At 56.7% G+C, this 115,343-nt stretch carries 107 protein-coding genes (1 of these 107 running past the window's edge); 47 read left to right on the top strand and 60 right to left on the bottom strand.

Going from position 1 to position 115,343, the window contains the following annotated elements; translation table 11 throughout:
• The 6 genes from L2W48_RS09910 to L2W48_RS09885 form a co-directional block, all read right to left on the bottom strand.
• Positions 1-363: the 5' portion of a GntR family transcriptional regulator gene (locus L2W48_RS09910; RefSeq protein WP_236099605.1), read on the bottom strand. 297 nt of this gene lie to the left of the window's left edge; the window shows 363 of its 660 coding nt (coding positions 1-363); its start codon is at positions 361-363; the stop codon falls past the left edge of the window.
• Positions 364-468: 105 nt separating this feature from the next.
• Positions 469-1,401, bottom strand: coding sequence for an ABC transporter permease (locus L2W48_RS09905; RefSeq protein WP_236099604.1), 933 nt, complete (start codon positions 1,399-1,401; stop codon positions 469-471).
• Entirely contained in the window at positions 1,385-2,497 is a 1,113-nt protein-coding gene (locus tag L2W48_RS09900; protein ID WP_236099603.1) for an ABC transporter permease, read from the bottom strand. Before L2W48_RS09900 ends, L2W48_RS09905 begins: the two co-directional genes overlap by 17 nt.
• Positions 2,490-4,028, bottom strand: coding sequence for an ABC transporter ATP-binding protein (locus tag L2W48_RS09895; protein ID WP_236099602.1), 1,539 nt, complete (start codon positions 4,026-4,028; stop codon positions 2,490-2,492). Before L2W48_RS09895 ends, L2W48_RS09900 begins: the two co-directional genes overlap by 8 nt.
• 17 nt (positions 4,029-4,045) lie before the next feature.
• Positions 4,046-5,026, bottom strand: a complete 981-nt coding sequence (locus tag L2W48_RS09890; RefSeq protein WP_236099601.1) for a BMP family protein — start codon at positions 5,024-5,026, stop codon at positions 4,046-4,048.
• A gap of 25 nt (positions 5,027-5,051) precedes the next feature.
• Positions 5,052-5,540, bottom strand: a complete 489-nt coding sequence (locus L2W48_RS09885) for a nucleoside deaminase (RefSeq protein WP_236099600.1) — start codon at positions 5,538-5,540, stop codon at positions 5,052-5,054.
• 152 nt (positions 5,541-5,692) lie between these two features.
• Between L2W48_RS09885 and L2W48_RS09880 the strand changes: the two genes are divergently transcribed.
• On the top strand, positions 5,693-5,893 hold the full coding sequence (locus tag L2W48_RS09880) for a hypothetical protein (protein WP_236099599.1): 201 nt from the start codon (positions 5,693-5,695) through the stop codon (positions 5,891-5,893).
• Here L2W48_RS09880 and L2W48_RS09875 read toward each other — a convergent pair.
• Positions 5,872-7,236 (bottom strand): aminotransferase-like domain-containing protein, encoded by a 1,365-nt coding sequence (locus tag L2W48_RS09875; protein WP_236099598.1) that lies wholly within the window; start codon positions 7,234-7,236, stop codon positions 5,872-5,874. The two genes, L2W48_RS09880 and L2W48_RS09875, sit on opposite strands and share 22 nt — an antisense overlap.
• Positions 7,237-7,397: 161 nt before the next feature.
• On the opposite strand from L2W48_RS09875, the gene L2W48_RS09870 reads away from it, so the two are divergent.
• Entirely contained in the window at positions 7,398-8,180 is a 783-nt protein-coding gene (locus L2W48_RS09870; RefSeq protein ID WP_236099597.1) for an HAD family hydrolase, read from the top strand.
• Between the two features lie 122 nt (positions 8,181-8,302).
• Here the strand turns inward: L2W48_RS09870 and L2W48_RS09865 are convergent, their stop codons facing one another.
• From L2W48_RS09865 to L2W48_RS09855, 3 genes are read right to left on the bottom strand one after another with little or no spacing between them, the layout of a single operon-like run.
• Positions 8,303-9,178 carry an AMP-binding protein gene (locus L2W48_RS09865; RefSeq protein WP_236116544.1) on the bottom strand — a complete coding sequence of 292 codons (876 nt, stop codon included), beginning with the start codon at positions 9,176-9,178 and terminating at the stop codon, positions 8,303-8,305.
• Positions 9,175-9,696 carry an AMP-binding protein gene (locus L2W48_RS09860; protein WP_236116543.1) on the bottom strand — a complete coding sequence of 174 codons (522 nt, stop codon included), beginning with the start codon at positions 9,694-9,696 and terminating at the stop codon, positions 9,175-9,177. The genes L2W48_RS09865 and L2W48_RS09860 overlap by 4 nt, the downstream gene beginning before the upstream one ends.
• Positions 9,672-11,066 carry a hypothetical protein gene (locus tag L2W48_RS09855; RefSeq protein WP_236099595.1) on the bottom strand — a complete coding sequence of 465 codons (1,395 nt, stop codon included), beginning with the start codon at positions 11,064-11,066 and terminating at the stop codon, positions 9,672-9,674. The genes L2W48_RS09860 and L2W48_RS09855 overlap by 25 nt, the downstream gene beginning before the upstream one ends.
• Positions 11,067-11,166: 100 nt before the next feature.
• Here L2W48_RS09855 and asnS point away from each other — a divergent pair, with 100 nt between their 5' ends.
• Complete coding sequence (gene asnS / locus L2W48_RS09850; protein WP_236099594.1) at positions 11,167-12,471, top strand: asparagine--tRNA ligase; 1,305 nt, start codon at positions 11,167-11,169, stop codon at positions 12,469-12,471.
• A gap of 50 nt (positions 12,472-12,521) precedes the next feature.
• On the opposite strand, the gene L2W48_RS09845 is transcribed toward asnS, so the two are convergent.
• From L2W48_RS09845 to L2W48_RS09820, 6 genes are all read right to left on the bottom strand, one after another.
• The gene (locus L2W48_RS09845; RefSeq protein WP_236099593.1) at positions 12,522-12,899 is read right to left on the bottom strand and encodes a Fur family transcriptional regulator; all 378 of its coding nucleotides are present in this window, start codon (positions 12,897-12,899) and stop codon (positions 12,522-12,524) included.
• A 14-nt stretch (positions 12,900-12,913) separates the two neighbouring features.
• Positions 12,914-13,087 carry a helix-turn-helix domain-containing protein gene (locus L2W48_RS09840; protein WP_236099592.1) on the bottom strand — a complete coding sequence of 58 codons (174 nt, stop codon included), beginning with the start codon at positions 13,085-13,087 and terminating at the stop codon, positions 12,914-12,916.
• 14 nt (positions 13,088-13,101) lie between these two features.
• Positions 13,102-13,662 carry a peroxiredoxin gene (locus L2W48_RS09835; RefSeq protein ID WP_236099591.1) on the bottom strand — a complete coding sequence of 187 codons (561 nt, stop codon included), beginning with the start codon at positions 13,660-13,662 and terminating at the stop codon, positions 13,102-13,104.
• A gap of 138 nt (positions 13,663-13,800) precedes the next feature.
• Positions 13,801-15,078, bottom strand: coding sequence for a Glu/Leu/Phe/Val family dehydrogenase (locus L2W48_RS09830; RefSeq protein WP_236099590.1), 1,278 nt, complete (start codon positions 15,076-15,078; stop codon positions 13,801-13,803).
• A gap of 162 nt (positions 15,079-15,240) precedes the next feature.
• Complete coding sequence (alr, locus tag L2W48_RS09825) at positions 15,241-16,356, bottom strand: alanine racemase (protein ID WP_236099589.1); 1,116 nt, start codon at positions 16,354-16,356, stop codon at positions 15,241-15,243.
• Positions 16,357-16,447: 91 nt separating this feature from the next.
• Entirely contained in the window at positions 16,448-17,833 is a 1,386-nt protein-coding gene (locus tag L2W48_RS09820) for an alanine/glycine:cation symporter family protein (RefSeq protein WP_236099588.1), read from the bottom strand.
• A gap of 291 nt (positions 17,834-18,124) precedes the next feature.
• Between L2W48_RS09820 and L2W48_RS09815 the strand changes: the two genes are divergently transcribed.
• Positions 18,125-19,348 carry a pyridoxal phosphate-dependent aminotransferase gene (locus L2W48_RS09815; RefSeq protein ID WP_236099587.1) on the top strand — a complete coding sequence of 408 codons (1,224 nt, stop codon included), beginning with the start codon at positions 18,125-18,127 and terminating at the stop codon, positions 19,346-19,348.
• A gap of 90 nt (positions 19,349-19,438) precedes the next feature.
• Here the strand turns inward: L2W48_RS09815 and L2W48_RS09810 are convergent, their stop codons facing one another.
• The 3 genes from L2W48_RS09810 to L2W48_RS09800 all read right to left on the bottom strand — a co-directional run bounded on the left by L2W48_RS09810 (position 19,439) and on the right by L2W48_RS09800 (position 21,812).
• Positions 19,439-19,648, bottom strand: coding sequence for a hypothetical protein (locus L2W48_RS09810; protein WP_236099586.1), 210 nt, complete (start codon positions 19,646-19,648; stop codon positions 19,439-19,441).
• Positions 19,649-19,838: 190 nt separating this feature from the next.
• Positions 19,839-20,756 (bottom strand): RluA family pseudouridine synthase, encoded by a 918-nt coding sequence (locus L2W48_RS09805; protein ID WP_236099585.1) that lies wholly within the window; start codon positions 20,754-20,756, stop codon positions 19,839-19,841.
• Between the two features lie 3 nt (positions 20,757-20,759).
• Entirely contained in the window at positions 20,760-21,812 is a 1,053-nt protein-coding gene (locus L2W48_RS09800) for a 3'-5' exoribonuclease YhaM family protein (protein WP_236099584.1), read from the bottom strand.
• Positions 21,813-21,943: 131 nt separating this feature from the next.
• Here L2W48_RS09800 and L2W48_RS09795 point away from each other — a divergent pair, with 131 nt between their 5' ends.
• Positions 21,944-24,067, top strand: a complete 2,124-nt coding sequence (locus L2W48_RS09795) for a CDC48 family AAA ATPase (protein WP_236099583.1) — start codon at positions 21,944-21,946, stop codon at positions 24,065-24,067.
• 109 nt (positions 24,068-24,176) lie between these two features.
• On the opposite strand, the gene L2W48_RS09790 is transcribed toward L2W48_RS09795, so the two are convergent.
• On the bottom strand, positions 24,177-25,358 hold the full coding sequence (locus L2W48_RS09790; RefSeq protein ID WP_236099582.1) for an aminotransferase-like domain-containing protein: 1,182 nt from the start codon (positions 25,356-25,358) through the stop codon (positions 24,177-24,179).
• Between the two features lie 441 nt (positions 25,359-25,799).
• Between L2W48_RS09790 and L2W48_RS09785 the strand changes: the two genes are divergently transcribed.
• Positions 25,800-27,287 carry an L-lactate permease gene (locus L2W48_RS09785; protein WP_236099581.1) on the top strand — a complete coding sequence of 496 codons (1,488 nt, stop codon included), beginning with the start codon at positions 25,800-25,802 and terminating at the stop codon, positions 27,285-27,287.
• Between the two features lie 16 nt (positions 27,288-27,303).
• A complete protein-coding gene (locus tag L2W48_RS09780; protein ID WP_236099580.1) occupies positions 27,304-28,590 on the top strand; it encodes a lactate racemase domain-containing protein in 1,287 nt (428 codons plus the stop codon).
• A 57-nt stretch (positions 28,591-28,647) separates the two neighbouring features.
• Here L2W48_RS09780 and argH read toward each other — a convergent pair whose 3' ends face one another.
• Together argH and L2W48_RS09770 are read right to left on the bottom strand one after the other, a co-directional pair.
• Positions 28,648-30,021, bottom strand: a complete 1,374-nt coding sequence (argH, locus tag L2W48_RS09775) for an argininosuccinate lyase (protein ID WP_236099579.1) — start codon at positions 30,019-30,021, stop codon at positions 28,648-28,650.
• 100 nt (positions 30,022-30,121) lie between these two features.
• Positions 30,122-31,357 carry an argininosuccinate synthase gene (locus L2W48_RS09770; RefSeq protein ID WP_329604254.1) on the bottom strand — a complete coding sequence of 412 codons (1,236 nt, stop codon included), beginning with the start codon at positions 31,355-31,357 and terminating at the stop codon, positions 30,122-30,124.
• 251 nt (positions 31,358-31,608) lie between these two features.
• Between L2W48_RS09770 and L2W48_RS09765 the strand changes: the two genes are divergently transcribed.
• The 4 genes from L2W48_RS09765 (at position 31,609) to L2W48_RS09750 (ending at position 36,190) form a co-directional block, all read left to right on the top strand.
• Positions 31,609-32,820, top strand: a complete 1,212-nt coding sequence (locus L2W48_RS09765) for an aminotransferase-like domain-containing protein (RefSeq protein WP_236099578.1) — start codon at positions 31,609-31,611, stop codon at positions 32,818-32,820.
• Positions 32,821-32,925: 105 nt separating this feature from the next.
• A complete protein-coding gene (locus L2W48_RS09760; protein WP_236099577.1) occupies positions 32,926-34,143 on the top strand; it encodes an aminotransferase-like domain-containing protein in 1,218 nt (405 codons plus the stop codon).
• A gap of 15 nt (positions 34,144-34,158) precedes the next feature.
• Positions 34,159-35,529 (top strand): tRNA uridine-5-carboxymethylaminomethyl(34) synthesis GTPase MnmE, encoded by a 1,371-nt coding sequence (mnmE, locus tag L2W48_RS09755; RefSeq protein ID WP_236099576.1) that lies wholly within the window; start codon positions 34,159-34,161, stop codon positions 35,527-35,529.
• 67 nt (positions 35,530-35,596) lie between these two features.
• Positions 35,597-36,190: a nitroreductase family protein gene (locus L2W48_RS09750; RefSeq protein ID WP_236099575.1), complete on the top strand. Its 594-nt coding sequence runs from the start codon at positions 35,597-35,599 to the stop codon at positions 36,188-36,190.
• A 74-nt stretch (positions 36,191-36,264) separates the two neighbouring features.
• On the opposite strand, the gene mce is transcribed toward L2W48_RS09750, so the two are convergent.
• On the bottom strand, positions 36,265-36,669 hold the full coding sequence (mce, locus tag L2W48_RS09745; protein WP_236099574.1) for a methylmalonyl-CoA epimerase: 405 nt from the start codon (positions 36,667-36,669) through the stop codon (positions 36,265-36,267).
• 110 nt (positions 36,670-36,779) lie between these two features.
• Positions 36,780-37,274, bottom strand: a complete 495-nt coding sequence (locus L2W48_RS09740; protein WP_236099573.1) for a universal stress protein — start codon at positions 37,272-37,274, stop codon at positions 36,780-36,782.
• Positions 37,275-37,405: 131 nt separating this feature from the next.
• On the opposite strand from L2W48_RS09740, the gene L2W48_RS09735 reads away from it, so the two are divergent.
• Positions 37,406-38,185, top strand: a complete 780-nt coding sequence (locus L2W48_RS09735; RefSeq protein ID WP_236099572.1) for a prepilin peptidase — start codon at positions 37,406-37,408, stop codon at positions 38,183-38,185.
• Here the strand turns inward: L2W48_RS09735 and L2W48_RS09730 are convergent.
• From L2W48_RS09730 to L2W48_RS09665, 14 genes are all read right to left on the bottom strand, one after another.
• Positions 38,149-38,973 carry an alpha/beta hydrolase gene (locus tag L2W48_RS09730; RefSeq protein WP_236099571.1) on the bottom strand — a complete coding sequence of 275 codons (825 nt, stop codon included), beginning with the start codon at positions 38,971-38,973 and terminating at the stop codon, positions 38,149-38,151. The two genes, L2W48_RS09735 and L2W48_RS09730, sit on opposite strands and share 37 nt — an antisense overlap.
• A gap of 80 nt (positions 38,974-39,053) precedes the next feature.
• On the bottom strand, positions 39,054-39,794 hold the full coding sequence (gene pssA, locus L2W48_RS09725) for a CDP-diacylglycerol--serine O-phosphatidyltransferase (protein WP_236099570.1): 741 nt from the start codon (positions 39,792-39,794) through the stop codon (positions 39,054-39,056).
• Positions 39,778-40,410, bottom strand: coding sequence for a phosphatidylserine decarboxylase (locus L2W48_RS09720; RefSeq protein WP_236099569.1), 633 nt, complete (start codon positions 40,408-40,410; stop codon positions 39,778-39,780). Before L2W48_RS09720 ends, pssA begins: the two co-directional genes overlap by 17 nt.
• The gene (gyrA, locus tag L2W48_RS09715; protein ID WP_236099568.1) at positions 40,407-42,851 is read right to left on the bottom strand and encodes a DNA gyrase subunit A; all 2,445 of its coding nucleotides are present in this window, start codon (positions 42,849-42,851) and stop codon (positions 40,407-40,409) included. The genes L2W48_RS09720 and gyrA overlap by 4 nt, the downstream gene beginning before the upstream one ends.
• Before the next feature lie 188 nt (positions 42,852-43,039).
• Positions 43,040-43,849 carry a formate/nitrite transporter family protein gene (locus L2W48_RS09710; protein ID WP_236099567.1) on the bottom strand — a complete coding sequence of 270 codons (810 nt, stop codon included), beginning with the start codon at positions 43,847-43,849 and terminating at the stop codon, positions 43,040-43,042.
• Between the two features lie 59 nt (positions 43,850-43,908).
• A complete protein-coding gene (locus L2W48_RS09705) occupies positions 43,909-44,469 on the bottom strand; it encodes an ATP-binding protein (RefSeq protein WP_236099566.1) in 561 nt (186 codons plus the stop codon).
• Between the two features lie 18 nt (positions 44,470-44,487).
• Entirely contained in the window at positions 44,488-45,234 is a 747-nt protein-coding gene (locus L2W48_RS09700; protein WP_236099565.1) for a PHP domain-containing protein, read from the bottom strand.
• Positions 45,231-45,566: a serine kinase gene (locus tag L2W48_RS09695; RefSeq protein WP_236099618.1), complete on the bottom strand. Its 336-nt coding sequence runs from the start codon at positions 45,564-45,566 to the stop codon at positions 45,231-45,233. The genes L2W48_RS09700 and L2W48_RS09695 overlap by 4 nt, the downstream gene beginning before the upstream one ends.
• Positions 45,567-45,578: 12 nt before the next feature.
• Entirely contained in the window at positions 45,579-46,886 is a 1,308-nt protein-coding gene (locus L2W48_RS09690) for a [Fe-Fe] hydrogenase large subunit C-terminal domain-containing protein (RefSeq protein WP_236099564.1), read from the bottom strand.
• Between the two features lie 4 nt (positions 46,887-46,890).
• The gene (locus tag L2W48_RS09685; RefSeq protein ID WP_236099563.1) at positions 46,891-47,322 is read right to left on the bottom strand and encodes an ATP-binding protein; all 432 of its coding nucleotides are present in this window, start codon (positions 47,320-47,322) and stop codon (positions 46,891-46,893) included.
• Positions 47,319-47,687 carry a DRTGG domain-containing protein gene (locus L2W48_RS09680; protein ID WP_236099562.1) on the bottom strand — a complete coding sequence of 123 codons (369 nt, stop codon included), beginning with the start codon at positions 47,685-47,687 and terminating at the stop codon, positions 47,319-47,321. The genes L2W48_RS09685 and L2W48_RS09680 overlap by 4 nt, the downstream gene beginning before the upstream one ends.
• Before the next feature lie 4 nt (positions 47,688-47,691).
• Positions 47,692-48,216 (bottom strand): nitroreductase family protein, encoded by a 525-nt coding sequence (locus tag L2W48_RS09675; RefSeq protein ID WP_236099561.1) that lies wholly within the window; start codon positions 48,214-48,216, stop codon positions 47,692-47,694.
• A gap of 15 nt (positions 48,217-48,231) precedes the next feature.
• Entirely contained in the window at positions 48,232-48,819 is a 588-nt protein-coding gene (locus L2W48_RS09670; protein ID WP_236099560.1) for a uracil-DNA glycosylase, read from the bottom strand.
• Complete coding sequence (locus tag L2W48_RS09665; RefSeq protein WP_236099559.1) at positions 48,812-49,183, bottom strand: DMT family transporter; 372 nt, start codon at positions 49,181-49,183, stop codon at positions 48,812-48,814. Before L2W48_RS09665 ends, L2W48_RS09670 begins: the two co-directional genes overlap by 8 nt.
• A 135-nt stretch (positions 49,184-49,318) precedes the next feature.
• Between L2W48_RS09665 and L2W48_RS09660 the strand changes: the two genes are divergently transcribed.
• From L2W48_RS09660 to L2W48_RS09630, 7 genes are read left to right on the top strand one after another with little or no spacing between them, the layout of a single operon-like run.
• On the top strand, positions 49,319-50,959 hold the full coding sequence (locus tag L2W48_RS09660; protein WP_236099558.1) for a glycosyltransferase family 39 protein: 1,641 nt from the start codon (positions 49,319-49,321) through the stop codon (positions 50,957-50,959).
• The gene (locus L2W48_RS09655) at positions 50,956-52,128 is read left to right on the top strand and encodes a DegT/DnrJ/EryC1/StrS family aminotransferase (RefSeq protein ID WP_236099557.1); all 1,173 of its coding nucleotides are present in this window, start codon (positions 50,956-50,958) and stop codon (positions 52,126-52,128) included. Before L2W48_RS09660 ends, L2W48_RS09655 begins: the two co-directional genes overlap by 4 nt.
• Positions 52,125-53,066, top strand: coding sequence for a glycosyltransferase (locus tag L2W48_RS09650; RefSeq protein WP_236099556.1), 942 nt, complete (start codon positions 52,125-52,127; stop codon positions 53,064-53,066). Before L2W48_RS09655 ends, L2W48_RS09650 begins: the two co-directional genes overlap by 4 nt.
• Positions 53,063-53,992 (top strand): formyltransferase, encoded by a 930-nt coding sequence (locus L2W48_RS09645; protein ID WP_236099555.1) that lies wholly within the window; start codon positions 53,063-53,065, stop codon positions 53,990-53,992. The genes L2W48_RS09650 and L2W48_RS09645 overlap by 4 nt, the downstream gene beginning before the upstream one ends.
• A gap of 15 nt (positions 53,993-54,007) precedes the next feature.
• A complete protein-coding gene (locus L2W48_RS09640) occupies positions 54,008-55,021 on the top strand; it encodes a bifunctional UDP-4-keto-pentose/UDP-xylose synthase (RefSeq protein ID WP_236099554.1) in 1,014 nt (337 codons plus the stop codon).
• Entirely contained in the window at positions 55,005-55,895 is an 891-nt protein-coding gene (locus L2W48_RS09635) for a 4-deoxy-4-formamido-L-arabinose-phosphoundecaprenol deformylase (protein ID WP_236099553.1), read from the top strand. The genes L2W48_RS09640 and L2W48_RS09635 overlap by 17 nt, the downstream gene beginning before the upstream one ends.
• Before the next feature lie 6 nt (positions 55,896-55,901).
• Complete coding sequence (locus tag L2W48_RS09630; protein WP_236099552.1) at positions 55,902-56,768, top strand: ROK family protein; 867 nt, start codon at positions 55,902-55,904, stop codon at positions 56,766-56,768.
• On the opposite strand, the gene L2W48_RS09625 is transcribed toward L2W48_RS09630, so the two are convergent.
• The 21 genes from L2W48_RS09625 to L2W48_RS09525 form a co-directional block, all read right to left on the bottom strand.
• Positions 56,734-57,789, bottom strand: a complete 1,056-nt coding sequence (locus L2W48_RS09625; RefSeq protein WP_236099551.1) for an asparaginase — start codon at positions 57,787-57,789, stop codon at positions 56,734-56,736. The two genes, L2W48_RS09630 and L2W48_RS09625, sit on opposite strands and share 35 nt — an antisense overlap.
• Positions 57,790-57,863: 74 nt before the next feature.
• Positions 57,864-58,361: a rubrerythrin family protein gene (locus L2W48_RS09620; protein WP_236099550.1), complete on the bottom strand. Its 498-nt coding sequence runs from the start codon at positions 58,359-58,361 to the stop codon at positions 57,864-57,866.
• Positions 58,362-58,419: 58 nt separating this feature from the next.
• Complete coding sequence (pgsW, locus tag L2W48_RS09615) at positions 58,420-59,286, bottom strand: poly-gamma-glutamate system protein (protein ID WP_236099549.1); 867 nt, start codon at positions 59,284-59,286, stop codon at positions 58,420-58,422.
• Between the two features lie 127 nt (positions 59,287-59,413).
• On the bottom strand, positions 59,414-60,985 hold the full coding sequence (locus L2W48_RS09610; protein ID WP_236099548.1) for a dipeptidase: 1,572 nt from the start codon (positions 60,983-60,985) through the stop codon (positions 59,414-59,416).
• A 111-nt stretch (positions 60,986-61,096) separates the two neighbouring features.
• A complete protein-coding gene (locus tag L2W48_RS09605; protein WP_236099547.1) occupies positions 61,097-62,299 on the bottom strand; it encodes a M14 family metallopeptidase in 1,203 nt (400 codons plus the stop codon).
• Positions 62,300-62,309: 10 nt separating this feature from the next.
• The gene (locus L2W48_RS09600; RefSeq protein WP_005659511.1) at positions 62,310-62,486 is read right to left on the bottom strand and encodes a hypothetical protein; all 177 of its coding nucleotides are present in this window, start codon (positions 62,484-62,486) and stop codon (positions 62,310-62,312) included.
• A 13-nt stretch (positions 62,487-62,499) separates the two neighbouring features.
• Positions 62,500-63,795 (bottom strand): transporter permease, encoded by a 1,296-nt coding sequence (locus tag L2W48_RS09595; RefSeq protein ID WP_236099617.1) that lies wholly within the window; start codon positions 63,793-63,795, stop codon positions 62,500-62,502.
• 24 nt (positions 63,796-63,819) lie between these two features.
• Complete coding sequence (locus L2W48_RS09590; RefSeq protein ID WP_236099546.1) at positions 63,820-64,413, bottom strand: DUF6305 family protein; 594 nt, start codon at positions 64,411-64,413, stop codon at positions 63,820-63,822.
• A gap of 224 nt (positions 64,414-64,637) precedes the next feature.
• The gene (gene pgsW / locus L2W48_RS09585; RefSeq protein WP_236099545.1) at positions 64,638-65,705 is read right to left on the bottom strand and encodes a poly-gamma-glutamate system protein; all 1,068 of its coding nucleotides are present in this window, start codon (positions 65,703-65,705) and stop codon (positions 64,638-64,640) included.
• Positions 65,702-66,139 carry a poly-gamma-glutamate biosynthesis protein PgsC/CapC gene (locus tag L2W48_RS09580; protein WP_236099544.1) on the bottom strand — a complete coding sequence of 146 codons (438 nt, stop codon included), beginning with the start codon at positions 66,137-66,139 and terminating at the stop codon, positions 65,702-65,704. The genes pgsW (L2W48_RS09585) and L2W48_RS09580 overlap by 4 nt, the downstream gene beginning before the upstream one ends.
• Complete coding sequence (locus tag L2W48_RS09575) at positions 66,139-67,119, bottom strand: Mur ligase family protein (RefSeq protein ID WP_236099543.1); 981 nt, start codon at positions 67,117-67,119, stop codon at positions 66,139-66,141. Before L2W48_RS09575 ends, L2W48_RS09580 begins: the two co-directional genes overlap by 1 nt.
• Positions 67,120-67,123: 4 nt before the next feature.
• Complete coding sequence (locus tag L2W48_RS09570) at positions 67,124-69,226, bottom strand: HD-GYP domain-containing protein (protein WP_236099542.1); 2,103 nt, start codon at positions 69,224-69,226, stop codon at positions 67,124-67,126.
• Positions 69,223-70,272 carry an ABC transporter substrate-binding protein gene (locus L2W48_RS09565; protein ID WP_236116541.1) on the bottom strand — a complete coding sequence of 350 codons (1,050 nt, stop codon included), beginning with the start codon at positions 70,270-70,272 and terminating at the stop codon, positions 69,223-69,225. The genes L2W48_RS09570 and L2W48_RS09565 overlap by 4 nt, the downstream gene beginning before the upstream one ends.
• A 29-nt stretch (positions 70,273-70,301) precedes the next feature.
• The gene (locus tag L2W48_RS09560; RefSeq protein WP_236099540.1) at positions 70,302-72,179 is read right to left on the bottom strand and encodes a histidine kinase dimerization/phosphoacceptor domain -containing protein; all 1,878 of its coding nucleotides are present in this window, start codon (positions 72,177-72,179) and stop codon (positions 70,302-70,304) included.
• Between the two features lie 116 nt (positions 72,180-72,295).
• The gene (gene ggt, locus L2W48_RS09555) at positions 72,296-73,993 is read right to left on the bottom strand and encodes a gamma-glutamyltransferase (protein WP_236099539.1); all 1,698 of its coding nucleotides are present in this window, start codon (positions 73,991-73,993) and stop codon (positions 72,296-72,298) included.
• Positions 73,994-74,017: 24 nt separating this feature from the next.
• Positions 74,018-75,169: a succinylglutamate desuccinylase/aspartoacylase family protein gene (locus tag L2W48_RS09550; protein WP_236099538.1), complete on the bottom strand. Its 1,152-nt coding sequence runs from the start codon at positions 75,167-75,169 to the stop codon at positions 74,018-74,020.
• Between the two features lie 12 nt (positions 75,170-75,181).
• Entirely contained in the window at positions 75,182-75,328 is a 147-nt protein-coding gene (locus tag L2W48_RS09545) for a hypothetical protein (RefSeq protein WP_005659535.1), read from the bottom strand.
• Positions 75,329-75,341: 13 nt separating this feature from the next.
• Positions 75,342-76,628 carry a TRAP transporter large permease subunit gene (locus tag L2W48_RS09540; protein WP_236099537.1) on the bottom strand — a complete coding sequence of 429 codons (1,287 nt, stop codon included), beginning with the start codon at positions 76,626-76,628 and terminating at the stop codon, positions 75,342-75,344.
• A 13-nt stretch (positions 76,629-76,641) separates the two neighbouring features.
• Complete coding sequence (locus tag L2W48_RS09535; RefSeq protein ID WP_236099536.1) at positions 76,642-77,193, bottom strand: DUF6305 family protein; 552 nt, start codon at positions 77,191-77,193, stop codon at positions 76,642-76,644.
• A 117-nt stretch (positions 77,194-77,310) separates the two neighbouring features.
• Positions 77,311-77,934 (bottom strand): response regulator, encoded by a 624-nt coding sequence (locus tag L2W48_RS09530; protein ID WP_236099535.1) that lies wholly within the window; start codon positions 77,932-77,934, stop codon positions 77,311-77,313.
• On the bottom strand, positions 77,909-79,282 hold the full coding sequence (locus L2W48_RS09525) for a sensor histidine kinase (RefSeq protein WP_236099534.1): 1,374 nt from the start codon (positions 79,280-79,282) through the stop codon (positions 77,909-77,911). Before L2W48_RS09525 ends, L2W48_RS09530 begins: the two co-directional genes overlap by 26 nt.
• A 160-nt stretch (positions 79,283-79,442) precedes the next feature.
• On the opposite strand from L2W48_RS09525, the gene L2W48_RS09520 reads away from it, so the two are divergent.
• The 14 genes from L2W48_RS09520 to L2W48_RS09450 all read left to right on the top strand — a co-directional run bounded on the left by L2W48_RS09520 (position 79,443) and on the right by L2W48_RS09450 (position 96,227).
• The gene (locus tag L2W48_RS09520) at positions 79,443-80,282 is read left to right on the top strand and encodes a MurR/RpiR family transcriptional regulator (RefSeq protein WP_236099533.1); all 840 of its coding nucleotides are present in this window, start codon (positions 79,443-79,445) and stop codon (positions 80,280-80,282) included.
• Between the two features lie 31 nt (positions 80,283-80,313).
• Entirely contained in the window at positions 80,314-81,654 is a 1,341-nt protein-coding gene (locus L2W48_RS09515) for an aspartate aminotransferase family protein (protein WP_236099532.1), read from the top strand.
• Between the two features lie 107 nt (positions 81,655-81,761).
• Positions 81,762-82,712, top strand: a complete 951-nt coding sequence (locus tag L2W48_RS09510) for a TAXI family TRAP transporter solute-binding subunit (RefSeq protein ID WP_236099531.1) — start codon at positions 81,762-81,764, stop codon at positions 82,710-82,712.
• Between the two features lie 81 nt (positions 82,713-82,793).
• Entirely contained in the window at positions 82,794-84,722 is a 1,929-nt protein-coding gene (locus L2W48_RS09505) for a TRAP transporter permease (protein WP_236099530.1), read from the top strand.
• Between the two features lie 43 nt (positions 84,723-84,765).
• On the top strand, positions 84,766-85,473 hold the full coding sequence (locus L2W48_RS09500) for a CoA transferase subunit A (protein ID WP_236099529.1): 708 nt from the start codon (positions 84,766-84,768) through the stop codon (positions 85,471-85,473).
• Entirely contained in the window at positions 85,457-86,155 is a 699-nt protein-coding gene (locus L2W48_RS09495; RefSeq protein ID WP_236099528.1) for a 3-oxoacid CoA-transferase subunit B, read from the top strand. Before L2W48_RS09500 ends, L2W48_RS09495 begins: the two co-directional genes overlap by 17 nt.
• The gene (locus L2W48_RS09490) at positions 86,155-87,336 is read left to right on the top strand and encodes a thiolase family protein (RefSeq protein WP_236099527.1); all 1,182 of its coding nucleotides are present in this window, start codon (positions 86,155-86,157) and stop codon (positions 87,334-87,336) included. The genes L2W48_RS09495 and L2W48_RS09490 overlap by 1 nt, the downstream gene beginning before the upstream one ends.
• 309 nt (positions 87,337-87,645) lie before the next feature.
• Positions 87,646-90,387, top strand: a complete 2,742-nt coding sequence (locus tag L2W48_RS09485) for a molybdopterin-dependent aldehyde oxidoreductase (RefSeq protein WP_236099526.1) — start codon at positions 87,646-87,648, stop codon at positions 90,385-90,387.
• Between the two features lie 18 nt (positions 90,388-90,405).
• Positions 90,406-92,619, top strand: a complete 2,214-nt coding sequence (locus tag L2W48_RS09480; protein WP_236114882.1) for a pyridine nucleotide-disulfide oxidoreductase/dicluster-binding protein — start codon at positions 90,406-90,408, stop codon at positions 92,617-92,619.
• Positions 92,616-92,837, top strand: a complete 222-nt coding sequence (locus tag L2W48_RS09475; protein WP_236099524.1) for a DVU_1557 family redox protein — start codon at positions 92,616-92,618, stop codon at positions 92,835-92,837. The genes L2W48_RS09480 and L2W48_RS09475 overlap by 4 nt, the downstream gene beginning before the upstream one ends.
• Positions 92,834-93,463, top strand: a complete 630-nt coding sequence (locus tag L2W48_RS09470; protein ID WP_236099523.1) for a class I SAM-dependent methyltransferase — start codon at positions 92,834-92,836, stop codon at positions 93,461-93,463. The genes L2W48_RS09475 and L2W48_RS09470 overlap by 4 nt, the downstream gene beginning before the upstream one ends.
• Positions 93,464-93,470: 7 nt before the next feature.
• On the top strand, positions 93,471-93,902 hold the full coding sequence (locus L2W48_RS09465) for a DVU_1555 family C-GCAxxG-C-C protein (protein WP_236099522.1): 432 nt from the start codon (positions 93,471-93,473) through the stop codon (positions 93,900-93,902).
• On the top strand, positions 93,892-95,217 hold the full coding sequence (trsS, locus tag L2W48_RS09460; RefSeq protein ID WP_327020583.1) for a radical SAM (seleno)protein TrsS: 1,326 nt from the start codon (positions 93,892-93,894) through the stop codon (positions 95,215-95,217). The genes L2W48_RS09465 and trsS overlap by 11 nt, the downstream gene beginning before the upstream one ends.
• A gap of 2 nt (positions 95,218-95,219) precedes the next feature.
• Complete coding sequence (locus tag L2W48_RS09450) at positions 95,220-96,227, top strand: phenylacetate--CoA ligase family protein (protein WP_236099519.1); 1,008 nt, start codon at positions 95,220-95,222, stop codon at positions 96,225-96,227.
• Here L2W48_RS09450 and L2W48_RS09445 read toward each other — a convergent pair.
• On the bottom strand, positions 96,191-96,907 hold the full coding sequence (locus L2W48_RS09445; RefSeq protein WP_236099518.1) for a hypothetical protein: 717 nt from the start codon (positions 96,905-96,907) through the stop codon (positions 96,191-96,193). The two genes, L2W48_RS09450 and L2W48_RS09445, sit on opposite strands and share 37 nt — an antisense overlap.
• A gap of 286 nt (positions 96,908-97,193) precedes the next feature.
• Between L2W48_RS09445 and L2W48_RS09440 the strand changes: the two genes are divergently transcribed.
• From L2W48_RS09440 to L2W48_RS09375, 14 genes are all read left to right on the top strand, one after another.
• On the top strand, positions 97,194-97,778 hold the full coding sequence (locus L2W48_RS09440; RefSeq protein WP_236099517.1) for a flavin reductase family protein: 585 nt from the start codon (positions 97,194-97,196) through the stop codon (positions 97,776-97,778).
• Positions 97,775-98,140: a VOC family protein gene (locus tag L2W48_RS09435; RefSeq protein WP_236099516.1), complete on the top strand. Its 366-nt coding sequence runs from the start codon at positions 97,775-97,777 to the stop codon at positions 98,138-98,140. The genes L2W48_RS09440 and L2W48_RS09435 overlap by 4 nt, the downstream gene beginning before the upstream one ends.
• A gap of 434 nt (positions 98,141-98,574) precedes the next feature.
• Entirely contained in the window at positions 98,575-99,342 is a 768-nt protein-coding gene (locus tag L2W48_RS09430; protein WP_236114884.1) for an IclR family transcriptional regulator, read from the top strand.
• Positions 99,343-99,357: 15 nt separating this feature from the next.
• A complete protein-coding gene (locus L2W48_RS09425) occupies positions 99,358-100,005 on the top strand; it encodes a bifunctional 2-keto-4-hydroxyglutarate aldolase/2-keto-3-deoxy-6-phosphogluconate aldolase (protein ID WP_236099514.1) in 648 nt (215 codons plus the stop codon).
• Between the two features lies 1 nt (position 100,006).
• A complete protein-coding gene (locus L2W48_RS09420) occupies positions 100,007-101,038 on the top strand; it encodes a sugar kinase (protein WP_236099513.1) in 1,032 nt (343 codons plus the stop codon).
• Positions 101,039-101,107: 69 nt separating this feature from the next.
• A complete protein-coding gene (locus tag L2W48_RS09415; RefSeq protein ID WP_236099512.1) occupies positions 101,108-102,058 on the top strand; it encodes a Bug family tripartite tricarboxylate transporter substrate binding protein in 951 nt (316 codons plus the stop codon).
• A 57-nt stretch (positions 102,059-102,115) separates the two neighbouring features.
• Complete coding sequence (locus L2W48_RS09410; protein WP_236099511.1) at positions 102,116-102,577, top strand: tripartite tricarboxylate transporter TctB family protein; 462 nt, start codon at positions 102,116-102,118, stop codon at positions 102,575-102,577.
• An 18-nt stretch (positions 102,578-102,595) separates the two neighbouring features.
• The gene (locus tag L2W48_RS09405; RefSeq protein WP_236099510.1) at positions 102,596-104,074 is read left to right on the top strand and encodes a tripartite tricarboxylate transporter permease; all 1,479 of its coding nucleotides are present in this window, start codon (positions 102,596-102,598) and stop codon (positions 104,072-104,074) included.
• A gap of 164 nt (positions 104,075-104,238) precedes the next feature.
• A complete protein-coding gene (locus L2W48_RS09400; RefSeq protein ID WP_236099509.1) occupies positions 104,239-107,358 on the top strand; it encodes an efflux RND transporter permease subunit in 3,120 nt (1,039 codons plus the stop codon).
• On the top strand, positions 107,355-108,662 hold the full coding sequence (locus tag L2W48_RS09395) for a TolC family protein (RefSeq protein ID WP_236099508.1): 1,308 nt from the start codon (positions 107,355-107,357) through the stop codon (positions 108,660-108,662). Before L2W48_RS09400 ends, L2W48_RS09395 begins: the two co-directional genes overlap by 4 nt.
• Complete coding sequence (locus L2W48_RS09390) at positions 108,659-109,735, top strand: efflux RND transporter periplasmic adaptor subunit (RefSeq protein ID WP_236099507.1); 1,077 nt, start codon at positions 108,659-108,661, stop codon at positions 109,733-109,735. Before L2W48_RS09395 ends, L2W48_RS09390 begins: the two co-directional genes overlap by 4 nt.
• Positions 109,736-109,855: 120 nt before the next feature.
• A complete protein-coding gene (locus tag L2W48_RS09385; RefSeq protein WP_236099506.1) occupies positions 109,856-110,698 on the top strand; it encodes a transporter substrate-binding domain-containing protein in 843 nt (280 codons plus the stop codon).
• Complete coding sequence (locus L2W48_RS09380; protein WP_236099505.1) at positions 110,695-114,081, top strand: response regulator; 3,387 nt, start codon at positions 110,695-110,697, stop codon at positions 114,079-114,081. Before L2W48_RS09385 ends, L2W48_RS09380 begins: the two co-directional genes overlap by 4 nt.
• Before the next feature lie 20 nt (positions 114,082-114,101).
• The gene (locus tag L2W48_RS09375) at positions 114,102-115,172 is read left to right on the top strand and encodes an HD domain-containing phosphohydrolase (RefSeq protein ID WP_236099504.1); all 1,071 of its coding nucleotides are present in this window, start codon (positions 114,102-114,104) and stop codon (positions 115,170-115,172) included.
• The last annotated feature ends 171 nt before the right edge of the window (positions 115,173-115,343 follow it).

The raw sequence follows: 115,343 nt of genomic DNA, 5'->3' as shown, positions 1-115,343 counted from the left end.
GACGGCTCTGACCTCGTCCAGAACGAGCTCCTCCAGTCGTCTCAGATGACGATCTCCTATCCTTTCAGCTGCCATGGCGATGGAAAGACACTCCAGTTTTTCCCTAACTATGAACGTATCCTCCATCTCCTTTATCGTAGGAGATGCCAGACGAGCCCCGCTGTTGGGAATTATGTTGACCAGACCTTCGCTGGAAAGACGCCTCAGCGCTTCTCGAACGGGAGTCCGACTCACTCCCATCTGAACCGCTATATTTACCTCAGGAAGCCTCTGTCCGGGCTTGAGCTGCTTGGTGACTATCTTGTGTCTCAACTCCTGATAAGCGTAATCGGCAGAGGTAGTGTAAAGCCGAGGTTCCCTCATTTATTATTCCCCCGTTCGGTATCACAGATTGTACAATCGTTATAATAGTACCATGATATCGGGATAATACACAATGGAACCGGTGAGATCGTGTACCAACCGATGTCACCCTCTGAATTCCCTGTCGTAAGGTTTTCCCAAAGCGGCAGGTCCACTGTCCTTGGACTTGAAGGAAAATGCCAGGCAACATATGACTAAAAGGTAGGGAAAAACCACCGCCAGTTCGTAAGGGAAGGAAAAACCGTAGACCTGTATAGAACGCTGAAGAGCGTGAGCCATGCTGAAGAGAAGGGCCCCTCCGGCCACCCCCCAGGGGGTCCATCGACCGAAATAGACCAAAGCAACCGCTATGAACCCCCTACCAGCGGTTATGTTGTCCGCAAATATCTGGGCAGAGCAGATGCTCAGATAGGCCCCGGCCAAGCCGGCCATCACGCCCCCAACGATCACACATTGGAATCTTATCCTGTTGACGTCGATACCGAGAGTATCCGCCGCTCTAGGAGATGTTCCCACAGCTCTGACCTTCAGCCCCCAGGAAGTGCGATACAGAACGTAACCGGAAACGCCTATAAGGGCAAAGGTTATATAGACCATCGGATCGTGACCGAAAAGCACCGATCCAACTATCGGAATCTCCCCAAGAGGACCGAAGTTTATCGGGGTGAGTCCCTCTATGGTGGTTATCCATCCTACGTATATCCTGAAAAGGGTACCGGAGAGCCCCCATCCCAACATATATAGACCGATACCGGAAATCCCCTGTTGAGCCTTGAAAACTATGCTGACCAATCCCATGACAGCTCCCATTACCGCTCCGACCACCATGGCGGCAAGAAAGCCGTACCACGGACTTCCTCCTTTGAGGACGGTAAAAAAGCCGACGAAGGCTCCCATCATCATGATTCCCTCGACTCCCAGGTTGAAGATACCGGCCCTTTGATCGAACATCTCCCCCAACCCCGCCAATATCAAGGGAACGGACAGGGGTATTCCCATGGAAACGACCCCTAAGACGATGTCAATCACCGTAATCACCGCACTTTCTCTCCGATCGATCCGGGCGGGAAACAAGTCGCTTAAGCCTGTTCCTCATTCTCGGATCGGCGATGAATACCTGGCTGGACACTATGGACATTATCACGAGCCCCTGTATAGCCAGGACTATGGCGGCCGGCACCGACACGGCCCTTTGCATCATGTCCGCTCCCACTATGAGTACCCCGAAAAAAAAGGCGGCAGGGATAGTTCCTAAGGGATGAAGCCCTCCGAACAACGCCACAACTATGCCGCTGAAACCGTACCCGGCGGAGAGAGACTCCAACGCCCTGTGATGGATACCCAAGACCTCGTTGGCTCCAGCCAAACCGGCGAAACCTCCTGAAAGCATCATCGCCAAAACCAGATAGAGGTTGACCCTTATACCTCCATAGCGAGCGGCTCTCTTGCCTGCCCCGGTAGCCCTCAACCTGTACCCCACAGGTGTCTTCCACAGAAACAAATACACCGATAGGGCCAGGACAATTGCCAACAGTATCCCGGAATGAAGCCTGGTAGGGCGCCACATACGCCAAAGCCACAGGGCACGGTCCACCAGGGCAGTCTGAGGGACTCCCGTACCATATGCGACCTCTTTAGGGTCTATCATTGGCCCTCTTATCAGGAACATGTAAAGCTGGAAGGCTACGTAGTTGAGCATTACGGTACTGAGAATCTCGTTCACCGACAGATAGGCTCTCATCCATCCAGCTATTCCGCCCCACAGGGCCCCTCCGGCAAAGGCGGCGCAGAAGGAGAGGGGGACTACGATGTACCAGGGAGCTTCGGGATAAAGCAACGCCACCGCGGCACCGCAGATCGCCCCTATCTGTATCTGTCCCTCACCGCCGATGTTGAGTATCCCGCTCCTGAAGGCTATCGTTATCCCAAGGGCAACCATAGTCAAAGGAGCCGCCCTTACCAATATCTCCGATAAACCGAAGCTGTCCTTCAGAGGCCCGAGGAGCATCACTTCGTAGGCTTTCAGGGGGTTGGCCCCAGCCAACAGAAAAAGCACCGCACCTATCCCCAGTGCGACGGAGAGGGCACAGAGGACCACGAAAAAACGATACAGAGCCGTCTTTCCTCTATCCATTAGAACGGGCCTCCTCTCTGGGAACTCCCGCCATCAGAAGCCCCAAAGCCTCTCTGGTGGCGTCCTTCCGATCCAGGACCTCTAGGATTTTGCCTTCGTAGATAACGGCGATCCTGTCGCTCAAATCCATTATCTCGTCCAGCTCCTCCGAGATCAGCATGACGGCGGCCCCTTCTTCCCGAGCCTGCAATAGCCTTCTGTGAACGAACTCCGCCGCCCCCAGATCGAGTCCCCTTATGGGATAAGCCGCCACCAGGACCGAGGGCCGTCTCGAAAGTTCCCTGGCCAATATAACCTTCTGTATGTTTCCACCGGATAAAAAACTGCAGGGCGTCTCCATATCCGGGGTCCTCACGTCGAACTCCTCTATAAGCTCTCGAGCTCTTCGTGCCGAGGCATTTTTATCCATAAAGCCACCTCGAGCCATAGGAGGACGAAAATAATCCTTGAGGATCAGGTTTTCCCTGACGGAAAAGGACTGAATGATCCCTTCGTTCAGACGATCCTCCGGTATGTACCCCATCCCCATATCGATGATCTTCTGTGGAGATAGACCCACTATGGTCTCGTCGCCTAAGGTTATATCCCCTTTTTCTATCGGTCTAAGCCCGTTCAACACCTCGGCCAGCTCCCTCTGTCCGTTTCCGGAAACCCCTGCGATACCGACGATCTCTCCGGCATGAAGATCGAGAGAAAGGCCTCTCAAGGCCGCCGTTCCTCGATCCCCCTTAGCCACGACATCGTCTATTCGCAAAGCTATCTTGCCACTTACGGGAACTGCCTCCGAGACGGGCATAGAGACTGTGCGACCGGCCATTTTCTCGGCAAGTTCGGCGGTCGAAAGAACGGATGAGCTCCCCTCCCATACCAACTTTCCGGATCGGAGCACCGCCACCCTGTCGCTGACCGCCTTCACCTCGTTCAACTTATGGCTTATAAAGACAACCGAACAGCCTCTGGACACCATGTTCCTGAGGAGAGCCATCAAATCCTCCGTTTCCTGAGGAGTTAGAGCTGCGGTCGGCTCATCAAGTATGAGCAACTTGGCCCCCAGGCAGAGTATCTTCACCAGCTCCACCCTCTGCTGTTCTCCTACGCTCAACTGCCACACCGGAGAATCGACCTGGACAGGAAGATCGTGACGGGACTCTACGTCCTCTATTCTGCTGCGAACCGATTCGAGGTCCAGACGAAGTCCCATTCCGTCACATAGCCCCAGAGCCACGTTCTCGAGGACGGTGAGATTGGGCACCAGCATGAAATGCTGGTGCACCATGCCTATGCCCAGAGCAAAGGCAGAACTGGGGTCGGATATGCTGACCTCTTCTCCATCGACGAAGACGGATCCTTCATCGGGACGATACAGGCCGTAAAGGACGTTCATCAAGGTAGTCTTTCCCGCTCCGTTTTCTCCTAGCAGAGCCAGAACCTCGCCGGATCGCACATCCAGGGTTACATCGTCACAGGCGAGAACCCCGGGGAAACGTTTCGTTATGTTGCGCATCTCCAGAACGTCGATGACCGGATCCATCTCTAGATCTCCCGTCTCTAATCCAGATTTACCTTCAAGGTGCCGGAGGCTATCTTCTCCTTCGCCTCCTCGATCCTGGTCACCACTTCCTCAGGGATCGAATCGGACAATTCAGGGTTCCACACGAGGTCCAAAGTACCGGTAGCGAGGCTTAAGGCTATATGCCTTCCACCTAGGATACCGGACTTTCGAAGTTCCAGCATCTGCTCCACTACCTCGGAAAAATCGTAGGCCTGAGCGGCCAAAACGGTATCGGGAGCCAAGGAAGATTGATCCATATCGGTAGAAAGCCAGAATACTCCCGGTTTTGTGGAGGCCACCTTTATGGCTCCCACCGTCTGCTGAGCCGAACCGGTCAGGATATCCGCTCCGGCTTTTATGTGGGTCTTAGCGATCTCCCCTGCTGCTACGAGATCTCCGAAACTACCGGTATAGGCTATTCGGACCTTGGCATCCGGATTGGAAGCCTTCACCCCTTTTACGAAGCCCTTGTTGTATTTTATGGCATCGCCAGCCTCCACAGGCCCTACCACACCGATGATACCGGTCTTGGTGGTCAACCCAGCCAACATCCCCAGGAGATAGGCTCCTTCCTGAGCGTGAGGATCGTAGGCGAATATGTTGGGAGCTCCGGCGTTGAACCCGGTACCGTAGGCGAAAGAGGTCTCGGGGAAATCCGGAGCGACCTCGTCCAACACACTCTGATACTGGGCTCCATGAGCGATAACCAACGAGTATCCCTGAGAGGCGTATTGTCTGATGGCTGATCCGGCGTCGACGGCATTCCACAGCCTTTCGCTGACAGCCAGCTCGAAATTATCGTCTCCCATCCCCTCTTGAACCGCCTTAAGCCCATCGTACATCGCCTGTCCCCAGGCCATATCGTCTATGGTGCTGGGTAATATCAAGGCCACCTTGACCTTATCCGCCCAGGCGGAACTACAGAAAATCCCCGATATAAACAGAAACGCAACGGTCAACTTGCAAAAAGCCCTCATCTCGCTACCTCCTTCTACTCATCACCTAAAGGCGTGACTCCCAAAATCCCCGATGGACCTCCTCCGCCTCGTCCTCCAACATGGGCCCTACCACCTCGATCCTCGACCTACCCTTGGCGAAAATATCCCGACAGGGAACATCCAATGTCAGGTTTCTCTCGTCCGATCCAGTCACCCTCCTAAGGCGATACTCGCTAAGACCATAGACCAGCCTTCCGATTCCAGCCCAGTAGATCGCTCCGCTACACATAGCACAGGGCTCCGCACTTGAATAAAGACAGCTCTCGGTCAAAACGGCCCTTTCGAGAGAACTCGAGGCAACCCTGACCAGGGTTATCTCGGCATGACCGGTAAGATCTCGTCCGGTCTCCACCACGTTGCCCTGCTCAAGCAACACTTCACCGTGATAAACTAAAATAGCTCCAAAGGGATGATCCCCTCTGGCCCGTGCTTTCTCCGCTATTTTGAAAGATCTCCGGAGAAAATCAAGGTCGACATCTGCGACGGAATTCATAAGGCTACCTCCTTTTAAGGAGTATGATATCATAGTGGCTCATTGCGACAAAAACACCTTACCCGCAAGGAACTTCTAAGAAGTCACGGACGATACGATTTCACGAAGGACTTGCATTCTTAGAGGTAACACCACAGTTAGGAGGAACTGCATTGCGTATAATCGTTCTCCTGCTATCCATCGCCACAATCGTGATGTACGGTTACGCTTTAGCCGGCATGGGAGGTTTTCTGATCGGAAAAGGACGGCTAGACTACATAATATGGGGGCTGACCGGAGGAACCGGCACGGCTGTAGCCGCTCTATGGATCTGGAAAAAATCCCTCCACCTTTACTTCAAGGACGAAAGTTGACCTCTCCAGGCATCGGCTAGAACCTTCACAGCCTCAGGGATATCGTTCAAGGAGATATCGCTCACGGAGAGACGGACGGCCTCCACCGCCTCTCCATTCAAGGAAAAACTATCTCCGGAGGCGACCTCGACCCCCCTGTTCGAGGCCAACCTAGCCAGATCCCTCCCGCTGAGACCAGGGGTTTCCAACCACAGATAGATACCTCCCTGAGGTCTTGAAAAACTGCCCAATCCAGAATCGACAAGAGACGTACATAGAGATCTCATCCTACAGGCCATCTCGAGCCTGGCCCTTTCCAGAGCCTCCTCCAGACCACCGGAAACGATGAACCTCTCCAAAACGTGCTGGACCAAAGACGAAGCCGGGCCGCCTCTTTCCGCGAGAGAACGGAGAAAACGGCCTCTTATCCCTCCTGGAACCAGGGAATAGCCCAGACGTATTCCGGGGAAAAGGGCCTGACTGAAGGACCCCAGATATACCAACCTTTTCCCGTCGTCCATCGCCCTGAGGGCGGGAACGCTTGAATCGCCGTAACGAAGCTCGCCGTAGGCGTCGTCCTCCACTATCCACATTCCCTTTGCATGGGACAGCGCCAAAACCTGCTCCCTGATGGATCCGCCCATGGTATGCCCGGTGGGATTGGAAAAACTGGGAACCAGATATAGAGCCGTATGGGAAGAACGGCTCTCCATGTCCTCCCGAGGATCCCCGGGGCGAGAAAAGGGAACGACGGAGAGCCCCTCAGCCATGGCGAGGATCCAGGCATCGGGATAGTTCAGCCCGTCCATAAGGATCTCCGATACACCAGCGGATTTCAGAGCCCCGAAGGAAACGGCCAAGCCCTGACGACCACCGGAGGTGACCGTCACATCCTGCCAATCCGCCGGGATCCCTCTGGAAGCGGCGTGAACTACCAAAGCTCTACGGAGCTCGTCTATACCTGCCGTAGGATTTTCCCTAAGGACGTCCCCTCCCCTTCTGTAGAGGACCGATTTGGCGATCCTGGCCAATTCCTCCGACGGGATGAGAGAACGAGACGGCAGCTCCCCGGCCAGGGACCACCTGTTAGACGAACGATCCCGGACCTTCTCCCTTTCACCGACGATACCGGCGATGTAAGCCCCGCTTCGTCCCCTTTGGACTATCAATCCCAGGTCCTCCAGACGACGAAATGCCTCCATCACCGTCATTCGACTGACGCCCAGGCTTTTGGCAAAACCTCTGCTTCCCGGCAGTCTCTCTCCCGGAGAAAAAGCACCGCTTTTTATCATCTTCTCGAGATGATCGGACATCTGGCGATACAGGGGAACGGTCGAGCTCTTTTTTAGCGGTATCTCTATCATGGCGAAGACCTCTCTTGATTCTAAAAGGTGTTTTGACCCTTGCCACCTCGGTTCGGTAGCCTTAAAATGGGTAGTCATTCTCTATATCTTGGAGGTTTTTCATGTCCATTCTATCACCGCTAAAGGCTGATTGCATTATATTTGATGTAGACGGAGTTTTAATGAACACGGACAAATCCTTTCCTAAGGTCATAAAGACCGCGATACCCAGAATATGGGAGGGACTTCTCGGAAGAAAGATCGACGTCAACCCATTCTCTCAACGTCATTTCGAGACGTCCAAACAGTTCTCGCTGCTGAACGACGACTACGATATCTGTTGGGGTCTCGTCTCTCTGGCGGCGTCCAAGGGGAAGGAGAGCCTGGAGGAGAGTTTCCCCTCTCCCTGGGAGTGGGAGGAAACGATGAAAAAGATAGAGTCCTCCGGTCTTACCCTGGTAGCGTGGATGGAGGAGAACCTGGATTCGACCGCTCCATACGACGAGACCAGGAGATGCTGCGAGGAGCTCTACTTTGGATCGGACAAGACCAGGGAGCTTCTAGGCAGAGAGCCGAAAAACCAGGATGACTACGGCTTCTGGCTAGAGGAGACTCCCATGATGAAACGTCACTGGAAGAAGATTCCTCTTCCTGTGGGCATATACACCGGAAGGTCCAGAAAGGAACTGAGCCTGGCTCTGGAGGCCATGGGCTGGAAGGACCTTCCGAGAGACATGGCTATCTGCTCCGACGACGGCATAAAAAAGCCCTCTCCGGAGGGATTGGACCTGCTCTGCAGAAGACTGGACAAAAGCTGGCCCCTTTTCTTCGGCGATACCGCCAGCGACAGAGCTTCCCTAAGGGCCCTCGGAAGAGGTGACTTCATGGCGATAGGGAATATGTTGAAGGACGTTGAGTTCCGCTTCTCCAACGTGGAGGACGCCATAAGAGCTCTTGGTTTGTAAGGCAGAAAACGGGAGACCGAGGAGTAAAACCGGTCTCCCGTTGAGGGCATCTCTAAAAACTCACGTCCGAGAAGTAGCGTTTTTAGAGGTGCCCTTAAATTAGTTCCCTTTGCCCCTTATCTCTACCCTCGATTCAAGCTATCTCGTAGGACCCTTCTCAGCACCTTGCCCAGGCTATTCCTGGGAAAATCCTCAACCGTCTCTATTTTTCGAGGAACCTTGTAATGGGCCAGGTGTCCCTTGCAGTAAGAGATCAGCTCCGCAGAAGTCACAGAGACACCGGGATCCAATATCACATAGCCACAGGGAATTTGACCGCTGAAGGAATTCTCCTTGCCGACTACGACAGCCTCTTTTACCCCGGGATAAGAGGAAAGCACCGCCTCGACCTCCTGAGGGTGGACGTTGAACCCTCCCACGATTATCATATCCCCTGCTCTGTCCATGATACTGACGTATCCGTCGCCGTCTATGGACACCACGTCCCCCGTGTTGAACCAACCGTCCACGAACTTCTCCGCCGACACCTCGGGATTCCTGAAATAACGCGAGACAACGGAAGGGCCTTTGACCCACAGGACACCTTCTCCGCCCTCCTCCTTGACCTCTCCGTCCAGACCTCGGATCTGCCACTCCAGACCGTCCAGAATGGGACCGACCGTGCCTAGCTTACGGGTCCGGTAAGAGGGATTTACCGCCAATATAGGGGAACATTCGGTCAATCCATACCCCTCCAGGACCGGCACCCCGAAAACCTTCTCTATTCGGGAATCGAGATCCACGGAAAAACGGTCGCCTCCACTTATGACAAGACGAACCGAGGAAAATCTCATTCCCATCCTCAAGCCGGCGGCAACCATGAATCTCAACATGGTTGGTACCGCGACTATTGCGGTAACTCCGGAGGCCTCTATGGCCCTCAAGGTCCTGTCGACCGGCATGAACGAAGGGAGAATCACCTGACGAAAATGAAAAAGCATAGGCAGAATCCCACTCACGATGAACCCCAGTGTATGAAAGTTCGGAAGGACGTTGAGAAAAGCAAAGCGATATGGTCCTCCGAGATCGAGGTGTCGGCTCCTCGAAACACATCGATGGGAGCGTCCAAAGGCATGGGGATGACCGGGACGGGACTCTCCGACAGAGAGGAAAAAGCCCCCTCCAGAGGGGCTCCTACCACGACAGCACAGGGCTCTACCGCGTCGATGGAGGATAGGACAGCCTCCGGTCCTGCCTGGGGATTGACCGGAACCACCGTGCCGCCGAGACGCCAACATGCTATCGACAAAGCAAGCAGGGCGGGACAGTTGGGCATGAGGACCATGAGCCTGTCACCCCTTCGAAAGCCACCGCCGGACAGGACCATCTTGGAATCTTCGGCCATGTCGAACAGCTTCCTAGCGGTCATCCACTCACCGTTCCACCACAGGACAGGATCTCCGTCTCTCCAGACCGCGGACACCCTGTCTTCTATGCGAGATGGCCCCTCCATCATCGTCCCACCTGCCTTATCCATCGTTTGATCACCTCAGGGCAGCTCCAAAGCTCTACCCTGGCGTGACTGCCGACCACATCTCCGACCTTCCAGCCGGCCTCTCCCATAGAGTCTTTATTCCTGAGATCCCTGACGGACCAACCGCACATACCTCGCCCGGGAACGCCCAACGTCTTTTTCATGTAATCGGGAAGGAACCCTCTCAGCTTCTCCCCTTCGTCGAGAGGCAGGACCTTCGTGATTCCTCCCCCGAAAGGGACCATCTCGACAGGAACACCGGTCCCCTTGAAATAGGGCCCCAGGACGAAACCGTCGTTCTCCATTACGTTGAAACCGGGCATACGGTCTCTGGCCTCGGAGGATAAAGCATACCACTTGCCCCACAGCGCGGACAAACCACCGTTGATTAAGGCGGAAGCCCTCCTAACAGGCATGCTCTTTATCTGATTGTACAGTTTTTCGTTCAGCTGAAGTCTTTTCATCGCCACGTGGGGCAGACCGTGAGGTACGTAGACCACTGCGGCACCATGGGGAATGGTACCCTGAAGCAGGGGAACCTGTTCCACCCTACAGCCGATGGTCTTGAAAAAAAGCAGGTCGTTTTCCAGTCCGAGGGATGTGGAATGATCGGTGATCACTGAGACCAGGGGGTTTCCTGCGATAGGCTCGATCCGTCTGTCCGGCACGGACATATCCAGCGAACGTTTCCCAAAAGCCAAGACGGCCTCCCAATCGATCTGTCCGGTCATGCCCTTGAGCTGATGTCCCAGGGTCTTGATCGGCTGGGCCACTCTGGGATCGGAGCAAAGCTCCACCAGGGATAGAGACCTTCGTTCCATATAACGGGGTATGTAACCGAGGGACATCGACGGGACCATCCTCCCAAGCTCGACCTCCAACAGCTGAAACTCCCGAGGGTTCAAGACCGATGAAAAAAGAACCCCGTAAACCTCGACATCACTTTCCTTCAGATCCTCGTAGACACCCGTCATTATCCTCGAATTTAGAGAGGCCACCGGGTTGGCATGGGGGAGGGCCAACAGCCCTACGCCCAACATCCGGGCCAAATCGGCGGTACCTCTATCCACCGACATATGGTCCTCCGAAACCATCGATCCAAGAGGTGATAACACCAGGTTGAGGCTGTCGCTCCTGGCTACAGTGCCGAAGAAAAGACGAAGATCCGCCTCGCTCCGAAACTGGAAAGGGTCGATAGAGAACACCTCTTGCTCGCAACCGAGAGATAACATCCTGAGATAACTCTCGTCCATACAGCCACAAAAAAGCCTCAGAGGAATCCCTAGGGACTTCAACGTGGCAGCGATAACTATACCAGGAGGAATAGTCCCCCCTCTCCGTTCATCGGCTATAAGAAGTCTAGGTAGATCCAACGGAACCCCTCCCACCATTGCAAAATGAAATCTCAAACTTAGTGTATCATATACATGCCCTATTTCGGGAAGATCGAAATCCGACGAGGAGGTCTCGCTTATGGCAGCACCGTGGATCACTATCAAGGACATGCCGCAACACGTCGAAGAAGAGGTTAGTATCAGAGGATGGATGTACAACAAAAGAAGCTCCGGAAAAATACATTTCCTCCAGATAAGGGACGGATCGGGATTCGTACAGGCCGTCATGGTAAAAAAAGAGGTCTCTCCGGAAGAATTCGAAGCGGCCAAGAAACTCTGGATGGAGGCGTCGGTGGAGATAACCGGGACGGTCAGATCCGACGACAGGGCCCCATCGGGAGTGGAGCTCACAGTCTCCAACATAAAGGTGAATCACAACCCGACCGACGAATATCCCATAGGCAAGAAAGACCACGGGGTGGACTTCCTGTTGGACAACCGCCATCTCTGGCTGAGGAGCCAGAGACAGAGGGCCATCATGACCATAAGGGAGAGGATAGTCTGGTCCTGGAGACAGTTCCTCCACGACAGAGACTTCCTCCTGGTGGACAGCCCCATAATAACCGGAGCCATCGGGGAGGGAGCTTCCGGTCTCTTCGAACTGGACTACTTCGACCAGAAGGCCTATCTGGCTCAGACTGGACAACTGTACGCTGAGGCGGCGGCAGCTGCTTACGGCAAGGTCTATTGCTTCGGCCCCACCTTCAGGGCGGAAAAATCCAAGACAAGGAGGCACCTCACCGAGTTCTGGATGCTGGAGCCCGAGGTGGCCTACTACGACCATAAGGACAACATGGACCTTCAGGAAGCCCTGGTAAGCTATACGGTGGAACAGGTGTTGGAACACTGCAAAGAGGAGCTGGCCCTCCTGGAGAGGGAACTCTCCCCACTCAAGTCGGTCCTAGAAGGTCCGTTCTACCGCATATCCTACAGGGATGCGGTGAAGAAACTCAACGAATTGGGAAGCTCCATAAAATTCGGAGACGATTTGGGGGCCGAGGACGAGACGATACTGACCCAGCAGTACGACCGGCCCATCTTCGTAGAATGCTACCCCAAGGGGGCCAAGGCCTTTTACATGAAGGAAAACCCCGACGACAAAGAGACAGTGCTCTGTGCCGACCTGCTGGCTCCGGAGGGATACGGAGAGATCATCGGAGGATCCCAGAGGGAGGACGACCTGGATAAACTGACCGCCAGGATGGAATCGGACGGCCTGGACATGGATTCCTACGGCTGGTATCTCGACCTTCGCAGATACGGCACCTTCGTCCACAGCGGATTCGGGATCGGTCTGGAACGCACCATAGCCTGGATATGCGGTCTACATCACATCAGAGAGGTAATTCCCTGGCCCAGGACCATCTACAGGCTGAACCCTTAAAACTCGACGAAAAAGAGTAGGTCCGACCTTAAGGTCGGACCTACTCTTTTTCAAGCCTTGCAACGACATCTTTCACATGGAGATATAAGCAGAAGCCTGTATTCCGCCTCGGCGAACTCCTTCGGGAGCGAATCGCGGGCTATGGGATCCCCGGAGGGCCAGACATCCCTTATCTCTCCACATATGGGACAGACGGCATGAAGGTGTCCGTCCAGATTGCCCTCGTAGCGGCAGGGCCCCTCCTCCATCTGGATCTTCCAGATCAGTCCGGCCTCGCAGAGTTGATCTAGATTCCTGTAGATCGTTCCGAGACTGACGTTGGGGATCTCTTTGCGGACCTCCGCGAGAACGTCCTCAGCGGTAGGGTGAACTCCCTCAACCTCAAGGACCTTGAGTATGGCGTCCCTCTGTCTCGATCTTCTCTGCATGGCCATAGAATCACCTACTCCGGGAGTCCGTAATAACAGCGTTTAGGGGATACCACCCTGCCCTGAGCCTTCAGGGTCTTCAACGCCTTGGAGACATCGTCCTTCTCCAGACCGATAGATTCGGCTAGCTCTCCGGCTTTCATGGCCTTCTCGGAAAGAGCCTCCAGAATTTTTTCCTCGGAACCCATGATACCATCTCCTTCTATATTTTTCCTACAAGATCCTTCCCTGGAACCATTCCCTCGTCACCGGGTTCCCAGCTTGCGGGACAAACCTGACCGTGTGCGGCGGAGAATTTAGCGGCCTGGAGTTTTCTGAGAGCCTCCTTGGCACTTCTGCCGATATCGAGATCGTGTATCTCCACCGCCTTCAGCACTCCCTGAGGATCGATCACGAAGGTCCCTCTCAGGGCTACCCCATCCTCCTCCAAGTATACCCCGAAATCCCTGCTTATCTTGCCGCTGGGATCGGCCAACATGGGGAAACGAATCTTGGCTATCGTCGGAGAAGCCTCGTGCCAGGCCATATGGACGAACTCGGAGTCGGTGCTGACGCTGAAAATCTCGGCCCCTTCCTCCACGAATTTATCGTAGTAATCGGCCATTTCCCCCAGTTCGGTGGGACATACGAAGGTAAAATCGGCGGGATAGAAGAACAAAACCTTCCATTTCCCCTCGTAATCGGACATTTTTATCTCCTTCAGGTCTCCCTGATGAAAAGCGTTGGTCTTGATATCCTCGATCTTGTCTCCTATACGATACATTTAGCGACCTCCTATCAATATCAGTAACGATTACTGATATTTTAAACTCGACCTTCCCATTTGTCAAACCCGACAGACAAAAAAACGAGGCCGATCGAAAAATCGATCGGCCTCGTTCAGACAGCTTTATATTCGGTTCTACATAAAGACGCCTCTCATCTTTACGGCATCGGCGACACGCTGGATGGCTGCCATGAAGGCGGCTCTGCGCATCTTGACGTTCTTGCTCTGAGAGTAATCCCAGACCGTCTTGAAGTTGTCCTTCATGATCCTGAGAAGACGGTTGTTGTAGTCCTCCTGGGTCCAGAAGAATCCGCCCAGGTCCTGACACCACTCGAAGTAGGAGCCTATGACTCCGCCGGAGTTAGCCAGGAAATCAGGAACGACCAGGATCCCCTTACCGTCGAGAACGGCGTCCGCCTCGGGAGTGATGGGGCCGTTGGCTCCCTCTACGATGTACTTGGCCTTGACTTCGTCGGCGTTCTTACCGTTGATGGCTCCCTCAAGAGCACAGGGCAGAAGGATGTCGCACTCGGTCGTTACGAGGGCAGCGAGATCCCTCTTCTCAAGACCGGGCTGCTCGAATCCTTCAAGAAGCTTCTTGGGATGGTTGGAGACATGATCGAAGGCCTTCTTGATGTCCAGACCGTCCTTGCAATAGTAGGTTCCGGTGATGTCGCTGATGGCTACGACCTTGGCTCCTGCGTCTATCATCGTCAAGGCAGCGAAGGTTCCGACGTTTCCGAAGCCCTGAACGGCCACGGTCGCACCCTTGACTGGCTTGTCGAGCGCGTTCATCAGCTCGATGGCACAGGTAGCCACTCCGAGTCCGGTAGCGGCGTTACGGCCCTTGGAACCCCACAGAGGGATGGGCTTGCCTGTGAAGATCGCCGGCTCGAGGCGTCCGCGCATCTTGCTGATGGTATCCATAAACCATACCATCTCCTGTCCACCGGTGTTGACGTCGGGAGCGGGGATGTCGGTCCAGGCACCTACGACCGGCTCGATCCGAGCGGCAAAGGTCCTGCAGATGCGTTCTTTCTCCTTGGGAGAGATCTCAAGAGGGTTACAACAGACTCCACCCTTGCCTCCACCGTAGGGAATACCGGCCAAGGAACATTTCCAGGTCATCATGAAAGCCAGAGCCTCGCACTCGTCAAGACAGACCTCGGGGTGGAAGCGAACGCCACCCTTGGCCGGGCCGACCGCCGAGGAGTGAGCTACGCGGAATCCGTCGAATACCTTGACCGTTCCGTCGTCCATCTCGACCGGGATGGAGACGCAGGTCTTTCTCTCCGAACGGCTGAGTATCTCTACCAGTCCGTCCTCGAGTCCCATCTCCTCCGTCGCGGCGTAGAAGTTCTTGAGGGCCGTATCGAGCAGTACGTTATCGGAAGTACGTTTCACCACTGCCATGAAAATACACCTCCTGCAAAATATGCGACCTCTTTAGGTCGCAAGGTGACCACAATCCTTGATGATATTAACACCATTTGGGTGGCAATACCAACCGTATCCCGTAATTTGATCAAAAAATATCAAGAATATATATTTTCAATATTTAAAAAAGCCCTGCAGCTACACATACACCCTAGGAATCCGCTTGCTGAACATTATGGGAATTTCGTAGTTTATGGTGTTATGTCTCGCTCCGGCAAGCTCGTCCGGGGTTATGGTCTCGTCTCCCTGGGAACCAACTATAACCACCTCGTCTCCGACCGAGACATCCAGACCGGTCACGTCTATCATGGTCTGATCCATGCATATGTTGCCGACCTGGGGAACCCTGGTTCCCTTCACTAGCACCTGGATCTTCATAGAGAAGGCTCTGGAGAGACCGTCGGCGTAGCCTATAGGCAAAACGGCTATACGTTCGTCTCCCCTGGTCATATATCTGAGTCCGTATCCGACCCCGCTTCTCGGAGGCAGATTTCTTATCATGGCTATGCTAGTCTTGACCTCGAAGGTCGGTTTGAGCTCTATGGGCCTGATGCAATCCCCCGAAGGCCACATACCGTACAAAATCACCCCGGGGCGACAGGCGTCCAGATGCTTTTCCGGAGAATTCAACGTTCCGGCACTGTTGCAGACGTGCCTGACAGGTATCCTCACCCCCTTGTCCTCCAGCATGGCCAACACGTCTAGATATCGACGATACTGGGACTCGGTGTAGTCCAGTCGTCTCTCGTCTGCGGTAGCAAAATGGGTGAAAAGCCCCTCCACCACTACCCCCGGAAGGGATATCAGCTCGTCCAAGATAGCCGGGACCTCTTCAGGAAGAAATCCGATTCGTCCCATTCCAGAGTCGACCTTGAGATGCACGTAAGCCGGGGTACCCTCGCTCTCGGCGGCCTTGGAGAGGGATCTGGCCATATCCATGTCGGTGAGAGCTACCGAGACTTTCCGTCGTACCAATTCGCCCGCTGCGGCGTAGGACGTGGGCCCCATGATCAGAAGGGCCTCTCCCACCCCTCCGTCCCTCAAGGCAAAGGCCTCGTCGGACGTCGCGACGGCGAACCGCTGACACCCCTCCGAGGACAGACGCCTGGCGACCTCCATCACCCCGTGACCGTAGGCATCGGCCTTTATAACCGACATGAGCTGCACCTCGGGACCGACGTGGTTCTTGATCGACCTGTAGTTGAAAGCCAGATTATCGAGGCTTACCTCCATCCGGCTCGGCCTGTAGTTCACCGATAACCGCCTCCTCAAAAGACAAAATTTACGCAAAAGAGGGGCGCAGGTGCCCAGCGGACACCTCGCCCCGAGATTCGCTCTCTATATGTTACTCCAGAATTCCTTTGCGACGCTTGTCGTCGAAGTCCTTGACGAGCTTTTTCACCTCATTGGAGAGCCAGAGCAAGGCTATGAGGTTGGGTATGGCCATGAGGCCGTTCATAGTGTCAGACATATTCCAGATGTTGGCCAGGAAGTTGCCACCACCACCGGATGCACCGACCAGAAGAACCAGGATCCACATGACCTTAAAGCCCATTATAACCGGCTTGCTGTCTCCTAGGATATAGGTGACGCTGGTCTCGCCGTACCAGTACCAGCCCAGGATGGTGGAGAAGGAGAACAGGGCAAGTCCGGTGGACAGTATCATGACCCCCGTCTGTCCCAGAACCTCCTGGAAGGCGGTAAGGCTAAGCTGGGCCCCTGTGAGCTCAGGCTGCCCGACCAGGGAACTGGTAGTAAGGATGGCAAGAGCGGTGAGGGTACAGATGACTATGGTGTCGGTGAAGACCTCGAAGAGGCCGTAGACGCCCTGACGGACAGGGTGGTCTACCGTAGCGGCAGCGTGAACCATGGGAGCCGATCCGAGACCGGCCTCGTTGGAGAAGACCCCTCGGGCGAGTCCCTTGGTAAGGGCCATCTTTATGCTCCATCCGGCCAAGGCTCCAGGCATGGCCATGGGATCGGAGAAGGCGTACTTGATTGCTCTGCCGAAGGCGGCGGGCACATTGGCTCCGTTGACTCCGACGGTTATGAGAGCACCGATGATGTAGAAGATGGCCATGAAGGGAACCAGATAGGTGGTAACCCTGGCTATTCCGTTGATTCCGCCCATTATGACGGCGGCAGTCAGTATAGCCAGAACTATACCTGTGGCGAGATGGGGAACTCCGAAGCCCAGAGCGAGACCTTCGGCGGTGGAGTTGGCCTGGATGGCGTTACCGATGCCGAAGGACGCAAAGGACGCAAAAAAGGCGAAGAGCCAGGCAAGCCATTTCTGTCCTGTACCCTTCTCGAGAACGTACATGGTGCCGCCCCTCCACTGTCCGGTGCTGTCCTTCTCTCTAAAATGGACCGCCAACGTGACCTCGGCGAATTTGGTCGTCATGCCGAAGACCGCGGAGATGAGCATCCAAAACAGAGCTCCCGGACCTCCAAGGTGAAGAGCCGTAGCCACACCGGCTATGTTACCCGTCCCGACCGTGGAGGCCAGGGCGGTTGCCAGAGCCGAGAAAGAGGAGATGGAACCCTCCGTCTTTTCCTGTTTTTTACCGAGACGTCCTATAACCTCTTTGAACATAAAACCGAAATAACGAATCTGCGGCACGCCTAGGATGATCGTCAGGTATATGCCGGTACCTACCAAAAGGGTGAGAGTCCATGGACCCCACACAAAACCGTTGACTATTCCGTTAATCCTCATTACTGCTTCCATAAAGACTGATACCTCCTCGCACGCATTATCGATGAATCGCTCGACACTCTCCACACGACAAGGTTACTGGATTTCATATCGTCCCTGTTTCTACCACCTCCGTAAAGACCTCTCTGCCAGGCCAAAGTATACAGTATATTGCATAACTAGATCGACCAATACCGCTAAATAAGGTCCTGATAGACAATCTTCAAAGCTCTATCGCAAGACCAATTATTCGCAATATAAAATCGACCGGTTCCATGGTATCATGAACCTGGGTAATCTCAAAACTATCTTTTTCAGGAGGAGATGTTGTCCGTGAGGTTCTCTGATCGCATCAACGCAATGCAGGAATCACCGATAAGAAAGTTGGTACCTATAGCAAACGCGGCAAAGGCAAAGGGGAAGAAGGTGTATCACCTCAATATCGGACAGCCCGATATAATGACGCCCCCGTCGTTCCTCAAGAGCATCAGAGAGTTCGACCAGGAGGTAATAGCCTACGCCACCTCTCCGGGAGATCCCAAACTGATAGAGGCGATAGCGGCCTATTACGAGACCTACGATATGCACTTCGAGCCAGACGAGATCCTCGTCACCAACGGAGGCAGCGAGGCCCTTATGTTCGCCATGATGGCCCTCTGCGATCCCGGCGACGAGGTCATGGTTCCCGAACCCTTCTACGCCAACTACAACGCGTTCACCAGAGCCATCAACGTAAAGGTAGTACCCATAACCACCAAGGCGGAAGAGGGCTTCCACCTCCCCTCGGAAGCAGAGATCGAGAAGAACATAACCGAAAAGACCAGGGCCATCGTGCTCAGCAACCCCGGCAACCCCACAGGGGTCATCTACACCAGAGACGAGATGGACATGCTGTCCAGGATCGTCAGAAAACACGACATGACCATAATCGCCGACGAGGTCTACCGCGAGTTCGTCTACGACGGCCTGAAGTACACCAGCTTCGGCAACCTGCCGGAGATCGCCGATCGTGTGGTCATAGTCGACTCGGTTTCCAAAAGGTACAGCGCCTGCGGAGCCAGGATCGGATCCCTGGCCTGCAAAAACAAGGACTTCTCCAAACAGGTCATGAAGCTCTGTCAGGGCAGGCTATGCGTTCCCACCCTCGAACAGGTCGGAGCCACGGCGCTCTACGGAACTCCATCAAGCTACCTAAACGAGGTCAACACCGAGTATCAGGAGAGGAGAAACACCCTCTATAAGGCCCTCAAGGAGATGCCCGGCGTCATATGCGAAGAGCCCAAGGGAGCCTTCTACGTGGTCATAAAGATGCCGGTGGACGACGCGGAGAAATTTGCCATATGGATGCTCGAAAACTTCGACGTGGACGGAGAGACCACCATGGTAGCCCCGGCGGCCGGATTCTACGCCACTCCCGGCCTAGGTAAAAACGAGGCCCGTCTCGCCTACGTGCTTAAAAACGAGGACCTGGCCAAGGCCATGGACATCCTCAAGGCCGGATTGGAGGCCTACCCCGGAAGAATCGAGTCTCCGATTCCTTCGGCGTAAAACAATACCGCACAAAAAAAGATTGCGGCTTCCTTTTGGGAAGCCGCAATCTTTTTTGTTTTTATTTCCCTGTTCGCTCGAGAGATCCTTCTAGCCGCAGGAGGTACATCCGGCGCAACCTCCGGAGGAGGAGCCCGGAACGGCGGTGGTCACCACCAGGTTGACCATCCACAGGAAACCCTGAAGATCTACAGCGACTAAGTCGCCTTCGAAATCAATGGCGTCAGGGACCCAGACAGACATGTCCTCTTCCTTCAAGACCTGATAGTTATCTCTGACCTCGGGAGCTCCGCTCTTCACGAGAACGGCCTGTCTCGCTCCTCAGCCAGCACCTAAAACTCCCTCGAAAACCGTGACTTCCGGCCCTATCTCGAGGATTCTCTCCTTCGCTCTATCGGTTACTTCCAGTTTAAGTTCTCTCACAATCCACACCTCCATGGTATGTTTTACTGTCGCCATCATACCATGAAGGGGTATCCCTAGCAACCCCCTATCGAAGAAAAGCCCTATCGGGAACGATACCGTTTTTCGAACACATATCGGCCATATCCTCCGGAATGGGAGCCCTGAAGGTCTTGGAGGAGAGCGAGGACAGATCTCCGGACATCTCGGGAAAGGAAACAGAGAAGGCGTGTAGCATAGGCCTTTTCGCTCCCTTGACGCCGTTGATAGCTCTGTCGCCGTATTTAACGTCGCCCAATACGGGATGGCCTATATGGCTCATGTGAACCCTTATCTGATGGCTCCTGCCGGTGATCAAGGTCACCAGACACAGGGAAAGCCCTCCACCGGAGGCCAGACGACGATACAGGGTCATAGAGCTCTGACCCTTCGAATCCACGAAAACCTTGTTTGAGGATCCGTCCTTCGACAGAGGAGCGTCTATCCTTCCCTCCTCGGGCAGGTCTCCGACAACGAGGGCCAGGTAGACCTTCTCCATCTCCCGATCTCTCCAGCGAGAGGAGAGGTCTCTGAGAGACTCTCCTGTCAGGGCCAGCACCATGATACCCGATGTATTTCTGTCCAACCGATTGACAGCCTGAGGCTGAAACGACGACCCTGGCAGGAAGGCTCTGGTCACCACCGAGTCTCCGCCCTTTCTGTCCGGCTGACTGAGAAGTCCCGCCGGTTTCGACACGACCCAAAGGGATTCGTCCCTGTAGACCGTAACGAGATGACCTCCGGTCCTTTTAGCGCCAACGTCGGTTGGTGCGCTCTCCCACGGGACCAGGACCTCCTGTCCCTCGACGAGCCTCTGATCGAAGTAGGCCCTGGCTCCGTCGACCCGTACCTGTTTCTTCCTGAATGCCTTCATCATGGCTCCCAGAGGCAGGGATGGCCATTTCTTTCGGATGACCTTGTCCAACCTACGACCGTCGTCGTGTCGGGAGACGACGAAACGATCCATCGATCAGCTCCGCTCCCCGTCGGGACGCCATTTCCAGAAGCGACGCTGAGCCGAGTAGTTGAGGTCCGAGACGGAGTCCTCCGGCTCCACTCCGCCTTGAAGCTGGGAAACCGAGTCGCCCCAGCAGAACAGCTTGAAGTCGAGCTCGTCCGCCGCCGATACCACCAGGGCCTCCGGCGTGGCAGGCAGCACGGGAGATCCGTATTCCCTGAGGCCGTGGTGACTCAACAGGATGTGCCCCAGAGCGGTCCTGACGGTTCTGTCCAGCCCATACCGTTCGGCGAGAGCCTCGAAACGACTGTAGCCGAGGGCTATGTGGTCTATCACGGTACCCTCTACTGTCATGCCGGGACCTGGATTCAACACGTAGGCCTCCAGCTTTCCAAGATCGTGAAGCAATCCCCCAGCCACGACCAACGATCGGTCGGGACGGGCCTGCCCCTCTATGGCCTCCGCCATAGAAAGAGCCAGCTCCGTCACCGTCACCGAGTGCTCGAGAAGGCCGTGCACATAGGCGTGATGATGGGAGACCGCCGCCGGCATCACCCTGAATTTCTTCCAAAGATCGCCGTCCTTGGAGAACAGCTCCTCCATGAAGGAACGGACATCCCCTGAACACCGATCCACCAGCAGGTCGAAACGGCGCTCCAGCTCCTTCACGTCCACCGGGGAGGTCTGGACGAAGGACTCGGGCCTGTACTCTTCCTTTTCCTGATCGACCAGGAAGACCTGGTTAAAGTTGTACTGATTCTTGCCCCTGAACTCCGAGACCTGGCCCATAACGCCGATCGAGCTGCCCTTGAGGTTCCCCACCAAGGTAGAAGAAGCCGGATCCTTTATCTCCGACTTCACTCCCTCCCTGAAGTCCCACCACTGGGCGTTGCCCCATATCTTGGCGTCCATAGAACCAGTTTTGTCCATCAACGAAACGGTCCAGTAACTTTTGCCGTTTTTGTCCTTCTTCTCGTGGATATCCAGCACCACACCTACGGAGGAAAACTTCTCTCCCACCGGAAGGTTCTTTACATCCTCTACGCTCTTTCTGGTCTCTGCCATAAAGACACTCCTTATCTTTACGTATCGATTCTCGAGTATAGGACATGATCGGTCAAAAGGCTAACACCTCACCCATGTTTTTCTATGATACAATCGATGCACTTAAGTTTACAAGGGAAGGAAGGCATACCATGCTGAAGGTTAAGGACGGAAAGAAAAAAGATATCGGTCGCGGACTCGTCAGGATGGACCCGGTGGACATGGACAGGCTGGGCCTGTCGGACGGAGAGATCGTCGAGATCAAGGGCAGCCGAAGAACACCGGTGAGACTGCTGGCGGCCGACCACGACGACTGCGGACAGGGGGCTCTCTTCATGGACGGGTTAACAAGAGGCAACGCCGGAGTCGCACTGGATGACCGCATCTCCGTCCACAAGGTTGTGGTGGATTTCGCCTTTGAGGTCGCCATAAGACCCCTTACCACGATGCATCTCCTGGAGAAAGACCTCGACCCGTCGGGGCTGAAGGAAAAGCTGAGCGGACTCCCGGTTATCAAAGGGGACAGGATAAGGCTGGTCCTCGGAGGTGGAAGGGACTGCGACTTTCAGATAACCTCCACAAAGCCGGGAGGGTCGGTCATGATAAGTCCCGCCAGCGAGCTGATCGTCGAAAAACCCTCCGCCGGAGCCAAGAGCGACAAGGCTACATATAAAGATGTAGGGGGTCTCTCCAACCAGCTACAGAGAATAAGGGAGATGATCGAGCTTCCCCTGAGGTTTCCACAGGCATTTCTGAGGCTGGGGGTAGAGCCTCCCAAGGGAGTCCTGCTCTACGGCCCTCCCGGTACGGGCAAGACGGTGATAGCCAAGGCTGTGGCCAACGAGACCGACGCATGGTTCACCCATATATCCGGACCGGAGATCATAGGCAAATACTACGGCGAAAGCGAACAGAGGCTCCGAGAGGTCTTCGAGGAGGCCCAGGCCCACGCCCCGTCCATAATATTCATCGACGAGATAGACGCTATAGCCCCCAAAAGGGAGGAGATGGGCGGAGAGAAACAGGTGGAAAGGCGTGTCGTGGCCCAGCTTCTGGCCCTTATGGACGGCCTTCAGGAAAGAGGACAGATCGTGGTGATCGCTGCCACCAACCTCCCCAACACCCTGGATCCCGCCCTGAGGCGACCGGGACGATTCGACCGAGAGATAGCCGTGCCCATACCGGACAGAAAGGGCAGAGAGGAGATCCTCCAGATACATACCAGAGGGATGCCCCTGGCCAGGGACGTGGACCTCATCAGGATAGCGGAGGTCACTCACGGGTTCGTAGGAGCCGACCTGGAGGCCCTGGCCAAGGAGGCAGCCATGGCGGCCCTGAGGGGCATAATGCCCTCCATAGATTTCGAGGATTTTCAGGTACCCTACGATCATCTGAGGACCATGGAGATAGACATGAAAAACTTCACCGCAGCCCTCAGAGAGGTGGAGCCCTCGGCGATAAGAGAGGTCTTCGTGGAACGGCCTAACGTCACATGGCAGGACGTCGGAGGTCTGGACGAGGTAACCGAGGAGCTTCGAGAAGCGGTTCAGTGGCCCATGGAACACGGAGACGTTTTCCGTCGCTTCCGCATATCCCCCCCGCGGGGGATAATGCTCCACGGGAAATCCGGAACGGGGAAGACCCTGCTGGTGAAGGCTTTGGCCAGAGAGAGCGGAGCCAACTACATCTCCGTCAAGGGTCCATCCCTCATGTCCCGATTCGTCGGAGAAAGCGAGAGGGCGATCCGAGAGGTCTTCCGCAAGGCCAAACAGGCGGCTCCTTCGCTGCTCTGCTTCGACGAAATAGAGTCCCTGGTCCCTGTAAGGGGCAGAGATTCGGGGTCCGCCTCTCAGTTCACAGAGAGGGTCATAAGTCAGTTCCTCTCAGAGATGAGCGGACTGGACGAGATGGACGGGGTGGTGGTGCTCGGCACCACCGACAGAATAGACCTGATCGACCCCGCCCTTTTCAGCGCTGGGCGGTTCGACATGGTACTGGAGCTGCCGATGCCCGACCACGACGGCAGAAAAGAGATTTTCCAGATACACCTTCAGGAAAAGCCCATGGCGGAGGACGTCGACATCGATTCCCTCGCAAAGGCGACAGAGGGAGCCAGCGGAGGGGACATAGCCATGATATGCCGCACCGCCACCACCGCGGCGGTACGGGAGTACATCAGGGCGGGAGAGACGGGAGAGCCTCTGGTGGAGTCGAGACATTTCACTGCCGTCCTGGAAAAGAGGGGCCGGAAAACGTCGTCCGCGACGGATAAATGAGAGACACCTAAAAAATTACGTCCGAGTCTCCTCGGAGAGGTCCATAAAGCAGAGGGCCCGGAATTCGTCAGACGAACTCCGGGCCCTCTACTTTATAAGACTGACGGCATCACATGATCTGAGAGAGAACCGCTCCCAATCGTCGGATGCCCTCTTTAAGCCTGTCCTCCGGCACATTGGAGAAGTTGAGACGCATGTAGTTCTCGTGCCCCGGCTCGGCGAAAAAGGCTCCGCCCGGGACGAAAGCCACTTTATGCTCCTCCACCGCCACCTTGAAGACCTCCCTGGCGTTGACTCCCTCGGGGAGCTCCACCCAGGCGAAAAGGCCTCCGGCAGGGGGAACGACGACGGCTTCCTTCGGGAAGAACTCCCTAACCGAATCTATCAGAACCGACATTCTCTTTTTATAGACCTTGCAGATCCTCTCCACGTGAGCGTCGAGATCGAACATCTCGTTGTAGGCCACTATCTGGGCCTGGTGCAACGTAGAGGAACAGAGTATGGCGTTTTGTTTCATATCGCCGAACTTGGAGAGTATCTCAGGAGCCGCTATCATCCAGGCCACCCTCATGCCGGGAGAGAATATCTTGGAGAAAGATCCCAGGGAGATCACCACGCCGGCCCGGTCGAAGCTCTTTATCGAGGGCGGACAGGGACCCTCGAAACGAAGCTCACCGTAAGGGTTATCCTCTATGGCGGCTACTCCGTATCGACCGACCACCTCGGCGAAGGCTTTCCTTCGCTCCACCGACCAGTCTATCCCGGTGGGATTCTGAAAATCGGGATTCACGTAGACAAGTCGAACGTCGTCGATCTCCTTCAGCTTACGTTCAAGGTCCTCTATTATCATGCCGTCCGAGTCGGTCTCGACCCCTACGAACTCGGCTCCGTAGGTCTTGAAGGCTCCAAGAGCCCCGAGATAAGTGGGACTCTCGCACAGGACGACCGACCCCTCCTCCAGAAAGACCTTTCCCGCCATATCCAGAGCCTGCTGAGATCCGTTGGTTATGAGTACCTCCTCGGCCTTTGCCGAAGTGCCGTATTTATCGGTCATCCTCCTGGCGACCATCTCCCTCAACCTGGGGTCTCCCTGGGCCGACGAATACTGAAGCGCTTTATCACCCTCTCGATCCAACACGAGGGCCGTGGCGGTCTTTACCTCCTCTATGGGGAAAAGCTCCGGGGCGGGCAGCCCCCCGGCCAGGGACAGGATCTCCGGATCGGAGAGAGCCTTTAGGATATCCCCCACATCGGAGGAATCGCACCATTCCAGTCTTTTAGCAAATTTCATGTATAATCGTCCCCTTTCTCTTTAAGGCATATGTAAAAACTCACGTCCAAGTCTCCTCGGAGAGGAGCCTGTTCGAAATACCCTTTAAAAATATAAAAAGGCCGAAGCTCTCGGAGCTCCGGTCTCCCATGGACTTGACGACAAAATAGAGCCTTCAAAATTGCAAGGATTATACACGGCTATCTTCACGATGTCAAAGCCAAACAAAAGTTGACAAAACCCCCTGTGACTGCTAGACTCTGCAAATCCATTAGTAAAGGAGGACCAAACGATGAGAGCTTTTTCAGCCGAAACGTTCATTCTATGCATTTCGACGCCTGCTTTATCGTGGTCTTCCCCCATGACGACGTAGGAGTCGTCTTCACACGGCAAAAAGGGCGGAACCCCCACGGGTTCCGCCCTTTTTTTGTAGACCAATTTTAAAATAAAGGTGGTATCATCATGGAATTCGTCATAGCAGCGTTACCCATAGGAGCCATAGTTATAGGAATGGCCGGATTCGACATTCCCTCGAAACTAATGGCTCCCACGGCCTGGGCAGCAGCGTTCTTCTCTGGCCTAACTTTGTTCTCCACCCCCTTGAACGAACTGGTCCGTTCCAGCTGGCTGGGAGTAATGGACGGCGTCAGGATAGTCTGGCTCATTTTCGCGGCTTTTACCCTGCTGCAGATCATGGTCGAGTCCGGCGCCATGGATACGATAAAAACCAGTCTGGCGGGAGTCACCTCCGACAGGAGATCGATGGTTCTGCTTCTAGCCATACCCTTTGGGACCTTTCTCGAGGGTGCAGCCGGAGCGGGATCGCCGGCCGCCCTGGCCGCACCCTTTCTCGTAGGACTCGGAATGAACCCTGTAGTAGCGGCTTCGGCCTGCCTGATAGGCAATTCCGTACCGGTAAGCTGGGGAGGTGCGGGAGCCACTACCGTAGTAGGAGCAGGCAAATTCGTGGATTTCGTTCAGGCTTCTGCAATGACCGGAAGGATGGCCGCCCTGGAATATCTCGTTCTTCCCATTCTGATGATAGCTTTCGTATTCGGAGCCAAAGCCATTAAAGGTATATGGAAAGACGTAATTGCGATAGGGGTGATAATGGGATCGGCCAACTTCATGATAAGCAATGTCTTCATATCCGTCACGGAACTCACCAGCCTCATCGGAGGGATCTTCGGCACCGCAGCTTTCAGCTTATGGCTCATGGCGACCAAGAGAACGATCGACGAAATCCCGGAGAAATTTCGGTTGGAGAAAGACGATAACGTAGGCAAAATATCCCCGAGAAAGTTCGCTCTCTCCATAACCCCCTATCTGATCCTCTGCGCCATGCTCGTAACGGTTAGACTCTCCGTCCCACTCGGAACTCTGGCCTCCTTCGGAGGAGGATACACCGTATGGGTCGGAACGGTAATAATGATCAGTGCGGCGGCGGCATCAATAATACTCGGAGCCAACGGCAAACTCAGGGACTCAATCTCAGTAGCTTTCAGAAAAGTTCTTCCAGCCCTTTTGGCCATGAGTTTTCTGATGGCCATGGTCAACTGCATGAGGATTTCCGGCCAAATCTCGATTCTCGCCGTGACCCTTAGCGCAGCGGCCGGATGGCTATATCCCATGACAGCAGTACTTATAGGACAGATCGGAGGCTTCGTAACAGGAACCAACCTAGGATCCAACCTGATGTTCAACCCCCTTCACATAGAAGCGGCCAAGACCTTGGGAATGAACCCCATGACAGTAGTCGCCGCCCAAAACACAGGCGGAGCCATAGGAAACATGATATGCCCCAACAACATAGTAGCGGTCTGCGCCTGCGTAGGGATTCTGGGAAAAGAGGGTAAAGTTATGAGAAAAACCATGATTCCATCTCTGATCCTCATGTTTTTTCTCGGAATACTGGCATTATTATACACATACAAGATCTACCCTGTTTAGATCAAGGAGGCTCATCATGAAAGAATACACCCTTAAATTTGGCAAAGGATACGAAAAATTCGTCTTGGGAGAGGAAACTCTGTTAGGGGTCCTGAAAAGCAATCCCCGAGACGGAGCCCCTTCGGAGGAGGATGCCATAAGGTCCGCCCTGGAAAATCCCATAGCCAGCGAACGGTTGAAGGACAAGGTATCGCCGGGAGAGAAAGTATGCATAGTCATATGCGACATAACCAGGGCATGGCAGCATACCGCATCCTATCTTCCGCTACTTGTCGAAGAGATAAAAGCCGGAGGCGTAGAGGAAAGCGACATATTCTTCTTGAGTGCCACTGGAACCCACAGAAAACAGACCGAGGAGGAACATAGCGTACTTCTCGGAAAGCTGGCCGGACGTTTTAAGGTTATCGATCACATATCTCAAGACGAAGAATCACTCGAATATGTCGGTACCACTTCGTTCGGAACGCCTGTAAAATTGAACAAATCCGCTCTAGAAGCGGACCACATAGTGATAACCGGAGGCATCGTGTATCATTTTATGGCAGGATGGGGAGGAGGCAGAAAAGCCATTCTGCCGGGAATCGCCGGACATGAAACCATAATGAAAAACCACGCTCTGGCTCTCAAACCCCTTCCGGATTCGGGAAGAAACGAAAGCTGTCGAAGCGGTAACCTAGAGGGAAACGTCATACACATGGACATGGTAGAGGCCGCCTCGATGGTAAATCCCACATTCGCCCTCAACGTAATTCTCGACGGACAGGGAAACATCGCCTGGGCTGTGGCGGGGAACTGGAAAGAAGCCCATCTGGAGGGAACTAGAATCGTCGACGAGGTGGACCGAATCTCCATAACGGAAAAAGCCGATCTGGTGGTGGCTTCCGCGGGAGGTTTCCCCAAGGACATAAACCTATATCAGACCTCAAAAACCATAATAAACGGGCTGGAAGCGGTGAAACCAGGGGGAACGATGATAGTTCTCAGCGCCTGCTCCGAGGGATTCGGACATCCGGAAGTCCGATCTATGTTAATGGACTTTCCCGATCAAAACGCCAGAGAAGCCGAGCTGCGACGAGCCTTCTCCATCGCCAAATTCGTCGGGTACGTCATCGCAGAGGCGGCTTTGACATGTCGTTTCATCCTGGTAACCGAGATAAACCAGGAGGAACTTCAGGGGACCGGAATCATTGCCGTAAGATCTCTGGAAGAAGGGTTATCTAAAGCGAAACCAGGAGAGATAAGAAAACCGACCGCCTGGCTTATGCCGATGGGAGCAAATACCTTGCCCCAGTTAAGAATATAAAGACAAGCGGTGGCTCTCAAAAAGGAGCCACCGCTTGTCTTTCGGAAATAGCCTTTCTCAGTTCAATCTCGAGAGAAGTTTTTTCCCCTTTTCGATCTGTCTGGAAACCTGTCTAAAACCCGTTCCTCCCAGAGTATCTCGCCTGACGACTGCGGCCTCCAGGTCCACCAGGGAGAGCAGGTTTTCGTCGACGTCGCCAAGAAAATCCTCGAAATCCTCAAGGGTCAGATCGAACAGGCTCTTATCCTCCCTGACGCACCATCCCACCAGGCTTCCGACCCTGTGATGGGCCTCTCTGAAGGGAATCCCTCTGGTCACCAAATACTCCGCGACGTCGGTAGCCAGAGCCAATCCGTCGGCGAAGGACTCGGCCGCCTTGTCTGCGTCGACCTCTATGGCCCTCACCAGGGATGGAAGCACCCCCAAAACGTGGGAGAGGACGTCGAAGGAGGAAAAAAGTCCCCTCTTGTCCTCCTGTAGATCTCTGTCATAGGTCATTGGAAGCCCTTTTAGCGTCACCAGGATATCCACAAGATAGCCTATCATCTGACCGGTACGGCCCCTGACGAGCTCCAGCACATCGGGGTTCTTCTTTTGAGGCATCATGCTCGAGCCGGTGCAGAAGGCATCGGGAAGCTTAAGCCAGCCGAACTCGGCGCTGGAATATATTATAAGGTCCTCGGCCATGCGACTGCAATGTACTGCGAACATGGCGGAGAAGCTAAGGGCGTCGAATATATAGTCCCTCTGCCCCACCCCGTCCATGCTGTTCTCGCAGAGCCTGGAGAACCCCAGAGCCTCGGCCGTGTACTCCCGATCCAGGGGAAGGGTGGAACCGGCAAGGGCTCCGCACCCCAAAGGACATTCATCCGCTTCGTCCATGGCGAACTCCAGCCTCTTGAGATCCCTGGAAAAAGCCTGAAAGTAAGCCATCCAGAGATGTCCCATACTGACCGGCTGGGCCTGCTGTAGATGGGTATAGCCGGGCACGATGGTCTCTCTATGAGACTCGGCCCTGTCCAGGAGGGCATCCATGAGATCGACCATACCGGCCTTGACCTGGCACAGAACGTCCTTCACGTAGAGCCTCATGGTGGTGCCTACCTGATCGTTTCTGCTCCGTCCCGTATGGAGCCTGGCTCCGGCGTCGCCGATCTTCTCGGTAAGACGGTGTTCCAGATTCATGTGGACATCTTCTAGAGACTCGTCTGGGGTGAAGTCTCCCCTCTCAATCTCGTCAATAATCTCCTGAAACCCGGACCTTATGGCTTCCAGCTCCTCCTGGGATATCAGGTCCCGCTTAGCCAGCATCTCCGCATGGGCGAGACTACCTCTTATGTCCCATCGGGCCAACCTCCAGTCCAGATCAAGCGACTGGGAAAAGGCCTGGACCTTGCGATCCGTCTCCTGGGAAAAACGGCCCTTCCACATGAGAACACACTCCTCTCTTGTATAGACATAGCATGACGACGAAAGGGGGCTCCGGGCCGTCCGGAACCCCCTTGAAGAATACCACGCAAGTCTCGATTTATCAGCAGGAGACGGAAATAGACTCGTTTTTCTCCGGATCCTGTTTATGAGCCTGCTTCCAGGTCTTGAGAGGCAGTCCCCATACCTTTATGAACCCTACGGCGGCGGAGTGATCGAAGGAATCCTCCTCCGAGTAGGTCGCCAGATCGTGGCTATATACCGAGCTGAGGGATTTGAGCCCCGTAACGGTAGCCATACCCTTGAAGAGCTTCACCCTCACCGTGCCGTTGACGTTTTCCTGGGTCTTGTCCACAAAGGCATCTATGGCCTCCTTCAGAGGCGAGAACCAGTAACCGGTGTAGGCGAGTTCGGCGAAGGAAGCCTCAAGCCGCTTCTTCTCCGCCAGCACCTCCTTGGAGAGGGTCATCGTCTCCAGGGCCCTGTGAGCCGCAATAAGGGTGATCGCCGCCGGACACTCGTAGACCTCGCGGCTCTTGAAGCCGACCAAGCGATCCTCGAGCATATCGATCCGCCCCACGCCGTGGGCTCCGGCAATCTCCCGAAGCTTCAATATGAGGGAGACACCGTCCATGGGAACCCCGTCCAAAGCCACGGGAACGCCTTTCTCAAAGGTTATCTCCACGTTTTGGGGTTTGTCGGGAGCGACCTCCTGGGCCACCGAGATCTGAAAAGCGTCCTCGGGACACTCGTTCCACGGATCCTCCAGGGCACCGCACTCTATAGCCCGTCCCCATAGGTTCTCGTCTATGCTGTAGGGAGACTGGACCGAGGCTCCGACCTCTATGCCATGCTCCTTTGCGTACTCGATCTCCGCTTCGCGGCTGAAATGCCAGTCCCTGACGGGAGCTATGACCTCCAACTCCGGATTCAGAGCCCCTATGGCTACCTCGAAACGAACCTGATCCTGTCCCTTTCCGGTACACCCGTGGGCCACGGCAACAGCCCCCTCGTTTTTCGCCACCCAGGCAAGCTGCTGAGAGATAAGAGGCCTGGACAGTGCGGAGCTGAGGGGATAGGTTCCCTGATACATACCGTTGGCCTTGAGAGAGGGCCAAACGAATTCCTGCACGAACTGTTTTTTCAGGTCCATGACGTAGGCCGCCACAGCCCCGGTCTTGAGGGCCTTGGCCTTCTTCTCCTCCAGATTGACCGACTGCCCCACGTCGGCGGTCAAGGTGACCACGTCGTATCCCCGCTCCATCAGCCAACATACCGCCACGGAGGTATCCAACCCTCCGCTGTAGGCCAGAACCACCTTTCCCTTTTTCTCCATCATCTATCCCTCCATATGAACTAGCATTCTCTTTATAGCGATCCATAAACTTTAGTTGCCCATTATAAGGACTCCTATGAACATGTCAAGGCTAAAAAACCCGATCCCCCGACGGATAAGTCGAAATTTTAAGTCATTTCACTTATTCGTAGTCAACGCTATAATGGAAATAGGCAGATTTTCAAAAAAACCTCCGCGTAAGACGGAAGGACAATCTCAGGGATTTTTTCCCGCAGAAAAGGAAGGCGATCGACTTGAGTACCGTTTGGGAGGACAACTACAGCTACACGGCGAGAAACGTTCGTCCCTCGCCGGTCAGAGAGATGCTGGCGGTCATAAAACAACCGGGAATGATCTCCTTTGCCGGCGGCATGCCAGCACCGGAGGTTTTCCCGGTGGACAAATTCTACGAGGGAGCTCACGTCCTCAAGGACGACGGCAAAAACCTCCTTCAATACGGCACGACCGAGGGCTACGCCCCTCTGAAGGAGTTCCTGGCATCTTTCACCGCCGAGAGGATGGGAAGGACCGTGGAAACCGACGAGATGCTTCTCACCACCGGATCCCAGCAGGCCCTGGAGCTCTTCGCCTCCGCCCTCATAGACAGAGGAGACTTCGTGGTAACGGAGAATCCCTCCTACCTGGCGGCTCTGACCACCTTCTACAACCACGGAGCCCAGTTTCTGGGCATCCCTACGGACAACGAGGGCATGAAGGTCGACCTGTTACCAGGTGTGATAGAGAAGGCCCGGGCCGAGGGCAAGAAAGTGAAGTTCATATACACTATAGTGAACTTCCATAACCCCGGCGGATCGACCATGAGCCTCGAGAGACGAAAGAAGCTGGTCGAGATATCCCAGCGGTTCGACATCCCCATATTCGAGGACGACCCCTACGGCTACGTCCGCTACGAGGGGGATCACCTCCCCTCCATCTTCTCCTTCGACGACAAGGGAGGGACCCTCTACGCCGGATCCTTTTCCAAGATATTGGCACCCGGGTCCAGGATCGGCTGGGTCACAGGCAGCAAAGAGATCATCCGCAAGATGGTGGTCTTCAAACAGGCCGCCGACCTCTGTTCGAGCCCCATATGCCAGTCTCTGGTCTACGAGTACTGCCGCAAGGGCTACCTCTCGGAGCACCTTCCGGTGATAATAGACACCTACCGCCCCAAGAGAGACAAGATGGAGGAATGTCTTCAGAAGTACCTGGCCCCCTACGGTATATCCTGGGTTAAACCCGAGGGAGGGTTCTTCTTCTGGCTCGACATGCCCGGCATCGACTCGAGGGAGCTCTTCAAGAAAGCGGTGGACAAGAAGGTCGCATTCGTGGTGGGAACCCCCTTCTGCGTGGACGAGGCGGCGGGAATAGACAAGGCGAGGCTCAACTTCACCTTCGTACAGCCCGATGTGATAGAGGACGGGATCTCCCGATTGGCCGAGGCCATAGGGGAGATGAAGGCCTAGGGTCTGGCGTCGAAGGGACAAGAAGGCTACAATCTAGAAGGACACTTAAGAGGTCTGCCCTAAGGGCAGACCTCTTCGTCGAAGATATAATAAGGAGGAATAGAGATGTCCGATACGATCCAAGGCCTTTTGAGCCAGTCCGCCAAGGGAATAAAGCCGTCGCCCATAAGAGAAATGTTCCATCTGATAAGGAAACCGGGAATGATATCCTTCGCCGGAGGCATGCCCGACCCCGACATCTTCCCGGTGGAACAGTTCCACCAGGGAGCGGATATTCTACTGGAGGAAGGCCGAGACATCCTCCAGTATGGGGTCACGGAGGGCTACACCCCTCTCAAGGAATTCCTGTCCCGTTGGACCGCTCCAAAGATGGGCAGAGAGCCTTCGATGGACGAGATACTCATAACATCGGGCTCCAGCCAGGTAGCCGACCTCCTCACCAGGGCCACGGTGGACAGAGGAGACTACATCGTCTGCGAGGAGACTTCGTTCCTGGGCAACACCATAAACATGTACAACCAGGGGGCGAACTTCCTTACCATACCCTGCGACGAGAACGGAATGCTGGTAGGCAAAATATCCGACGCAGTGGACCAGGCCAGGGCGGAGGGCAAGAAGGTTAAGTTCATCTACACCATACCCAACTTCCACAACCCCCTGGGCTGCACCCTGTCGCTGGAGAGGAGGAAAGAGCTGGTCGCCGTCGCCAAGAAGAAGGGACTCTTAATCCTCGAGGACGACCCCTACGGCTGCGTCAGATTCGAGGGAGACGAACTGCCCACCCTCTACTCACTGGACGACGCCGGGTTGGTCCTCTACGCCGGGTCTTTCTCCAAGATACTGGCCCCTGGAACCAGGGTAGCCTGGGCGATAGGCCCCAAGGATCTCATAAGAACCATGACCGTATTCAAACAGGGCGTGGACACCTGCACCAGCGTGGTGGCCCAGGCGCTGGTCTACAAGTACTGCCAGTCGGGCAACCTCGACGCCTTTTTGCCCAAGATAGTGTCCCACTACAGGACGAAAAGAGACGCAATGGAAGCGGCTTTCGCAAAATATCTTCCCAAGGGAGAGGTCGAGTACATTACCCCCAAAGGAGGCTTCTTCTACTGGCTCACCACCCCCAACATAAGGGCGGAAGACCTCTTCCAGAGGTGTCTGGAGAAAAAGGTCGCCTTCGTATGCGGCGCACCGTTCTTCCCCAACGGAGGAGGCGAACACAGCTTCAGGATGTGCTTCACCTTCGCCTCGCCGGAGGAGACCGACCGAGGGATCAAGGCCATGGGAGAGGCCATGAGGGAGCTACTGAACGAGAAAGGGTAACACGAGGAGGTCGCCATGTTCGGAGACACCATAGCAGCAATCTCCACGGCATGGGGGGATGCGGGCATCTCGATAATTCGGATGTCCGGCCCCGATGCCTTCGACTTCGCCGGGTCCCTCGTAAGGACCTTCACCCCGCCGGAGAAGATAAAGTACAGGATCATGTACAACGGATCGCTCCTGGACGAGAGCGGAGATTCCATCGATCAGGTGTTGATCGTCCTCTTTCAGGCTCCTAAGAGCTACACCGGCGAGGACCTGGCGGAGATACACTGCCATGGAGGAAGCCTGGTGGCACAGAGATGTCTCGAGAGATGTCTCCAGAAAGGCTGCCGTCACGCCGACCCCGGAGAGTTTACCAGAAGAGCCTACGAAAACGGCCGACTGGACCTGTCCCAGGCAGAGGCGGTAAACGGCATAATCCACGCCCGCAGCAACGAGGCGTTGAGGGCGGCCAACAGGACACTCCAAGGGGAGCTATCCCGGTTCGTCAGAGAGATATACGACGAGTTGCTGGGGTTGTCCGCCGAACTGGAGGTAGGCATAGACTTTCCCGAGGAGGACGTTCCCTACATAGAGGATCAGGATGTCTCCGACAGGATGGAGACACTCATTCAGGATCTGGGAGACCTGCTGGATCGCTGTACAACCGGATACCTCCTGAGAGAGGGTATAAGGGTAGCCTTGGTCGGGTGTCCCAACGTCGGGAAATCCTCCCTTCTCAATGCCCTGCTCAGGGAGAGCAGGGCCATAGTGACCTCCATACCGGGAACGACCAGAGACGTGATAGAGGAGGTCTTCACCCACAAGGGCATTCCTCTGAGATTGATGGATACGGCAGGGCTCAGGGAAACCCCGTCCGACGAGGTCGAGGCCATGGGAATAGAGAGGACGGCCAAGGCGATAGACGAGTCGGACGTCGTCCTATGGATACTGGACGGCAGCGAGCCCCTGAAGATACCGGACAGGTCTCTGACAGAAAAACTGTCGGGAAAACCTCACATAGTAGCACTGAACAAATCCGATCTCCCCAAGGCCTTCGACGAGACGGATATAGCGGAACTCCTGCCGGAATCCTGGATAATACGGATATCGGCACAGGAAAAACGGGGCCTCGACGAGCTGAAGGAGGCCATAGTGGACCTGGTATCGGGGACGGGAACTCTCGACGCGGGGCTCAACGCAACTGCCAGACAGGTGGAGGAGATAAGAGGCGCCATCGAATCCCTTAAGGACGGGAAGGGAGCCCTGGACTCCTACTCCGATCAGACCCTGGCCGCATCGAGCATCAAGGAGGCCCGATCGGCCCTGGAGAGGCTCTTAGGACTCCAGGACGACGAGGCATTGCTCGACCTCGTCTTCTCTCGATTCTGCGTCGGAAAATGATGACGAATATGCAATTTGTAAAACCGGTTGTTTGAGTATATTATATAGTGGCGGAGGAGGGTGAGCCATGGAAAAAAAAGCGAGAACAAACTACCCTATAAACGACCTTTTGGTCAGACGATGGAGCCCCAGGGCCTTTTCTTCCAGGATTCCTGGGAAGGAGATAGTCCTGTCCTTTTTCGAGGCCGCCCGATGGGCGCCGTCTTGTTTCAACGAGCAGCCCTGGACTTTTATCTACGCCACTAAAGAGGACCCTGAGGAGTTTCAGACCATGTTGGACTGTCTGGTACCGGGCAACGTCAGATGGGCCTCGGAGGCACCGGTGTTGGTTATAGCCGTGGCGGCGGAAAAATTCGCCAGCGGCAGGGACAACCTGTGGGCCTGGCACGACGTCGGTATGGCGGTGGAAAACCTAATACTCGAGGCCACGTCCAAGGGCCTGTTCGCCCATCCGATGGCCGGTTTCGACGGAGACAAAATCAAGGAGACCTACGACATACCTGAGGACTACACCCCGGTCACTGCCATAGCCATCGGTTACCCCGGAGAGGTATCCTCGCTTCCGGAGGATCTACAGGAGGCCGAGGTGGCACAGAGGGAGAGGAAAGCGGTTTACGAGTTCACCTTCCGCAGAACCTGGGGCGACAACAGAGGGGTTTAAAAAGCATAAAAGAGCCGATCCCTTTAAAGGGTTCGGCTCTTTTGTCGACTCTAGGTCGTCTATAAGACGCAGTGTCAGCTTCTCTCGCAGAGCTCCAGCAAGACGCCACCACTGGCCTTGGGATGAACGAAGGCTATCTTTGCGCCGCCGGCTCCGATTCTGGGGGTCTCGTCTATCAGGCGAACACCCTTTTCCTTCAGCTCGGCCAAGGCTTTCTCGAGATCGTCCACCCTGATAGCCATATGGTGGATCCCCTCGCCCTTCTTCTCTATGAACTTGGAGACCGGGCTGTCCTCCGAGGTCCCTTCCAGGAGCTCTATCTCCGTATCCTCGATGGGAAGGAAGGCGGTCTTGACCTTTTGCTCTGCGACCTCCTCCACTCCATGACAGTGGATCCCGAGACTTTCCTCCCAGAACTTGAGGGATTCCTCTATGCTCTTAACCGCTATTCCGATGTGGTCCACGACCTTTACGTTCACCACGAATCTCCCCTTTCAAGAACATGGATCAATTGTATCAGATTTTTATAGTCCCGACATGGAGCAAAAGAGAGGACATTCGACCTGTTTGAATATCGTTGAACCTCGTCTCAATTCTCCTCCGATGGTTCCTCTTCTTCCTCGTCCTCCATAGGAGGACGATATATCAGCACGGAACAGTGGGAATATCTGGCCACCGAGGTAGCGGTGCTGCCGACAAGGAACCACTCTAACGCCGACTGCCCTCTGTGCCCCATTATTATCAGATCTATATCCTTGTCCTTGGCCAGGTCTATTATGGAGGTAGCGGGATTGCCCTCCTTAACTATTACGTGTATCCTTGCCGGGTCGTAGCCTATACAGGCATTGCAGTCACCGCTGCAGGCGGATTTTATGTACCGTCTCAGCTTTTTCTCCGCTATCTCCAGTATCTCCTGGCCAAACTGAGGCGGGAGCCAAGGCTCGTAGCCCTTCCATAATGTGGGATGGGGCACTATGTGGATAAAACCTATATCGGCATCCATCATAGCCGCCATCTCGTAACCGTAACGGACCAACCCCTCAGAGAGATCGCTGAGGTCCACTGCTACCAGTATCTTCTTCATATGGATCTCCTCCTTCCTGCCGCCGACGGATCGACGCTTTCCAAGCTCGGTCTCTAAGGTTATTATGGCAAGATAAAGGAGCAAACACAAGAAAGAAAGTTTAGAAATAGACCGGAAAGGATGAACCACACATGTCGCTTCCCAACTATACCCTGGCGGCCATAGGAGCGGTGATAGGTGCGGTGGCGGGATCTTTTTTCAACGTCGTCGCCGAAAGAACCGTCTCGGATAGACCCTGGTGGGGTTCGGAGAGATCCAGCTGCCCCAGCTGCGGTCGAACCTTGCAGGCCCTGGACCTGATACCTCTGATCTCCTGGATAGCATCCAGAGGAAAGTGTAGATACTGTAAAAACGCCATATCCGTGAGATATCCCATCGTGGAGCTGCTTTACTCCCTATGGTCGGCGGTAGCCCTCTATATCTGGGGACCGTCTCCGGCAGGAGTCGGGGCTATGACAGGAGGATGGCTGATGATACTCAACGCCATGACGGACCTCCAGTCGGGCTACATCTACGACCACCTGGTAGGGTCCATAGCTGTGGCGGGAGCGCTCCTTCGGATCTTCGGAGGAACGGAAGCCCTGCTGGACGGGGCTATCGGCGCCGCCGCCGCCGCGGGGATCATAGCGATCATAGTGATATTGAGCAGAGGCGGCATGGGCTGGGGAGACGCCACTTTGATGGGGGGAGCGGGAGCTCTTCTCGGATGGAAGATGGCCTTGATAGCCACCTATCTGGGGTTTATGATAGGCGGGCTTTTCGCTGTGCTTCTGGTACTGTTGAAAAAGGCGGCAAGAAAGGACTCGGTTCCCCTCGCTCCCTTTCTGACCGCCGGTTTCATGGCAGCTCTCGTATGGGGGCCCGATATACTGGGCTATCTGGGCCAGTCGCCAGGATGGCCCTGGAGATGAGACGAAACGGTCTCCACCATAAGATCCAGAGGTTTGGTAGAGGAAATTCCATCTAAACTCCTGAAGGGGTGATCGGCCCCGTCGATAACGGTAAAGTGCCTATTGGAGACCGGTATCAGATCGAAAAGCCTCCGGCAGGAGGGCTCGTCGAAGGTATCGTCCTCGCTTCCGTAAAAGAAATCCACAGAGGAAACTTCCACGTTTCGGCAGGCCTCCCTTAGGACCTCGGCCTCACAGATGGAGCTCAGTACAGGCAAGGATGTCTTTATGGAACTGTCGGACCTCAGGGTGTCGCCGCTGCCGGAGATGACCAAGGCCCCTATACGATCCAATGGGACGGGGGGCACGTCTAAGCCGAGATCGGAAACCGGCTCCACCACACCTCCTGCGATCATGAGAGAGTCTATTCCACCGAGAGAAAACCCCCAGAGGCAGATCCTTCCATCGGGAAATATCTCGGAAACCTTGCTTAGCCCCGACATATGGTCGAAAAGCTCCTGGCCGTATTTTTTTCCAGCAAAAGCGGCGACAGCCCAATCGGTCCGGTCGGGAAAATCTGATCTGTTTCTCACGTCCCTGCTGGTCTCGACCAGACAGGTCGTTATTCCCCGTTCCGACAACCTCCTGGCAAGCTCTCCGTATTTGTTGCCCTCCTCCAGAGACGCCACTCCGTAGACACCGTGGAAGAGACAGACCACCCAAAGGCTCCCCTCAGGGGACTCGAGAACATCGATCCGGACGGAACGATCGCCGTAACATCCAGACGCATCCACATGGGAACCGCTCATCGACTAGACACCTCCCTAAAACGAGAAAACGGGAGAGAAGGACTCCCTCCTCTCCCGACTAAAGACTACAGACTCTACGCTTAATCTCCGTCGTATTCCACAGAGTCCTCTTCCGCTATAGACAGCCAGGCCTGCCAGTCGAAGCGGATAAGCCCGCTTATTATATAGACCGATATCAGGGCCAAGAGGGCCTTTTCCTTGAGGAGGAACACAACCGTGGCCACCAGGACCTTCAGGAACAGCATCCTCCTTCGATCCACCCCGCCCCTTTTAAGACCCTTCAGGTTGCTGTAGGAAACGGTGGAGATCATCAGAGCTCCGGCCAAAGCCACCATAGCCGCCATTATGGCCGGAGGAAGAGATATTCCGGCGATGGCCCAGGAAGCCAGAAAGAGGCCTCCCGCCGGTATGGGAAGTCCCTGAAAGGGGCCGGGAACGTGAACGACGTTGAACCGGGCGAGACGGAGCGCTCCGCAGAGGGTGAAGAAGACCGCCACCAAAGCGCCTCCGACTCCGGGAACGGAGGATAGGGTCGTCGAGTAGACCAGAATGGCCGGAGCCACGCCGAAACTCACGACGTCGCCGAGGCTGTCGAACTCGACCCCGAACGCGCTGCTGACCCCCAACATCCTGGCGACCTTCCCGTCCATGAAGTCGAAGAAGACGGCAAAGGCGACCAGCCAGGCCGCGGGGAAATACTGTCCCTTCATGGTCAATATCAAAGACAACATGCCGCAGAGCAGGTTCCCGCTGGTTATCATGTTGGGGATATAGGCCCTCCAGTGAATATCGTGGCCCTTCAGCTTAATCGGTCCTCTCATGGCGACACACTCCTATACAGGTTTTGCCGGCGAAAACCTTTTGTCCGACAGATGTCTTTAACTGTACACCTTCGGGAAGATAGACGTCAACTTTAGAGCCCAACTTAATCATGCCAAAACGCTGACCTCTATCGTATCTACATCCTCTCCTGGTCCTGGAGACTATCCGTCTCGCCAGAAAACCGGCTATCTGGACCACCATGGATGGGCCGCAGTCGGTGTGGAACCCGAGGTAGAATCTTTCGTTGTCCTCCGAGGCCTTGTCGGCGAAGGCCATCCATTTTTTCCCCGGGACGTATTTCATGTACTCCACCGTACCGGCCCGGGGAATCCTGTTTACGTGTACGCTGAGAGGATTCATGAATATGCCGACCTTGGTGGCGGGACCGGTATAGGGATGGTTCACAGAAAGTATCTCCACGACCTCTCCGTCCGCAGGGGAGACCCATCCCTCCGGACCGCATTCGGGGACCCTCTCGGGATCCCTGAAAAACCACAACACCAGAGCGGCCACAGGCAACAACAGTATAAGAGACGGAACCCACAGAACCATACCAGCCGCTACCGCACCCCAGGCCAGAGCTATCGTGGCGTAACCGTCCTTGGCGAACCTCATTCCAGATCCTCTCCGTCCATATTAACCACGCTCAGGTCCACCACCGAGTCTCCTCCGTCCAGACGGACAACTATCGACCCCGCTGCGGTACGACCGAGCACCCTGATCTCTTTAGCGGCCACTCGAATCATGCGGCCCTTGGCGGTCATTACTATGATCTCGTCGTCCTCTGAGACGGACGTAGCGGCCGCGAGCAGTCCGGTCCTGGAGTTGATCGTCATGACCTTCATGCCTCCTCCACCCCTGTGGTGGACGGTGAAGTCCTCGAAGTTCGTCCTCTTCCCTATGCCGGTCTCGCTGACCAGAATGGGACGACGGTCCTCCGTGACGACCTCGCCGCTTATTATCCTGTCTCCGTCTTTGAGCCTCATCGCTTTGACTCCTCTGGCGGATCTGCCCATGGGACGGAACTCGTCCTCCGAGACCCTCAGAGCCTGCCCCATGGCGGAGACCAGAAGAAGGTCGTCCATTCCGGAGGTGGGAAGGATCTGGGCTATCTCGTCTCCCTCGTCGAGGGTTACCACCCTGCGGCCTGCCCTGGTAAGGTTATCCAGTTCAGAGGAGGGAAGCCTCTTAGCTATGCCCCTTCTCGTAAGGAAGAAGAGGAAACCGGCTTCCTGACCTCTGCGAGTCTTCATACTGACGACCCTCTCGTCGTTCTCCAGGGAGATATATTTGCCGATGAGCTTGCCCTTGCCGGTCCTGCTCTCCGATATGATGTATCCCTTTATGGCGAACACCCTGCCCTTGGTGGTGAATAGGAAGATGTCGTCGTGAGTGGTGCTCACTCCCATGAGCGACACCTCGTCCTCCTCCCTGAGCCTGGCACCTCTACGGCCCTTGCCTCCCTTAGCCTGAAGCGAGTAGTCCTCTAGGGGAACCCTGCGCAGATAGCCGTCTCTGGAGAGCATTACCACGATGTCCTCCCTGGGAATGAGATCCTCGTCGGAGCAGTCCTGACCTACCCTATCCACTATCTTGGTCCTGCGATCGTCGCCGTATTTGCCCTTCAAGGCGACCAATTCCTCCACTATGACGCCGTCCAGGACCTTCTCGCTGTCCAGGATCGAGCGATATCTCTGGATGTCGGCCAGAAGCCCGGCGAATTCGTCGTTGAGCTTATCCCTCTCGAGTCCGGTGAGCCTTTGAAGCTTCATGTCCAGGATGGCCTGAGCCTGGATCTCGGTGAAGTCCAGTTCAGCTACGAGACGTTCCTTGGCTAAAGCGGCGTTGTCCGAGCCCCTGATAAGGGCTATGACCCTGTCTATCACGTCCAGGGCCTTAACCAGCCCCTCCAGTATATGGGCTCTGGCCTCGGCCTTCTTCAGCCGGAACTCGGTTCTCCGTCTGACGACGGTCCTTCTGTGCCCCAGGAAGACGTTGAGCATATCGGTCAGAGAAAGCTCCACCGGCCGGCCGTCCACCAGGGCGAGGTTTATCACCCCGAAGGTGTTCTGGAGCTGGCTCCTCCTGTAGAGCTGTCTTATTACGAGCTCGGGATCGACGTCCCTGGAGACCTCTAGCACGACCCTGAGTCCCTTTCGGTCCGACTCGTCCCTGATGTCGGTAACTCCGTCTATGGTTTTGTTCTGAACGCAGGAGGCTATAGTCTCTATCATGGTGGTCTTGTTGACCATATAGGGGATCTCTGTTATGACGACGCTGCTCTTACCCCTCTTGCCTTCCTCCACGTGCACCAATCCCTGCACCACCAGGCGGCCTCGACCGGTGCGATAGGCGTCTATTATGCCGTCCTTTCCGAGGATGATCCCTCCTGTGGGAAAATCCGGACCGGGCATACGGGCCATCAGCTCGCCGAACTCGGCCTGATCTCCAGCCTCTATGAGATAGCATATGGCGTCGACGACCTCTCCAAGGTTGTGGGGAGGCATATTGGTGGCCATACCGACGGCGATGCCGGTGCTGCCGTTAACCAGAAGGTTGGGGACCTGGGAGGGCAGCACCATCGGTTCCTTCAGGGATTCGTCGAAGTTGGGACCCCACTCCACCGTATCCTCGTCGATATCCTGAAGCATAAGCTCTCCCAGCTCCTGGAGCCTGGCCTCGGTGTATCTCATGGCGGCGGCGCTGTCTCCGTCGATGGAGCCGAAGTTGCCCTGTCCGTCGACCAGGGTATAACGCATACTGAAATTCTGGGCCAGACGAACCATGGTATCGTATATGGCCGAGTCGCCGTGAGGATGGTATTTACCCATGGTCTCTCCGACCACCCTGGCGGACTTCTTATAAGATTGATTGTGTCTGAGGCCCAGTTCCTGCATGGCGAAGAGGATACGCCTCTGCACCGGCTTCAATCCGTCCCTGGCGTCGGGAAGAGCTCTCCCGACTATGACGCTCATGGCGTAATCCAGATAGCTCCTCTTGATCTCCTCCACCAGTGGATGACGGATTATCTTTCCGAAAAGAGTCTGTTCTTCCATTAAAAAACCTCCGTAGGGGTAAATTTGAGAACCCCGTCTTTACGCGACGAAAGATCTTTCGTCGCAGAACCGATTCATTTTATCACGAAGGACAACGGCGGTGACGGGAAAGTCCCGCCACCGCCGCCGCCCCGTGTCGCGAAGAGATTGGAGGTAAATGCCCCGAGATGAAGGTCCCCCTCGGACCCTCACCGCGAGACAAGATTGGATTTAAATACCGAGAAATAAAGGACCGCCACGAAGAGAGCTCCTCCTACGATGTTGCCGGCAGTGACCGGTATCAGGTTATTGAAATATCCCCAGAGACTGACAGCTCCGAGGTCACCGGCAGGAAGAGCCGCAGCTGCGACTACCGAGGGATCTCCCTTCAGGAGAAGCCCCATAGCCATGAAGTACATATTGGCGATCGAGTGCTCGAATCCGGAGGCCACGAAGACCATTATGGGAAAGTAGATGGCCCATATCTTTCCTATCACCGTCTCGGAGCTCATGGAGAGCCACACCGCCAAGACCACTATCCAGTTGCACAGAATGCCCCGAAAGAAAGCCTCCCACCAGGAAAGGCCCATCTTTCCCGCAGCGATGGCCAGAGCCTTGGCTCCTATATCACCTCGCCACAGTCCAGTATTATACACGAGAACCGCCACCAAGACAGCCCCCAGTAGGTTGGCCAGATACACCCAAAACCAGTTTCTCAACACATCCCTCATGGGAAGTCGGCCAGCCATGACTGCCAGAGGCATGACGCAATTTCCGGTGAAGAGCTCTGCGCCGGCCAACACCACCAGAATAAGACCTATGCTGAAGACCGATCCTCCGATCACCTTGGCGACCCCGACCGAGGCCAAGTCGAAGGTGGTCACGGTCATCGCCCAGCCCCCGAAGGCGACGTAGGCTCCGGCCAGTCCTCCCAGAACCATCATTTGGGGGACGGACCAGGCTGCCTTGGTCTTGGCTGAATCGCATACGGAACGGGCGATGTCCAGGGGATTTTTCATCGAGACACGTCCTTTCTATATCTTACGGTCATATCGGCCAAGTATATCAAAAATAACGGCTATTCGGGTAAAGTTTTCTCGATCGATCCGACGTTCTCAGCCATATAATCCTTCAGCCACAGCGCGATGTTGGGGTCCCTCAGAGCCTCTGGATCTCCCAGGATCTCCAGGATCTCAACGCTATCCAGCAAGAAGACCCTGCCGTCTATCTCGTGACGATATATCCAACGAACCGTCGGAGCCGACATCAACAAGGTCACGATCGAGGAGGGAACGTCTCCCATCGGAGGAAGGTCTATGGAGTCCAACCGAAAGGAGGCCTTCAGGGAGGTACCGACTCCTAGAGTAGAGGACAGTTCCAGAGACCCGCCGCACAGCTCCGCCGACTGACGTAGAAAGGGGATCCCCAGCCCTACCTTTCTGGTGGTCCTGGTGGTGTAGAAGGGATCCACCACCTTGGCACAGGTCTCCTCGTCCATCCCTCTGCCGTCGTCCTCCACCGAAAGGGTAAGCCAGCCGCCAGCTCGATCCTCTATGAGGTCTACCGTGACGTTACGGGCTCCGGCTCCTACGCTGTTCTCAGCTATGTCCAATATGTGAAGGGACAGATCGTCAAGCATGGAGATTTCCTCCTTCCGTCATATGAGAACAGACCGCCCGCCCTCTCCTCTAAGGGCCAGGGCGATCTCGTCGAAGGTTGGCTCCTCCAGAAACATCAGTGAACAGCGATCCTTCGATATCTCCTCCAGCCTATGGGAATCGGACGACCTGAGAAAAGTTCGGTCGGGATAGCTCTCCCTCCAAAGGCCGATCTCGTCCGCCGTTACCCTGGGGGAAAGCTCCAGCCCGTCCACCGGGAGACTATCTGGGACGAACCCCAATACGGCGGGATAGGAAAAGGCCGGTCTGTCCACGTGGGCCAGTATGGCCACCCCCCCCAACTCATGCACCCGATCTACAACACGATCCACCGAACGATCCGTTCCCTGTATCAAGAGCGTGGAGACCATATCGACCACCTCGTTATTCCGGTCTATTACGACCTGATACCCGAAAACGTCCTCTCTGTTGGGGACGTCGGGCAGGGTCTCCCAGACCCACTCCTGACAGAGCAGGGCCGAGCCATAATCGCCGAACAGGGCCACCACGTGCACGTCCTCGGCCGACTGGATCTCCATGCCCGGGATTATCCTTATGGGCTGCCCTTCCGCCGCCCCCGCCAGAGCCGGGTAGTTGAGACAGCTATTGTGGTCGGTCACCGCCAGTAAATCTATGCCCCTATCGACCGCTCTGCTAACTATCTCGGGAGCCCCCATCTCCAACTCTCCGCAGGGGGACAGGACGGTATGGAGATGCAGATCGACGACGAAGGGCTTCAAGGTCACTCCCCCTCGACGAGACCCATGCCGTATATCCTGCCGCACAGGCCATAGGCGGACATCTCCGTCTTAGCCAGGGTTATCCCCTCGGCATCGCATCGGGCCACCAGGTCTTCGTCGACGGGACGGCCCGCCGCCACTATCACCAGGGGCATATCCCTGAGCACCGCCACGGCCGCCACGTTCACGTGGGAATGTATGGTTATCCATCCCCAGCCGGGCTGTCCTTTCGCCATGACGAAACTCAAGAGATCGCCTACGACCATTCCGGAGACATCCGCCTGAACGTCTCCGGCGGTCAGGACGGTCAAGCCCAAACTCTCCACCAGTTCCTCCACCTTCAAAGTGGATCACCTCTTTCTGTTAAAGGCATGAGGCGAACGGGACGATAGCTCCGCCACCTCCCGAGCCAGTTCGTAGATCCTCTCCCTGAGCTTGAATATGCAGTCCGTGGCCTCTCCGTTCCCTCTGACCACGTCCTCGGCAAGGGCCTTGCAGGACGGACGCCCACAGGATCCGCAGTCTATATGAGGCAGCTCGGCATAGATCTGGTTCATCTCCCTCAGCCTCACCATGGCCTGTCCCAGATCCTGGTCCAGAGGAAGCCTCTGTCTCGCCTTGAGGGGGGCCGATAGCTTCCATATTCCGCTCTCGTACCATCGACTCACCGCCTCGGACTCCTGATCCGTCATGGACCATTCCACGTCTATGTGGTCCAGCCTGAGATGGGTCAGAAAACGGGATTCCAGGTTGCCGACTCCGCCGATACAGCCGAGATCGCAGGCACGACACTCTATGTAGTCGACCCCCTCCAGCCTTCCGAGCTCCAACTCCCTGAGGAGATCCATCGTGTTTCTGAGTCCTGCGACGGAGATGGTCCTTATAGGCCTATCGCAAAAGGCCGCGACGTGCTTAGCTTCCCCTCCTCTTAAGGACCACAGGAGATAGCGGAGATCGCCGCCACAGGGCTCCACCGGTTGATCTACCTCGACCCCACCGGCCAGGAGATCCCTGACGACGTTCTGTATGGAAACGGCGTATTTCATCGAGCTCTTCGAACGTCCCTCCGGGGACCTGACCAGGGCCACCTTAGCGGGACAGGGAGCTATGAGGGTGACGTCATCTCCTCGTCCCGTATCCTCCCGCCAGAGGGAGACCGCCGTCTCCAAAGGAGAGTCGACCGACACGAAGCGACCGACCAGTTCGGGATAGTTTATCTGTATCAGCCTTATGACCGACGGACAGTAGGTCGATATGAGAGGGAGCCCCTCCGGTCCCCTCTTCTCTATTTCCTTGGCGATGGCGTAGGCCGTGACGTCGAAGGCCAGGGACGTCCAGGGAGTTATGTCCTCCAGCCCCGCCTCTTTCAACCTGGAGCTGAACACCTCTGGACAATTGTAGCCTCTGGTCTGAACGTAGAAGGCCGGATCCGCCGCAATAAGGGTGCTGTCCTGGCTGGCCAGGAGCCTCCAGTTGTCCTCGTTGATCAAGATGGCCCTATCCTCGCACTTTCTGATGCATTCGCCGCAGTCGACGCATAGTTCCGGAATGATCATGACCTTTCCGTCCAGCACCCTCATAGCCTCGGTGGGGCAAACCTTGATACATCTGGCACATCCCCTGCAGGCGGAAAGCTGAACCTTGATGCCGGTAGTCACCACATCACCCTCTCTCGAAACGCAAGGTGGCCCTCAGGGTGGTTCCCTCTCCGAGAGCCGTCTCTATGTCGAGTTCATCCGAGTTTCTCTTTATGTTGGGCAAGCCCATCCCCGCCCCGAACCCGAGCTCTCTGATCCTGTCCGAGGCGGTGGAGTAGCCTTCCTGCATGGCCAGATCGACGTCGGCGATCCCTGGACCGTGATCCACCGCCTCTATCACCAGGCTATCCGAGGAGATGGAGGCCTTTATGACTCCTCCTCCGGCGTGGATCATCACGTTCATCTCCGCCTCGTAGACCACCACTGATGCCCGCCTCGTGACGTCCGACGGTATGCCCAGCATCTTCAGAGTACCCTTCAGCTTCGTAGAGGCCTCTCCGACCTCCAGAAAGCTGTCGCCCTTGACGACGTATTCCTCGACGTAGACCTCCGTCATCTGGGACATCGCCTCTCTATCTCGCAGGGCAACATCCCCTCCCTGAAGAGGATTCCACAGGTCTCGAACATGCTCTTGTAGGAGAGCAAAACGGGCATATTCAGAGAGGAAGCCAGCTCCACAGCCTCTTTCTGTGGATACTTTCCCCTGACGAAAACTACCGCTGGAATGTCCAGCATCTGGGCGGTCCTGACTATCTGTATGTTGGTCAGGCCGGTCAGCAGAAGCGATCCCGGGACGGCGAAGGCCAGGACATCGCTCATCAGGTCAGCGCCGTAGACCCTCTCGACCTCCAACCCCTCCAGCAGATCGTCTCCGTAGAGGACGTCCGCCTCTATATGCCTGACCACCTCGAGCAGGTTCATGGCCCTACCACCGTTCCAGGTGAAGCCTGTCTCCCGGATCGCCGCTATGGGGCCTCTTGTTCTCGGCGGGATAGCCCACGGAGGCCAGTCCCATTACCGGCACGTTGCCCGGGACCCCCAGCATCTCCTGGATCCGGGCACCTCCGTCGGAAAGATGACATACCCCCAGCCAAACCGCCCCCAGCCCCAGGGCCTGTGCGCCTATCAACAGGTTCTCCATGGCGGCGGCACAGTCCTGCTCCCAGTAGCGACGGGACAGGTCTGTCTTCTCCGTCTCGGCACAGATCGCAACGACCAGAGGTGCCTTGGCAAGCATGGCACCGTAGGGGTGAACTTTCGACAACTCCTCCAGTGTCCCTCTGTCCTTTATAACCACGAAATGGGTCGGCCTGCCGTTTCCTGCACTGGGAGCCGCGGCGGCACAGCGAACCAGGATATCTACCTTATCGTCCTCCACCGGTCTGTCCTCGTAGCTCCTGATGCTCCTCCTTGCAAAAATGGTCTCCACTACCTTGTTCTCCATCTCCATGGTGATACCTCCTGTTCAACTTGTTGTTTTCACGAAACCGACTAGAGTCCTCAGATCCTCAAGAGTGGAGCTGACCGGACTCCCTACCTCTCTGGAACGATTGCGCAACAGATAGGCGGGGTGGAATATGGGCCTGATTGTCAGATCCATACCGCCCAATCTGCCATGGTGAAAGCGACCTCTCAGGGTCGAAATCCCCTCTTTTGTGTCGATGATCGTCCGGGAGGGGACGTTCCCCACCGTCACCACCACCTGCGGCCGGAGAAGGGCTACGATATCCTCCAGCCAATGGAGACAGGCCCTGATCTCCCCTTTTTTAGGGTTTCTATTCCCCGGAGGACGACAGTGGACGACGTTGGATATAAACAGATCCTCCCGTCTAAGTCCCGCCTCGGCCATGAGATCGGTGAGGAAACGGCCGGAACGACCCACGAAAGGTCGCCCAGAAGAGTCCTCCTCCGCACCTGGGGCCTCTCCCACCAACAGGACAGGGCTGTCCTCCGGGCCCTCTCCGAACACCGCGTTGTTCCTCGTCTCCCAAAGGGGGCATTCGCGACATCTCCCGACGGCCGCCCTCAGCTTCGACCAGCTCAAATCAGCCACCTACCGAAAGGGCGGCCACACCGAAAAGGATGGCCCCTATACCCAAAAGCTTCGATACTCCCATCGACTCGCCAAACCAAAACACCGACACGGCCAAAACCAGAACGTAGACCATGGCGGACATCATAGGATATGCCACGGACAGGTCTACCCTGGAAAGGGCTGCGCTCATGAAGATAAAGGAAACCCCGAAAAGCAACACGCCCGCTATAGCCCAAGGGTTCGAGACTATCTGAATCAAAGCCCTCAAGGCCCCGTAGTCCATAAGATCCCCTCTTCGGCCGAAACCCGCCTTCATCATAGAGCTACCGGCGGCATTGGTTAAGGCCGAACCGAGTATCAATACAAAACCGAGTCTATCCATCGGACAACTCCTCTCCCCTCGGATCGTCGAAAATTGCAAAAAACCTCGAGACCGTATATTATCGCCGAGGCCGTCTTTTCCATTATACACGGGGATATAAAACAGCTGAAACGGTGGTTGGGGGAATGATATTCTATGTTCAAATCTGACGTGAAAAACGGGATACTCCTTTTCATACTTTCCGGGGTTATGTTCTTCTCTCTTCTGGGAGGACACGGCCTTCTGGAACCCGACGAGGGGCGCTACAGCGAGATCCCCAGGGAGATGATCGAGTCGGGAGACTACGTCACCCCCAGACTCAACGGGGTGCTATATTTCGAGAAGCCGGTGCTACATTACTGGCTGACGGCATCGGCCTTCTCCTTTTTCGGCCAAAACGAATTCGCCTCTCGGTTCTGGCCGGCCCTGCTCGGGGTTCTGGGGGTCCTATCGACCTACGTTATTGGATCGAAGCTCTACGGCAAAAAAAGCGGTTTACTGGCAGGGACGATTTTGTCCTCCTCGCTGCTCTACTACGCAACGGCTCAGATCAACCTGACCGACATGCCTCTGGGCGCCTTCGTTACCCTTGCCATGACCGGGTTCGTACTCGCCCTTCGAGGAAACAGACGGTGGTTGATACTGTTCTATCTGGCCATGGGGGCGGCGGTGCTGACTAAAGGGCTCGTAGGCATAGTCCTTCCCTGCGGTGCCATATTCATGTACATAATGTGGACCAGAAGATGGTCCATCGTGACCTATTCTCTGTACCTCCCGGGAATAGCCCTCTTTCTGGCGGTAACCGTTCCGTGGTTCAAAGCGGTCTGCGACGCAAATCCAGATTTCTTTCATTTTTTCTTTATCCAGGAGCATTTCCTGAGATACACGACCAGGCTTCACCACAGATACGAGCCCTTCTGGTACTTCATCCCCATACTGATACTGGCGACCGTACCATGGACGGGCTTCCTGGTGCCCTCGAGAAAAAAATCGATGGAAGAAAACGACCTGACAGCTCTGATGATCTGCTGGTTCGTCTTCGTGTTCCTATTTTTCTCCGCCTCGAGCTCCAAACTGGTGCCCTACATGGTGCCGGCCCTTCCGCCTCTGGCTATACTGATAAGCGTCAGAGCTATCTCGTGGAATAAAAAGGGGAATCTGAGATCCCTAAAGATCGCCCTGGCCTGGACCTCCACGATAACGGTCCCTCTGGGAACCGCCTTGATCGCCTATCCCTTTCTCCAGGACGACCTTCCCCGTGATATCATGGTTGGTCAACTGGTCCACAAAGGGATAATATTGCTTTTGGGAACCGCTGCCGCCTGGATCTTCGCCTCCAGGAAAAACATGGAAAAGACCGTTATATGCCTCGCCGTGACAGGGGTAATATGGACTGGGTCCTTCAAGACGGGATTCTCTCTGTACGATCGGATAAACTCGGCCAGAGACCTGGCGATGCTTATAAAGCCCCATATCGAGGAAGGAGACGTAATGGCTCAGTACGGTCAATACCTCCAGGGCATAACCTTCTACCTCGAGAGGAGAAACGTGTTGGTCGACTACGAGGGTGAACTGGCCTTCGGAGCATCCAGGGAAAGAGATCCCCGATGGTTCATCGACCTTCCCCAGTTGACCCGGCTCTGGAACGGCGACGACAGGGTTTTTCTGATCGCTAAAAAAGAGAGCTACGACGGCACCCTGAAGGACAGGCTAGAACCGATCTACGTCCTGGGAACCGACTGGGAGGACGACAACGTCGTGATTTCCAACAGAAAGACAGAGGAGGCACAAAGATGAGAGATTCCTTTCTTCCCTTCGCCCGTCCCGACGTGGACGAGGCATCTATAGAGGACGTATGCGACTCCATAAGATCCGGATGGCTGACCACCGGACCGAAAACGATGAAATTCGAGAAAGAGTTCGCCGAGAAGGTAGAGGCCACCCACGCCATGGCGGTGAGCTCCGCCACGTCGGGGCTGCATCTGGCTTTTCTGGCCTTGGGGATCGGACCGGGAGACGAGGTGATAACCACTCCAATGACCTTCGTGGCAACGGTCAACGCCGCCATATGGACCGGAGCTAAACCGGTACTGGCGGACATAGACTCGAAGACCCTGAACGTGAGGCCCGAACTCATGGAAAAGCTCGTCAACGAGAGGACCAAGGCCCTGGTCCCGGTCCACTTCGCCGGACGCCCCTGCGACATGGATCCCATAGAGGATCTGGCCTCCAGACACGGTCTGGCGGTGGTGGAGGACGCGGCCCACGGCCTGGGAGCTTTCTACAGAGGACGCCCGATAGGGTCGGACAGAGGGGCCAGACGATGCTCGGTGTTCAGCTTTCACCCTACGAAAAACATCACCACCGGAGAGGGCGGTATGGTATGCACCTCCGACGAGGACCTGGCTGAGAGGATATCGGTCCTGAGACAGCACGGAATGAGCAAGGGAGCCTGGAACCGCTACGCCGCAAAGGGTACCCCTCACTACGACGTCCTGTTCCCGGGATACAAGGCCAACATGATGGACATACAGGCGGCCATAGGGAGAGGACAGCTCCGTAGTCTCGACCAATTCAACCGCCGAAGACGTGAGATAGTCGCCAAATACATGACCGAGCTATCGGACCAACCCGGGTTGATATTGCCCCAGCCTCAATCGGACGACACCCTCCACAGCTGGCACATATTCACCCCCTTCGTGGACGTGGACGTCCTCGACATAGACAGGGACGGATTCATGGCGGCCATGAGGGAGCTCAACATAGGCACTGCTCTGCACTACCAGGCTTTGCATCTGTTCTCCCACTACAGGGACAGATATGGATGGAAGAGGGGCGACTTCCAAGAGGCGGAATACGTCTCGGACAGAATAGTATCCCTCCCCCTGTTTCCCGCCATGAGCGATGCCGACGTGGACGACGTCGTAAAAGGGGTCCGATCCGTTCTGAGGTCTCATCTAAAATGACCCCGGAGCTATCGGTCGTCGTTCCCGTCTACAACGAGGAGGAATCCCTGCCGGAGCTGTTCAGGCGAGTCCTCCCGGTGCTGGAGAGCTTGTCCAGATCCTACGAGCTGATACTGGTGGACGACGGCAGCAGGGACAGATCCCTTGCTCTCTCACTTAAGTTCAGGGAAAAACGAGAGGATCGGGTCAAGGTTGTAGAACTGAACGGCAACTTCGGCCAGCACATGGCCATAATCGCCGGGTTCTCCATCTCCCGGGGGAAAATGGTGATCACCATGGACGCCGACCTACAGAACCCCCCTGAGGAGATACCCCGAATAGTGGCTGCCATGGAAAGAGGACACGACGTGGTCGGCACGATCAGGAAATTCAGGCAGGACCCCTTGTTCCGCAAGGCCGCCTCGAAAATAGTGAACGCCGTGACCAACAGGATCACAGGCCTCAGGCTTCACGACTACGGATGTATGTTGAGAGGCTACGACAGGCGTATCGTGGACCTCATATTGCAGTGCCGAGAGACCACGACCTTCATACCGGCTCTGGGACAGAAGTTCGCCGTAAACCCGGTGGAGATAACGGTTAGACATTCGGAGAGGGCAAAAGGGGAATCCAAATACGGCCTGTTCAGGTTGATAAGGCTTAACTTCGACCTGATGACGGGCTTCTCCATCGCCCCCCTCCAGGCAGTGACGGTTACCGGCATGACCGTTGCGGTCATGAGCCTGCTCTTCACCGCCTTCCTGATCCTCAGGAGGATAGTCTTAGGTCCCGAGGCAGAGGGACTCTTCACCCTGATGGCGATAAACTTCTTCCTGATGGGGGTGACCATGATCTCCGTCGGCATAGGAGGAGAATACATAGGCCGAGTCTACCAGGAGGTAAGACAGCGACCTCGCTACGTCGTCAGACAGGTCTATCAGGAGGAGGAAGAGCTATGAGTAAACCGGCTATAGTGGTCTTCGCCTACAACGAGGTAGGATACCGCTGCCTGGAGACCCTGTTCGACATGGAAGCCAACGTGGTGGCGGTAGTTACCTACACCGACGACCCCGACGAGGAAATCTGGTTCCGATCGGTGGCGGAGCTGGCCAGGAGCAGAGGGATAGAGCCCTTGCTCGACCTGGATCTGAAGGACCAGCAGAACGTAAAGACGATAAAAAAACTCAAACCCAAGCTGATCTTTTCCTTTTATTACCGCGACATCATACCGGAGAAGATCCTCAAGGTCGCAAAACTGGGAGCCTACAACATGCACGGATCGCTGCTGCCCCGCTACAGAGGAAGGGCCTGTATCAACTGGGCCATACTGAACGGGGAGAAAGAGACAGGGGCGACCCTCCACCGCATGACCTCCAAGGTAGACAGAGGCGAGGTAATAGACCAGGAGGTCGTCAGGATCGAGGAAACCGATGGGGCCAAAGAAGTCTTCATGAAGATATGCGACGCGGCGGCGAAGATAGTGGCAAGGACCTTTCCTGAACTGGAATCGGGCAGGGTCGTCGGAGCCGCTCAGGACGAGACCATGGCCACCGAGTTCGGAGGCAGAAGACCCGAGGACGGAATCATACGCTGGTCCAACGACAGCCGAAGGATATACAACCTCATAAGGGCCGTGACCCATCCTTATCCTGGAGCCTACACCGACTACAGAGGCAGGAAGCTCTTCATCTGGTGGGGGAAACCCCAGGAAGGGGCATCACTGGGAAAACCCGGCGAGGTGCTGTCGCTGGATCCCCTAACCGTGGCGACAGGACGTGGAAACCTCAGGGTACTGAGGGCTCAGCTGGACGGAGAGAGCGAGATGGACGGGCCGGACTTCGCCAGAAAAAACCTGAACGTAGGGGCCCTTCTGGGACAAGACTAAAGACGGAGGAAAGACATGAACGTATTCGTGCTAGGAGCAAACGGCTTCATAGGATCCCACCTGATAGATAGGATTCTGGAGAAAACCGACTGGACCGTGACGGCCTTCGACCTGAGAGACGACAACCTTAGAGGCTCGGACAACCCCAGACTATCGATCAAACTGGGAGATCTCTACGAGGAGGATCGCTGGATCGAAAAACAGATAGCCGACAGCGACGTGGTCCTACCTCTGGCCGGTATAGCCAAACCGGCCTATTACATAACAAACCCCCTTATGACCTTCGAGCTGGACTTCGAACAGAACCTCAAAATAGTCCGGATGTGCTCTGAACACGGAGTTAGGATAATCTTCCCCTCCACGTCCGAGGTCTACGGCATGAGCACCGGAGACTGGCTCATGGAGGACGAGAGCCTGCTGATCCAGGGCCCCATAAAAAACAGCAGATGGATATACAGCTGCAGCAAACAGATGATGGACAGGGTCATATCCGCCTATGGACAGGAAAAGGAACTCCCCTACACCCTGTTCAGGCCCTTCAACTGGATAGGCCCCAGGCTGGACACCTTCAGGGACGCGGAGGAGAGAAAGGCTCGCTCCATAACCCAGATGATCTACGACGTATCGGTCGGACGACCGATAACCTTGGTCGACGGAGGAAGACAGAGACGAAGCTTTACCTACGTCACAGACGGAGTTGACGCCCTTATAGCCATAATAGCCGACGCAAAAAAGAGCGCCGACGGCGAGATCTTCAACATAGGCAATCCCGACAGCAACCACTCCATAAAGGGGCTGGCGGTGGCGGTGGTGGATGCGATGAAAGACTTCCCCAAATTCGCCGAGGCCGCTTCGAAGGCGACCTTCGTGGAAAAGGACTCGACCGAGTACTACGGCAGAGGCTACGAGGACGTGCAGGACAGAAAACCGTCCATCTCCAAGGCGGAGGAACTGCTGGACTGGCACCCCCAGGTCGACTTCCACGAAGCAGTCAGAAGGACCGTGGCCTTCTATGCGGATCGCCCTTAAAGTCGACGTCGACACCCTGAGGGGATACCTCGAGGGAGTTCCCCGTCTGCTGAAACTGATGGACCGAAGGGGAATAAGGGGATCGTTCTTCTTTTCCTTCGGGCCGGACAACTCGGGCAAGGCGATACGACGGATATTCCGAAAGGGATTCATATCCAAGATGGTCCGAACCAACGCGCCGGGAACCTACGGCCTAAAGACCATGATGTACGGCACTCTGCTTCCGGCACCCATGATAGTGCCCTCCGCCCCCTCGATACTTAAAGAGGTCGCAAAGAGCGGCCAGGATACGGGGATACACTCCTGGGATCACGTGAAGTGGCAGGACCGTCTGGACCACCTGTCGGAATCGGAGATAGAGTCTCTTCTTCGAAAAGCCGGGAATATGTACCGAAAGGTTCTAGGGACGTCCTCTACGTGCTGCGCCGCTCCGGCCTGGAAGACCAGCCTCGCCAGCCTTTCCGTGCAGGACCGGATGGGACTTCTCTATGCCAGCGACTCCAGAGGAAAAACTCCCTTTCTTCCGTCTCTGAGGGGAAGGGTTTTCAGAACCCCTCAGATACCCACGACCCTCCCCACCATGGACGAGATACTCGGGAGGGACGGCTGCACTGCCGACAACGTCAACGACATCTACATGTCGCTTCTGACGGAAGGACTCAACGTACACACGGTCCACGCGGAGATGGAGGGCATGTCGATGCTTTCCAAGCTGGACGAGCTCGTAAAAAGGGCAAAATCCGAAGGCGCCGAGTTCGTTACCCTCAAGGAGGAGGCGGCGAAACTGACTAAAGAGGAACTTCCGATCTGCGAGGTGATCCAAGGAGAGATCCCCGGCAGAGCCGGAGCGGTCTCCCTACAGGGAGGGAGGTAGAGGAATTTGAGGATAGGGGTCGATCTGGGAGGACATAAGATAGCCGCCGGAGTCGTTGAAAAGGGCAAGGTCGTAAACCAGGCCTGGGAACCCACCCCAAGGTCCAGGAAGCCGGAGGAGACCACCGAAGCAATTGAAAGGTTGGTTAAATCTCTGAAGGTAAAATCGACAAAATCCGTAGGGATAGGGCTACCGGGTATGCTGTCCCTCGATAGAAGGTCTGTGGTAAGACTGACCAACCTGCCCCGATGGGAGAACTTTCCCATGGCGGAGATCCTCGAGAAAAGGCTGTCCCTTCCGGTCGCACTGGACAACGACGGAAACTGCGCGGCCCTGGGAGAGATGGAATCGGGAGAGGCAGTCGGAATGAAGGACTTCGTGATGATGACCCTGGGCACGGGCATAGGAGGGGCTATCGTATCCGGAGGTCGTCTGATAAGGGGTCACAGAGGACTGGCCGGAGAGATAGGGCACGTGGCCCTGCTCCACAGGACGCCCTGTAACTGCGGCGGCATAGGACACGGGGAGACCCTTTTCTCGGCGGATACCTTCGACCTCAGGTGCTCGGAAAAAGGGGTTCCGTCGGTACCGGAGCTGTGGGACCGACGGAACGACGAAGAACACAGGAACTTCTGGAACCGGTCTCTGGAGGGGCTGGCCTGCGTGATGATATCGGCGATACACCTTCTTGATCCGGAGGCTATCGTTCTGGCAGGGGGGCTTTCGAATCTGCCGGAACTCGTCCAAGAGCTGAAACCGTTCCTGGATGAGCGACTGGCCACAGCGTTTCGACCGATGCCTCCTTTGAAAATATCCTCCCTCGGAAAGGACGGTCCGGTTATAGGAGCGGCGTCTCTGACGAGCACTCCCTGAGATAGTGGGACAGGACGAACCCCGGAGCGGAGGACGAGGCCAGAAGGGAATAACAGCCTAGAGCGTGGACGAACTCGACGGGATAGTCCATCTGGCTCCAGACGGTGAATCCCCTATCGGCCAAGGAGGCTATACCCACCCCGGCATAGCTGCCGGGGTTCTTCATGTCTCCCTCTGCCTGGCTACAGGCTATGACATGGGGTTTGGAAAGCCCGTCGAAAGCGCTCTCCACCGCCTGGAGAGCGCCGGAAGGGGCGTTGCCCGCTCCGTAGCCCAATATGGCCAGCACTCGTTCCTCACCGGAAAACCTGGGAGAAAAGCCGGGAGTACAGAACAGCCAGGCCATCCGACTACCGATGTTCCTCGCTTCATCCGAGCCGTGCCCCATGGCCTTCTCCGCTAGAGGAGACAGTGTATGGGGAAGAGGCTGTCTCACCGTTCCTTTTCTGCCTTTCCTGGCCCATTCAGGATTGAAATACATAGGCTGACCGTTGGTTGCCACGTAGGCATCGGGATGTAAGGCCTGTGCCTTGTGGGCCCTGTTCCCCGGAATCAGCTTCCAGTTACAGTAGATCCAGACCCCGGAAATGTCCGAACAGGCGACCTGAGCCGCTCCCCTGAGGTTTACCGTGACGTCCTCGGGCATGTAGTCCAATGTAAGCTGACTGCCTGTAAGCACTATTGGCACATCCACGTGGGGAAAACACAGGCTGAGCCAGGCGGAGGTATAGGCCATGGTGTCCGTTCCGTGAAGGATTAGAAAACCGGTAGCGCCGTTATCGAGCTCCCTAGCGATAGAGGACGCCAGCTCTACCCAATGGCCTGGGTCCAGATCGGAGCTGTCCAGCCCCGGGACTCCCCAGGGCTCTCGACATACCACGTCCACATCTCTGCCAGCGAAAAAACCGGTGAGATGTTCCCTTAAGGCACCTACCACCGTGCTGTCCGGTCCCTTGCTTCCTCCCTCTCCAAAAGCGCTGGCTATGGTGCCCCCGGTAAAAAGCACTACCAATCTCTGCAAATCCCGTCACGTCCTTTTCCGTAAAATAAGGGTCCGGACGTTTACGTCCGGACCCGGTTCAAACGATATAGCCCCTACTCCACCAGCTCATAGGCCTTGGACGAAGCTCCACAGACCGGGCATTTATCCGGAGCGGCTCCTTCCTCGATGTGGCCACACACGGTGCACAGATAGTAATCCACCGCCCTCTTATCGGAAAGATGGTCCAGAGCTCTTTTGTACAGCTCGGCGTGAACCTTCTCCACCTCGTTGGCCAGGGAAAAGCCCTTATGGGCCTTCTTCTCACCCTCCGCCTCGGCGTCGTCGATGAAGGGAGGGTACATCTCGGTGTACTCGTAGGTCTCGCCGGCTATGGCGTCCTTGAGGTTGGTCTCGGTGTCGCATATCTTGCCCATGTTGCGATAGTGCATCTTGGCGTGAAGCGTCTCCGCCGCAGCGGCGGCCCTGAAGAGCTTGGCCACGGAGGTGAAACCTTCCTTATCTGCCACCTCGGAGTAGAAGAGATACTTTCTGTTGGCCTGGGATTCGCCGGAAAAAGCCTCGGCGAGGTTGGCCATAGTCTTTTCGCCCATGATCAATTCCCCCTTGAAAAGATTTATATACCCTCATAGGGGTATTATATCACGTGGGCTATCTCCGGGAGAATCGGTGATTCCGCCAGTTCAGGGGGTTGTCGCCGTAGGGGATGGACCACCTATCGCACAGATCCCTCACGCAGAGAAGATGGATCACAGGAATCCCGCTACGAAGAAAACGGGAAAGCAGCCCTTCCGAGGGCATGGATTCGAAGGGCTTCGACGTCGTCCCGCCAGGGAAGGAAGCCGACTGGTCCGAGTCTCCGAAGGTCACCGAGGCCCCTCCGACCCCTACGAAACATCCTATTTCACCGCCGGATGCCTCGTCGTAAAGGGACATCCTGACCTCGACGCTCTTACCGAGGGAGTCCTCGTGGATAAACCTCTCCTCCGATGCAAGTCTCAGGGCCTCGTCCAAGGTCAGATCGCGCCACTCCGGAAACAGAGGGGCGTCGTATCTATCGTCGTCCCCTCCAAGGGAGAACCCCAAAAACTCGAAATCCAAAGAACCTCTGTCCTCCAGGAGCTTGACCATGTCCACAACGTTGAAGCCGACCCGGTTGGCCCCGTACATCGATGAGCCCAGAGAACAGATCAAAAGGGGACGGAGCTCCATGGCGTCGCAGGCGGACAGCACCGCCACCAGCAACCCCGGGAAAGAGCCGCTGGCCCCTATCGCCACTGAGTCGCCCCCTTTCAACCCCATACGGCGAAACTCGCCGACCAGAGCCGCGGCGAAAAGGGGGTTAGCAGAGGCTATCTTGTCCTCCAGATGGCCCAGTGTGGTGGTGAGAGGTGTAAACTCCTCTCCTATAACTCCGATTCCGTATGGATCCAGGTCGGGGGACGCCACGATCCCCAAGGCCTCTCTCTCGGACCTCAGGATCCTCAGGGAGTTCTCCATCGTTACCGAGGCGGCCATACCTTCGTCGCACCCCCATGAAATCGACCTCGGCAGGAGCGAGCCTCCTATAAGACAGCAGCATAACAGGACGCTACGAGAAAGGCCCCCCTTAAGGGGGGCCTTCAATAGATCGATCACGGCAGAGCTATCTCTCGAGAGGTCCGTAACCGATGAAATCGTTCCACCACTGGGGATAGCCGGTGGTTTTGAAGTTTCTGTAACCCAGGGCATAGTTGCCCAGAAGGTGGTCGCCCAGCTTCAGCCAGGTACGGTTCCAGTCCACTGCCCTATCGTAGGCGAAGCGGGTCAGCTGGTCGATGGCCTGGTTCTTCTTGCCCTGTCTCCAGAGCTTGGCCGCGTCCTTCTGTACCGCATAGGTCTCGGTGAACTGCTCCCTCATCTTGGGATCCCTGAGGGCGTAGATCTCCTCGATGGCCTCGCAGTAGCGAAGGGTGGCCATCTCCTGGACGTAGCTGTTGACCCACCAACCGGAGTCGCGGCGGAAGTCCTCGAAACGGGAACCGACCTCGTAGAACTCGGGAAGCTTCCTCATGATCGGCCAAAGAGGGGTAAGGTAGGTCGTGTCGGGAGCGCCGTATCCGAACCAGCTGATGCCCTTGATCGGGGCGGGAAGCTTGGGATCAACCTCTCCGATGTGGACGTAGCAGGTTCTGTGCATGTTGATGGATCTCTCCCAGGCACCCTCGCCCTTGTTGGCGATCCTGATGGGGTTGCCCCAGGGTCCGGCGGCAGGTCCCTCGGTGAGGTCGTAATCGGTACCCTCGTAGTAATCTCCCTTGATCTTGAAGATGTCCCAGGTAGAGAGCTTCTTGTCGGGCTTCACGAAGAGGGGATAGTTATGCTCCTTGGGACTCTGCTTGAGAGAGGGAGCTACCAGTTCCTGAGCCCTCCAGACCCTCCTGGTGGAGTAGAGCCTGTCGTGATGGGGAGCGTAAACCTGGGCGGGACTGAAACTCTTCCAGTTCACGTTTCCCTCGATCCAGCCCTTGTTGACGCCGTAGGAGACGATATTGGGAGAGTGCATGACGTTCTCCTTGTCGGTCAGGTCGATTTCCCTGAGCCTGGCCCTGTTGGCGGACACGAAAAACATATCGTCGGGCATGCGAACTGCGCACCACAGGTCGCGGCCGTAGAACTCGGCGATCCAGACCTCGTCTCCGTCGGTGACGTTGATGGTCTCTCCGCTGCCGGCCCAGCCGAATTCCTCGACCAGGTCGCCCATGATCTTGACGGCCTCACGGGCGGTAGCGGCCCGCTCCAGGGCTATGTCCTGAGCCAGCCAACAGTCGATGATACCGTCGCTGTCCTTCACCAGGTCCTTCTTGATCTCCTCGTTATCGGTTCCGAAGGTGGACTCGCCCATGGCGACGCCCATCTCGTTCATGAAGGAGTAGCGACTCTTGAAGTAACGATAGGTATGGCTTGCCTGGGGCATCTCCCCCATGACGTCGCCGGGCTCGTAACCATGATCGTTCATTATCAGCTTGCGAACCGATCCTTCCGGCCAATCCTTCTCCTCTATGATCCATAGCTTAAAGTTGGCACTGGTGGAATCGTCGTTATGGGTGATGATGGAAGTTCCGTTCACGGTGGCGTCCTTGCCGACGGCGACCACCGTACAGGCCGAGGCGACCAATCCCATAGCCATTACCAGGCATAGCGCGATAGCAAGGGATGCCAGTTTCTTGTTCCTCATCGCTCACACTCCTTTTTATAAATTCGGTTATCTCTGCAAAAACTCTCGCCCTCTAGCCGCTATTTCAGCTTACTCGACAAACCACCTCCGTTCATCCCGATCTTTCGAAACTCAGTTCCAGAAGACCCTGGTGCTATGGGCCTCGGTAGGATCGTGGAGATAATGGCCTATGCCGTTCTCCATGAGCCCGTCGAACTCGGGCCATTGAAGCTGTATCTCCTTTTCGGGGAAGAAATCGTTCATCTGACGAACCAGCTCGGATATCGACGTAAGATGCCGTCCGACCCTATATTTCATTGGACCGCCGAACTCTATGTCGTACTCGGGAACGCAGTACAGAAGGCCGTGCTCCGAGGCGGTCTGGAGGAACTCGTCCTTACCCTCCATCATTAGCTCCTCGGTTATCTTACCGGCCACCCGGTCTATGAATGGCTCCATAGTCTCCATCAGGACCGCCAGGACCCCCTCGTATCCCTGCTCGGGAACGGGGGAGAAGTCTCCGACCTCCCTGTGAGATAGCCCTCTCAGGCTCTTGGGGCTGGCCTCGCACTTCATCGGGAAGGTGGTGGCGCTGAGATCCATTGCCGCCATCATGGCCACGTCCAGGGCCCTGTCGTGGGCTACATAGGTGCTCACCACCGGGTACATCAGCGATGCCTCGTGGGTATCGCAATACAGATCGGCCTTTTCCTTCCTTATCAGCTCCATGATGGCGTAGGCCAGCTGTTCCGTAAGGTTACCGTCAGGACGACCGGGATAGGTCCTGTTAAGGTTCCTGGCGTCGGTATACGCCAGGTTCTGCTTGGACGGATAGTGGACGTAGGTAAAGGGATCGGGCCACTGGTCCAGAGGATCGGTGGATCGGTCTCCTATACGGTAGGCCCTGGGGCCGTGTTCGGTCTGCACGTGCAGAAACTTGGGATAGGCGTTGCCCAGCATGCCCACCTTGGAGGCGCTCAGGTTGGCGTGGGGAATTATGAACACCCTTCCCTTGGAGACGGAGATATTCTCCATAGCCACATAGGCCGCCAGCATGGTGGCAGGTTCGTAGGGATGGGTCCCGCCTAAAAAGACCAGGGTTCCTCCTGGCACGCCCGAGTCGAACAGGTAGACCGGCGTGTCCACTCCCGTTCCCTTTATGCCCTCGAAATAATCGCTGAGCATCACCTTCTCGGTGAAGGCCTCCGACACGACCACGGGTTCCTTGAAGTTCCGAAGCTCCATGAATTCCTTAGCACCCAAAAAAGCGATAACCGCAACTACAGCCAGCACCGCTAGCTTTCTCTTTACCCCTGGGATCTCTCTTCTCTTCATCAAAACCACCTTACTTTATGTGAAGGACCCTGAGGACGAAGGGTATAAGGGTATAGGCATATACCACATCGTATATCAGGCTGGTCCTGGTCTTCCTGAAGAAGAGATTCCTTAGAAGCAGGAGTCCGAAAAAGGCGACTATAACGTAGTAGATCTGATGGATAACCTGGTTCAGCACCGTCGTCATGATCTTCTCCTCCTCACCGGATCACTAAAAACTTGAACGCGTTGGCGTTGATCAACATGAACAACGCGACCAGCCCCATGAACAGGGCCGGAACGAAGATTCCCTTGAGGAAGGACATATAGCTGCCCTCGTAACCCGACACCTCTATAGCCACCCTGCCGGATATTCTAGAGGGAGGAAGACAGTCTCCCAGAGGGAACATCAGGCTCAGGGCCGTCGCCACTATGGTCACGTTGAAGCCGACGGAGTTGAAGAGGAATATCATGGGAGTTCCCAGTATTATGGCGCTCCCGTAGCTAAGCGACCCCTGAGCCATCGGCAGAACGAAAAGGGCCGTCAGATATATGAAGATGGTCGGAAGGGTAACGAAGGTTATGGCTATAAGCCCTCTGACCCCGGTGGCGGTCATTATGTTGACCAATACCCCTACGCTGATGACAGTGGCCAACAGAGGGAAGACCTGCTCCATCGTCTCCAGGACGGTATCTCCCCATTCTTTGACGGAACGCTTGATCGGAGAGCAAAGAACGGCCACTCCCGCGGAGATGAGAAAGTTCAGAGGCAACCCAACGGTGGGAACGCTGAAAGCCATGTACTTGGACAGAAGGACTATCACCAAAAAGGTGAGCATCGGAGCCAGTATACGGAACCAGTTCATGCCTTCCGGAGGGATCGGAAGTTCCTCCAGGATCTTCTCCTTGGGCTCGGGCTCCCCTCCCCTCAGCAGATAGACCACGGTAAAGACGGTGATCACCAGGATGGGGGCCAGAAGGGGAACGGAGAATCCTACGTAGGGCATGTTGGCCTGAGCGGCCATCAACATGGCCCAGAGGTTTATGGGAGGCGCCGCCGCCGCCAACATGGACGTCACGTATATAAAGGCGGTGGTCCTGACCGACGTGATTCCCATATAGCGAAGTACCGTGGCGATCATCCCTCCCACCACGAACATCGATACGCTTCCAGCTCCGGTGAGGGCGCCTGGGATCAGCATTATCACGGCCAATATGGAGAAAAGCATCCACTTGCGATGGTAGAAACGCTCCACCATCTTGCGGACCAGGGCATTCATGGCCCCGGTGGCGGAGTACATGTTGATGAAGACCGAGGCGGTGATGAAGATGAGCCCTACGTCGAAATAGGTGAAGGTCCCCTCCACTAAAAGCCTGACGGGAAACCACAGCCGCCCCGCCAGGGCACCGGCTATGGCTGTGATGACCATGGAGATCTCCGGCGATTTGAGCTTCCAGCTACAAAGGGCGAAGACAACCGCCATCACCGCCAGGACCATGGAAGTCTCGGCGTACATAGACAAAATCGACTTCCTCCTCGGCTACTTCGAGTACATATCCTTGACCACGTTCATAAAGTCGATGGTCTCGTCTATGATGGTCAGGGGAGCTCCGTTGGCCTCGGCCAGATCGGTGAAACGTCCGTCCGAGTTGCTGTCGTTCTTGACTATGAAGCCCTGAGCGTAGGGGGCGATGGCATCGATGGAACGCTCGTCGGCGCTGCCGGGCTTGCCTCTCCTGGCCTTACCCTCTATGTGAGCCGCTATGACCTGGATTCCCTCTTTCTTGCAGGCCTCCATTATGGCCCCGAGCCGGTCGATCTCGTCGTCGATGGTTATCCCAGAGGCACCGAGCCCCTTGGCGGATGAACCGATCACCACGAGCACGGTTTTATAGCCACCGGACAGGATGTCCTCCGGCGTGGGCTCGGCGTTGTAGGTCATGTCCTTCACTGCCTTGGACCGGCTGACCAGAAGCCGCCCCATCTTACCTCCCGGTCCCTGACCGGCGTTGGTTATCAGAAGGGGCTCATCGCCCTTCAAAGGCGCATCGCCGGTGACCGCCGCCATGGCGGAACCGACGAAAAGCGAAAACAACGAAACGAGAACAGCTAGCACCACGGTGTTTCTTCTCATAAAAAATCGACCTCCCCAAAAAGATAGAAGAAAAAAACTTCCCTCACTATATTTATTTAGAGTATCCCTTTTCACCCTGTGGGGTCAACGATACACATTTGTTTTTTCAGAACAAAAAGGCAGGCTTGCGCCTCTAACTGACAACAACAGACACATAAACAGAAATCAGAGGGATCCTCAATGAAAAAAGGAATCCCTCTGATTTCATGGCCTAGCCTATTAAGTTATATTTTGTTCCCAAGAGTTTCGCCTCCGTGGGAAAATCTGGAAAAAAACAGGGTCGCTCCGATATAGACCGCCAATCCCGACAAAGAGAGAAATATAGACCGCCTCCCGACGGTTCCCCTTACAGGCTCGGAATCGAAGGGAACCCCCTCTGCCAGGGCCAAGTCCCTAAGGTTGAGGAGATGGATGACGGTATACCCCTCCTTTAGAGACCTGCCTATAACCCCGTCACCTCCCTTGGCTCCGGGCTTGGAGATGCCCGGAGGGAGGGAAAGAACCGCCGGATTGTCTCCCATATTGGCGCTTGAACCCCCTATGGATACCACCACTTTGGGTTTCACCCGACCGATGAAGTCCATCTTCCAGCCTACGACCTCTTCCTTGGAGGACGAGGACAGCACGGGAACACCGGCTTTCATCGCGGCGGACGTCATTATGTCGATCCCCTCGGGGGAGATTCCCGATCCCACCTCGCCGCCCCCTCCCAGGGTATAGCAGTAGGCTCTGGTGCTCAGGAATCCCCTTCGTCTAAGTTCCTTCGCCATGGTGGGCCAAGGTGCCTTGGGATCGTTGCATCCCCAGGTGGAGGACCCCAGGGAAACCACCAGATGTACGTCCAGGTCGTAGAACTCCGACGCCATCAGCATGTTCAACAGCAATCCCGGAAAGGAGGAAGAGGACATTATCACCACCGGATCCCCTGCCGAAAGCCCTAGAGATCGAAACCACCGAAGAAAGACGACGGCCCAATCGGGATGGCAGGCGGTCCTCTTGGAAGGGAGGCTGCCGAGGGTCGTAGAAAGAGGACTCCACTCCAGGCCTATGAGCCCCAGGTTCCATGGATCGTCGGTGATGGAAGGGAATGACCCGATGGAGCGCCGCCAGTCGGCCACCGCCGTCTCCGCCTCTCTCACGCCAGACCAGAGCCGCTCCTCTTCCATCGAAAGCCCGTCGCCTCCGACAAGATATATCAAGGCCATGACTCCCGTAAGCATCAGCAGAGACAGTATGCGACGACGGGAGCGTCTTCTGAGTCTGTCCCTGTACTCTCCTAGATCGAAGGTCACGACAGATAACCTCCTATCGCAGACACCACCGAGAAGGCCATAGAGGTAGCGAAGGCGGTGGAGAAGGAGGATGTCAGGGTAGCAAGAGGTCCCTGCCTCTGAAAGTCGGCTGCCATCAACCCAGGGACCGCCCATCCCAGCCACAGGGCTCCCGGATCGGAAAAACCGCCAAGGATCATCTTGATCAGGAGAGCCACCGCCATGGAGAGGGCTATTCTCTGTCGACCGTAGACGACGAAGACCCTGGAGATACCCTCCATAACGGCCCAGACGACGAAGGCCGCCGCCAGAGCCCATAATATCCTCACCGGGCTCCCCAAAGACATGGCCAGCACTCCGGGAGTTATAACCCCACCGCAGGATAGTCCGGTCCTCTCGTAAAAGTACATGCCTAGCAGGATCCCGATCGACAGGAGCCAAAGAGAGCTTTCCATCAAGACATCCTCTCCAGAATAATTTTGGCGTCCAACGGCAGGCCGTGGACGACGTTGCCGCATCCGAAGACCAACCCAGCCCGTGACACCAGGGCTATAAGGTCCTCCGGCCTGTCGAGACCGACATAACGGGCTCCTCCGGTTCGAAAAAAAGGCCTGTCACCTATCACTATTCGGTCCTTCCAGCTCTCTTTCTCGATCCATGGAGCGAAGACCCTAAAACGGTTGCCCCTGTCCCTTCGATGGTTGAATAGTACCGTGACGTCCTCCCTCTTCCATCCCAGAGAGGAGAAAAGCGACTCGGTCGACACCACGTCGTTGGCGGAAAAGGCGAAGGCCAGCTTTCCCTCTCCGGCGTCGAGCACGACGAAGTCGGCCAGATCGGGAGAGAGCGATTTTATCCCCTCCGTCACCTCCGGGCCCACGACCCCCGAAATACGACAGGCCTCCAGAGCCAAGGCTTCGTTGGAGGCTCGATAAGAACGCGGCTCCGGAAACTCCGGAACCACGGTGATCATACAGCCTTTATTCTTCAACAAGGCCCGAACGAGAGGCCTATCCGCCTCCGCCCCGAGGAGGACCCTGCCGCCACCAGGGATCCCCTTACACAGGGCGACCGAGGCGGAATCCTCGTCGTTTCCCCAGGCGTCCTGGTGATCCGGTCTGACGTTTGTCAAGACGGTCAAGGTCGGTTCGAGCCATAGGGAGGCGAGGTGCTGAAGGTCGGGAGATACGGCGCTGTTCTCCATAACCACCGCCTCGGCGTCCGACGGCATAGCGTTTATCCACCATTTCATCTCTCCGACGTGAGCTCCGGAAGATCTATATATGGGCAGCTCCCCTTGAGGAGTGAGCGTCCTAGGTATCACTCCAGTTATCCTGCCGTAGGCCTCTATCCCACCGGACACCAAGGCCCTGTGGATAAGGCGAACAACCGAGCTTTTGCCCCGGCTTCCGGTAACCAATATCCTTATGTTCACTCTATCATTCCTTAATCCTGTCGTATATGTCGGCAAACACGCCGTGATGGACCCTGAATATCTCCAGTATGGCGGGATCGAAGTGCTCCGGCATGACCCGGCCATCGCCGTGCAATATGATATCCCAGGCTTTCTCGTGGGAGAAGGCGGGCTTGTAGCCCCTCTCATCCCTCAGAGCGTCGTATATATCGGCCAAGGCCACTATTCTGCCGCAGAGGGGGATATCCTCGCCCTTCAGACCTCTAGGATAACCCGACCCGTCCCATTTTTCGTGATGGGTCGTGGCTATCTGTCTGGCCATCTCCAGCCACTCCGAATCGCCGAGTATGTCGACGGCGTAGTCGGGATGGCGACGCATCTCGTCGAACTCCTCGTCGGTCAGAGATCCCGGCTTGGACAGTATTCCGTGGGGAACCTTGAGCTTTCCGATGTCGTGGAGCTGGCTGTATATCCTCAGATCCTCCACGTATTCCGAGGACATTTCGAGATGTTCCGCCACCAGGGCCGAATACTCGCCGACCCTTACAAGATGGCTCCCGGTCTCCTCGTGATAGCTCTCGGTAAGGGTCTGCATCCTGGTGGCCAGATAATGGAACGAGCTTCGGACCTCCCGAACCAGCTCGTGGGCCTGAAAGATTCCTCCCAGAGGCAGAACGAACCTCTCCAGAACCTCCACAATTGCCCGACCGTCGCCCTTTCCGCTTCGTGTCAAGACGACGAAGCCAGCCAAACTTCCCATAAAACGGACCGGAGCGCATATCCTTGTTCTGCCCGACTCGAAGGAGACCTCCGGTTCCTCCTGATCGACAAAGCGAGACATCAGATCCATCATAGAATCCTCCGACATATCGTCTGGGACGACTCCCGCCTGGCCCCAGAGGAAGGGACGCCCCCCTACTATGGCTACCAACCCGGCGAACTCGCAGGAAAAACACTTTTTCAGATTGGAGACCATAACTGTGGCGGTCGCGTCCAACGAGGCGGAGGACACAACCCCTCGGGACAGGTTCATCAGATCGGCGAGATTGCTGTTGAGATGGGTCAGCTCGTCGTTGTTTTCCCTAAGTTCCAGCTCCATGGCTGTGGCCTCTTCGTAAAGGGACCCCAGGTTCTCGCTCTGTTCGTTTATGACGTCCATCATCCTCTCGAAAGCCCCTAGAAGCCTTCGGTATTCCTCGAACGGGGCGTCGTCGGTTCTGAAGCTCTCCAGCGAGGAGACCATCACAGGCATGGCCTCCAACGGACTCTCGGCGGAGCCTATATCGTCGGCCATATCGGACAGGCTTCTCGTCGACCTGAGAAACACCTCCGTTATGGCATATAAAGTCTTCCCGAAAAAGAACAGAAGTGGGACCATGGCGCCAAAGAGCACAGCGGCCCAGACGAGGGAAGTTTTTGTGGCCTGGATCAACACTGCCGCCTTAGGATAGACAAGCACTAGGTGAAGTCCCATTCCCATATTGACCGACAGAGACCTCAGAGTGGTCCCTCCCCATAGCCCCTCTCCGTTCCTGGGAGCGACGAAAAAGACGGGCAGCATTCCCCCTACCGTGGAGATGTCCTTTCCCCAGGAGGCCAGGACCATGCCGTCGTCGTTCACCAGCAGAAGGGAGCCGTCGGTCTCCCTCTTTCCCATGAATCCGGAAAATAAAGCCCTGCTCTCGAAACCGGCAACCAACCATCGGCCGTTTTTCCTGACGGACAGCACCAGCCTGGGCGAGGCCGGGAGGGACAGATGGGAGCTGGGAGTCCATCCTCCGTTCAGGAGACGGGGCGGAAAGGTCTGTCCCTGCAGAGCCTGGCCTCGGAGCACTTTGAGGATGGTCCCGTCGTCGGAGCAGAGAACCAACTCACTGACCTTCATGGCATCCAGGGTGGAATCATCCACCTCCTCAACGTCCAGGGCCTTTAAAAAAGCCTCCGTCGAGAGGAAACGTTCGTCCAGGTTGCCAGCGGCATCTCCCAGGAAACGCTCTCCCTCTGCGTGATAGTCCGAGGACAGCCTGAGGAAGGAGAGGGTGAAGACCGAGACGGACACCGAGACTATAACAGCGAATCCCAGCAGGACGAAACGTCGCCTGATGGAGGCGAGGCTGACGGTTTTCAAGGCGTCACCTCCCTGTAGGATCCATCGTCGAACAGGAAAAACCGATTCTTCGACGACACGTCCCCGTAAACGTCGGTATCGAAGGACCATCCTAGAGACTCGACGGACCTGGGGATCGACAGAGCCTCCCTAAGGTCCGAACCGGAAGCCCTGGGGTCGTCGTCGAATACGGTGGAAAGGAGAGTCATGGCTCCGTAGGTGTACCTGACAGAGGCTCCTAGCTTCATCGAGGTCAGGCTTCTCCAGTAGGAGTGGAAACCGCCCTCTCCGAAATCGGTAGGATCGTAGACCTCGGAGAAATAAAATTTTATCCCATCCATATCCTCTATATGTCCGGAACTCTCGAAAAGACTCCAGCGGGACAGGAAAAGAGCCGCGTCGGGCCACCTTGCTCGAACGAAATCCATCACCCAATAGGAGACGGCAGGTTCCGCATAGACCAACACCCCGTCGGGAGAGGTGAATTCGACGAAATCCAGGCTATGACAACCATCGGGAAAACGAAAGACGCCGACTATGGACGCAGAGATCCTGGAGATTATCGCCTTGGACGACGCCTCCGCATAGGCAGGATTGTCGCCGGACCAGAAGACCGCCAGCCTCTTAATCCCCAACCTCTCGATAAGTCGGGCCATCTGCTCCGTCTCGTAGGAGAAGTCCTCCCTCGTACGGAAGAACCAGTCGTCCTTTCCGGACAGGATCGGGGTGGAGGCTATGGTCGACAACACCGGGACCTTCAAGCCTCCGTTTGCCACCTCCGCGGCGGCGATGGCCTCCTGAGAGAAGGGGAAACCCACTATGACCCGGGCGCCATGAGACTTCAGATATTCCATGGCCTCCTTCGGATCATCTCTGTACTCCCTGGAGATGATCTCGTAACGGAAACGCCCCTTCATCGAGTTATGCCAATCAGCGTAGGCCTTTACGGAGGCCAGCATCTTGGCCTCCGGTATCATGGCGTAAGGCGCCACGTTATAGGCCACACCTATCCGGACCACCGGATGGAGGTAGCAGTGGACGAGCCAGAAAAATATCGCCGACGTCAAAAAAAACACAACGGCCGAGGTCACCCTCCTCACCGTCGAGCACCCTCTTTCATCTCTCCCGCTCCCCTATTGAACGGAAAGGACACCTCGAACGACATCCCCCGATCGGACGAGACGACCAGCCCTCCCCCTATCTGCCTTACCAGACCTCTGACGACGGTAAGCCCCAGGCTGTCCTCTTTATCCAGATCGTCGCAGCCGACGCCGTCGTCGGAGACTATCAAAGACACATCTCCGCCCTCGGACCTGAAGTCGACCTTTACAGTGCCACTTTCTCTGCCGGAAAAAGCGTGCTTGTAGGCGTTGGTGACCAGTTCGTTAACTATCAGACCGCAGGGAATAGCAACGTCGACGTGAAGCCTGGTATCGTCCGCCTCGACCTCCAGGGAGATATCCCGGCCGTCTCCGTAGGTGGTGGAGATGGTCCCGGTCAGTTCATCCAGATAATCGGCGAATCTTATATCGGAAAACTGAGAGTTTCTGTAAAGAAGCTCGTGGACGTAAGCCATGGCGAGCACCCTGCTTCGGCTTTCCAGAAAGGCGTCGATCACAGTGGGGTCGTCCGTCCTGGAAGCCTGCAGATTCATCAGGCTCGAGACCACCTGAAGGTTGTTCTTGACCCTGTGATGGACCTCCTGCAACAGGATGTCCTTATCGTGCAGGGACGACATCAACTCTCTGTCCGCTATGACGAAATCGGTCCGATCCTCCACCATGGCCAATAAAATCGAAGGAGCCCCTTCGTCGTCGGTTATGGGCACCCTGGTCACTCGGAAGAAACGAACGGTCAAACCGTCGGGTCCCGCTACATCGTAGGAAAGATCGGTCACCACCGGTCTGCCGGTCTCGAAAGCCTTACGGTCGTCCCGAACCATTATGTCTGCCAGTTCCGATGGGAACAGATCCCCCTCTGTCATGCCCAAGGCCTCCTCGGCGGAGATCTCCAGTATCTGGGAAAGCTTCGAATTCCAGATGACGTAGGCCCCACCTACAGATAGATCCTTGGCCATGACCCCCACCGGCAGGTTATCGACGAGGGTGGACAGGAAGGCACCCTGAGAGAGAAGCTGTTCCTCCACCATCCTCTGAGAAGAGATATCCCTTATGATCCCCAGGATGGAGATGACCTTGCTGTCGTCCGGCCCCCTCTCGGGAAGGAGGCGGACCTCCACCGTCCCCCCCTCGAGCAGGGGGACCTCCATGACCTCTTGGTCTCCCTTTTGAAACACCCTCATCAGATTTTCCCTCGAAAGAGCGATACAGAGGTTCGACAACCCCGACTCCTCCGGGGTCCGTCCCAAGGCCTCTCCCGGGTCGGCCCCCAACAGGGATCGCACGGCACCGGAGATGGATCTGAAACGTCCGTCCGGGCCTATCCTGAAGACCATGTCGGGCAACCCCTCCGCCAGAGATCGGAACTCCCTCTCGCTGGCCTCTATCCTCATCGTGGCGGCTCGAATCTCCTCGGTTCTCCTACGTACCTGCTCCTCCAGATACTCGGCCTCCTGCATCAGAGACTCCTGGGCTATCTTCAGCTTGAGATGGGCCTTCACCCTGAGCAGAAGCTCCTGAGAGAAGAAAGGCCTTACCAAGTAGTCGACCGCCCCTAGGGAGAGCCCTTTTATCCTGCTTTCCATGTCGTTGATGGAGGACACGAACATAACGGGTATATGCCTCAGGGCTTGATCCGATTTTAGAACCCTGCAGACGTCGAAACCGGACATGCCGGGCATCTGAACGTCCATCAGGAACAGATCCGGGGCCTCCCTTTCCGCAAGAGCCAGACAGGACGGACCGTCCAGAGCGACCGAGACCCGACATATAGGCGACAGAAGTTCCACCATCAGGTCCAGAAACGCTCTGGAATCGTCTACTACCATGACAAGGCTCTGAGAGATTTCCTTCATCGGATCTCCTCCAAAAGGGAATTAGTCATTAGATTATAGAGGATACCGGAGGGGATAACAAAGAAGGGGATGGGACGGTTTTTCCGTCCCATCCCCTTTGGAGAGAGAAATACAGATCAGTAGCCCACCACGTCGCCGTCCCTGCGGGAGTCGGCTCCTCCTATGAGGGTCGATTTATCGGGGTCGAAACATATCCCCTGAGCGCCTCCGAAGTAGAGGTCGAACTCGTCCTTTACCTTTATCTGATGTCCTCTGAGCTTCAGTACGTCCAGGGTGCTCTGGGGAATTCGAGACTCCAGCTGAAGGACGTCCGGCTTGGTCCCGATGGCCCTGCAGGTAAACCTGGGGGCCTCTATGGCCTCGTCCATGGTCATGTCGAAATCGATGACGTTGGTCATTATCTGGGCCACCGAAGTTATGATCCTCCAGGCTCCGGGAGTTCCCAGTGCCATGAAGGGTCTACCCTGAGGATCTACCACTATGGTCGGGCTCATGGAGGAAAGGGGTCTCTTGCCCGGCTCGGGAGCGTTTACGCTCTCGGGATTGGAGGAGAAATCGTCCATCTCGTCGTTGTAGACGAATCCGAACTCCGGGTCGATCATGCTGGCTCCGAAGAAATAGTTGACCGTCTGGGTCATGGAGACTATGTTCCCCGATACGTCCGCCACGGAGACGTGGGTAGTGGACCAGTGCTCGTCGACGGAGGAATCGCTCTTGGGTACCTCCTGCATTGCCTTGTCCTCGTCTATCCTGTCCGCCAGGGTCTTGGCGTACTTCTTGGACTCAAGCATACCGTAGGGGATGTTGACGAAAGACGGGTCTCCGAGGAAGTTACCCCTGTCCGAAAAGGCCATCTTGAAGGCCTCCGTCATGGTGTGGATCGTCCTGGGAGAGTTGTGGCCCCAGTCGGAGAGGGGGAAGTTCTCCAGTATGTTAAGTATCTCGACCAGGGTTATGCCACCCGACGAGGGAGGACACATGGAATAGATCCTGTAGTCCCTGTAGGTACCCTCGGAGGGGAGTCTCAGCACCGGCTGATAGCGCTGAAGATCGTTCATGGTCATGATGCCACCCTGGTTGCGGATGTTGTCCACCATGGAACGGCCGATGGGGCCGTTGTAGAAGGCGTTCTTTCCGTCCTTCGCTATCAGGCGGAAGGCCTTGGCCAGCTTGGGCTGCTTCACTACCGATCCCGCCTCGAGGGGAAGGCCGTCCTTGAGGAAGGGGTTGTCCTTCTCCGGAGTGAACTTGGACAGATCGCCGAAGTGGCTTTCCACAGCTCCCGCCGTGGTCGGAGAAAGGGGGACTCCCTGTTCGGCGAGCCTTATGGCGGGCTCTATCACCTCGGCCAGGGTCATCGTACCGTAGAGGTCCAGAGCCATCTGATAGCCGGCCAGCGTTCCGGGAACTCCGACCGCCAGAGGACCGTAGGCGCTAATCTTGTCCGCCTTGGCCTTCTCCGAGGAATACATATCCTTCGTGGCCTCGGAAGGAGCCTCCTCGCGGTAGTCCAGAGCGACGACCTTTCCGGTGTCGGCCATCCGAATCACCATGAAACCGCCTCCGCCTATGCCGGAGGCGTTGGGCTCCACAACGTTGAGAGCCAAACCCGTCGCCACGGCGGCGTCCACAGCGTTTCCGCCCTTCTTCAGTATCTCGACTCCCGCCTCAGCGGCCAACCTGTTGGCGGCGGCCACCATTCCCTTGGAAGCGGTTACATCCTTCACCTCGTGAGATCCGGCTCCGAAAGCGACTCCCACCGAGATCGTCACGACCGCCACAGCGGTCGCCAAACCGATTATTCTTCTCCTCACTTCTTTCCCTCCTCGTTTTTCTCTCTACTTCCCGTCGAACCGATCGTCCGATAGGGGCGACAGGAAAGCTCCTATACCGCTCTCTATCATTTCCTCGTAGGATGGAATGTTCTCCACCTCTACGGCTCCGCCCTCTTTGACGTCCCCGAGCATCTCCACGAAAAGCCTTATGGCCTCCACGTGTCTGGCGGTCCTGAGATCCAGAGGCTGATCCCCCTCGTAGGGAATGAACAGCCTTCCCAGCTCCGCCGCCTTCAGGTAGGCCTTGTCCTCACCGGTCAGCACCAGGGCCTCGTCGGTTCGACCTCTGAGTCGTCCCTGACTTGGGTTGCCCGACTCCATGAGTATGGCCATCGTATCGGTGTTATCGCCCCACTCTCTGTGACTGAGGCCTCTGAAGTTGACCGGCGAAGGCTCGAGCCTCATGGGGACACCTTCCATCTCCAGTTCCATGGACACCATGGCAGCAAGCTCCATGGCCCTGTCGTGAGCAACTATCGCGTTGACCACCGGGTACTCCGGAGAGGCCTCGTGAAGATCGAAGGCCAGGTCCACCTTCTCCTCTCTTAGCAGCTGAATCACCGCATATGCAACCTGCTGGGTCAGGGCATCGTCCTTTACCCCCGGATAGGCCCTGTTGAGGTTGCTCTTTGAGCTTCCCGCCAGCTGTTGCCCCGACTGGGCGTGTATGTATATGTCCGGATCGGGCCACTGGTAGACCGGATTGCTCGCCCTGGAACCGTAGCGGAACCAGCGGGTTCCTCCCGGAACGTCCAGATGAAAATACTGAGGCGAAGCCTCCTGAGGCGAGTTGTGCCCCATGGCCGTCATGTTGGCGAAGGGAATCACTATGAGTTTCCCCTGGGCAACCCGAGCCCTCTCTAGATAGATGATCGCCGTCATGGTCCCGGCCGGTTCGTTTGGATGGGTTCCTCCCATGATCATCACAGTTCCTCCCGGAACCCCGCTGTCCTGAACGTAGACGGGGGTATCAGCCGGGGTCCCCTCGAGTGGCTCGAACCATTCGGAGAGCATCCGCTTTACGAATCCCTCGGAGAGCTTCACAGGATCGGGCTCTCTCATCGCCAGAAAGCTCCGGGCCGACAGGAAAGAGAGGACGGAGACCGCCACCAACAGGGCCACCGCCGTAGCGGCATTTCCCTTAAAACTCTTCACGGTCACACCTCCCTACTTGACCAAAAGAAAACGAAGCACCAAGGGAACGAGCACCATGGCGGCTGTCACCTGCTTCCAGAAGGAGCGCTCCCTGAACATGCAACGGACCACGAGAGCCATCACGAACAGGACTATAGCTCTGTATATCAAGGTCATCATCCGGCTCCACCTCCTAGAAAATCAACTTCGCCAGAGGCTTGGCCATCAGTATTACAGCTATGCCCCATCCGGCTGTGAGGACCGCGGGGAACATGCAGTGCCGCAGTACCTTGAAGTAATTGTCCTCCCCTACCACCTGGGCGGCGAATATACCGGCCAAGGCCGTGGGGGGCATCAGGTCGCCCAAAGACGCCACCAGGCTGAGGGCGGAGGCCACCACTATCTCGTTTTGCCCCAGCAAGGCCAGCAGGAAAGGCACTCCCAGTACCGAGGCGGATCCGAAGGACGAGACCGCACCGAAAAGGGGCATGGACGTCGCTATCCCCAGATAGAGGGTCCATGAAGGCAAAGCCAGAGCCGAGACGACGACGAAGCCTCTAACCCCGGTCAGGGTCATTATCTGTATGAACATACCGACCCCCATAAGTATTCCCATGACTGGAAGGGCCTCGTCGACCGCCTCCGTCACTGTTTCCAGGGGGTTCCATCTGGACCCGGAAAGCAGTCCCGCCGCGGAGGCCAGAAGGAAATCGAGGGGCATGCCCAAAGACGGCCATATATGGGGAAAAATCCTCTCTCCTCCCAACAGGACCACCAACACCACTACTGGAAGGAAAAGCCTCGGAGTCAGGGCCACCCCGCTCATCCTGGTCAGTTCGGCGTCAAGCGCAACCTCGTCCCGTTCTTTCCTGACGTAGGGATATATGAGCAGAAGGGAACAGATCACCGCCAGAGGAAGAGTGCATATCAGCAGGGGGAAACCGAACCCCACGTAGGGAATATCGACTCCGGCCCCTATTATCATGGCCGGTATGCTTATAGGAGGGGCGATCATCCCGAACAGAGCTCCCATGGATATGGCCGCGGCGGTCTTCACCACCGGAACCCCCAGTTTTATCAATACCGGAGCCACTAGGGCACCGGTCGTCAGAACCGCCGCGGTGGACGAGCCGGTTATCATGCCAGGGACCATTATGAGAAACATTATCCCCAGACTCAGAAAAACCGGATAATTCCTGAACCGCCTTATGACCCAGGCGGCCACCGAGTCGAGTAGACCTATACGCTGTATAACCTTCATGAAAATCATGGCGGTGGCTATTATCAATATGGTATCGATATAGCCAAACTCTCCCTCGACCAGATGCCTTATGGGAACACCGTTCCCGGACGCCAGCGCCCCGGAGATGGCCGCCAAAGCCATGGCGACGGCTATTGGGAGCTTCCAGGCGAAAGCGGCAAAGGCGAATACCCCTATCATAAGGAGGGTGTACATACCCTCCGGCCAAAACCACGACATAGCGGAGATCTACCTACAGTACTTCCCAAGAGGCGAGAATCTTCTCCAGAGAGGCCTTGGTCCCTCTGACGTTGGGAACGACCTCGGGCTCCACCGGTTTATCTCCGAGAAGACTCTCGAAAAGACCGTCCTGATCCGCCCCGTCCACCAGGATCAGGCCATCCGAATACGGCACGGCGGCGGATATGAACAGATCGGACAAGGTTCCTCTGCGACCCGGCCCTCCGACGTGCATGACCAACACCTTGACTCCGTCGGCCTTCGCCTTGTCCAGCAGGGCCTCGGCTCTGGACACCTCTTGATCCTTGTCGATACCGGCGGCACCCAGTCCTTTGGAGCTACCTCCAACCACCGCTATGAGAACCTTGTGTCCAGAAAGATCGTCGGCCTTCATGAGAGGATCGTAATCGGGCTTGACGCTCAAGGATTTGAGCACTACCTTGACCATCATGGCGTCCGGGCTCTGTCCCACAGAGGTCAGGGCGACGTCCGCCGCAGAAGCGAAGGACCCGGTAGTCACGATCACCATGAAAGCCGCCGCAAGACCTATAAGATATCTTTTCATCTCATTACCTCCTCGAAAATATGAAAAAACTGTAAGGCAGCGAGATCTGAAACCCCTCTCGCTACCCTATAGTTTAAGCTCGAATATCCAAGGAATCCATATTTTCTATCTTTTTTATCACGGCAACCCTCCGCAGTAGTAGCTTCTGGGACGGCCACTTCTTCCATCTTCCTGTCGACGCATCTTTTTGATCTGTCCCTTTCTAACCAGGTACTCCAGATACCTGTTGGCGGTGGGATAGGACACCCCTGTCAGATCGGCCACCTCCGAGGCGGACAGATAGACCCCCTCCGATAAAAGCGAATCGTAGACCTTACGGGCCGTGTCCTCCGAAATTCCCCTGTCCCCTCCCTCCCATCGGCCTGCCCTCCTGTAGCGTGAGAGCTCCCTGTGAAGGCCTATCCTGGCGGAGAAATCGGCCAGGCGAATAGGCTTAGAGACAAAATCGTCCGCCCCCGCCATGATCAGCTCCCGGGCGACATCTGGCCGCTCTTCAACGGTAAGAGCCATGAGCACCACCGACGAGGAGAGCTTTCTGGCCCTTCGTATAACCTCCAGTCCGCTCATTATCGGCATATGAAAATCCACCAACAGGACGTCGACTGTATCGTCGGAGACCCAGTTCAGAGCGATCTCGGGATCGTCGGAGGTCCTCATGGACCAACCCAAAGAGGACGCCATGACCTCCAGCGTGTAGAGGATCTCCCTGTCGTCGTCAACCGCGCCCAGATAAAGACTCATATTCTCCACCCCTGTTCTTGAAAGGCGGGGCACTCAGCTCGACCGAGGCCCCACCGTCCGGACCGCTTCCCAACTCGAACTTCCAACCGTGAGAATCGGTCACATCTTTCACGAAAGCCAGTCCGAGACCGGACGATCCCCATCGGGATCCTCTTTTATCGATACCTTCTCCGAAACCCGGACCGTTATCCCTGACGAAAAGGACTATGTTCCCTTCTTGGCTCTCATAAACTCCGAAAAAAATCCTGGGATCCGAACGCCCTTCCGTCGCTCTGTGGGAGTTGTCCAACAGGTTCACCAAAGCCCGGGAAAACCTTATCAGATTGACCCTTATCGAACGGTTTCCCAACTCCTCCGGCACCGCCAGATGCAAAGCCGACGACCATTCAAGCGGCCTTATCTGCGAAAGCGAGTAATCCAACAGCTCCGACACAGACACGATCTGTACCGCCGAGGGATCCCTTATCTCCGATATCATCTGGTTCATCCTGGAGGCCGCCCCCTGAATTCTGTCGGAGTGGCGAACCGCCGTGGGATCCGTCGAGGTCTGGGATATGACGTCCGACAATCCCATCACCGCGGTAAGAGGCCTCTTCAGATCGTGGACCAGATACTGCATCTCCCGATAGACCCTGCTCTCGGTCTGGTCCTGCCTGAGTTTTGACAGCTCTCTTTCTCTTTTTCTCAACAGCCTGAGCTGAGCCAGCCTCTTCTCGTAGCCGACGAAAAGCTCCGTTATTACCAAGGCCATGGCGAAACTGAAAACGAAGGACATCGTGCCGACCACGTCGAGCACCATGTCCCTGTCCATCAGTGTAGCTACCTCCTTGATCGCCAGACTGAGCTCGCCCCATCCGAAACCGTAGTCGGTCAGCTTGGGAATGACGTCGAGCCACTGCATCGACAGGACCAACGTCCCTAAAACTATTGTCCTGTTTCCCGGCCTCACTACGTCCCGGCTCAGATACTGGACCATGACCACGCTGATCAACGCCATCACCGCGGGACCTCCGAAATGAGGAACCGAAGGCATCCGAAAGGCCCATGCCGCCACATAGGAACCGGGGATTCCCAGCAGAGGTATCCATCGACCGAGACCGGGATTATCGACGTCCCTGAAACACTGCCCCAGCAGAAACCATCCGGTGTATAGCATAAAGGCCCTGACCGCGTTGGTCCCCACCAAGACAGTGGCTGAGACCAGAAGAAAACCGCTGTCCAGGAGCCTCACCGATCTGTCCAACGTGGACAGGACCGCCCTTATGGGCCAATCGACGAAATGAGACAAAACCCAGGCAAAGAGCAACCCGGAGGACCATAACGCCAAGGCCGGTCTTCTCTCCGACAATACCATCACCCCTTCGAATCAAGGGTACAGCACTACGACCCACGATGGAAGATCTCACTTATTTGACAGGGCAAAATTTTCAGGCTAAGATGACAAAAGACGGAAATCCTGCAAGAAATGACTTAGATGATTTTTTTCAACTACGAAGGGGGCGAAAGCCTTGCTCAAAGAGAAGATAATCGCCGGAATGAAGGGCTTCTCCGCCACCCAGGCCAAGGTCGCCCGTTTCATACTGGAGAACCCCAGAGAGGCCCCGTTCATGACGGCAAGCCAGATGGCGGAGTCGGTGGACACCAGCGAATCGTCGGTAATACGGTTCGCGTCCATACTCGGCTATTCCGGCTATCCCGAGCTGAAGGAGGCAATGAAGAGCCTTTTGCTGGACCAGATGACCACCATAGAGAGGATGGCAGTCTACGACGACGATCCCAGGGAGTCGCCCTGTCACAGGATAATGACTCTGGATATGCTGGACCTGGGAGAATCTCAGACCAACCTGAACCCCCAGGACATCCGTTCCTGGGCCTTGGAGGTGCTCGAGGCCCCCGCCCTCTACATGGCTGCCCAGAGGAGCTCCCTCGCCCTGGCGGGATACCTTTCCTTCTATCTCAGCTGGTTCCATCCCTCGGTGCACCAGCTGAACGATACCCTCATAAGGGAGCAACTGACCACGGCGCCGAAGGGCAGCATGATGGTAGGAATAAGCTTCCCCAGGTATTCCAGGTGGACGGTCGATGCCATGAAGCTGGGCCGCTCTCTGGGCCTGACCCTGACGGCTATAAGCGACAGTCCTCACAACCCGATGACGGAGGCCGAGCCGGAACACGTGCTGACCGCTCCGTGCAGGCACATCTCCTTCATCGACTCTCTTACCGCTCCTATGAGCCTGATGAACTGTCTGATAATGGCGGTTGCGGACGAGATGGGCGACGAAGCCAAGAAAAGGCTCCAGGAACTGGAGGAACTCTGGACAGAAAACCCGGTCTACACGGTCAAGTGAACCGTAAAACTATCAGGAGGTGTGAAGGGGAATGGATTTCGGCAAACTTATACCCAGGAGCTACAAAAACGAGCTCAGGAAGGCGGTACGAGGCGAGGGAATATACCTCTACGACGAAGACGGCAAGGAGTACATCGACGGATGTAGCGGAGCCCTCATCTCCAGCCTGGGACACGGCAACGAAGAGGTGGCGAAGGCCGTATACGATCAGCTCGTGAATCTCGAGTTCGCCCATCCCTCCAGGTGGAGAAACGATGCCACACTGGAGGCGGCGGAGGAAGTGGCGTCCATAGCTCCCGGAGACCTTAAGAACGTCTGGTTCGTCAGCGGAGGCAGCGAGGCCATAGAGTCGGCCCTCAAGATCGCCAGACAGTATTTCGTCGAGAGGGACGGAAAGGGATCAGGCAAGACCACCTTCATAGCCCGTTGGAACTCATATCACGGCTCCACCATAGGCACCATGGGACTGGCCGGAAGCATGCCCCGCCGGAGGGACTTCACACCTCTGTTCCAGGAGACGCCGAAGATCCAGCCCCACTACTGCTACAGATGTCCCTACGGACAGACCTATCCGTCCTGCAATTTGAGATGCGCAAGATCTCTGGAGAACGAGATACTCCGTCTGGGACCGGAAAGGGTGCTGGCCTTCGTGGCCGAGCCGGTGGTGGGGTCGACCGTGGGAGGTCTCCATCCTCCGGTGGAATACTGGCCCATCGTCAGGGAGATCTGCACCAAATACGACGTGCTTCTTATCGCCGACGAAGTCATGACCGGAATAGGCCGCACAGGCAAGGCCTTCTGCGTGAACCATTGGGACGTGATTCCCGACATCATATGCTCCGCCAAGGCCATGGCCAGCGGCTACTCTCCCGCCGGAGCCATATTGGTCAGCCAAAAGCTGGTGGACGTATTGAAAGGCGGCTCCGGGGCCTTCCAGCACGGACACACATACAACGCCAACCCCGCCACTGCCGCGGCGGTAACAGCCACACTCCGGATAATGAAACGGGACGGCTTATTCGAAAACGCCGCCGCCAGAGGCGAGGAACTCATGAAGGGCCTGAGGGAACTCATGGACATACCCATAGTGGGAGAGGTCCGAGGCATGGGGCTCATGAGAGGGGTGGAGATAGTGGCGGACAAGGCAACGAAGGCTCCGTTCCCGGCGAAAACCAAAGCCGCCGCCGTGGTCACCTCCTGCTGCATGGACCACGGCCTGGTCGTATACCCCGGAACGGGCATGATCAGCGGAGTGGCGGGAGATCAGTTCCTGGTGGCCCCTCCCCTGATAGTCACGTCGGAGCAGATAGGAGAGATACTTGCCAGACTCCGCAGCGGCTTGGAGGATGCAGTAAAAAAACTTAACGGTTAGATATCGCCAACCAACGCACGGGAGGTGATCGAAAAAACGGACCTGGAGAACCGACGGTAACGAGAGAGGAAATATTTCCCTAAATCCGAGAGGAGGAGATCAAAAAGATGAAGAGAAAGGCTATAGCACTTGCCCTGTTGTTCGCGGTGGCCCTGACCGGCACCGCCATGGCGAAGACGTTCATAACCATAGGATCCGGAGGGGTCGGAGGTACCTACTACCCCCTGGGAGGCTCTATGGCCGAGGTACTGACCAAGGCGGACATAGACGTCAAGGCTACATCCCGGTCCACCGCGGCATCGAAGGAAAACTGCCGCCTGGTCGCATCGGGCAGAGCCCAGATAGGCATGACCATGGGGTCCACCCTCTACCAGGCCTTCACCGGCACTGAGGCCTTCGAGAAGGACGGCAAGCTTCCCCTGGAGATCCTCTTCAACATGTATCCCGCCCCGGAACATCTCGTCACCACCAACAGGACCGGGATCACCACCTTTGAGGATCTCAAGGGTAAAAGGGTCTCCATAGGAGCCCCCGGAAGCGGCAACCAGGTACTGGCCAGGATGATACTGGCAGCCGCAGGAATAGATCCGGAGAAGGACTTCTCCATGCAGCAGCTGACCCAGCCGGAAGCCGCCATGGCCCTCAAGGACGGCAATCTGGACGCGGTGTTCTGGAACTTCGCCGCTCCTGGATCGGCGGTCCTCGAGGTCGCGGCGGTTCGCGACGTCGTCCTCATCCCCCTTCCGGAGGACCTTGTGAAAAAGGTCGTGGAGGAGAACTCCTTCCTCTTTCCCTACACCATAAAGAAAGAAGTCTACCCCGGCCAGCCGGAGGATGTCCTCACCGTGGCAGACGGCAACTACCTGGTCGTCAAGAAGGGGATGGACGAGAAGCTCGGCTACGACCTCACCAAGACCCTCATAGACAACAGGAAAGCCTTCATGCAGGTCACACAGCAGGCGGTCCATTTCGCCCCTGAAGAGGCCAGCGTGGGAATAATCCCCTTCACCCCGGGAGCGGTGAAATTCTTCAAGGAGAAGGGCATCGAGATCGACTAAGGGTGACAAGAAGATTCCATGCAATCGAGGGCTCCCGAAATTTCCGGGAGCCCTTATATCCCCCACTTCGGAGGTTTTCATATGAGCGAAGAAATCCTTAAAAACCCGCTTCCGGTGGAGGAACCGGACTCCAAAAAACGGACCCTCACGGGATGGCAATACACGCTGGTGGCGGGGCTGGCCTTGGCCGCTTCGTCCTTTCATCTCTACACCGCCGCCTTCGGGCTTTTCGCCGCCATGTACCAGCGCAGCGTTCACTGGCTTTTCATGGGCGTCATACTGTTTCTGATATACCCGGCATCCAAAAACCGACCTAAAGACCGCATAGACCCTATGGACTGGGTCCTGGCGATCCTGCTCTCGATAGGTTGTCTCAACATATTGCTGAACTGGCAGGAGATAGCCATCAGACAAGGGGCCCCCATAGCCTCCGACGTCTATCTTGGAGTGATAATGGTGGTCCTCGTCATAGAGGGGACCAGGAGAGCCATGGGATGGCCGCTTCCGATAATGGCGATCATATCGTTGCTCTATGCGTTCTTCGGTCCCTATTTCCCCGGGATACTGGCCCACGGAGGGATCCCCATAGGGGAGCTGGCTCCCTTCCAGTACCTCAGGACCGACGGGATATTCGGGGTGCCTCTGGGGGTCTCGGCCAGCTTCATCTTCCTCTTCGTGCTCTTCGGGGCCTTCCTGAGCACGTCCGGAGCAGGACAGTTCTTCATAGATCTGGCCGTCGCTCTGACCGGACGCAGTCAGGGAGGGCCGGGAAAGGCGGCGGTGGTCTCCAGCGCCCTCATGGGAACGGTATCCGGGAGCTCCTGCGCCAACACGGTCACAACGGGGGCATTCACCATCCCATTGATGAAGCAATCGGGCTACAGCAGCGAGTTCGCCGGTGCCATAGTGGCGGCGGCCTCGACGGGAGGACAGGTAATGCCCCCTGTAATGGGAGCGGCGGCATTCATAATGGCCCAATTCCTCGGCATATCCTACTGGGAGATCGTCGTGGCAGCGGCCATACCGGCCACACTGTACTTCGTCTCCATAATGGCAATGGTCCACTTCAGGGCCGGCAAGATCGGCATGAAACGTCTTAGCGGAGAGGACCTCCCCAAGGCCGGCAAAGTCCTCAAAGAGGGATGGCATCTGCTGATCCCCATAATCACCTTGATAGCGTTCCTCGCCACCGGTTACTCGCCGGTGAAGGCGGTCTTCTGGTCCATAGTCTTTTTGATCGGTTGCTCATGGCTCGGCAAAAAGGAACACCGCATGACCCCTGGAAGGATACTCCAGGCAATGATAGACGGCGCCATAGGAGCGGTTGACGTGGCAGCGGCATGCGCCTGTTCTGGGATAGTCATAGGGGTGATAGGGATCACCGGAGTAGGACTGGCCTTCTCATCCTTCGTCCTCAGCCTATCCCACGGCATACTGCCTTTTGCTCTGATGCTCACCATGGTCGGATCGATAATACTCGGAATGGGAGTTCCCACCACGGCTCAGTACATCATAACCTCGACCCTGGCGGCTCCCGCCCTGGCGGAGATGGGCGTTCCCATGATGGCGGCTCACCTCTTCTGCCTCTACTTCGGGGTTTTGGCGGACGTGACTCCTCCCGTGGCCCTGGCCACCTATGCGGCCTCCGGTATAGCGAAGTCGAACCCGATGAAGACCGGCTTCACCGCTCTGGTAGTCGCGGTGGCGGGATTCCTCGTTCCATATATGTTCGTGTATAACCACTATCTCCTGTTCCAGGGCAACATCTTCCAGATAGCCATAGGCTGCGGCTCGGCCTTCCTGTGCATCATCGGCCTGGCCTCCGGAGTTCAGGGCTACTTCCTGACCCACATAAACATCGTGGAGAGAGCCGCCCTGTTAGCGACGCCGTTTTTGATAATAGCTCCCTACATGACCGCCAATCTGGTAGCGGTTGGGCTCATGGTAGCGGTGTTCATGTTCCAGAAACTCAAGCTAACGAGAGCTGCCCAGCTGTCGTCCGACGGATAAGAGGGAGACGAAGTACGACGTTAGAAAGGAGTTGTGCAATCCCATGCCGATAAAAGTGGTAAAACCGGTCATGTCGCCTTCCGAGGCGGTCTCCTCCATAGAGGACGGAACCTCGATCATGGTAGGAGGATTCAACTACGGAGGGGTCCCTTACACCCTTGTAGAGGCCCTCTGCGAAGCCGGTACCAAGGACCTGCATCTGATAGCCAACGATACGGTCTACGCCGACGACAGACACCCCGACGGCGTAGGACACGGTTCCCTGGTGGTGAACGGACAGGTATCCAAGGTGACGGCCTCCCATATAGGTCTCAACAAGGTAACCCAAAAGCTGTACAACGAGGGGAAGATGGAGCTGGAGCTCGTCCCTCAGGGAACCTTCGTCGAGAGGATAAGGGCCGGTGGATTCGGCCTAGGCGGATTCCTCACCCCTACAGGGGTAGGCACGGTCGTGGAGGAAGGCAAGCAGGTGATGGAGGTCCAGGGCAAAAAGTACATCCTGGAGCTGCCCTTGAAAGCCGACGTGGCACTTATAAAGGCCCACAAAGCGGACCGCTACGGAAACCTGACCTACTTCGGAACGAGCAGAAACTTCAATCCCGCCATGGCCACCGCGGCGGAACTGGTCATAGCGGAGGTGGACTCGGTGGTGGAACAGGGGGAGATCGACCCCAACGACGTGGTCACTCCGGGAATCCTTGTGGATATTCTAGTGCTGAAGGGGGACTCCTACTATGCTTCCCGTACTTGATGGAGAACTTATACGCCATCGAATAGCCCGACGGATCGCGATGGACCTGGAGGACGGCTCGGTCGTAAACCTGGGGATAGGAATTCCCACCCTGGTATCGGACCACATACCGGAAGGAGTCGAGGTCGTCTTTCAGACAGAGAACGGAGTGGTCGGAGCGGGACCTAAGCCGGAAAAGACAGACTGGCGTTTCATAGGCGCCGGAGGCAGATGTCTGACCATACTGCCAGGGGGCGCCCTGGTGGCCAGCGACTTCAGCTTCGGTATGATAAGAGGCGGCCATCTGGACGCCACAGTGCTGGGAGCCCTCCAGATAGACGAGGACGCCAACCTGGCCAACTGGATGGTGCCGGGCAAGATGGTGCCGGGAATGGGAGGAGCCATGGACCTGGTCTCGGGGGCCAGAAGGGTTATAGTAGCCACCACCCACGTAACCAAGAAGGGAGAGCCCAAGATAATATCCAAGTGTACCCTCCCCCTAACCGGAGCCAATGTGGTGGACACGGTGGTCACAGAGTTCGCCCTGTTCCGTTTTATGGAGGGGAAGCTGACCCTCTGCGAGATAGCACCGGAGGTCACACTCGAGGACATCCAGGAACACACGGCAGCCTCCTTCGCCATGGTGGAAGACCTGCCCACCATGAAGGGCTGCGACATGGAGAAAGAGGAGCGTGAAGCCTGATGGGCAAACCGGTAATATTGAGCGCCTGTAGGACTCCCGGGGGAAAATACGGAGGTTCTCTTTCCAAGAAGACCGCTCCGGACCTGGGGGCCATAGCCATAGCCGAGGCGATAAGACGCTCCGGCGTATCACCGGACGACCTGGAAGAGGTGATAATGGGCAACGGATGGCAGGCGGGAGTGGGAGCCAACCCTGCCCGAATCGCCATGTATCGTGCCGGTGTTCCTTCGTCGATTCCGGCCTTCACGGTGAACAAGAGATGCGGTTCCAGCGTCAAGACCGCCATGCTGATAGCCGACAGGATCCGCCTGGGGGACATAAAGGCAGGGGTCGCCGGAGGGATGGAGAGCGCAAGCAACGTCCCCTACCTGCTGGAGGGAGCCAGATGGGGATACCGAATGGGAGACAAAACGACCCTGGACGGCCTCCACAGGGACGGATTCATGTGTCCTCTGGCTGGGATGATGATGGGAGCCACCGGGGAGATCCTGGCGGAGGAGAACTCCATATCCCGGGAGGAACAGGACGGCTACGCCCTGGAAAGCCACAGGAAAGCCGTGGCGGCCATAGAGTCGGGGGCCTTCAGAGAAGAGATAGTTCCCGTGACGATAAAGGACCGTAAAAAGGGCGAGATAACGGTGGACACCGACGAGATACCCAGGGGGGACACCTCTCTGGAAAAGCTGGCGAAACTGCCCCCGGTGTTCCGGAAGGACGGTACCATCTCGGCGGGCAGCAGCTCAGCCCTCTGCGACGCCGGAAGCGCCATGGTCATAGCCGACGAGGACTGGGCAAGGGCCAACGGCTACGAGCCTCTGGCGGAGATACTGGGTTACTCTCCCGGAGCGCTGGACGCGGAACACATGGGGCTTGGACCTACCGTAGCCACCCCGAAAGCCCTGGAGATGGCCGGGCTGAAATTGGAGGACATGGATCTGATAGAGCTGAACGAGGCCTTCGCGGTTCAGGTCCTGGCGGTACACCGAAACATGCCCTTCGACATGGACAGATGCAACGTCTTCGGAGGGGCCATAGCCCTGGGACACCCTATAGGCGCGACAGGGGCCAAGCTCATAGCTACCATGATCTACGGCCTCAGACACAGGGATCAGGAGCTCGGGCTGGTCACAGCATGCATAGGCGGCGGCCAGGGGGTCGCCATGGTGCTCAAACGTCTCTAGCTCAGATATCCCATAAAACGAATCGACGGGGACCTCTTTAAGAGGTCTCCGTTTTTCACGGACAAAACAAAGGTCAGCAAAGATCAATCCCAAGATACGCTAAACCTTGCCAACCCACGATGGATACAAATATACTCTGTTGCATTTAGTTCTATATATAGACACTAATTTGACAACTGCCTCCTGTAGATCTATTCTCGTTAATAGGAAGACCGTTTTCTGAACCAAAGGTCTAGTTTCTGGGGTCATTAAAGTAGGTGCATGTTTAGAGGGGGTCCGAATCTCACATCATCGCAGGAGGGTGGAACTATGTCGAAATTGAGCAAAAAGCGCATCGAGGTAAACGGCGTTCAGATGGACGTGGCGGCCGACGAGAACGAAATGCTGGTCAACGTCATCAGAAGACAGCTCGGACTCACCGGGACGAAGCTGGGATGCGGCAAGGGACAGTGTGGAGCCTGCAACGTCATAATGGACGGCAAGGTCGTAAGATCCTGCATAACCAAATGGAGTAAGGTCCCCGAATGCGCCGAGATACTGACTGTCGAGGGACTGGGCACTCCTACCGCACTTCACGCCATACAGTGGGCCTTCATAGCCAACGCCGCGGTTCAGTGCGGCTTCTGCACCCCTGGCTTCATCATGGCGGCCAAGGCGTTGCTGGACGAAAACCCCTCCCCCACCAGGGAAGAGGTCCGAGAATGGTTCCAAAAGACCCGAAACGTCTGCCGATGCACCGGCTACAGGCACATCGTCGATGCCGTCATGGAGGCTGCCGAGGTGCTAAGAGGCGAAAAGCCGATGACCGACTTCGCCAAAAAGCTCAACCCGGACGGGACCCTCTGGGGCTCCTCCTATCCCAGACCCAGCGCAGCCTTCAAGGTCACAGGCCTCTGGGATTTCGGCGACGACGCCAGGGACAAGCTGCCTGAAGGGGCACTCTACGCGGCCATAGCCCAGGCCGAGGTCTCCCACGCCAACATAAAATCCATAGATACCTCCGAGGCAGAGGCGATGCCGGGAGTCTTCAAGGTCATAACCGCCAAGGACGTCAAGGGGAACAACCGTATCAACGGCCTGACCTTCCCGAGCAACAAGGGAGACGGATGGGATCGCCCCATACTCTGCGACGAGAAGATCTTCCAGTACGGCGACGCCTACGCCATGGTCTGCGCCGACACGGAGGAACACGCCAGAGAGGCGGCCAAGGCGATAAAGGTCGACCTGGAGGTCCTTCCAGCCTACCTCAACGCCATGGACGCCAAGGCGGACGACGCCATAGAGATCCATCCGGGAACGCCCAACGTCTACTACGAGCAGGGGATAATCAAGGGCGACGAGACCTCGGAGATAATGAAAAAATGCGCCTTCGAGGTGGATGGAGATTTCTACCTACAGAGACAGCCCCACCTGACGATGGAGACCGACGTGGGATACGGCTACTACGACGAGAACGGAGTTCTCTGCATCCACTCGAAGAGCATCGGAATCCACATACATCACGCAATGATAGTGGACGGTCTTGGCCTCGAGCCGGAGAAACTCCGTCTCATACAGAACAACGCCGGCGGAACCTTCGGTTATAAGTTCAGCCCCACCATGGAATCCCTCATAGGCGTAGCGGTTATGGCCACGGACAGACCCGTTTTCCTGCGTTACGACATGGAGCAGCATATAACCTACACGGGGAAGAGATCGCCGTTCTGGATGAACATGCGCTACGGAGCGGACGAAAAGGGACAGATAAAGGCCATGGAGTCGGAATACTACGTGGACCACGGACCCTACTCCGAGTTCGGAGACCTTCTAACGGTCAGAGGGGTTCAGTTCATGGGATCCCCCTACGGTATAGAGAACATAAGGGGAAAGGGATACACCGTCTGCACCAACCACGCCTGGGGCTCGGCCTTCCGGGGATACGGATCTCCTCAGGCCTTCCTGGCGACGGAGGTCCTGGTGGACATGCTTGCGGAGAAGATGGGCATGGACCCCCTGGACATAAGGGAGAAAAACGTTAACGTCTGCGCCGAGACCGGCGGAACCTTCCCGTCGGGACAGCCCTTCGACGCCTATCCGTTCCCCGAGATGGTCCGACGGATACGCCCCAAATACGAGGAGGCCAAGAAGAAGGCCAAGGCCGAATCCACCGATCAGGTCAAGCGTGGCGTGGGAATCTCTCTGGGCATATACGGTTGCGGCCTGGACGGAGAGGACAGCAGCTCCGCCGCGGTGGAGATGCTCCCCGACGGGGTCAGAGTCTACGACGCCTGGGAGGATCACGGCCAGGGAGCGGACGCCGGGACCAGAGGCACCGCGTCCAAGGCGCTCGAGCCACTGGGGCTGAAACCGGAACAGATAAAGCTCTACAAAAACGACACGGCCAAGTGCCCAAACTCGGGACCTGCCGGAGGCAGCCGTTCCCAGGTTATGACCGGCAACGCCATAAGGGTGGCCTGCGAGAAACTCCTCCACGCCCTCAAAAAGGACGACGGCACCTACAGAACCTACGACGAGATGGTCGCTGAGAAGCTGCCCCTCAAGTACGAGGGAACCTGGACAGCCACCATGTGCTCCGCCTGCGATCCCGTCACAGGACAGGGAGAGCCCTTCCCGGTCTACATGTACGGCCTCTTCATGACCGAGGTCGCCGTGGAAGTCGCCACTGGGAAGACCGCCGTCGAGGGAATGACCCTTATAGGCGACGTGGGAACCATAAACAACAAGGAGGTCGTGGACGGACAGCTTTACGGAGGGATGGCCCAGGGCATAGGCCTGGCTCTCACGGAGGATTTCGAGGACATAGACAGACAGAGGACCATAGCCTCCTGCGGAGTGCCCTACATCAAGGACATACCGGACGCCCTGACGCTGGACTACGTCGAGACCCCGAGGGAACACGGTCCCTTCGGAGCCGCCGGATGCGGCGAGCTTCCTCTGACCGCACCTCACTCCTCGGTGATAAACGCCATCCACGACGCCACCGGAGCCTGGGTAACCCATCTGCCCGCAACCCCCGAAAAGGTGAAGGCAGCCATGGAGGAACTCCGTTAGAGAGGAGACGATACCGCTATGGACAACCGCCGGATGAGGGAACTGGAAGAAATGTGCATCCAGGAAGATCCTCCATTCTGTCAGGCAGCATGCCCTCTGGGCATGGACGGCAGGGGGCTCTGTTCCGATCTGGCGGCGGGAACGGTCGACAAGGCCAGAGCTAAAGTGGAGGAGGGGCTTCCCTTGCCCCTCCTCCTCTGTTGTATATGCGACGAGCCCTGCAAGAAAGCCTGCCCTAAGGGACGCTCCGGAGACCCCATCTCCATGGCACTTCTGGAGCGCTACTCCCTGGAGAACGGCAAGGCCCCGAGAAAGAGACCGTCCTTCCTGTCGCCAAGAACGGACCGAATAGCCCTCGTGGGCTCCGGGCTAGCCGCCATGGCCGCCCTGGAGAGCCTGAGGGCTAAACGCTATCTGCCCCAGGTATACATCCCGGACGGAGACCTCGCCGCCCGACTGAGAGAGGACGACAGGCTGCCTCGGGATCTGCTGGACGAGACGTTGGAACGACTTCTGGAAGGGCTGAACGTAGCGGCGGAGAGCCCTTCTCTGGAGAAGCTGTCCGAGTTCGACGGGGTCGTCATAGCAGACGGATCTCCCCTGAGATACCCCGGGCCAACGGACGACATCACCTTCGCCACCGAAGTGACCGGACTGTTCTCCCTGCCCCTGCCGTCCGACTCCCCTTCCACCGAGGCCAGGAGAGGGCTGGAGGCGGTCCTCTCCCTGGAGAGACACCTACAGGGGGCCTCCCTTGAATCGGAACGAACGAAAAAAGCCGACAGAAACACCAGGCTGAGGGCACCGGAGGACGACACCCCATCGGAGGCGATCGTCCCCAGCGGGGGAACCTACAGCTCCGAGGAGGCCACAGCCGAGGCGGCCAGATGTCTTACATGTCAATGTCTCATATGCCATCCCTGGTGTCTGTATCTACAGGAATACGGGGGGTCGCCTAGAAAATATATAAGGACCTATCACAACAACCTCATAATCAACAAAGGAAACAGGACGGCCAACAGGATGATAGACTCCTGCACCCTATGCGGGCTATGCGCCGAGGTCTGCCCGACCGGTCTGGACGTAGGGCAGGCCAGCTTGGAGTCCAGGAGAAAGATGGTGGATACCGGCCACATGCCGCCGTCGCACCACGACTACCCCCTCAGGGACATGGCCTCCGCCCTGGAGGAGACAGACTTCCTGCTGGATCCCACCGGTGGCTCGCCCGAATGGCTTTTCTTCCCTGGATGCCAGCTGGGGGCATCCGAGCCTCGCTGGGTAACAGAATCCTACCGCTACCTTACGGACCGGCTCGAATCCGTCGCCCTATGGGTAAGCTGCTGCGGCGCTCCCGCCAGATGGGGAGGCAGAGAGGCCCTCTACATGGACGTAATGGACCTGTGGATCGATAGATGGGAGGAGCTGGGCCGTCCCAAGGTCGTGACCGCCTGCTCCACCTGCCACGGCCTGCTGAAGGAAAGGCTTCCGGAGGGAACAGCCGTCACCCTGTGGGAGACGATGGATAAACTGGGCCTTCCTGAGGAGGGAGCAATCTCCGCCGAGACTGTCACCGTAAGCGACCCCTGCACTGCCAGAGACGACCGGACAGCCCGAGAGGCGGTCAGAAACTTGCTTAGAAGGCGGGGGCTGGCCCTGGAGGAACATCCCCGTTCCGGCAGGACCACCGAATGCTGCGGCTTCGGAGGGCTGGTCTTCTCAGCCAACCCTGACCTGGCGAAGAGATCCGCCGCCAGAAGGGTACAGGAGGCAGGACACCCTATGGTGGTATCCTGCGCCATGTGCCGGGAGCTATACGCCAGGACCGGTCACCCCACCTGGCATATACTGGAACTGCTACTCTCCCCCGAGGGTAAGGCACCGTCGCCCAGGCCGTTCCCCGGTTGGAGCGCCAGACGGGAGAACCGCAAGAAGCTCAAGGCCGAGATGACGTCGGGAACGACCCCGAAAAAACCGTCCGAATCGCTCGTCATGGACGAGGAACTGAGGCAAAATCTGGACGACCGATGGATAATAGAGGAGGAGATTCTCAAGGTCATAGAGGAAGCCCAGTCGGGAGGTTCCAGGCTGAGGAGAAAGGACTCGGATGTATATCTAGCCTACTCTGTTCTGGGTGAGAGGACCCTATGGGTAGAGTACTCTCCCGAAGGAGACCGCTGGAGGATCCACGACTCCTACAGCCATCGAATGACCATCCAGGAGGTGACGAGATGAGGCCCGATCCCGTAGCTGAGGCCTTCGCCCGGTCGGAGGAATGGATCTGCGACGAATGCGGAGTCGAGCTGGAGACGGCCGAGGTCACATTGACCTACCTGGGAGCCTCCTTCCCTGCGAAGATACCCAGATGCCCCAGATGCGGCATGGTGTTCATCCCCTCCTCCGTCGCCCTGGGCAAAATGCTTCAGGTGGAACAGGGACTGGAGGACAAATGAGCCTCTACGAGGACCTCGCCCTAGCCGATGGAGACATGCACCCCGGCGGAAGCGAGGCCACCAGAAGGCTCATAGAGTTCGGCCGTCCCTACTGCGGTCTGAAAGCCCTGGACGTGGGATCCGGCAGGGGAGACGGACTGGAGACTATGCACCGATCGGGCTTCTCCACCTGGGGAATCGAGCCGTCTCCTATCCTGGCCGAAATGGCGGCAAAGAGGGCTCCCTACTCCACCGTCGAGATAGGAAGAGCCGAATCTCTTCCCTTTCCCGACGGTTTCTTCGACCTGGTGATCTTCGAGTGCGTCCTGTCCCTCACGGACACATCGACTGCCCTTAAGGAAACCGTCCGGGTTCTTCGGACCTCTGGAAAGGTCTTGATCCAAGATCTGGTAGGCAAGGCGACGGGAGAGGGGTGCATCGGAGGATGCAATACCCTGGATGAATGGCGAAATACCATCGAGGGGGCCGACCTTTCCGTGACCAAGATGACCCGGACGGATCGAACGGTGAAAAGTTACTGGGCCTCCGCCGTCTTTCACGGAAGGCCTCTGCCCTGCTGCGAAAGTGGACCGACCTCCATAGGCGAGTTCCTATGTGAGGCTGTGAAGAAGACCAAGAAAGGATGACGAGACAATGGACGCTCTGGACATGAGAACCGCCGAGCTTTCCGCCCAGGGTTACTGCTGCACCCAGGTGGTGGCTTCGGTGGCGCTGGACCTTATATGCAGGGATAACCCGGATCTCCTCAGGGCCCTGCACGGCTTCGGAGGAGGAATGGGAGGGACCAAGGGAATATGCGGAGCCCTGTCGGGAGGGATAGCCTTTCTCGGCCTCTACGGCGGAAAGGGCAGTCTGGAGGAGGACAGGGACGAAAAGCTGTACCCAATGGTGGCCGAGCTGAAGAGCTGGTTTCTCGAAAGATGGGGAACCCTTGAGTGCTCAGAGCTGGCCGGAGAAGAGGGAGAGAGGAAGAGTTCCGTCTGCCCCGAACTGGTGGCCGAGACCGCCAGAAAGTGCATATCCCTCCTGGAGAGCCGGGGGATAAACCCGGAAAATGGAAGATAGGGAAATCGGCAGAACCGAGAGCCTCTGCCCCGAGTGCCTCAGGAGGATCCCCGCCACAAGGATAAGGCGAGGATCCCGGGTTTTCCTGGAGAAGACCTGCCCCGAACACGGAGACTTCTCGTCGGTCATATGGAGAGGGCATACACCCATGGAGGACTGGTACCGCCGCCTAAATCGCTCTCCTCGAGCCAATCCCCAGACATCCGAGCTGGAGGGATGTCCCTACGACTGCGGACTCTGCCCGGATCACCGTCAGGGAACCTGTACCGCCGTTCTGGAGGTGACGAAGAGATGTGACCTCCGATGTCCCTTCTGTTTCGCCGACGGAAGCGAAGGCGGCTCGGACGTCCCTATGGACGAGCTGATACGACGGCTGGAGGCCCTCTCAAAAAGGGAGGAATGCGTTCTCCAGCTATCGGGAGGGGAACCGACAGTGAGGGACGATCTGCCCTATCTCGTGGAAAGGGCCAGATCCATGGGATTCGACTTCGTCCAGCTCAACAGCAACGGACTCAGGATATCCCGAGACCTGCCCTATCTGAAGAAACTGGCCCGAGCCGGTCTCGACTCGGTATATCTTCAGTTCGACGGGGTGGACGACTCGGTCCACCGAACCATGAGAGGCCGTCCCATGGCGGAAATCAAGTCGAAGGCTTTGGAGAACTGCTCTCGGACCGGTGTGGCTGCAATCCTGGTGGCGACCTTGGTACCCGGACGAAACCTGGATCAGATAGGAAAGATAATCCGCTACGGACTGTCCCGCGTGCCCACTGTCAGGGGAGTTCACCTCCAGCCGGTGAGCTATTTCGGCAGGATACCCTACATACCGAAGGACGAGGACAGAGTGACCCTTCCGGAGGTACTGGAGCTGGTGGAATCCCAGACCGACGGTCTCTTCGCCAAGGAGCACCTGGTGCCGCCCGGGTGAGAGCACTCACTGTGCTCCTGGCATGGAGACTTCGTGATAGACGACATGGGACGGCCGAGACCGAGCCCCAGAGGAAGCTGCCGCGGGAGAGACGAGGCGGAAGGGCACCGGTCCGGAACGGTGAGAAACGTCAAGGAAAGATGGTCCCCTCCCACCGCTTCATCCGAATCGGACGGCCCCTTCGCCCTTTGGGACCGCTTTCTGGCAAGGAGATCCCGGCGGACCTTCACACTGTCCTGCATGGCCTTCCAGGACTGCTACACCGTCGACCTGGAAAGGCTGAAGAACTGCTGCATCCACGTGGTGGGCCCCGGGGGCAGGCTTATCCCCTTTTGCGCCAGGTACTGCACCGCCTCCGACGGAACCCCTCTATACACGGAGATATGAAAATGGACATAACGGCAGAGCTGAACTCGACCATAGAGAGGATGAGGACCGCTCCCTACTGGAGGGAAAAACTGAGAAACTGCCCGAAGAGGCTGGAATCCCCGGAGGACCTGGTATACTTCCCACTGCTCGAAGAGGACGAACTGCGCCGCCGTGGGAGGGAGATGGTGCTGGTTCCTCCGGGAGACATAGGGAGGATAGTCACACTGAGGTCTTCCGGCACCACCGGGCCACCCAAGAGGGTCTATCTGTCGCCGGTGGACCTGGATAGAACGGTCCGCTACTTCGCCTGGGGACTCACCACCTTCTGCTCCTCCGGCGACAGACTGGCGGTCCTCTACCCCGGCGAACCCAGATGGTCCGTCAGGGATATGCTGATTACGGCAGCGCAGGAAGTCGGCCTTGTCGCCACGACCAGAGGATCCATGGATCTTCAGGATCTCCTGGAGGGGTTGAACGAGGGCAGATGGGACGTCCTGGCAGGAACTCCGGCACAGCTGGCCGCTGTGGCTAGGGGACTGAAAGGACGACGGCCTCGAGTCCGACTGAGATCGGCCCTGTCCTCCGGAGCCCTTTTAAGCCATCGGACTAGAGAGGCATTCTCGGAAGCCACCGGAGCGGAGATATTCGATCACTGGGGATGCCGGGAGGGAGGCTACGGAGGTGCGCTGGAATGCCGCTTCCATAGAGGCATGCACGTGAGGCCTGGCATACTGGCCGAGGTCCTGGACCGCCGGGGGGAGCCCAGTTCGGACGGAACGCCTGGGGCTCTGGTCATAACCACCTACGGAGCCCACGGCATGCCGCTGCTTCGATACAAGACCGGAGACCTGGCCCTGTTGGACCGGTCCCCCTGCCACTGCGGCAACGGCTATCCGAGACTATCCCTACTGGGAAGGATCGAGGAGATCGGAACCGATCCCATGGACTGGGCAAGCGATCTGGAGGGCTGGGGGAAAAGGCCCTCGTCATCTCAGGGATCGGGGAAGAGGGCCCCGAGTGCGACGTAGAGACAGCACAGAGCCATGAGGATCAGACAGGCGGACAGCACCGGCCCGGAGGCAAGCACCATACCCCATAGAGCCACGTTCGACGGAAGGGAAGGAAGGGAGCCCATGGCGGAGCCCATCAACCACAGTTCTCCCAGAGTCTCCATCAGGCCGAGAGCTCCCCACAGAAAGGCCGCCGCGACCAGCAGCCGGGAGCTGAAATAACCGGCGACCCTCCAGCCCCTGACATCGCTTTGGGAACACATAACGGCAGACAAGGCCAGGGCACCTAGGAGAAGGGAGAAAACCGGCAAGGGATGGAACCTCCTCTTGATCCTTCCCGCCCAAGACATAAGGCGGGAAGCGTCGGTCGATCCGAGGACGAAAAGAGCCCCTCCATCGTGACGGAAATACCTCAACAGGGCCCCGGCGGTCTCCACGGGGTCGGACCCATCGGCCCTCCTCTGCCCCGCCGCCCACTCGTCGAAAAGGGCTAGGCGAACCGGGACCAGATCCTCCAGATCTGCCCTTATGGCCTCTCGGGCGTCGCGACCGAGGCCGGAGGAGACGGCTCCATCTGTCAGCTCGGCGACCTTGCCGGACAGGGCTATCAACATACCGGCCAAAAAGGCGGCCCATAGAACAGGGACAACCCGATCCCGCCAGTTGTCCAGTATGGAAGTCAAGACGGATCGAAACAAGGACAAGCACCTCCCAAAAATAAAGGCCCATCCCCTTCTTCCAAGAGAGCCCAGAACTGGAATTTTACACTATACTTGGAACTATATCATAGGGATGCCTCTAAAAGCACACGTCCTAGCGTCCTCGGAGAGGTCGTCCCGGCGGAGCCCATTCGAGCCCGTATTTTCGAATTTGCCGTCGTGTAGTACGGATGGCGAGACAGGGCGGAGACGGGACGACCTCTCCGAAGATCAGCGTTTTTAGAGACACCCACATCTCCCATCCGGAGAAAGGAGCTGTATAGCTATGAAAAAAGACATCGGAACCGTCACGCCTCTCTACCCGGCGCCGGACCTCATAGTTGCAACCTACGACGAAAACGGCGTACCCAACGGAATGGCCGCGGCCTGGGGTGGAGTCTGCTGCTCCGAGCCGCCCTGCGTGGCTGTAGCGGTCAGGAAGGAAAGATACACCTACGGAGCCATATCGGAGAGAGAGGCCTTCACAGTCAACATTCCCTCGGAAGACCTGGTGGAACAGGCTGACCTGTTCGGCCTCTGCACCGGCGCAGAACACGACAAATTCGCCCTGACGAAGCTCACTGCTGTAAAGGGGACCAAGGTGGACGCCCCCACTATAGAGGAGTTCCCCATATCCATGGAATGCCGACTGATCAAGACAGTGGAGATAGGATCCCACGTTCAGTTCATAGGCGAGGTCGTGGCCTGCTGGGTGGACGACGACTGTCTGGACGAAAAGGGCAGGCCCTCGCCGGAAAAGGTCCGACCGGTCATATTCATGCCCCAGTCGGGTCGTTACTACCGAATGGGCTCGGAGATAGCCCGAGCCTACAAGGCCGGCAGGAGATTTCTGGAAGAGGAAAAACCATGAGATCCGCCCACATAGGCATCAGGGTATCGGACCTGGAGAGATCCCTCTCCTTCTACGTGGATAAACTGGGATGCCGTCTCAGCCACAGGATAGACACCCCGACCAGCCGTCTGGCCTTCATAACCGCCGGTGACACCACATTCGAGCTGGTCGAGAAGGCCCCTATGACGGAACACAACGGAGCCATCCATCTGGCCTTCGTGGTGGAGGACATGGACGAAACGGTGAAAAAACTGGAGGAAAGCGGAGTCCATCTGGACAAAAACGAAGTAATTCCCTTCCAAGAAGGGAAAATCCTGTTCTTCCAGGGCCCCGACGGCGAGACCCTGGAACTCTGCCAGGACGTCGGAACCGCCCTCTGACGAAATGCAAACGTAAGTTTTCCAAGATACCCATAAGGGCATCTCTAAAAACGTCACTCCTCGGAGAGGCCGTTTCGGCGGAGCCCATTCGAGCCCGTATTTCCGAAATTGCCGTCGTGTAGTAGGAATGGGGCGACAGGACGTCGCCCCAAGCCGAGGGGGCACAGGACGTGCCCTCCGAGGCGGTCCGTACGAAACAGGCAGATCGGGAATACGTTTGGGCGAGACAGGGCGGAGCTGAAACGACCTCTCCGAGGACACTCGGACGTGAGTTTTTACAGATACCCATAAGAGAATCTACGAAAAGAAACCCCGACGAGCTCGGGGTTTCTTTTCATTTGGCAAAAAGGGGTATCGCTTGACGGAACAGTCTCTCGGGGGTAATCTTATATCGTTCCATAAACGTTACGATCAAATCGAGAGGGATGAGATTCATGGCCGAAAACGGCGGAATCAGGGTCCTGGACAGGGCCATTGCGATACTGGACCTGATGTCGAGCTCCAGCGATAGAACCGGCATAACCGATATCGCCGAGGCCACCGGGCTTCCCAAGGCCACGGTGCACAGAATCCTTCAGGGATTGGTCTCGGGAAAGGCGGTCCTTCAGAGCAGCGACGGAGGGTACGTCATAGGCCCCGCCGTGTTGGCCTGGGCGGACGCATTCAAGGCGAGATGGGTCCTCCCAAAGCTGGGACAGACCGTGCTCAGAAGACTCTGGGAGGGGACCAGGGAGACGGTCCACCTGACTGCCTTCGACGGCAAACAGGCCTACTACGTTGACAAAATGGAGAGCCCCCATCCGGTGGGAATGAGATCCCGAGTAGGGGCATCTCTCTGTCTCCACACCACCGCCGCGGGAAGGGCCATACTGGCCAATCTTCCGGAGGAGGAGCTGAGAAGCTATCTGAACTCGGCTACGTGGGAGCCAAAGACCGATAAGACCGTCGCATCCGAGAAAGAGCTGTTCCTCATGCTCGACTCGGCGAGGCTGAGGGGCTACGCCTCGGAAAACGAGGAAAACGAGGAAGGAATACGCTGCGTGGGGTCCGCCATACTGAGAGGTGAGGAAGACCTGCCGGTAGGGGCCATAAGCGTATCGGTACCGGCCTACAGGCTGGAAGACGGCGACGTAGCCGCATTGGGAGAGGCGGTAAAGGAAGCCGCCTCCGATATATCGGCCCTTCTGAACGGGTCGAAATAAGGAGGAATAAGGACTATGGCAAGCGACAAGGCCGGAATAATCCGTTCCATCGGAGAGGCCGGAGTGGTAGCGGTCATAAGGGCCGAGGACGCCATACAGGGCATGGACCTGGCCAAGGCGGTAAACGCCGGTGGTATCCCGGCGGTAGAGGTCACCATGACGGTCCCAGGGGCAATCAAGATACTCGAGACAATGGCCTCCGAGGGCGGACCTCTCCTGGGGGCCGGGACGGTGCTGGACCCGGAGACGGCAAGGTCCTGCATCCTAGCCGGAGCCAAGTTCATAGTGGCGCCCAACCTCAACGAGGATGTACTGAAAATCTGCAACCGCTACTCCGTTCCCTGTATGCCCGGGGTCGGCACTGTCACGGAGCTGATAAGGGCCCTGGAGATGGGAGCCGACGTGGTCAAGGCCTTTCCCGGCGAGGTGCTGGGGCCGTCTTTCATAAAGGCGGTAAAGGGCCCCGTCCCCAACGCCAGGATAATGCCCACCGGAGGGGTTTCCCTGGATAACCTGGACAGATGGTTCGCCGCGGGAGCCTTCGCGGTAGGTATGGGTGGAGCCCTAACCAAGCCAGGAGGCGTATCGGGAGACATGGAACTGGTCGCAGAGACCGCCCGTAGAATCATGGACCGCATAGCGGAAATAAGAGGAGGCAGATAGGATGGCCGCCGTCGTCACGTTCGGAGAGATAATGCTCAGACTCTCCCCCAAGGGCAAGGAAAAACTCTTTCAGACCTCCGACCTAGTAGGGACCTTCGGAGGAGCCGAGGGAAACGTAGCGGTCTCCCTCGCGAACTACGGGGAAGACGTCGCCTTGGTGACCGCCCTCCCGGCCAACCCGATCGGAGACGCCTGCGTGGCCGAGCTGAGAAGACACGGGGTGGACACCTCCCTCATAAGGAGAAGCGGCGACCGGGTCGGAATATACTACGCCGAGACCGGGGCCTGCTGTCGCCCCTCCAAGGTGGTATACGACAGGGCCGACTCCTCCATCGCTCGGGCAAAACCGGGAGACTTCGACTGGGACGCCGTCCTTGAGGAAGTCCAGTGGTTTCACACCACGGGGATAACACCCGCGGTGGCGGAGGGCACCTCCGACCTAGTCCTGGAGGCTCTCCGAGCCTGTAAGAGACGGGGGATCACCGTCTCCTGCGACCTCAACTATCGCAAGAAACTCTGGAAGTGGGGCAAGCCCGCCACGGAGGTAATGACGGAGATAGCCGAATACGTGGACGTAGCCATAGCCAACGAGGAGGACTGTCAGAAGAGCCTGGGCATCCAGGTGGACTCGGACGTCACCTCCGGAAAGCTGGACAGGTCGTCCTACGAAAAACTGGGGGAAAAGGTCCTGGAGACCTACCCGAACATGAAGAGCCTGGCCGTGACTCTTAGGGAAAGCCACAGCGCCGACCACAACGGATGGTCCGCCATGCTGGCCACCAGAGGAGAGGACACCGTCTTCAGCCGACGGTACGACATAACCCCCATAGTGGACCGCATCGGAGGAGGAGACTCTTTCGGGGCCGGTCTGATCCACGGAATGAGATCCTTCGAGAGCCGATCGGACGCGCTGGAGTTCGCCGTAGCCGCCTCGGCACTGAAACACACGGTATACGGCGACTTCAACCTGGTCTCCCGAGAGGACGTCCTCACCCTTATGGGAGGGGACGGCTCCGGAAGGGTCCAGAGATAGACCGAGGCCGTTACCCGACTCGATCGGGATAGGCAATACGAATAAATCACATAAGGGAGGAACAAAAAAATGAAACGTCTGTTGTCGCTTCTAGTAGCTTTGACCGTGGTCCTCGCAGCCACCGGTGCCATGGCGGCGGATTTCCCCGCCAAGAACGTCAAGCTCATCGTCCCCTTCTCCGCCGGAGGGGGCACCGACGCAGTAGCCCGCTCTCTGGCCAGCGTAGCCGAAAAGTACCTGGGACAGCCTGTGGTCATAATCAACAAGACCGGAGGCAGCGGTGCCGTGGGCATGACCGAGGGAGCCATGTCCAAGAAGGACGGATACACAGTCACCATGGTCACCAGAGAGATAGCCTGGCTCTTCCAGATGGGCCTGGCCCAGGTGAAGCCCTCCGACTTCGACGCCATAGCTCTGGTCAACGAGGACCCAGCCATCGTCCTGGTCCGTCCGGACTCGGAGTTCCAGTCCGTCGAGAAACTGATCGAGTCGGCCAAGGCCGACTCGGGCAGCGTCAAGTTCGCCAGCACGGCGAAGCCGAACTTCTACCTCCTGGCACTGGAGCTCAACCAGAACGTTACCTTCAACCAGATCCCCTATAACGGAGCGGCCGAGGCCATCCCCGCCGTCATGGGCGGCCACGTGGACTTCACCATGGTCAACCCCGGAGAGGCCATCTCCCAGATACAGGCAAAACAGCTCAAGGCCCTGGGAGTCTGCTCCGACGCCAGGCTCGCAGGCCTGCCCGAGGTTCCTACCATGACCGAGCTGGGATACCCCATAGTGACAGGCACGTGGAGAGGCCTGGCTGTGCCCAAGGGAACCCCCGAGGATGTCAAGTCGACCCTCGAGGATGCCTTCGCCAAGGCTGTAGCGGACCCCGAGTTCCAGGAATTCATGGACAAGAGAAAGCTGGGCATCCGTTACATGGACTCGAAGGACTTCACCTCTTTCATGGATAAAGACGTGGAGGGCCTCACGGCGATAGTCGAGGCCGTCAAAAAGCAGCAGGGCAAGTAGGCCCCTATATTCCGGGGCACCTTTAAAGGTGCCCCGGATCTTTTGGAGGTATTCCACATGAGAAGAGCCGATGCAGTCACCGCCCTGGTCTTCATGGCGCTGGGAGGGGCCGCACTGTACCAGACGACCTTGTTCGACCAGACCCTCATAACGGACAACTACCTGGGGGCCACCTTCTTTCCGAGAATGGTAGCCGTAGCTATGGTAGCCATGGCCATTTCCCTTCTATGGGGATCGAGAAAAGCTCTGACCGAGGAGGAAGACGGAGAACCGATGTTCGGTCCCGGGATCCTTCGCCCCATGGTCGGTGCCGTTGTAGTTGGAGCCTATTCCTGGGCTCTCGAACCCTTAGGCTTCATAATATCCACAGTTATTCTGAACGTAGCCATACTTTTGACCTTCGGAGTGAAAAAGATACCCTTGCTGTTGATCCTGCCGACTGCGGCTACTCTGATCATCTACTGGGTTTTCTATAAACTTCTGACCGTGCCCCTCCCGGAGGGGATATTCTTCCTCTAGAAAGGGAGGCGTAGAACTATGATAGATCTCCTCGTACAGGGATTGGGAACCGCCCTGTCGCCCCAGGTCTTCCCCTTCCTCTTCTTCGGGGTGATGGGCGGCATCGCCATAGGATCTCTGCCGGGACTTACCGCCACGATGGGAGTGGCGGTGCTGCTTCCTCTGACCTTCGGGATGGAGTCCACCAGGGCGCTGGTCCTTCTCGTCGGCATATACATAGGGGCCATCTACGGCGGATCGATATCGGCGATCCTCCTGAAGACCCCCGGCACCCCCGCCGCGGCGGCCACCGTTCTGGACGGACATCAGATGGCCAGCCGGGGAGAGGCGGCAAAGGCCCTGAGCATATCCGCAATAGCCTCCTTCGTAGGAGGCATGGTGAGCACGATCATGCTCATATCGTTCTCGCCGGTGCTGGCCAAGTTCGCCCTCAGGTTCGGCGCCCCCGAATACTTCGCCCTGGCGGTGTTCGGATTGTCCATAATAGCGTCCATCTCTGGAAAACACCCCATAAAGGGGCTCCTCGCCGGGATGTTGGGGCTGCTGGTCGCCACGGTGGGGCTGGACCCCGTAACGAGCTATCCCAGATTCACCTTCAACCAGATGCACCTCTACAACGGCTTCTCCATCATTCCGGTACTCATAGGCCTGTTCGCCCTTTCGGAGGCCTTCGTACAGATGGAAAACTTCCGGGTAGGAAGCAAGATAGACACGGATTTCAAGAGAGGGATCGTGTCTCTAAAGGAAACCATCGGCCTTCTACCGACGATGCTGAAGTCCGCCTTGATGGGAACGATCATAGGATCTATCCCGGGAGCGGGTGCCGATATAGCCGCCTTCGTGACCTACAACGAGGCCAGGAGATCCTCCAAGAACCCTAAGGCCTTCGGGACCGGGTGTATGGAGGGCATAGCCGCCCCGGAGGCGGGCAACAACGGGGTGACCGGAGGGGCTCTGGTGCCGCTGCTCACATTGGGAGTACCGGGAGACGCGGTGGCCGCCATAATGCTGGGAGCTCTGATAATACAGGGACTACAGCCTGGTCCTCTGCTCTTCACCCAGAACGCCGACGTCATATACGGACTGTTCGCCTCCATGCTGGTGGGCAACATACTGATGCTCATGCTGGGATTGCTCGGGGTGAGGCTCTTCTGCAGGGTCGTGGAGATACCAAAGAGGGTCATCATACCGGTGGTCATAACCCTCTCGGTGGTGGGAGCCTACTCGATGAACAACAGCGTCTTCGACGTATGGGTGGCCCTGGGGTTCGGGGTAATAGGCTATCTGATGCAGAAGGTCGAGATGCCGGCCTCGCCGGTCATTCTGGCGGTCATACTCGGCCCCATGGCGGAGAGCAACCTCCGAAGAGCGGTGCTCATGTATCAGGGCCATTACGATTTTCTCTGGACGAGACCGATAACTGTGGTGTTCCTGGCCCTTGCGGCGATCTCCCTCTTCTCCTCCTGGATGAGGGCAAAAAAAGAACGAAACATCTGACATAAAGGGCCCCCAAGGCTATATAATCGGAAGGTCTCGCCTAGGCGAGACCTTTTTTCGTTGACTTAGCCCCGTAGAATCCATAAAATGACCTCCGTTAACGAGTTAAAATAAACGTGGGAGACCGTGCCGGAACTCCCCAGAAAGATAGAGGAGAAGATCCCATGAGAAAACTCATAGAGACAGCCCTTAAAAGACCGGTCACGGTGGTCATACTGACCACCGCCCTGATAGTGTTCGGGATATACGCCTTCGCCAACATGGGGATGGAACGGATGCCCAACGTGGATCTGCCCTACGTAATGGTTCAGACTACCATGGAGGGAGCCAGCCCGGCGGTGGTGGACAACGACATAACAGACGTACTGGAAGAGCAGATCAATACCATAGACGGTATAAAAAACATCGACTCCAGCAGCTACGAGGGAAGATCGGTAATAGCCATAGAGTTCCAGCTGGATAAGGACGTCGACGTAGCCGCATCGGACGTCAGGGCCAAGGTGAACCTGGCCAGAGGAAGTCTGCCCGACGAGGCAGACGACCCGGTGGTCGACAAGTTCAGCTTCGACGACATGGCCGTCATGACCATAGCGGTCAACAGCACAGCCGACATGAGATCCACCTCCACCTACGTGGACAAGATCGCGAGGCAGAGGCTCCAGACGGTGAAGGGAGTCGGCAACGCCCAGGCGGTCGGACTCAGGGAGAGGGAGATAAGGATCTGGCTGGACCCCATAGCCCTACAGGCGAGGGGCTTGACCGCCACGGACGTCAAAAACGCCATCAACGAGAAACACGTCGAGCTCCCCGCCGGAAGGATAGAGTCGGAAAGCCAGGAGTTCGGCATCAGGCTGGCCGGAGAATACGGCTCCATAGAGGCGCTGAGCCAGATGGCGGTGGCCCGAAAAAACGGCGCACTGGTGAGGCTGAAGGACGTCGCCCGGGTGGAGGACGGCTTCGAGGACCGACGAAGCATAGCCACATACGACGGACAGCAGACCATACTCATACAGATCCGTAAGCAGAGGGGAACCAACGAGGTCGCCCTGGCCAAGGACGTAAAGGCAATGGTGGAGAAGCTGAACGCCACCGCTCCGAAGGGGATATCGCTGAAGATCGTCCAGGACACGTCTCGGTTCATCATAAGATCCATGAACGGCGTCAGAGGGGACATAATCATGGGAATCATGATGACCTCGATCATAATGTTCCTCTTCCTCCGTACCATAAGGGCCACCTTCGTGGCGGTCATAACCATACCGGTATGCCTCATAGGAACACTGATCGTCCTCGACGGCCTCGGCGTGACCATAAACAACATGACCATGCTGGGGCTCTCCCTGGCTGTGGGGATGGTGGTCGACAGCACCACAGTCGTGATGGAGAACATCCACCGTCACAGGGAGATGGGCAAGACCGCCATGAGATCCTCCGCCGACGGAGGATCCGAGGTGGGATTCTCCGTCTTGGCCGGAGCCGCGACCACCATGGCGGTGTTCCTGCCGGTGGCCTTCATGAGCGGCATAATAGGGCGATTCTTCTACGCCTTCGGAATAACCGTAGCCATGACCATACTTATATCTCTGATACTGTCCCTTACTCTGACTCCGTTCCTCTGCTCCAGAATTCTGGGACGACAGACCGAATCGGCCCTCACCAGAGCCATGGAAGCTCCGTTCCTGGCATTGGAGCGACTCTACACCGGCTTGCTCGGAGCAGCCGTAAGACATAGATTGATAACCCTGATAGCGGCGGTGGCCATATTCGCTTCCGGACTCTGGATGGCCGCTCAATTGGGCTCGGAGTTCTTCCCCAACGAGGACAGGGGACGATTCAAGATAAACTTCGAGCTTTCCGCCGAGGCATCTCTGCAACAGACTGAGGACTTTCTCCTGGAACTGGGTAACTTGGTCCGTCAGGACCCCAGAGTGATCTACACCTACGGCACTGTGGGATCGGGACAGGGCGGCGAGGTCTACAAAGGGACGATAACCGTTGAGCTGGTGCCGAGAGACGAACGGCCTCCCTTCTACGTGATAATGGGGGAATACCGCAAGAAACTGGCGGTCTATCGAGACGTGGACATCACTCTGGGACGTTGGGGAGGATCGGACATATCGCTGGTCCTTCAGGGAGACAGCACCGAGGAGCTGGCAGAGATAGGAGAGGCAATGAAAGCCGAGCTGGAGCAAAAGAGCGTCGGCCTGGTGGACATAACCACCGACCTCAGGATGAACAAACCCAGGATAAACCTGGATATAGACAGAAACCTCGCCGACGACCTGGGGATCAGCATGAGAGACCTGTCGACGGAGATAAAGACCTATTTCGGAGGAACCAATTCCGGTAGCTTCAAAGAGGGGGGATACCGCTACGACATAAGGCTCAGAGCCGGAGCGGAGGATCGAGACGCACCGGAGAAGATCTCGGACATAGCGGTTCGGGGAGGAGACGGCGAGCTCGTGAGGCTTCCCGGCCTGGTCACCCCCAGGATAGAGATGGCTCCCAACGTAATAAAGAGACACAACAGACAGAGATCGCTGGAGATAGGGGCCAACACCGACGGCATATCCCCCGGCGAGGGGATCGTACAGCTCGAGGAGATCTTCGACCGCTACGCCCCTTCGGACGGCTCCGTCACCATGTCCCCCGCAGGGGACACGGAGAACATGAGGGAGAGCTTCGCGTCTCTCACGACCGCCCTGGCATTCGCTATACTTCTGGTCTACATGGTGATGGCGATACAGTTCGAGTCCTTCATGCACCCCCTCACCATCATGTTCGCATTGCCCCTGATGACCGCCGGTGCCTTCGGTCTTCTACTGTTAGCCGGAGTAAGGCTCAGCGTGATGAGCTTCATGGGAATAATTCTGCTGGTGGGGATAGTGGTGAATAACGCCATTCTCCTGGTCGACTTCACCAACCAACAGAGGGAACAGGGCATGGACAAAATATCGGCCATAATGAAAGCCGCACCTCTGAGGCTGAGGCCGATACTCATGACCACCTGCTCCACCATGGTCGGAATGCTTCCGATAGCACTGGGACTCAGCGAAGGAGGCGAGATCAGACAGCCTATGTCCATAACGGTCATAGGAGGCCTGTTCACCGCCACCCTCCTGACTCTGGTGGTCATCCCGGTGATATACCTGATCGTCGACGACATGACGGACCGGGTGAAGAGAGCTTTCTCCAGAGCGGGCGCGATCGTCAGAGGACGCAGGATGGCAGCCTCCGGACGGCTTCCCGGACAGACTACCGAAAGGGGCAAGACAGCCAGATGAAAACGAAGAAAACGATAGGCGTCGCCGTCGCTATGATGGCGATACTTTCCGTCGCACCGCCCGTGTCCGCAACCTCCCTGACCCTCGAGGAAGCTGTCAGGATAGGGGTAGAAGAGGGAATAGAGGTTCTGAAGAGCGCCCAGGACATGGACAAGAGCGAGGCGGGAAAGCTGGTAGCCCGATCGGCACTTTTTCCATCCCTTTCCCTGGGGGGCAAGTACAAAAGACAGGACGAGCAACACGCTCTTGCGGAGGAGGCAAACTCCTACGGCGTATCGATAACCGCCACCCAGCCGGTATACACGGGGGGGAAGGCCACCGCATTGCTCAAACAGTCCCAGGCCTACGAAACCTCGGTGCTGGAGGCAGTGACCGACGCAAAGGAGACCGTGGCCTACTCGGTCATACGCCAGTTCTACGACATTCTCCATTTGAGGGAAAACGTGGCCGCAGCCAGGGACTCGATGGCCTTCGCAGAGAGTCATCTGAAGGAAGTCGTAAAAAAGGAGGTCCTGGGCGTAGCGAACCGGTTCGAGGTCACCAGAGCGGAACAACAGCTGAGCGGCTACAGAACCCAGCTCATAACCGCCGTCAACGACCTGGAATCGGCCAAGATCGCCCTTTTTACCACTCTGCGGATGGACCCAGAGTCGGACGTAAAGATAGAGGGCAGCCTCGACTTCGTGCCCTACGTCGGCGACAGAGAGGGCTCTCTCGAAAGGGCCATGGCGAACAGACCGGACCTGAAGGCGTCACTTTCATCTCTGGAGATACAGCGACAGGAGATACAGGTAGCCGCCAGCGGGCTGAGACCTAAGGTCGATCTGAAAGCCTCCTACACCTGGGACGACCCGAAGGAAAGCGACGGTACCGACGACGACGACTGGGAGATAGCCTTGGAGGTGGACGTGCCCATACTGGACAGGAACGTCACCAAGGCCCAGATAATGAGGGAAAAGGCCAACCTGAGACAGAGAGAGCTGGACCTCCAAAAGCTTCGGGAGGCCATAAGAAGCGAGGTCTCCCAGGCCTGGTTAAATCTCGAAACGGCTAAACAGGCGGTGGAATCCACGTCGAAAGACCTCGAATTGGCCTCCGAATCCCTTAGGTTGGCCCAGGTAGGCTACAGAGAGGGAGTCAGCACCCAGATAGACGTCCTGGACGCCCAGGCATCCTACACCAAGGCCAGAAAGGAACACGCTATGGCTGTGAGCGCCTATTCCGTCCAGGTGGCGGCCCTGGAGAGAACCGAGGGAGAGCTGGTCTCCCATGTCCTGAAAGAAAACGGAGGTGAAGACAGATGAAAATAGCCGTTGTCATCGCTCTGGCGACCGTGTTGCTATGGGGATCCACCGGGGCCGCTCAAAACACCGTCGTGACCGTGCAGACCGTGGAGATAACCCCTAAGGTGGAGAGAGGTTTTTCCGAGAACAGCACCCTGGAGGCCATAGACGAGGTAACCATCTATCCCAGGGTGAGCGGAAGGCTGATGAAGGTCTTCGTGAAACAGGGAAACTCGGTATCTCCCGGAGACCCTATAGCGGAGCTGGACCACAGAGACGTCGACGCCCAGATATCTCAGGCCAAGGCACAGATAGCCGTCGCCCAGGCCCAGGTGGCCCAAGCCATGGCGGAACTTGAAAACGCTAAGAGGGAGAGGGATCGCTATCTCAGGCTGGTCAAGGAGGGCTTCTCCACCCAGCAGCAGTTGGACTCGAAGGAGACGGTCTACCGCACCGCAAAGGCGGCGGTAGACCTCAACAGGGCTCAGGTCAGACAGCACAGGGCCAACCTGGAAAAACTCCAGGTAGACCTGTCCGAATACACGCTGAAGGCGTCCATTCAGGGAATTGTGGTGAACGACTACTCCAGAACCCCGGGAGAGATGATAACCCCTCAGACCCCTCTGGCTCAGATCGCCGACATATCAAGGCTGAAAGCGGTCATCCAGGCTCCGGAAAGCCACGCCAGACTGATAGAGCAGGGAATGACGGCTTTCGTGACCGTCGGAGAGATCAAGCTGGAGGGCAAGGTCTCCCGAATCCGCCCCTTCGTCGACCCCAGCACCAGGACCACACAGGTGGAGGTCGCCATCGAAAATCGGAAAAACCTCAAACCGGGGATGTTCGCAAGGGTCTTCATCGTTGAGGAGACCCTGAAAAACGCCGTCATGGTACCGATGGAGGCGGTGATCTCCGAGCAGGGCGGCTCCTTCGTCTTCGTGGTGGAGGATGGGAAAGCCGTAAAGAGACCGGTCAAACTAGGACCGTCCGTAGGAAGGGATAGCCAGATCCGAGAGGGCCTGGAACCGGGAGAAAGGCTGGTCGTCTTGGGAGGAAAGAACCTCTCCGACGGAGACCAGATAACGATCCGTTAGAACGCTTCGACTGAAGGGAACGACAAAAGGGACGCCTAGAGGCGTCCCTTTTGTCGCATAGGAAGAAACGAGATGTATAATGAAAGAGGTGGTAGTGTTTCCTATAGAGGAGGGATATCCATGAAACGAACGGTTTTTCTCTTCCTGCTCCTATCGGCTCTGTGCGTCTCGTCCGCCCAGGGGGAAGGCCTTAAGGAGATTAGGGAGAGAGGAGAACTTCGCCATCTCGGCGTGCCCTACGCTCACTTCGTGAGCGGAAGCGGAGACGGACTCGACGTGGAACTGATGAAAAGATTCGCCTCCTTCCTAGGGGTGAATTACTCTTTCGTCCCGACGGACTGGCAAAATCTCGTGCCCGACCTCCTGGGAATAGAGATAAAAAAAGACGGATCTCTTTCCGAGACGACGAGACCTATAAGAGGAGACCTTATAGCCTCCGGACTGACAGTCCTGGAGTGGAGAAAGAGGCTGATAGACTTCTCCAGCCCCACCTTCACCACCCAGGTCTGGCTTGTTACTAGAGCCAACAACCCGATAAGACCAATAAAACCGTCGGGCGACCTGGAAAAGGACATAGAATCGACCAAGGAACTGGTGAAGGGGAAGTCCCTCATGGGCTGTCCCGGTACCTGTCTTGATCCCGATCTGTACGGGCTGAGAGACCTGGCCAGAGAGCTTGCGCCCTTCGAGGGAAACCTGAACGACCTGATCCCAGCCCTTATCTCCGGCCGCTCGGAGCTGTTGCTGCTGGACGTCCCGGACGTCCTGGTCGGCCTGGCCTCGTGGCCCGGACAGATCAAGGTTCTAGGCCCGATCTCCCATAAACAGGAGATGGCAGTGGCCTTTCCCAAGGGATCCGACCTGAGGGATGAATTCGAGAGGTTTTTCTCCGAACTGGTGGAAAAAGGAGAGTACTCCCTCATGGTGGAGGAATACTATCCGTCCATAACGGAATTCCCATGAAGCGTTCCTTGCCTACGCTCAAGAAGGCCCTGGCCGTGTCGATCGGGCTTTTTCTGGCCCTGATAGCGGTCCTGATAGTGGTGAACTACCGGTCTCAGAGGTCCTTCGAGAGACAGACTGTACGGGCTCTTCAGATACAGGCGGACAACATGGCCTCCATAATGGGCTACATACTGTTCGAGAGAAGACAGGACGCCTACGACATAGCCGAAAGCAAGGAACTCACCGCCTACTTTCAGGGGCGGGACCTCGGTATGTCCAGGGAATACGGGTTGAAGGCCAGCCAGGAAAACCTTCATACCCTGCTGAAGAGGAAACTCCAGAACACAACGTTCGAAAACGACATGGTCTACTACAGAATAGCGGTCATACTGGACGACGGCAGCCCCCTCGCAGTGACCCCGGCCGTACAGGGCAACCCTCCCGACTGGCTCAAATACCGCTACACCCTCAACCCCTCGGGGCGGATCATAACCGAGTGGGAGAACGGAGAGAGCCGACTGGTTATATCCTACCCCTACTTCTACAAGGGGAAGTACGAGGGACAGATCGTGCTGTGGATGACCCCGTCGGACATACTGGCAAGACTCAGAGCGAGACAGAGCACCGAGCCGTGGAACAACATATTCCTCACCACCTGGAACGGCCAGAGGGTGACGTCGCCGTTCGAGAACCCCCAGGAGGCCAGCAAGATATTCCACCACCTGGAGGGAGCGGAGGAACCGATGGAGGTAAAGGTGGGAGAGGAGGACAAGCCAACCAAGGTCCTGGCCGCAAAGGCGGCTGTTCCGGGAGCGTCTTTGTTCCTCTTCCTAGTGACCCCTAGAGACAGGGTCTTCGGCTCCGCAACCCCCTACGGCAACCTGATCATAATGGGAGCCTCCGCACTGTTGCTCCTGGGAGGCGGACTATTCCTCCTTAGGGAAAACACCAAGGCCGTGATACTGAAGGCCAGGGTCGACGAGGCGGAGAAAAATCAAACGACCGTCAAGGAACACAACGAAAGGCTCAAGACCGAGATAAGGGACCGCAAAAAAGCTGAGGGAGCCCTACAGGGACAGCTATCCTTCATGCAGGTCCTTTTGGATACGATCCCCAACCCGGTTTACTACTTCGATAAAAACGGCATAATAATAGGGTGTAACAGGGCCTTTTCCTCACTGCTGGGTCGAGAGGGATGGGGAACGATCGGCGCATCCCTGGGAGAGCTGCTCCCTACGAAAGTATCGAAAAAGCTCATGGACCTGGGAGAAAGGATCTTGAACGGCCACGAACCGGTCCGATTCCAGCTTCCCATTGATATCGACGGCCGGGAATACCGTTTTTTCTTCAATCAGGCGGCATTCCATTCGAACGAGGACAATTCCGGGGTGGTAGGGGTTATGGAAGACGTCACGGCCCTCATTCAAAACGCCGTCGAGCTCAGAGAGGCCAAGGAAGAGGCGGAGAGGGCCAACAGGGCAAAGAGCACCTTTCTGGCCAACATGAGCCACGAGATCAGGACCCCCATGAACGCCGTGTTGGGCATGACCGAGCTCGCCCTGGAGACCACCTACGACAAGGACCAGAGGGAATGCCTGGAGACGATACACGAGGCCTCCTGTTCGCTGATGGACATAATCAACGACATACTGGACATATCCAAGATCGAATCGGGACACATGGAGATAGACAGCCACCCCTTCGACCTTGGCGAGGTCGCCTGGAAATCCGCCAGTTACCTCGCCAAGGAAGCCCACGGCAAGGGATTGGAACTGAACGTCGACATAGACGAAGACCTGGCGGAAAGCTACATAGGCGATTCGGTGAGGATAAGACAGATAATGGTCAACCTGCTTAGCAACGCGGTCAAATTCACCGACGAAGGGGAGATCCTTATGTCGGTGAAGGCTACGGAAAAAACCGCAAAGGTGGATTCGGTAGAGATAAGGATAGAGGACACAGGAATAGGGCTGTCCGAAAAAGAGATAACAAGGATATTCTCTCCCTTCATCCAGGCCGACGTATCGACGACCAAGCGCTACGGAGGCACAGGACTCGGCCTGTCCATATGCAAAAAACTGGTGGAGATGATGGGAGGAGAACTTGAGGTTCAAAGCGCTCCCGGAAAGGGAAGCGTCTTCAGCTTCGCTATTCCCCTGAGAATAGGAGACCGAAACAGGCAGAACCTACATCCCGAACTGAGATCCCGTTCTGCCCTGATAGTGGACGACAACGAGACCAACAGGGCCATACTTAGCCGCAAGCTGTCCGCCTGGGGCATGGAAGTCCACCAAGCAAAATCAGGAGAGGAAGCCCTGAAAATATTGACCGGAAAAAACCGAAGATCGGCGGACATAATGATACTGGACTGCCATATGCCAGACATGGACGGCCCCACCGTGCTTGAAAGACTAAATCAAGAGGACGCCATGCCGGAGGCGGCCATAATGTTCAGCTCCCTAGACGGGCCGGATGTAAAATCCAGATGCAGAGATCTCGGCATACGTTGGTTTCTGACTAAGCCCATCCCGGACAGCGTGTTGAAGAAAACCCTGATAAAATCCATAACCCCGGAGGAAGCGGGCTCCACGCCGCAGGAACTGGGCGATCAGGATCTGTTCGGGGTCGGGAAGTCCGTGCTGGTCGTTGAGGACAACGAATTCAACGCCAGGATAATGAGAAGGACCATGGAAAGACGGGGCTTTCAGGTAATCCTGGCATTAGACGGCGTGGAGGCACTGAAAAAGATAGACGAGACCAGGCCTGACCTGGTTCTGATGGACATACAGATGCCTGTAATGGACGGAAAGGAGACCACCAGAGAGATCCGACGGGAAGAACTCCGATCGGGACGTCCCAGACTTCCGGTGATAGCCCTTACCGCCTATGCCATGACGGAGGAAAAATCGGCCATACTGGAATCGGGGGTAGACGACATAGTCACCAAACCGGTCAACAGAGAGGAGCTGTTCCGGGCCATAACGGCTCTGCTTCCGGAGACATCGGAAACAGAGCCCACGCCCACTCCGACGGAGAAATCCGATGGAATCCTGGATCCCGACAGGGTCGCGGCGCTTCTGGAAATGATTGGAAAGGATCAGGCCATAATGGAGGAGGTCATCGGCGACTTCATTGAAAATCTGCCGTCCCAGCTAGAAAATTTGTCTCAAGCCGTGGCAAAGAGGTCGCCGGAGGAAACGGCAAAGGCGGCTCACGGCCTGAAAGGATCGCTCGGAACGGTAGGAGCCCGAGAGACCTGGGAGATATGCGTCCGACTTGAGAGACTTGCCAAGGAAACCGATTCGACCGCCTGCGTCGAGGTGTTTAAAGAGCTCGAATTATCTCTGAGAAAACTGACGAACGAACTGAAAAGAGGCGGCTGGAAAAAATACGTCGAATGAGAGAGACAAGGGGGCTCACTATGGCTACGGTACTGATAGTTGAGGACGAAAGGACAACCCGCAAGGTCCTGGCCCTGGGGATAAAGAACCTCGGCTACAGGGTGATGGAGGCCGAAAGCGGAGAGGAAGCCCTGTCCATGCTGCTGGGGGTCGACTCGGACATCGACATGATACTGATGGACGTAGTCATGCCGGGGATGGACGGGATAGAGACCACCGGCAGGATAAGATCCATGGAGATACCGGCGGTGATAATAATGCTGACCTCCGACGACAGCTCCGAGACAATCAAGAGAGCCGTCATGGCCGGAGCGGACGACTACATGACCAAGCCGGTGGACCCCAACCAGCTGGCCACCAGACTTGAGTTGGCCCTGAAAGCGTCGAGCTTCTACGTCTACAGACACAACTTCGCCAGCCAGATAGAGGGCTTCGAAAGCTTCCATGCGGAAGACCGAAAATCGATGGACATAATAGCCAGCAAAAACGAAAACCTCCTCTCCGACCTGCTGAAGACCCTCAACCTCATCGCCAAGATGAGGGACAACGACACATACGAACACACATCCCGGGTCGGGTGGCTGTCCATGGCCCTGGCCAAGACCATGGGAGAGCCGGAGGACGAGGTACTCTCCCTGGGACTGGCCGCACCTCTCCACGACATAGGAAAGATAGGCGTCCCAGACTCGATCCTCTTAAAACCCGGATCTCTTACCGATCGGGAATGGGAGATAATGAAACAACACCCGATATTCGGGTGGAAACTGCTCAGCCGCTTCTCCTCTGGAGTCCTCATGACCGCCGCATCTGTAGCCTTGAACCATCACGAGAGATGGGACGGATCAGGGTATCCTAAGGGGCTGAAGGGCGAGGAAATCCCCCTTTACGGCCGGATCGTGGCTGTGGCAGACAGTTTCGACGCAATGATCAGTCCCAGGCCCTATAAGGAAGCGAAACCAGTCGATTGGGGATTCGAGGAAATACGATCGCTGGCGGGAATCCAGTTCTGCCCCGAGACGGTCAAGGCCTTTATCTCCCTGGAAGAGAAAATAGAAAAACGTTACGAGATGGAAAAACAGGCTCAGATTTAGACTCCTATATCTGTCCATGCACCTATAGAGCATCTCTAGAAACGCTACTCCTCGGAGAGGTCGTTTCGGCGAAGCCCATTCGAGCCCGTATTTCCGACCTGCCGTCGTGTAGTACGGATGGGGCGACAGGACGTCGCCCCAAGCCGAGGGGGCACAGGACGTGCCCTCCGA

The sequence above is a fragment of the Dethiosulfovibrio russensis genome (assembly GCF_021568855.1).
Taxonomy (GTDB): domain Bacteria; phylum Synergistota; class Synergistia; order Synergistales; family Dethiosulfovibrionaceae; genus Dethiosulfovibrio; species Dethiosulfovibrio russensis.
The sequence above is the reverse complement of the archived record's forward strand: the minus strand, read 5'-3'. Positions and strand labels throughout refer to the sequence as shown.

Excerpts from the sequence above, each read along its gene's own strand:
- L2W48_RS09490 (WP_236099527.1), top strand. The coding sequence starts at position 86,155 with ATGGGCAAACCGGTAATATTGAGCGCCTGTAGGACTCCCGGGGGAAAA.
- L2W48_RS09895 (WP_236099602.1), bottom strand. The coding sequence starts at position 4,028 with ATGGATCCGGTCATCGACGTTCTGGAGATGCGCAACATAACGAAACGT.
- mnmE (WP_236099576.1), top strand. The coding sequence starts at position 34,159 with ATGTTCGGAGACACCATAGCAGCAATCTCCACGGCATGGGGGGATGCG.
- L2W48_RS09710 (WP_236099567.1), bottom strand. The coding sequence starts at position 43,849 with ATGAAAAATCCCCTGGACATCGCCCGTTCCGTATGCGATTCAGCCAAG.
- pssA (WP_236099570.1), bottom strand. The coding sequence starts at position 39,794 with ATGAGAGGACCGATTAAGCTGAAGGGCCACGATATTCACTGGAGGGCC.
- L2W48_RS09410 (WP_236099511.1), top strand. The coding sequence starts at position 102,116 with ATGAGAAGAGCCGATGCAGTCACCGCCCTGGTCTTCATGGCGCTGGGA.
- L2W48_RS09675 (WP_236099561.1), bottom strand. The coding sequence starts at position 48,216 with ATGGAGATGGAGAACAAGGTAGTGGAGACCATTTTTGCAAGGAGGAGC.
- L2W48_RS09595 (WP_236099617.1), bottom strand. The coding sequence starts at position 63,795 with ATGTACGCCGAGACTTCCATGGTCCTGGCGGTGATGGCGGTTGTCTTC.
- L2W48_RS09395 (WP_236099508.1), top strand. The coding sequence starts at position 107,355 with ATGAAAACGAAGAAAACGATAGGCGTCGCCGTCGCTATGATGGCGATA.
- L2W48_RS09620 (WP_236099550.1), bottom strand. The coding sequence starts at position 58,361 with ATGGGCGAAAAGACTATGGCCAACCTCGCCGAGGCTTTTTCCGGCGAA.
- L2W48_RS09820 (WP_236099588.1), bottom strand. The coding sequence starts at position 17,833 with ATGGAAGCAGTAATGAGGATTAACGGAATAGTCAACGGTTTTGTGTGG.
- argH (WP_236099579.1), bottom strand. The coding sequence starts at position 30,021 with ATGTGGAAGGGCCGTTTTTCCCAGGAGACGGATCGCAAGGTCCAGGCC.
- L2W48_RS09440 (WP_236099517.1), top strand. The coding sequence starts at position 97,194 with ATGAAAAAAGACATCGGAACCGTCACGCCTCTCTACCCGGCGCCGGAC.
- L2W48_RS09430 (WP_236114884.1), top strand. The coding sequence starts at position 98,575 with ATGGCCGAAAACGGCGGAATCAGGGTCCTGGACAGGGCCATTGCGATA.
- L2W48_RS09680 (WP_236099562.1), bottom strand. The coding sequence starts at position 47,687 with ATGAACCTGCTCGAGGTGGTCAGGCATATAGAGGCGGACGTCCTCTAC.
- L2W48_RS09650 (WP_236099556.1), top strand. The coding sequence starts at position 52,125 with ATGACCCCGGAGCTATCGGTCGTCGTTCCCGTCTACAACGAGGAGGAA.
- L2W48_RS09795 (WP_236099583.1), top strand. The coding sequence starts at position 21,944 with ATGCTGAAGGTTAAGGACGGAAAGAAAAAAGATATCGGTCGCGGACTC.
- L2W48_RS09805 (WP_236099585.1), bottom strand. The coding sequence starts at position 20,756 with ATGGATCGTTTCGTCGTCTCCCGACACGACGACGGTCGTAGGTTGGAC.
- L2W48_RS09545 (WP_005659535.1), bottom strand. The coding sequence starts at position 75,328 with ATGATGACCTTGATATACAGAGCTATAGTCCTGTTCGTGATGGCTCTC.
- L2W48_RS09835 (WP_236099591.1), bottom strand. The coding sequence starts at position 13,662 with ATGTATCGTATAGGAGACAAGATCGAGGATATCAAGACCAACGCTTTT.
- L2W48_RS09390 (WP_236099507.1), top strand. The coding sequence starts at position 108,659 with ATGAAAATAGCCGTTGTCATCGCTCTGGCGACCGTGTTGCTATGGGGA.
- L2W48_RS09600 (WP_005659511.1), bottom strand. The coding sequence starts at position 62,486 with ATGACGACGGTGCTGAACCAGGTTATCCATCAGATCTACTACGTTATA.
- gyrA (WP_236099568.1), bottom strand. The coding sequence starts at position 42,851 with ATGGAAGAACAGACTCTTTTCGGAAAGATAATCCGTCATCCACTGGTG.
- L2W48_RS09560 (WP_236099540.1), bottom strand. The coding sequence starts at position 72,179 with ATGAAGGAAATCTCTCAGAGCCTTGTCATGGTAGTAGACGATTCCAGA.
- L2W48_RS09840 (WP_236099592.1), bottom strand. The coding sequence starts at position 13,087 with ATGGGTTCCGAGGAAAAAATTCTGGAGGCTCTTTCCGAGAAGGCCATG.
- L2W48_RS09505 (WP_236099530.1), top strand. The coding sequence starts at position 82,794 with ATGAGCGAAGAAATCCTTAAAAACCCGCTTCCGGTGGAGGAACCGGAC.
- L2W48_RS09875 (WP_236099598.1), bottom strand. The coding sequence starts at position 7,236 with ATGATAGAGATACCGCTAAAAAAGAGCTCGACCGTTCCCCTGTATCGC.
- L2W48_RS09495 (WP_236099528.1), top strand. The coding sequence starts at position 85,457 with ATGCTTCCCGTACTTGATGGAGAACTTATACGCCATCGAATAGCCCGA.
- L2W48_RS09660 (WP_236099558.1), top strand. The coding sequence starts at position 49,319 with ATGTTCAAATCTGACGTGAAAAACGGGATACTCCTTTTCATACTTTCC.
- L2W48_RS09860 (WP_236116543.1), bottom strand. The coding sequence starts at position 9,696 with ATGGATAAGGCAGGTGGGACGATGATGGAGGGGCCATCTCGCATAGAA.
- L2W48_RS09830 (WP_236099590.1), bottom strand. The coding sequence starts at position 15,078 with ATGGCAGTGGTGAAACGTACTTCCGATAACGTACTGCTCGATACGGCC.
- L2W48_RS09685 (WP_236099563.1), bottom strand. The coding sequence starts at position 47,322 with ATGACGGAGGTCTACGTCGAGGAATACGTCGTCAAGGGCGACAGCTTT.
- L2W48_RS09475 (WP_236099524.1), top strand. The coding sequence starts at position 92,616 with ATGAGGCCCGATCCCGTAGCTGAGGCCTTCGCCCGGTCGGAGGAATGG.
- L2W48_RS09530 (WP_236099535.1), bottom strand. The coding sequence starts at position 77,934 with ATGAGTCTTTATCTGGGCGCGGTTGACGACGACAGGGAGATCCTCTAC.
- L2W48_RS09640 (WP_236099554.1), top strand. The coding sequence starts at position 54,008 with ATGAACGTATTCGTGCTAGGAGCAAACGGCTTCATAGGATCCCACCTG.
- L2W48_RS09740 (WP_236099573.1), bottom strand. The coding sequence starts at position 37,274 with ATGAAGAAGATACTGGTAGCAGTGGACCTCAGCGATCTCTCTGAGGGG.
- L2W48_RS09470 (WP_236099523.1), top strand. The coding sequence starts at position 92,834 with ATGAGCCTCTACGAGGACCTCGCCCTAGCCGATGGAGACATGCACCCC.
- L2W48_RS09480 (WP_236114882.1), top strand. The coding sequence starts at position 90,406 with ATGGACAACCGCCGGATGAGGGAACTGGAAGAAATGTGCATCCAGGAA.
- L2W48_RS09735 (WP_236099572.1), top strand. The coding sequence starts at position 37,406 with ATGTCGCTTCCCAACTATACCCTGGCGGCCATAGGAGCGGTGATAGGT.
- asnS (WP_236099594.1), top strand. The coding sequence starts at position 11,167 with ATGGCAGCACCGTGGATCACTATCAAGGACATGCCGCAACACGTCGAA.
- L2W48_RS09420 (WP_236099513.1), top strand. The coding sequence starts at position 100,007 with ATGGCCGCCGTCGTCACGTTCGGAGAGATAATGCTCAGACTCTCCCCC.
- L2W48_RS09885 (WP_236099600.1), bottom strand. The coding sequence starts at position 5,540 with ATGAATTCCGTCGCAGATGTCGACCTTGATTTTCTCCGGAGATCTTTC.
- L2W48_RS09750 (WP_236099575.1), top strand. The coding sequence starts at position 35,597 with ATGGAAAAAAAAGCGAGAACAAACTACCCTATAAACGACCTTTTGGTC.
- L2W48_RS09415 (WP_236099512.1), top strand. The coding sequence starts at position 101,108 with ATGAAACGTCTGTTGTCGCTTCTAGTAGCTTTGACCGTGGTCCTCGCA.
- L2W48_RS09900 (WP_236099603.1), bottom strand. The coding sequence starts at position 2,497 with ATGGATAGAGGAAAGACGGCTCTGTATCGTTTTTTCGTGGTCCTCTGT.
- L2W48_RS09485 (WP_236099526.1), top strand. The coding sequence starts at position 87,646 with ATGTCGAAATTGAGCAAAAAGCGCATCGAGGTAAACGGCGTTCAGATG.
- L2W48_RS09540 (WP_236099537.1), bottom strand. The coding sequence starts at position 76,628 with ATGTCGTGGTTTTGGCCGGAGGGTATGTACACCCTCCTTATGATAGGG.
- L2W48_RS09890 (WP_236099601.1), bottom strand. The coding sequence starts at position 5,026 with ATGAGGGCTTTTTGCAAGTTGACCGTTGCGTTTCTGTTTATATCGGGG.
- L2W48_RS09790 (WP_236099582.1), bottom strand. The coding sequence starts at position 25,358 with ATGAAATTTGCTAAAAGACTGGAATGGTGCGATTCCTCCGATGTGGGG.
- L2W48_RS09435 (WP_236099516.1), top strand. The coding sequence starts at position 97,775 with ATGAGATCCGCCCACATAGGCATCAGGGTATCGGACCTGGAGAGATCC.
- L2W48_RS09645 (WP_236099555.1), top strand. The coding sequence starts at position 53,063 with ATGAGTAAACCGGCTATAGTGGTCTTCGCCTACAACGAGGTAGGATAC.
- L2W48_RS09380 (WP_236099505.1), top strand. The coding sequence starts at position 110,695 with ATGAAGCGTTCCTTGCCTACGCTCAAGAAGGCCCTGGCCGTGTCGATC.
- L2W48_RS09815 (WP_236099587.1), top strand. The coding sequence starts at position 18,125 with ATGTTGTCCGTGAGGTTCTCTGATCGCATCAACGCAATGCAGGAATCA.
- L2W48_RS09730 (WP_236099571.1), bottom strand. The coding sequence starts at position 38,973 with ATGAGCGGTTCCCATGTGGATGCGTCTGGATGTTACGGCGATCGTTCC.
- L2W48_RS09580 (WP_236099544.1), bottom strand. The coding sequence starts at position 66,139 with ATGGAAAGCTCTCTTTGGCTCCTGTCGATCGGGATCCTGCTAGGCATG.
- L2W48_RS09635 (WP_236099553.1), top strand. The coding sequence starts at position 55,005 with ATGCGGATCGCCCTTAAAGTCGACGTCGACACCCTGAGGGGATACCTC.
- L2W48_RS09665 (WP_236099559.1), bottom strand. The coding sequence starts at position 49,183 with ATGGATAGACTCGGTTTTGTATTGATACTCGGTTCGGCCTTAACCAAT.
- L2W48_RS09425 (WP_236099514.1), top strand. The coding sequence starts at position 99,358 with ATGGCAAGCGACAAGGCCGGAATAATCCGTTCCATCGGAGAGGCCGGA.
- L2W48_RS09465 (WP_236099522.1), top strand. The coding sequence starts at position 93,471 with ATGGACGCTCTGGACATGAGAACCGCCGAGCTTTCCGCCCAGGGTTAC.
- L2W48_RS09870 (WP_236099597.1), top strand. The coding sequence starts at position 7,398 with ATGAACACGGACAAATCCTTTCCTAAGGTCATAAAGACCGCGATACCC.
- L2W48_RS09590 (WP_236099546.1), bottom strand. The coding sequence starts at position 64,413 with ATGAGAAGAAACACCGTGGTGCTAGCTGTTCTCGTTTCGTTGTTTTCG.
- L2W48_RS09845 (WP_236099593.1), bottom strand. The coding sequence starts at position 12,899 with ATGCAGAGAAGATCGAGACAGAGGGACGCCATACTCAAGGTCCTTGAG.
- L2W48_RS09515 (WP_236099532.1), top strand. The coding sequence starts at position 80,314 with ATGGATTTCGGCAAACTTATACCCAGGAGCTACAAAAACGAGCTCAGG.
- L2W48_RS09785 (WP_236099581.1), top strand. The coding sequence starts at position 25,800 with ATGGAATTCGTCATAGCAGCGTTACCCATAGGAGCCATAGTTATAGGA.
- L2W48_RS09400 (WP_236099509.1), top strand. The coding sequence starts at position 104,239 with ATGAGAAAACTCATAGAGACAGCCCTTAAAAGACCGGTCACGGTGGTC.
- L2W48_RS09500 (WP_236099529.1), top strand. The coding sequence starts at position 84,766 with ATGCCGATAAAAGTGGTAAAACCGGTCATGTCGCCTTCCGAGGCGGTC.
- L2W48_RS09800 (WP_236099584.1), bottom strand. The coding sequence starts at position 21,812 with ATGGCAGAGACCAGAAAGAGCGTAGAGGATGTAAAGAACCTTCCGGTG.
- pgsW (WP_236099549.1), bottom strand. The coding sequence starts at position 59,286 with ATGGCCGCCTCGGTAACGATGGAGAACTCCCTGAGGATCCTGAGGTCC.
- L2W48_RS09720 (WP_236099569.1), bottom strand. The coding sequence starts at position 40,410 with ATGAGGTTCGCCAAGGACGGTTACGCCACGATAGCTCTGGCCTGGGGT.
- L2W48_RS09780 (WP_236099580.1), top strand. The coding sequence starts at position 27,304 with ATGAAAGAATACACCCTTAAATTTGGCAAAGGATACGAAAAATTCGTC.
- L2W48_RS09375 (WP_236099504.1), top strand. The coding sequence starts at position 114,102 with ATGGCTACGGTACTGATAGTTGAGGACGAAAGGACAACCCGCAAGGTC.
- L2W48_RS09770 (WP_329604254.1), bottom strand. The coding sequence starts at position 31,357 with ATGATGGAGAAAAAGGGAAAGGTGGTTCTGGCCTACAGCGGAGGGTTG.
- L2W48_RS09610 (WP_236099548.1), bottom strand. The coding sequence starts at position 60,985 with ATGAGGAACAAGAAACTGGCATCCCTTGCTATCGCGCTATGCCTGGTA.
- L2W48_RS09760 (WP_236099577.1), top strand. The coding sequence starts at position 32,926 with ATGTCCGATACGATCCAAGGCCTTTTGAGCCAGTCCGCCAAGGGAATA.
- L2W48_RS09405 (WP_236099510.1), top strand. The coding sequence starts at position 102,596 with ATGATAGATCTCCTCGTACAGGGATTGGGAACCGCCCTGTCGCCCCAG.
- L2W48_RS09535 (WP_236099536.1), bottom strand. The coding sequence starts at position 77,193 with ATGAAAAGATATCTTATAGGTCTTGCGGCGGCTTTCATGGTGATCGTG.
- L2W48_RS09605 (WP_236099547.1), bottom strand. The coding sequence starts at position 62,299 with ATGAAGAGAAGAGAGATCCCAGGGGTAAAGAGAAAGCTAGCGGTGCTG.
- L2W48_RS09385 (WP_236099506.1), top strand. The coding sequence starts at position 109,856 with ATGAAACGAACGGTTTTTCTCTTCCTGCTCCTATCGGCTCTGTGCGTC.
- L2W48_RS09450 (WP_236099519.1), top strand. The coding sequence starts at position 95,220 with ATGGACATAACGGCAGAGCTGAACTCGACCATAGAGAGGATGAGGACC.
- L2W48_RS09655 (WP_236099557.1), top strand. The coding sequence starts at position 50,956 with ATGAGAGATTCCTTTCTTCCCTTCGCCCGTCCCGACGTGGACGAGGCA.
- L2W48_RS09705 (WP_236099566.1), bottom strand. The coding sequence starts at position 44,469 with ATGCTTGACGATCTGTCCCTTCACATATTGGACATAGCTGAGAACAGC.
- L2W48_RS09510 (WP_236099531.1), top strand. The coding sequence starts at position 81,762 with ATGAAGAGAAAGGCTATAGCACTTGCCCTGTTGTTCGCGGTGGCCCTG.